Origin of the sequence: Gelria sp. Kuro-4 (assembly GCF_019668485.1) — a bacterium.
Classification (GTDB): Bacteria; Bacillota; DTU030; order DUMP01; family DUMP01; genus DUMP01.
In genome coordinates this window covers 1,751,412-1,865,962 of sequence record NZ_AP024619.1, presented here as the reverse complement: position 1 = coordinate 1,865,962, position 114,551 = coordinate 1,751,412, and the positions used below count along the sequence as shown (strand labels likewise).

General features: G+C 61.5%; 117 protein-coding genes, 7 tRNA genes and 1 pseudogene (2 of these 125 cut by a window edge). 43 read left to right on the top strand and 82 right to left on the bottom strand.

What is annotated here, in order from left to right; genetic code table 11:
* The 18 genes from K5554_RS09390 to K5554_RS09305 all read left to right on the top strand — a co-directional run.
* On the top strand, positions 1-578 hold the end of the coding sequence (locus K5554_RS09390; RefSeq protein ID WP_255565612.1) for a DUF512 domain-containing protein. 724 nt of this gene lie to the left of the window's left edge; only the last 578 of its 1,302 coding nucleotides appear in the window; its start codon lies off the left edge, out of view; the stop codon is at positions 576-578.
* A 1-nt stretch (position 579) separates the two neighbouring features.
* Positions 580-1,905, top strand: a complete 1,326-nt coding sequence (gene der, locus K5554_RS09385; RefSeq protein ID WP_221038232.1) for a ribosome biogenesis GTPase Der — start codon at positions 580-582, stop codon at positions 1,903-1,905.
* A 126-nt stretch (positions 1,906-2,031) separates the two neighbouring features.
* Complete coding sequence (gene spoIVA, locus K5554_RS09380; RefSeq protein ID WP_221038231.1) at positions 2,032-3,510, top strand: stage IV sporulation protein A; 1,479 nt, start codon at positions 2,032-2,034, stop codon at positions 3,508-3,510.
* Positions 3,511-3,628: 118 nt separating this feature from the next.
* Positions 3,629-4,075 carry an ACT domain-containing protein gene (locus tag K5554_RS09375; protein WP_221038230.1) on the top strand — a complete coding sequence of 149 codons (447 nt, stop codon included), beginning with the start codon at positions 3,629-3,631 and terminating at the stop codon, positions 4,073-4,075.
* Positions 4,076-4,094: 19 nt separating this feature from the next.
* Positions 4,095-5,381 (top strand): homoserine dehydrogenase, encoded by a 1,287-nt coding sequence (locus K5554_RS09370; RefSeq protein ID WP_221038229.1) that lies wholly within the window; start codon positions 4,095-4,097, stop codon positions 5,379-5,381.
* A 1-nt stretch (position 5,382) separates the two neighbouring features.
* Positions 5,383-6,429, top strand: a complete 1,047-nt coding sequence (gene thrC, locus K5554_RS09365) for a threonine synthase (RefSeq protein ID WP_221038228.1) — start codon at positions 5,383-5,385, stop codon at positions 6,427-6,429.
* A gap of 5 nt (positions 6,430-6,434) precedes the next feature.
* A complete protein-coding gene (thrB, locus tag K5554_RS09360) occupies positions 6,435-7,361 on the top strand; it encodes a homoserine kinase (RefSeq protein ID WP_221038227.1) in 927 nt (308 codons plus the stop codon).
* Positions 7,362-7,436: 75 nt separating this feature from the next.
* Positions 7,437-7,513: transfer RNA gene (locus K5554_RS09355), tRNA-Pro, on the top strand.
* 219 nt (positions 7,514-7,732) lie between these two features.
* Complete coding sequence (locus K5554_RS09350; RefSeq protein ID WP_221038226.1) at positions 7,733-8,815, top strand: glycosyltransferase family 4 protein; 1,083 nt, start codon at positions 7,733-7,735, stop codon at positions 8,813-8,815.
* Complete coding sequence (locus K5554_RS09345; protein ID WP_221038225.1) at positions 8,794-11,031, top strand: hypothetical protein; 2,238 nt, start codon at positions 8,794-8,796, stop codon at positions 11,029-11,031. The genes K5554_RS09350 and K5554_RS09345 overlap by 22 nt, the downstream gene beginning before the upstream one ends.
* Positions 11,032-11,148: 117 nt before the next feature.
* A complete protein-coding gene (speD, locus tag K5554_RS09340; protein WP_221038224.1) occupies positions 11,149-11,517 on the top strand; it encodes an adenosylmethionine decarboxylase in 369 nt (122 codons plus the stop codon).
* A 125-nt stretch (positions 11,518-11,642) separates the two neighbouring features.
* Positions 11,643-12,863, top strand: coding sequence for a peptidoglycan-binding protein (locus K5554_RS09335; RefSeq protein WP_221038223.1), 1,221 nt, complete (start codon positions 11,643-11,645; stop codon positions 12,861-12,863).
* Between the two features lie 104 nt (positions 12,864-12,967).
* Entirely contained in the window at positions 12,968-13,204 is a 237-nt protein-coding gene (locus tag K5554_RS09330; RefSeq protein WP_221038222.1) for a DUF2508 family protein, read from the top strand.
* Between the two features lie 25 nt (positions 13,205-13,229).
* A complete protein-coding gene (locus tag K5554_RS09325; RefSeq protein ID WP_221038221.1) occupies positions 13,230-14,264 on the top strand; it encodes a D-alanine--D-alanine ligase family protein in 1,035 nt (344 codons plus the stop codon).
* Between the two features lie 157 nt (positions 14,265-14,421).
* Complete coding sequence (fusA, locus tag K5554_RS09320; RefSeq protein ID WP_221038220.1) at positions 14,422-16,500, top strand: elongation factor G; 2,079 nt, start codon at positions 14,422-14,424, stop codon at positions 16,498-16,500.
* A gap of 392 nt (positions 16,501-16,892) precedes the next feature.
* Positions 16,893-17,660: a 5'/3'-nucleotidase SurE gene (gene surE / locus K5554_RS09315; protein WP_221038219.1), complete on the top strand. Its 768-nt coding sequence runs from the start codon at positions 16,893-16,895 to the stop codon at positions 17,658-17,660.
* 40 nt (positions 17,661-17,700) lie between these two features.
* A complete protein-coding gene (locus K5554_RS09310; protein WP_221038218.1) occupies positions 17,701-18,792 on the top strand; it encodes a tetratricopeptide repeat protein in 1,092 nt (363 codons plus the stop codon).
* Complete coding sequence (locus tag K5554_RS09305) at positions 18,767-20,074, top strand: amidohydrolase (protein WP_370636866.1); 1,308 nt, start codon at positions 18,767-18,769, stop codon at positions 20,072-20,074. Before K5554_RS09310 ends, K5554_RS09305 begins: the two co-directional genes overlap by 26 nt.
* On the opposite strand, the gene nth is transcribed toward K5554_RS09305, so the two are convergent.
* Positions 20,063-20,704 carry an endonuclease III gene (gene nth / locus K5554_RS09300; protein ID WP_221038216.1) on the bottom strand — a complete coding sequence of 214 codons (642 nt, stop codon included), beginning with the start codon at positions 20,702-20,704 and terminating at the stop codon, positions 20,063-20,065. The genes K5554_RS09305 and nth overlap by 12 nt on opposite strands.
* Before the next feature lie 31 nt (positions 20,705-20,735).
* Between nth and K5554_RS09295 the strand changes: the two genes are divergently transcribed.
* Together K5554_RS09295 and K5554_RS09290 are read left to right on the top strand one after the other, a co-directional pair.
* The gene (locus K5554_RS09295; RefSeq protein WP_221038215.1) at positions 20,736-21,167 is read left to right on the top strand and encodes a methylglyoxal synthase; all 432 of its coding nucleotides are present in this window, start codon (positions 20,736-20,738) and stop codon (positions 21,165-21,167) included.
* 92 nt (positions 21,168-21,259) lie between these two features.
* Positions 21,260-23,140, top strand: a complete 1,881-nt coding sequence (locus K5554_RS09290; protein ID WP_221038214.1) for a tetratricopeptide repeat protein — start codon at positions 21,260-21,262, stop codon at positions 23,138-23,140.
* 45 nt (positions 23,141-23,185) lie between these two features.
* On the opposite strand, the gene K5554_RS09285 is transcribed toward K5554_RS09290, so the two are convergent.
* From K5554_RS09285 to K5554_RS09270, 4 genes are all read right to left on the bottom strand, one after another.
* Positions 23,186-23,271: transfer RNA gene (locus K5554_RS09285), tRNA-Tyr, on the bottom strand.
* Between the two features lie 12 nt (positions 23,272-23,283).
* Positions 23,284-23,358: transfer RNA gene (locus tag K5554_RS09280), tRNA-Ile, on the bottom strand.
* Between the two features lie 5 nt (positions 23,359-23,363).
* Positions 23,364-23,438, bottom strand: a tRNA-Glu gene (locus K5554_RS09275).
* 6 nt (positions 23,439-23,444) lie between these two features.
* A tRNA-Pro gene (locus K5554_RS09270) sits at positions 23,445-23,521 on the bottom strand.
* A 171-nt stretch (positions 23,522-23,692) separates the two neighbouring features.
* On the opposite strand from K5554_RS09270, the gene K5554_RS09265 reads away from it, so the two are divergent.
* On the top strand, positions 23,693-23,911 hold the full coding sequence (locus K5554_RS09265) for a zinc ribbon domain-containing protein (protein ID WP_221038213.1): 219 nt from the start codon (positions 23,693-23,695) through the stop codon (positions 23,909-23,911).
* Between the two features lie 43 nt (positions 23,912-23,954).
* On the opposite strand, the gene K5554_RS09260 is transcribed toward K5554_RS09265, so the two are convergent.
* Positions 23,955-24,030: transfer RNA gene (locus K5554_RS09260), tRNA-Trp, on the bottom strand.
* 59 nt (positions 24,031-24,089) lie between these two features.
* Between K5554_RS09260 and K5554_RS09255 the strand changes: the two genes are divergently transcribed.
* On the top strand, positions 24,090-24,290 hold the full coding sequence (locus K5554_RS09255; RefSeq protein WP_221038212.1) for a DUF4264 family protein: 201 nt from the start codon (positions 24,090-24,092) through the stop codon (positions 24,288-24,290).
* A gap of 196 nt (positions 24,291-24,486) precedes the next feature.
* Here the strand turns inward: K5554_RS09255 and K5554_RS09250 are convergent, their stop codons facing one another.
* The gene (locus tag K5554_RS09250; RefSeq protein WP_221038211.1) at positions 24,487-24,963 is read right to left on the bottom strand and encodes a general stress protein; all 477 of its coding nucleotides are present in this window, start codon (positions 24,961-24,963) and stop codon (positions 24,487-24,489) included.
* Positions 24,964-25,095: 132 nt separating this feature from the next.
* Here K5554_RS09250 and K5554_RS09245 point away from each other — a divergent pair, with 132 nt between their 5' ends.
* The 20 genes from K5554_RS09245 to lexA all read left to right on the top strand — a co-directional run bounded on the left by K5554_RS09245 (position 25,096) and on the right by lexA (position 38,693).
* Complete coding sequence (locus K5554_RS09245; RefSeq protein WP_221038210.1) at positions 25,096-25,350, top strand: hypothetical protein; 255 nt, start codon at positions 25,096-25,098, stop codon at positions 25,348-25,350.
* A 151-nt stretch (positions 25,351-25,501) separates the two neighbouring features.
* The gene (locus K5554_RS09240) at positions 25,502-25,996 is read left to right on the top strand and encodes a Fur family transcriptional regulator (protein WP_255565352.1); all 495 of its coding nucleotides are present in this window, start codon (positions 25,502-25,504) and stop codon (positions 25,994-25,996) included.
* A gap of 7 nt (positions 25,997-26,003) precedes the next feature.
* Positions 26,004-26,291, top strand: coding sequence for a metal-sensitive transcriptional regulator (locus K5554_RS09235; protein ID WP_221038209.1), 288 nt, complete (start codon positions 26,004-26,006; stop codon positions 26,289-26,291).
* A 50-nt stretch (positions 26,292-26,341) separates the two neighbouring features.
* Positions 26,342-26,416: transfer RNA gene (locus K5554_RS09230), tRNA-Arg, on the top strand.
* A 140-nt stretch (positions 26,417-26,556) separates the two neighbouring features.
* Positions 26,557-28,245, top strand: a complete 1,689-nt coding sequence (locus K5554_RS09225; RefSeq protein ID WP_221038208.1) for a GspE/PulE family protein — start codon at positions 26,557-26,559, stop codon at positions 28,243-28,245.
* Between the two features lie 17 nt (positions 28,246-28,262).
* A complete protein-coding gene (locus tag K5554_RS09220) occupies positions 28,263-29,318 on the top strand; it encodes a type IV pilus twitching motility protein PilT (protein ID WP_221038207.1) in 1,056 nt (351 codons plus the stop codon).
* A 2-nt stretch (positions 29,319-29,320) separates the two neighbouring features.
* Entirely contained in the window at positions 29,321-30,529 is a 1,209-nt protein-coding gene (locus K5554_RS09215; protein ID WP_221038206.1) for a type II secretion system F family protein, read from the top strand.
* Positions 30,530-30,568: 39 nt separating this feature from the next.
* Complete coding sequence (locus K5554_RS09210) at positions 30,569-30,970, top strand: competence type IV pilus major pilin ComGC (protein ID WP_305038854.1); 402 nt, start codon at positions 30,569-30,571, stop codon at positions 30,968-30,970.
* The gene (locus K5554_RS09205; RefSeq protein WP_255565351.1) at positions 30,948-31,775 is read left to right on the top strand and encodes an A24 family peptidase; all 828 of its coding nucleotides are present in this window, start codon (positions 30,948-30,950) and stop codon (positions 31,773-31,775) included. Before K5554_RS09210 ends, K5554_RS09205 begins: the two co-directional genes overlap by 23 nt.
* Positions 31,776-31,778: 3 nt before the next feature.
* Positions 31,779-32,246: a prepilin-type N-terminal cleavage/methylation domain-containing protein gene (locus tag K5554_RS09200; RefSeq protein WP_221038205.1), complete on the top strand. Its 468-nt coding sequence runs from the start codon at positions 31,779-31,781 to the stop codon at positions 32,244-32,246.
* Positions 32,247-32,253: 7 nt separating this feature from the next.
* A complete protein-coding gene (locus K5554_RS09195) occupies positions 32,254-32,628 on the top strand; it encodes a hypothetical protein (RefSeq protein WP_221038204.1) in 375 nt (124 codons plus the stop codon).
* On the top strand, positions 32,582-33,121 hold the full coding sequence (locus tag K5554_RS09190) for a type II secretion system protein J (RefSeq protein WP_221038203.1): 540 nt from the start codon (positions 32,582-32,584) through the stop codon (positions 33,119-33,121). Before K5554_RS09195 ends, K5554_RS09190 begins: the two co-directional genes overlap by 47 nt.
* A gap of 4 nt (positions 33,122-33,125) precedes the next feature.
* Positions 33,126-34,202: a hypothetical protein gene (locus tag K5554_RS09185; protein WP_221038202.1), complete on the top strand. Its 1,077-nt coding sequence runs from the start codon at positions 33,126-33,128 to the stop codon at positions 34,200-34,202.
* Between the two features lie 30 nt (positions 34,203-34,232).
* Entirely contained in the window at positions 34,233-34,517 is a 285-nt protein-coding gene (locus K5554_RS09180) for a late competence development ComFB family protein (protein WP_255565350.1), read from the top strand.
* Positions 34,517-35,458, top strand: coding sequence for a type IV pilus biogenesis protein PilM (gene pilM / locus K5554_RS09175; protein ID WP_221038201.1), 942 nt, complete (start codon positions 34,517-34,519; stop codon positions 35,456-35,458). Before K5554_RS09180 ends, pilM begins: the two co-directional genes overlap by 1 nt.
* Positions 35,430-35,972, top strand: a complete 543-nt coding sequence (locus K5554_RS09170) for a PilN domain-containing protein (protein WP_221038200.1) — start codon at positions 35,430-35,432, stop codon at positions 35,970-35,972. Before pilM ends, K5554_RS09170 begins: the two co-directional genes overlap by 29 nt.
* Complete coding sequence (pilO, locus tag K5554_RS09165; RefSeq protein ID WP_221038199.1) at positions 35,969-36,601, top strand: type 4a pilus biogenesis protein PilO; 633 nt, start codon at positions 35,969-35,971, stop codon at positions 36,599-36,601. Before K5554_RS09170 ends, pilO begins: the two co-directional genes overlap by 4 nt.
* A gap of 43 nt (positions 36,602-36,644) precedes the next feature.
* Positions 36,645-37,088 (top strand): DUF1893 domain-containing protein, encoded by a 444-nt coding sequence (locus K5554_RS09160; RefSeq protein WP_221038198.1) that lies wholly within the window; start codon positions 36,645-36,647, stop codon positions 37,086-37,088.
* A 535-nt stretch (positions 37,089-37,623) separates the two neighbouring features.
* A complete protein-coding gene (locus tag K5554_RS09155; RefSeq protein WP_221038197.1) occupies positions 37,624-37,968 on the top strand; it encodes a cupin domain-containing protein in 345 nt (114 codons plus the stop codon).
* 107 nt (positions 37,969-38,075) lie between these two features.
* The gene (gene lexA, locus K5554_RS09150; protein WP_221038196.1) at positions 38,076-38,693 is read left to right on the top strand and encodes a transcriptional repressor LexA; all 618 of its coding nucleotides are present in this window, start codon (positions 38,076-38,078) and stop codon (positions 38,691-38,693) included.
* A 35-nt stretch (positions 38,694-38,728) separates the two neighbouring features.
* Here the strand turns inward: lexA and K5554_RS09145 are convergent, their stop codons facing one another.
* The 36 genes from K5554_RS09145 to K5554_RS08970 form a co-directional block, all read right to left on the bottom strand.
* Positions 38,729-39,688, bottom strand: coding sequence for an acyl-CoA dehydratase activase (locus K5554_RS09145; RefSeq protein ID WP_221038195.1), 960 nt, complete (start codon positions 39,686-39,688; stop codon positions 38,729-38,731).
* Complete coding sequence (locus tag K5554_RS09140; RefSeq protein WP_255565349.1) at positions 39,673-40,770, bottom strand: acyl-CoA dehydratase activase-related protein; 1,098 nt, start codon at positions 40,768-40,770, stop codon at positions 39,673-39,675. The genes K5554_RS09145 and K5554_RS09140 overlap by 16 nt, the downstream gene beginning before the upstream one ends.
* Positions 40,742-41,761, bottom strand: a complete 1,020-nt coding sequence (locus K5554_RS09135; protein ID WP_221038194.1) for an acyl-CoA dehydratase activase-related protein — start codon at positions 41,759-41,761, stop codon at positions 40,742-40,744. The genes K5554_RS09140 and K5554_RS09135 overlap by 29 nt, the downstream gene beginning before the upstream one ends.
* 140 nt (positions 41,762-41,901) lie before the next feature.
* Entirely contained in the window at positions 41,902-43,188 is a 1,287-nt protein-coding gene (locus tag K5554_RS09130) for a methionine gamma-lyase family protein (protein ID WP_221038193.1), read from the bottom strand.
* Positions 43,189-43,457: 269 nt separating this feature from the next.
* Positions 43,458-44,045, bottom strand: a complete 588-nt coding sequence (locus K5554_RS09125) for a hypothetical protein (protein ID WP_221038192.1) — start codon at positions 44,043-44,045, stop codon at positions 43,458-43,460.
* Positions 44,026-44,634: a GTPase gene (locus K5554_RS09120; protein ID WP_221038191.1), complete on the bottom strand. Its 609-nt coding sequence runs from the start codon at positions 44,632-44,634 to the stop codon at positions 44,026-44,028. Before K5554_RS09120 ends, K5554_RS09125 begins: the two co-directional genes overlap by 20 nt.
* On the bottom strand, positions 44,631-45,590 hold the full coding sequence (locus K5554_RS09115) for an AAA family ATPase (protein ID WP_221040572.1): 960 nt from the start codon (positions 45,588-45,590) through the stop codon (positions 44,631-44,633). The genes K5554_RS09120 and K5554_RS09115 overlap by 4 nt, the downstream gene beginning before the upstream one ends.
* A 188-nt stretch (positions 45,591-45,778) precedes the next feature.
* Positions 45,779-46,024, bottom strand: a complete 246-nt coding sequence (gene hfq / locus K5554_RS09110; RefSeq protein WP_221038190.1) for an RNA chaperone Hfq — start codon at positions 46,022-46,024, stop codon at positions 45,779-45,781.
* Positions 46,025-46,070: 46 nt separating this feature from the next.
* Positions 46,071-47,006 (bottom strand): tRNA (adenosine(37)-N6)-dimethylallyltransferase MiaA, encoded by a 936-nt coding sequence (gene miaA, locus K5554_RS09105; RefSeq protein ID WP_221038189.1) that lies wholly within the window; start codon positions 47,004-47,006, stop codon positions 46,071-46,073.
* 13 nt (positions 47,007-47,019) lie between these two features.
* Positions 47,020-48,828, bottom strand: coding sequence for a DNA mismatch repair endonuclease MutL (gene mutL / locus K5554_RS09100; protein ID WP_221038188.1), 1,809 nt, complete (start codon positions 48,826-48,828; stop codon positions 47,020-47,022).
* Entirely contained in the window at positions 48,815-51,499 is a 2,685-nt protein-coding gene (gene mutS, locus K5554_RS09095) for a DNA mismatch repair protein MutS (RefSeq protein WP_255565346.1), read from the bottom strand. The genes mutL and mutS overlap by 14 nt, the downstream gene beginning before the upstream one ends.
* The gene (miaB, locus tag K5554_RS09090) at positions 51,460-52,782 is read right to left on the bottom strand and encodes a tRNA (N6-isopentenyl adenosine(37)-C2)-methylthiotransferase MiaB (RefSeq protein ID WP_255565345.1); all 1,323 of its coding nucleotides are present in this window, start codon (positions 52,780-52,782) and stop codon (positions 51,460-51,462) included. The genes mutS and miaB overlap by 40 nt, the downstream gene beginning before the upstream one ends.
* 81 nt (positions 52,783-52,863) lie before the next feature.
* Complete coding sequence (locus K5554_RS09085; RefSeq protein WP_370636864.1) at positions 52,864-54,366, bottom strand: aminotransferase class I/II-fold pyridoxal phosphate-dependent enzyme; 1,503 nt, start codon at positions 54,364-54,366, stop codon at positions 52,864-52,866.
* A gap of 188 nt (positions 54,367-54,554) precedes the next feature.
* Complete coding sequence (locus K5554_RS09080) at positions 54,555-54,836, bottom strand: hypothetical protein (protein WP_221038187.1); 282 nt, start codon at positions 54,834-54,836, stop codon at positions 54,555-54,557.
* A 78-nt stretch (positions 54,837-54,914) separates the two neighbouring features.
* Entirely contained in the window at positions 54,915-56,033 is a 1,119-nt protein-coding gene (locus K5554_RS09075) for a sodium ion-translocating decarboxylase subunit beta (protein ID WP_221038186.1), read from the bottom strand.
* A 24-nt stretch (positions 56,034-56,057) separates the two neighbouring features.
* A complete protein-coding gene (locus tag K5554_RS09070; protein WP_221038185.1) occupies positions 56,058-56,465 on the bottom strand; it encodes a biotin/lipoyl-containing protein in 408 nt (135 codons plus the stop codon).
* Positions 56,466-56,852: an OadG family protein gene (locus K5554_RS09065; protein ID WP_221038184.1), complete on the bottom strand. Its 387-nt coding sequence runs from the start codon at positions 56,850-56,852 to the stop codon at positions 56,466-56,468.
* 16 nt (positions 56,853-56,868) lie between these two features.
* Complete coding sequence (locus tag K5554_RS09060; RefSeq protein ID WP_221038183.1) at positions 56,869-58,434, bottom strand: carboxyl transferase domain-containing protein; 1,566 nt, start codon at positions 58,432-58,434, stop codon at positions 56,869-56,871.
* Positions 58,435-58,479: 45 nt separating this feature from the next.
* Positions 58,480-58,884 (bottom strand): methylmalonyl-CoA epimerase, encoded by a 405-nt coding sequence (mce, locus tag K5554_RS09055; protein WP_221038182.1) that lies wholly within the window; start codon positions 58,882-58,884, stop codon positions 58,480-58,482.
* Positions 58,881-59,858, bottom strand: a complete 978-nt coding sequence (gene meaB / locus K5554_RS09050) for a methylmalonyl Co-A mutase-associated GTPase MeaB (protein WP_255565343.1) — start codon at positions 59,856-59,858, stop codon at positions 58,881-58,883. The genes mce and meaB overlap by 4 nt, the downstream gene beginning before the upstream one ends.
* The gene (locus K5554_RS09045) at positions 59,855-60,250 is read right to left on the bottom strand and encodes a cobalamin B12-binding domain-containing protein (RefSeq protein ID WP_221038181.1); all 396 of its coding nucleotides are present in this window, start codon (positions 60,248-60,250) and stop codon (positions 59,855-59,857) included. Before K5554_RS09045 ends, meaB begins: the two co-directional genes overlap by 4 nt.
* 11 nt (positions 60,251-60,261) lie before the next feature.
* Positions 60,262-61,914, bottom strand: a complete 1,653-nt coding sequence (locus tag K5554_RS09040) for a methylmalonyl-CoA mutase (protein ID WP_370636978.1) — start codon at positions 61,912-61,914, stop codon at positions 60,262-60,264.
* Positions 61,915-61,934: 20 nt separating this feature from the next.
* Positions 61,935-62,489, bottom strand: a complete 555-nt coding sequence (locus K5554_RS09035; protein WP_221038179.1) for a 2-oxoacid:acceptor oxidoreductase family protein — start codon at positions 62,487-62,489, stop codon at positions 61,935-61,937.
* Positions 62,486-63,313: a 2-oxoacid:ferredoxin oxidoreductase subunit beta gene (locus tag K5554_RS09030; RefSeq protein WP_221038178.1), complete on the bottom strand. Its 828-nt coding sequence runs from the start codon at positions 63,311-63,313 to the stop codon at positions 62,486-62,488. The genes K5554_RS09035 and K5554_RS09030 overlap by 4 nt, the downstream gene beginning before the upstream one ends.
* Complete coding sequence (locus tag K5554_RS09025; protein WP_221038177.1) at positions 63,303-64,454, bottom strand: 2-oxoacid:acceptor oxidoreductase subunit alpha; 1,152 nt, start codon at positions 64,452-64,454, stop codon at positions 63,303-63,305. Before K5554_RS09025 ends, K5554_RS09030 begins: the two co-directional genes overlap by 11 nt.
* Positions 64,444-64,656, bottom strand: a complete 213-nt coding sequence (locus tag K5554_RS09020) for a ferredoxin family protein (RefSeq protein WP_221040567.1) — start codon at positions 64,654-64,656, stop codon at positions 64,444-64,446. Before K5554_RS09020 ends, K5554_RS09025 begins: the two co-directional genes overlap by 11 nt.
* Positions 64,657-64,679: 23 nt before the next feature.
* The gene (locus K5554_RS09015; RefSeq protein WP_221038176.1) at positions 64,680-65,657 is read right to left on the bottom strand and encodes a GntR family transcriptional regulator; all 978 of its coding nucleotides are present in this window, start codon (positions 65,655-65,657) and stop codon (positions 64,680-64,682) included.
* Between the two features lie 119 nt (positions 65,658-65,776).
* The gene (locus K5554_RS09010) at positions 65,777-67,021 is read right to left on the bottom strand and encodes a Glu/Leu/Phe/Val dehydrogenase (RefSeq protein ID WP_221038175.1); all 1,245 of its coding nucleotides are present in this window, start codon (positions 67,019-67,021) and stop codon (positions 65,777-65,779) included.
* A gap of 162 nt (positions 67,022-67,183) precedes the next feature.
* Positions 67,184-67,891 carry a hypothetical protein gene (locus tag K5554_RS09005; RefSeq protein WP_221038174.1) on the bottom strand — a complete coding sequence of 236 codons (708 nt, stop codon included), beginning with the start codon at positions 67,889-67,891 and terminating at the stop codon, positions 67,184-67,186.
* Positions 67,892-67,942: 51 nt separating this feature from the next.
* Positions 67,943-68,758 (bottom strand): PHP domain-containing protein, encoded by an 816-nt coding sequence (locus K5554_RS09000; RefSeq protein ID WP_221038173.1) that lies wholly within the window; start codon positions 68,756-68,758, stop codon positions 67,943-67,945.
* 11 nt (positions 68,759-68,769) lie between these two features.
* Positions 68,770-69,555 carry a TIGR00282 family metallophosphoesterase gene (locus K5554_RS08995; RefSeq protein ID WP_221038172.1) on the bottom strand — a complete coding sequence of 262 codons (786 nt, stop codon included), beginning with the start codon at positions 69,553-69,555 and terminating at the stop codon, positions 68,770-68,772.
* Between the two features lie 243 nt (positions 69,556-69,798).
* On the bottom strand, positions 69,799-71,319 hold the full coding sequence (gene rny, locus K5554_RS08990; protein ID WP_255565610.1) for a ribonuclease Y: 1,521 nt from the start codon (positions 71,317-71,319) through the stop codon (positions 69,799-69,801).
* Between the two features lie 165 nt (positions 71,320-71,484).
* Positions 71,485-71,988: a regulatory protein RecX gene (locus tag K5554_RS08985; protein WP_221038170.1), complete on the bottom strand. Its 504-nt coding sequence runs from the start codon at positions 71,986-71,988 to the stop codon at positions 71,485-71,487.
* A gap of 3 nt (positions 71,989-71,991) precedes the next feature.
* Positions 71,992-73,026 (bottom strand): recombinase RecA, encoded by a 1,035-nt coding sequence (gene recA / locus K5554_RS08980; RefSeq protein WP_221038169.1) that lies wholly within the window; start codon positions 73,024-73,026, stop codon positions 71,992-71,994.
* Positions 73,027-73,050: 24 nt separating this feature from the next.
* Complete coding sequence (gene thpR, locus K5554_RS08975) at positions 73,051-73,596, bottom strand: RNA 2',3'-cyclic phosphodiesterase (protein ID WP_221038168.1); 546 nt, start codon at positions 73,594-73,596, stop codon at positions 73,051-73,053.
* A 20-nt stretch (positions 73,597-73,616) separates the two neighbouring features.
* Positions 73,617-74,993 carry a metallophosphoesterase gene (locus tag K5554_RS08970; protein WP_221038167.1) on the bottom strand — a complete coding sequence of 459 codons (1,377 nt, stop codon included), beginning with the start codon at positions 74,991-74,993 and terminating at the stop codon, positions 73,617-73,619.
* Between the two features lie 283 nt (positions 74,994-75,276).
* Here K5554_RS08970 and K5554_RS08965 point away from each other — a divergent pair, with 283 nt between their 5' ends.
* On the top strand, positions 75,277-76,539 hold the full coding sequence (locus K5554_RS08965) for an IS110 family transposase (protein ID WP_221038166.1): 1,263 nt from the start codon (positions 75,277-75,279) through the stop codon (positions 76,537-76,539).
* Positions 76,540-76,782: 243 nt separating this feature from the next.
* On the opposite strand, the gene K5554_RS08960 is transcribed toward K5554_RS08965, so the two are convergent.
* From K5554_RS08960 to K5554_RS08770, 39 genes and pseudogenes are all read right to left on the bottom strand, one after another.
* Positions 76,783-78,036: a competence/damage-inducible protein A gene (locus tag K5554_RS08960; RefSeq protein WP_221038165.1), complete on the bottom strand. Its 1,254-nt coding sequence runs from the start codon at positions 78,034-78,036 to the stop codon at positions 76,783-76,785.
* Between the two features lie 119 nt (positions 78,037-78,155).
* Positions 78,156-79,679, bottom strand: coding sequence for an AAA family ATPase (locus tag K5554_RS08955; protein WP_221038164.1), 1,524 nt, complete (start codon positions 79,677-79,679; stop codon positions 78,156-78,158).
* On the bottom strand, positions 79,676-80,215 hold the full coding sequence (locus K5554_RS08950) for a hypothetical protein (protein WP_221038163.1): 540 nt from the start codon (positions 80,213-80,215) through the stop codon (positions 79,676-79,678). Before K5554_RS08950 ends, K5554_RS08955 begins: the two co-directional genes overlap by 4 nt.
* A 99-nt stretch (positions 80,216-80,314) precedes the next feature.
* A complete protein-coding gene (pgsA, locus tag K5554_RS08945; RefSeq protein WP_221038162.1) occupies positions 80,315-80,860 on the bottom strand; it encodes a CDP-diacylglycerol--glycerol-3-phosphate 3-phosphatidyltransferase in 546 nt (181 codons plus the stop codon).
* Positions 80,844-82,175, bottom strand: coding sequence for a 30S ribosomal protein S12 methylthiotransferase RimO (rimO, locus tag K5554_RS08940; protein ID WP_221038161.1), 1,332 nt, complete (start codon positions 82,173-82,175; stop codon positions 80,844-80,846). The genes pgsA and rimO overlap by 17 nt, the downstream gene beginning before the upstream one ends.
* Before the next feature lie 74 nt (positions 82,176-82,249).
* Positions 82,250-83,089, bottom strand: a complete 840-nt coding sequence (locus K5554_RS08935) for a helix-turn-helix domain-containing protein (RefSeq protein ID WP_221038160.1) — start codon at positions 83,087-83,089, stop codon at positions 82,250-82,252.
* Between the two features lie 7 nt (positions 83,090-83,096).
* On the bottom strand, positions 83,097-85,250 hold the full coding sequence (locus tag K5554_RS08930; RefSeq protein ID WP_221038159.1) for a DNA translocase FtsK: 2,154 nt from the start codon (positions 85,248-85,250) through the stop codon (positions 83,097-83,099).
* Between the two features lie 92 nt (positions 85,251-85,342).
* On the bottom strand, positions 85,343-86,257 hold the full coding sequence (locus tag K5554_RS08925; protein WP_255565608.1) for a Na/Pi cotransporter family protein: 915 nt from the start codon (positions 86,255-86,257) through the stop codon (positions 85,343-85,345).
* 93 nt (positions 86,258-86,350) lie between these two features.
* Complete coding sequence (locus tag K5554_RS08920; protein WP_221038157.1) at positions 86,351-86,575, bottom strand: YlzJ-like family protein; 225 nt, start codon at positions 86,573-86,575, stop codon at positions 86,351-86,353.
* A complete protein-coding gene (locus tag K5554_RS08915; protein WP_255565340.1) occupies positions 86,572-87,378 on the bottom strand; it encodes a ClpP family protease in 807 nt (268 codons plus the stop codon). The genes K5554_RS08920 and K5554_RS08915 overlap by 4 nt, the downstream gene beginning before the upstream one ends.
* A gap of 217 nt (positions 87,379-87,595) precedes the next feature.
* Entirely contained in the window at positions 87,596-89,254 is a 1,659-nt protein-coding gene (locus K5554_RS08910) for a ribonuclease J (RefSeq protein WP_255565339.1), read from the bottom strand.
* Between the two features lie 128 nt (positions 89,255-89,382).
* Positions 89,383-89,610, bottom strand: coding sequence for a hypothetical protein (locus K5554_RS14575; protein WP_305038882.1), 228 nt, complete (start codon positions 89,608-89,610; stop codon positions 89,383-89,385).
* Positions 89,611-89,891: 281 nt separating this feature from the next.
* Entirely contained in the window at positions 89,892-90,206 is a 315-nt protein-coding gene (locus tag K5554_RS08900) for a hypothetical protein (RefSeq protein WP_221038156.1), read from the bottom strand.
* Positions 90,207-90,382: 176 nt separating this feature from the next.
* Positions 90,383-91,813, bottom strand: coding sequence for an IS1182 family transposase (locus K5554_RS08895; RefSeq protein ID WP_221038155.1), 1,431 nt, complete (start codon positions 91,811-91,813; stop codon positions 90,383-90,385).
* Between the two features lie 357 nt (positions 91,814-92,170).
* Positions 92,171-92,614 (bottom strand): UPF0236 family transposase-like protein, encoded by a 444-nt coding sequence (locus K5554_RS14725; RefSeq protein ID WP_221038154.1) that lies wholly within the window; start codon positions 92,612-92,614, stop codon positions 92,171-92,173.
* A gap of 560 nt (positions 92,615-93,174) precedes the next feature.
* Positions 93,175-95,175 (bottom strand): methyl-accepting chemotaxis protein, encoded by a 2,001-nt coding sequence (locus tag K5554_RS08885; RefSeq protein ID WP_255565606.1) that lies wholly within the window; start codon positions 95,173-95,175, stop codon positions 93,175-93,177.
* A 174-nt stretch (positions 95,176-95,349) separates the two neighbouring features.
* On the bottom strand, positions 95,350-96,081 hold the full coding sequence (locus tag K5554_RS08880) for an HD domain-containing protein (RefSeq protein WP_221038152.1): 732 nt from the start codon (positions 96,079-96,081) through the stop codon (positions 95,350-95,352).
* Positions 96,082-97,111: 1,030 nt separating this feature from the next.
* Entirely contained in the window at positions 97,112-97,996 is an 885-nt protein-coding gene (gene dapA / locus K5554_RS08875) for a 4-hydroxy-tetrahydrodipicolinate synthase (protein WP_221038151.1), read from the bottom strand.
* Between the two features lie 19 nt (positions 97,997-98,015).
* Positions 98,016-99,233, bottom strand: coding sequence for an aspartate kinase (gene dapG / locus K5554_RS08870; RefSeq protein WP_221038150.1), 1,218 nt, complete (start codon positions 99,231-99,233; stop codon positions 98,016-98,018).
* Positions 99,234-99,247: 14 nt separating this feature from the next.
* On the bottom strand, positions 99,248-100,261 hold the full coding sequence (locus K5554_RS08865) for an aspartate-semialdehyde dehydrogenase (protein ID WP_221038149.1): 1,014 nt from the start codon (positions 100,259-100,261) through the stop codon (positions 99,248-99,250).
* 46 nt (positions 100,262-100,307) lie between these two features.
* Entirely contained in the window at positions 100,308-101,108 is an 801-nt protein-coding gene (dapB, locus tag K5554_RS08860; RefSeq protein WP_255565338.1) for a 4-hydroxy-tetrahydrodipicolinate reductase, read from the bottom strand.
* A gap of 52 nt (positions 101,109-101,160) precedes the next feature.
* A complete protein-coding gene (locus K5554_RS08855) occupies positions 101,161-101,430 on the bottom strand; it encodes a YlmC/YmxH family sporulation protein (RefSeq protein ID WP_221038148.1) in 270 nt (89 codons plus the stop codon).
* Positions 101,431-101,449: 19 nt separating this feature from the next.
* The gene (locus tag K5554_RS08850; protein WP_221038147.1) at positions 101,450-101,779 is read right to left on the bottom strand and encodes a hypothetical protein; all 330 of its coding nucleotides are present in this window, start codon (positions 101,777-101,779) and stop codon (positions 101,450-101,452) included.
* 53 nt (positions 101,780-101,832) lie between these two features.
* Positions 101,833-102,276 (bottom strand): dUTP diphosphatase, encoded by a 444-nt coding sequence (gene dut / locus K5554_RS08845; protein WP_221038146.1) that lies wholly within the window; start codon positions 102,274-102,276, stop codon positions 101,833-101,835.
* Positions 102,276-103,514, bottom strand: coding sequence for a pitrilysin family protein (locus K5554_RS08840; RefSeq protein ID WP_221038145.1), 1,239 nt, complete (start codon positions 103,512-103,514; stop codon positions 102,276-102,278). Before K5554_RS08840 ends, dut begins: the two co-directional genes overlap by 1 nt.
* A 225-nt stretch (positions 103,515-103,739) precedes the next feature.
* Positions 103,740-105,848 (bottom strand): polyribonucleotide nucleotidyltransferase, encoded by a 2,109-nt coding sequence (locus tag K5554_RS08835; RefSeq protein WP_221038144.1) that lies wholly within the window; start codon positions 105,846-105,848, stop codon positions 103,740-103,742.
* 113 nt (positions 105,849-105,961) lie between these two features.
* The gene (gene rpsO, locus K5554_RS08830; protein ID WP_221038143.1) at positions 105,962-106,231 is read right to left on the bottom strand and encodes a 30S ribosomal protein S15; all 270 of its coding nucleotides are present in this window, start codon (positions 106,229-106,231) and stop codon (positions 105,962-105,964) included.
* Positions 106,232-106,310: 79 nt separating this feature from the next.
* Complete coding sequence (locus K5554_RS08825; protein ID WP_221038142.1) at positions 106,311-106,541, bottom strand: hypothetical protein; 231 nt, start codon at positions 106,539-106,541, stop codon at positions 106,311-106,313.
* A gap of 21 nt (positions 106,542-106,562) precedes the next feature.
* Positions 106,563-106,766 (bottom strand): hypothetical protein, encoded by a 204-nt coding sequence (locus K5554_RS08820; protein ID WP_221038141.1) that lies wholly within the window; start codon positions 106,764-106,766, stop codon positions 106,563-106,565.
* Between the two features lie 38 nt (positions 106,767-106,804).
* On the bottom strand, positions 106,805-107,782 hold the full coding sequence (locus tag K5554_RS08815) for a bifunctional riboflavin kinase/FAD synthetase (RefSeq protein ID WP_221038140.1): 978 nt from the start codon (positions 107,780-107,782) through the stop codon (positions 106,805-106,807).
* A gap of 6 nt (positions 107,783-107,788) precedes the next feature.
* Positions 107,789-108,700, bottom strand: a complete 912-nt coding sequence (gene truB, locus K5554_RS08810) for a tRNA pseudouridine(55) synthase TruB (protein ID WP_221038139.1) — start codon at positions 108,698-108,700, stop codon at positions 107,789-107,791.
* Positions 108,693-109,667 (bottom strand): bifunctional oligoribonuclease/PAP phosphatase NrnA, encoded by a 975-nt coding sequence (locus K5554_RS08805; RefSeq protein ID WP_221038138.1) that lies wholly within the window; start codon positions 109,665-109,667, stop codon positions 108,693-108,695. The genes truB and K5554_RS08805 overlap by 8 nt, the downstream gene beginning before the upstream one ends.
* Positions 109,615-110,025: a 30S ribosome-binding factor RbfA gene (gene rbfA, locus K5554_RS08800; protein WP_255565337.1), complete on the bottom strand. Its 411-nt coding sequence runs from the start codon at positions 110,023-110,025 to the stop codon at positions 109,615-109,617. The genes K5554_RS08805 and rbfA overlap by 53 nt, the downstream gene beginning before the upstream one ends.
* Positions 110,026-110,054: 29 nt before the next feature.
* Positions 110,055-112,130, bottom strand: a complete 2,076-nt coding sequence (gene infB / locus K5554_RS08795; RefSeq protein ID WP_221038137.1) for a translation initiation factor IF-2 — start codon at positions 112,128-112,130, stop codon at positions 110,055-110,057.
* 6 nt (positions 112,131-112,136) lie between these two features.
* Positions 112,137-112,439 carry a ribosomal L7Ae/L30e/S12e/Gadd45 family protein gene (locus K5554_RS08790; protein ID WP_221038136.1) on the bottom strand — a complete coding sequence of 101 codons (303 nt, stop codon included), beginning with the start codon at positions 112,437-112,439 and terminating at the stop codon, positions 112,137-112,139.
* Positions 112,440-112,456: 17 nt separating this feature from the next.
* A complete protein-coding gene (gene rnpM, locus K5554_RS08785; RefSeq protein ID WP_221038135.1) occupies positions 112,457-112,723 on the bottom strand; it encodes an RNase P modulator RnpM in 267 nt (88 codons plus the stop codon).
* A 32-nt stretch (positions 112,724-112,755) separates the two neighbouring features.
* Positions 112,756-113,781: pseudogene (nusA, locus tag K5554_RS08780) on the bottom strand (transcription termination factor NusA); the annotation flags it as partial.
* Positions 113,778-114,257: a ribosome maturation factor RimP gene (gene rimP / locus K5554_RS08775; RefSeq protein WP_221038133.1), complete on the bottom strand. Its 480-nt coding sequence runs from the start codon at positions 114,255-114,257 to the stop codon at positions 113,778-113,780. The gene rimP and the pseudogene nusA, both read right to left, overlap by 4 nt.
* A gap of 196 nt (positions 114,258-114,453) precedes the next feature.
* Positions 114,454-114,551 carry the end of a PolC-type DNA polymerase III gene (locus K5554_RS08770; protein WP_255565336.1) on the bottom strand. Its footprint extends 3,592 nt past the window's final position, so the window shows 98 of its 3,690 coding nt (coding positions 3,593-3,690); its start codon lies beyond the right edge, outside the window; it ends in the stop codon at positions 114,454-114,456.

The window sequence follows — 114,551 nt, the reverse complement described above, 5'->3', positions numbered from 1 at the left end:
AGGCCCGACGCCTGGTCACCTGGGCGGAGAAAAAGACGGCCGCCTTCCGCGCCGCCCTGGGGAACAGCTTTCTCTATTTAGCGGACGAATTCTACCTCCTAGCCGCGCGGGAGGTACCTCCTGCCAGCCATTACGACGGCTACCCGCAGCTGGAAAACGGGGTAGGACTGGTGCGACGCTTTCTGGACGACCTGGCCGGCCTGACGGCCCCGCCGCCCGCTACCCCGGCCGCCTTTACCCTGGTCACCGGTACCGCCGCCGCCGGCACGCTGAAAAAGCTGGCTGCCTGGTGGAACTCCTTTCCCGGCTGGGAAGCCCGCGTCCTGACCGTGCCCAATTCGTTTTGGGGCCCCAGCGTCCGCGTGGCCGGGCTTCTGACGGCCGCAGACGTGGTGAAACAGGTCAGCAATGCCCGGCCGCCCGGCCCTGTGTTCCTGCCCCGCGCCATGTTTTCCCACGCAGGCCTTACCCTCGACGGCTGGAGTATGGCTGACCTCAGGGAGCGCCTCGGCTGCGAGCTTAAGGTGGCGCTCTGGCCGCACGAAGTGTGGTCTGAACTGGTAGGCGGAGGTGCATAGCGTGGACGGCACAAAACCGAAAGTAGCGATCGTCGGCCGCCCCAATGTCGGCAAGTCAACCCTCTTTAACCGCCTCCTCGGCCGTCGCCTGGCCATTGTCAAGGACGAACCAGGGATTACCCGGGACCGCCTGCACAGCACCTGTGAGTGGGCGGGCCGCGAATTCATCCTCATAGATACCGGTGGCCTCCAACCGGCGGCCAGCGAGGGCCTGGCCCACGCCGTGGAGAAGCAGGCCCGGCTGGCTATCGCGGAAGCCGATCTCATTGTTTTCCTGGTGGACGGCAAGAGCGGTTTAACCCCGGCCGACAGCGAGGTGGCCGACCTGCTGCGGCGCAGCAACAAGCCGGTGCTGGTGGCCGTGAACAAAGTCGATAACGTTAAGCAGGAAGGGCGCGCTTTGGAGTTCTACCGCCTCGGCCTGGGCGACCCCTTTCCCCTGTCGGCCCTGAACGGGTTGAACACAGGCGACCTCCTGGATAAGATCGTGGCGCTGCTTCCAGACAAAGGCACGGCCCCGCAGGAGACGGAGGCCCTGCGCGTGGCGATCATCGGGCGCCCTAACGTGGGGAAATCCTCCTTGGTGAACGCCATCCTCGGGGCGGAGCGCGTGGTGGTGAGCCCAGTGCCGGGAACAACGCGTGATGCCGTGGACACCCCGTTTTCTTTTCAAGGCCAAGCGCTCGTCCTGGTCGACACCGCAGGCCTGCGGCGCGGGGCGCGGGTCAGGGAGGCTGCCGAACACTACAGCGCGCTGCGCACCCGCCGGGCCATCGCCGACGCCCACATCGCAGTCCTGGTGCTGGACGGCCCGGAAGGGGTGCGGGAACAGGATCAACGCATTGCCGGCTATGCCCACGAGGCCGGTCGTGGCCTGATCGTCGTTGTGAACAAATGGGACCTGATGAAGCTGTCGCCGCCGGCCCTCAAGGAGTACACGGAGGTTCTGCGGGCAAGGCTCTCCTTCTGCCTCTACGCCCCGCTGCTTTTCCTTTCCGCTTTGACCGGCCGCCACGTAAACCGACTCCTGGAAACCATCCTCGAGGTTAAGACCGCACAAAATCACGTCCTGCCGAGCGCCAACCTGGCGGCGCTCCTGGCCGACCTCTTGGCCTTTTCGCCGCCTCCCCAGGTTCACGGCCGCAGCACCCGCCTGCACGAGTTGAAACAGACAGGCATCCGCCCGCCGCGCTTTGCGCTGGTGGCCGGCGATCCGGAGGCGGTGCACTTTTCTTATTTGCGGCGGGTCGAAAACCGAATTCGTGAAGCCTACCCGTACACCGGCACCCCGATCCAGGTGGTTGCGGTCCGGAGGGAGCGAAAATGAGCGCCCAAGCGCTCATTTTTTTGTCTTACTAGCTCGGTTCCCTTCATATACATGTAGTGTTAAGGAGCACGTTCTGTTCTAAGCCAGTGCCGGCATAAGTAATATGTGGTAGGGGAGGGATGAAGGGTGGAGAAGTTCGACCTCTTTAAGGACATAGTTGAGCGCACAGGGGGCGACATTTACATCGGAACCATGGGGCCTGTGCGCACCGGCAAGTCCACATTTATCAAGCGCTTCATGGAGCTTTTGGTCTTACCGTACATGAAAGAGGGGCCGGAACGGGAACGGGCGCTTGATGAACTGCCACAAAGTGGAGCCGGACGCACCATCACCACCACTGAACCCAAGTTTATCCCGGAAGAGGCCGTGGAAGTAACCCTCCGGGAAAACATCAAGTTCCGGGTCCGCTTGGTGGACTGTGTCGGCTACACCGTCGACGGCGCCTTAGGCTACGAAGAAGCAGAAGGGCCTCGCATGGTGCGTACCCCTTGGTTCGAGGAAGAAATCCCCTTCGAGCAGGCGGCAGAGGTAGGTACACGCAAAGTCATCTCCGAGCACGCCACCATCGGGCTGGTCATCGCCACCGATGGATCCATCGTGGACATCCCGCGCGATAACTACGAAGCAGCGGAGGAGCGCGTGGTCGCGGAGCTTAAGGAAATCGGCAAACCGTTTGTGGTGGTGCTCAATTCCCTGCACCCGGAGCAGGAAGACACCCAGCGGCTGGCCGGTGACCTGGCTCAAAAGTATGGTGTGCCGGTGCTGCCGCTCAACGTCATGAAAATGAACCTGCCCGATATCTATGCCATTCTCGAGGAAATCCTCTACGAGTTCCCGGTGCAGGAGGTCAACGTCCACCTGCCCGCCTGGCTGATGGAACTCGACGGGCAGCACTGGCTGCGGTCCCGGTTCGAGGAATGCGTGCGCACCACCGTCGAGGGCATCAAGAAAGTCCGGGACGTGGACCAGGCCGTAAGCTCTCTCCAAAACGAAGAATTTGTCGAGCAGGCCCTGCTGGTCAACCTGGATCTCGGCCACGGTCTAACCACCATGCAGCTCACCGCCCCCCAGCCGCTGTTCTACCAGGTGCTGGAGGAAATCGCCGGACGCTCGCTCAAGAGCGCCCAAGAACTGGTTCGGATTCTCAAGGAATACACCGTGGCCAAGAAGGAATACGACAAGGTGGCCGACGCCCTGCACGAGGTGGAACGGGTCGGTTACGGCATCGTCCCACCGCGCCTGGACGAGATGGTGCTGGAAGAACCCGAGGTAATGAAGAGCGGCTCGCGTTTCGGCATCCGTCTACGGGCCAGCGCCCCATCCATTCACATGATTCGCACCGACATTAAGGCTGAGGTGGCACCCATCATCGGCAGCGAGAAGCAATCCGAAGAGCTGGCCCAGTTCCTCCTCGATGAATTCGAAGACAATCCCCAAAAGCTCTGGGAAACCAATCTCTTCGGCAAATCCCTGCATGAACTGGTGAAGGAAAGCATCCAGAGCAAGCTCTATCACATGCCCGAGGACGCGCAACAAAAGCTGAAAGAAACCCTGGAACGCATCGTCAACGAGGGAAGCGGCGGCCTCATCTGCATAATCCTGTAAGGCAAGTCGGTCATCTGACCGGCTTTTTTTACCCCCTTGTCAAGGGGGCTTTCTCTGTGCTATAATGTCTACCATACATGGAGGTATGTTTACTGGGTACAGACGAAAGGGTGAAAACATGGGGAAGGAAGAAGCAAACTTTTACCTGGTGCGGGAAGAAGCTTTGCCGGAGGTACTGCACAAGACCATTCAAGCCAAGGACCTCCTCAAGCGCGGTGTCTGCAGCACCGTAAACGAGGCTGTACAGCGCGTCGGTTTAAGCCGGGCTGCCTACTACAAGTATCGCAATTACATCTTCCCTTTCTACGATTTAAGCCGGGGAAGAATCGTTACCATTTACCTTCTGCTCGAGCATAAGCCGGGCGTCCTTTCCCAAATCCTCACCCGCATAGCGCAAAGCCAAGGCAACATCCTCACCATCAATCAAGGCATACCGCTCCAAGGGGTGGCCGACGTTTCGATCTCCATCGAGACGCAGGGAATGAGCGAGGACATGGAAAGCCTCCTTCAGGCCTTGAGCCGCCTGGACGGGGTGCGCAAGGTGGAAATCATCGGGCAAAGCTGAAGAAAGCGAGGGAGAAGCCGTGAAAGACAGGCTGGCCATTGGACTGCTCGGCTTGGGAACGGTTGGCTCGGGAGTGGCGGAACTCATCAGCCGCAATGGGAAGCACATCGCCGAACGCGCCGGGATGCCCATGGTTGTTAAGAAGGCCCTGGTGCGCGACTTGGCGCGCCCCCGGAATGTCGGTGAGTGCCCACCCCTTACCACCGATCCCGAGAGCATCCTGGCGGATCCAGAGATCGACGTGGTGGTGGAGGTGTTGGGTGGGGAAGAGCCGGCCCTAAGCTACATACTGGCCGCCCTCCGGGCCCAAAAACACGTGGTCACGGCCAACAAAGAGCTCTTGGCCAAGCACGGCAAGGAACTCTTTGCCGCCGCTAAGGAAAACGGGGTCGACCTTTACTTCGAGGCCAGCGTGGGTGGAGGCATTCCCATTATCCGCCCGCTCAAGGACTGCCTGGCCGGCAACACCATCGAGAAGGTGTACGGCATCGTTAATGGAACGACAAACTACATCCTGACCCGAATGGAAAACGGGCATTCGTACGAGGAGGCCCTGGCCGAGGCCCAGCGCCAGGGTTACGCCGAAGCTGATCCGTACGCCGATGTCTCGGGCCTGGACGCAGCCCGCAAGATAGCCATCCTGGCCTCCATAGCCTTTGGCGCCCGGGTTACCGAAGACGATGTCGCCCGCACCGGTATTGAGCGGCTCTCGCCGCTCGATCTGGCGTATGCCCATGAGTTAGGCTACAAGGTTAAGCTCCTGGCGGTGGCGCAGGAACTGGACGGGGCCCTGGACGTACGCGTCCAGCCTGCGCTTGTGCCGGAGCACCACCCGCTGGCGAGCGTAAGCGGGGTGCTGAACGCCATTGTGGTCCGGGGTAATGCCGTCGGCGAGGTGATGTTCCACGGCCACGGGGCCGGCCGCCTTCCCACTGCCAGCGCCGTTTGCGGCGACCTGATCGAGGTGGCTCACAATATCAGGCAGGGCGTAAGAGGTCGCAACGGTTGCACCTGTTTTCATCACAAGCCCTTTTACCCGGCCGGTCAGGTAAAAATACGTTACTTCCTGCGACTGGAGCTGGCCGACGAGCCCGGGGTGCTCGCCAAGGTCGCCGCCGCCTTCGGGCAGGAAAAAGTGAGCCTGGCGGCGGTAATCCAAAAGCGTTTAACCGAGCACGGGGCCGAGGTTGTGTTGGTAACGCACCCGGCGGCGACGCGCCAGTTTGCCGGCGCCGTCGCCGCTCTGAAGGCGTTCCCGGAAACCCTGGCGATACACCAACCACTTGCAGTGGAAGGAGAGGCCTGAAATGTGGCAGGGAGTAATTGAACATTTTGCGGCGTTTTTACCCGTTACGGAGGCCACCCCGCGCGTAACCTTGAATGAAGGCAACACGCCCCTCATCTTTCTTTCCCGCCTCTCGAAACGGGTGGGAGCTGAGGTCTATGCCAAGTACGAGGGACTCAACCCCACGGGATCTTTCAAAGACCGCGGGATGACGCTGGCGGTGAGCAAAGCGGTGGAAGCAGGGTCGACGGCCGTCATGTGCGCTTCCACCGGCAATACGTCCGCATCCGCCGCCGCTTACGCGGCGCGGGCCGGTCTCAAGTGCTGGGTGTTGCTGCCGGAAAAAGCCATTGCCCTGGGAAAACTGGCCCAAGCCCTCTTCTACGGTGCTCAGGTGATAGCCGTCCAGGGCAACTTTGACCAGGCCCTCGCTTTGGTGCGGGAACTCACCGCCCGCTACCCGATTACCTTGGTCAATTCGCTCAATCCCATGCGCCTGGAAGGCCAGAAGACGGCGGCTTTCGAAGTGTGTGACCAGCTTGGGGGGGCGCCCGACATTCTCGCCCTGCCGGTGGGCAACGCCGGCAACATTACCGCTTACTGGTTAGGCTTCCAGGCCTACTATGCGGCCGGGAGAATTGGGACGCTGCCCCGTCTCTGGGGGTTCGAAGCTGCCGGTGCGGCACCCATTGTACAAGGGCGCGTTGTACCCGACCCGCAGACGGTGGCCACGGCCATTAAGATCGGGAACCCGGCCAGCTGGGAGAAAGCCGTGCGCGCCGCCGCCGAATCCGGCGGTAGCATTGCCGCGGTAACCGATGAGGAGATCCTCACAGCTTACCGGCTTTTAGCCCGGGAAGAAGGTATCTTCGTCGAGCCGGCTTCCGCAGCCGGGGTAGCCGGAGTGCTGCAGCGGGCCCGCCAAGGGCTGGTGCAGGGGCATGAGAAGATCGTCTGCGTGCTCACCGGCCACGGCCTGAAGGACCCTGAACTGGCGGTAAAACAGAGCCCGGCGCCGCAGGTGGTTCCCGCCACTTTAGAAGCGGTGAGCCAGCTCATCGGGGGGTGACGAAGGTGTTTTGTGTACGAATACCCGCCAGCACAGCCAATCTCGGTCCCGGCTTCGATGCGCTGGGGCTGGCCCTGGAGCTTTACAACTACATCGAAGTTACGGTGGGCGGCGGAACAGGTCGCCCGAGCATTGCTGTTCAGGGCGAAGGGGCCGAGGAGCTGCCGCGCGGCGAAGACAACCTGGTTTACCAAGCGCTCGCCTACGCCTTCCGCCGGCGCTCACTTCTCCCACCTGAGCTCCATTTGCGGTTGGTGAACAACATACCCCTGGCCCGGGGCCTGGGGAGCAGCGCCGCCGCCATCGTCGGGGGGCTCCTCGCCGCGCAGGAGCTGCTGCCTGTGCCGTTCAGTCCAGAGGAGCTGCTTGACCTGGCCTGCGAGCTGGAGGGACACCCGGATAATGTCAGCGCCGCCCTCCTGGGAGGGCTGGTGATTTCCTGTGCCGGGCCCGAAGGCAAAAACCATTATCTCAAGACACGCCTTCCGGAATCGCTGCGGCTGGTGGTCGCCATCCCGGAGCTGAAGCTCTCTACGCAAGAAGCCCGCCGCGTTCTGCCGGACCTTCTGCCGCGCCGCGATGCCGTCTTTAATCTCGGCCGTACCGCACTTCTTACCGCGAGCCTTCTCACCAACAACCTCAGCGCCCTGGCCTTCGCCCTGGAGGATCGTCTCCACCAGCCCTACCGTTCACCCTTGATCCCGGGGATGGAGGAGGTTTTCGCCGGTGCCCGTGAAGCAGGAGCCCTGGGTGTGGCATTGAGCGGCTCCGGCCCCTCCATTATCGCCTTTGCCCAGGATCACCTCCCGGAAATCGGCGCCGCCATGGTAAACGCCTTTGCCCGCCATGGCATCAGAGCACGTTTCGTTTCCACCAAACCAGCGTGGCAGGGCGCCGAAACGCTACCGCAGCTGCGCCTGTGCACGGCTTGAAATCGGCAAAGGTAAGAAACAGCCCCCCAGGTCTTGTTTTTTCCGGCCAAAGAGTGTATAATAGGTGATGCAGGTCGGGGTATAGCTCAGCTTGGTAGAGCGCTTGCTTGGGGTGCAAGAGGCCAGCGGTTCAAATCCGCTTACTCCGACCATTTATTTTCGCCGGCGAACAGCCTTCAGGGCTGTTTTTTTAGTGCGCCCGGCATGGGCGCTGTCTATGAGGACGGGGGCTAGCCGCCCCCTCGTACGCGATTTTGATCTTACACTGCTATAGCCGACACCGGGAAGGCGCATAATCGCCCGAACGCCCGCGCACGTTAATTATAAGAGCGGGCAAGTACTGCCCGACAGCGGGAAGGGGAGGGAGGGGTGTGCGCGTCTTGCTCGTGGTGCGGCCCTGCCAGGGCGGTATTGCCACGCATGTACGCCTCCTGGCCCGGGGATTGAAAAAAGAGGGACACCAGGTCCACATCGCCGCGCCTGACGCTGCCTTCGCCAGCGAAGGGGACGACTATTTCCCTTTGCCGCTGGCGGTGCATCCGGCCAAGCTCCTGCAGGCGGCAGAGGCGCTGACGGCAATCGTCGGCCGGCTCCGCCCGGACATAGTGCATGCGCAAGGGGCCCTGGCCGCCGTGCTCCGGCCGCTGGTGGGGACAAGAAGCGCCCGCTCAACACCTTGGGTTTACACCGTACATAACCTCCCGCTTGGTTTCGCCGCACAGCTTGCCTGGCGTGCAGCCTGGTTGGGGGGCGGGCCAGAGCGGGTGATCGCCGTTTCCCGGGCGCTGGCCACCCGGCTCGGCTACTGTGGAGTACCCCCAGAAAGGATTGTGGTCATTCCCAACGGCATCGAACTCGAGCAAGTGCCCGCCTACAACCTGCTCCGCACGCCAGACGAGGCAGTCATCCTGACCATCAGCCGGTTGGTTCCGGAGAAGGGCACGGCGTATCTGCTGCACGCCTTGGCCAGCTTGAAAGCCACCCATCCGTACCTGCGCCTCCTGGTCGCAGGGGATGGCCCGGAGCGGCCGCGCTTGGAACGCCTGGCGCAGACACTGGGGGTGACGGGGAAGGTCCAGTTCCTCGGTTTTGTGCCCGATCCGGGCCGGCTCTTTCCAGGAGCCTACCTTTTTGCCACCGCCCCCGTAAGCGAAGGCATGGGCGTGGCCAACCTGGAGGCCATGGCCTGGGGCCGGCCGGTGATAAGTACCAGGGTGGGGGGTATACCGGAAGTAGTTGTGCATGGGGAAACCGGGCTCCTCGTTCCACCTCGGCGGCCGCTCGAACTGGCCCAGGCCATACGGCTCGTCATCGATGACCCAGTGCTGGCGCGCCGCTTAGGGCGAGCAGGTGCTGCCCGTTCACGCCGGCACTTCGCCGCCGGGACCATGGTGGCGGCGACGCTCAAGGTTTACGAGGAGGCCCAGTGGGCATGTTACAGCACCGTGTCCTGAGAGCGAGCTCGGCAGCAGCCCTGGCGCTGGTCTTTTCCTGTGCTCTGCCGCCTTGTTACACCGCGCCCACGTACGCCGCCGCACCACCACGGCTCGTTATCCTGTGCGTCGATAATCTGAGGCTTGTCGATGTCAACCCCGAGGACCTCCCGGCCTTGTTTAAGTTTGCGCACAGCACCGCCTGGGGTCTTATGAATACCAATGTTGCCGGTCCGCCCAGCTTAGAAAGCGCCTATCTTACGCTGGGGGCAGGGACGCGCTCCCGTGCCGCCGACAACCAGCCCGGCCTCATGGTAGGCGAGACCTCTCCGGAAGAACCAGGCAGCGCCGCCGAGATCTTTGCCCGGCGCAGCGGCCGGGCAGTAGAGCACGGCGTCGTCCAGCTCGGCATCGGCATCCTGCGGGCGGTCAACGCCGATCTGGGCTATGACGTGAACCTGGGCGCCCTCGGGCAGGCCTTGCGGGCAGCAGGCCGCAGGGTCGCCATTATCGGGAACGCAGACACCAACAGCCGCCAACGGCCGCTGGTGAATTTCCTTATGGACGCCGGGGGCCACGTCCCGTACGGTTACACCGGCACCGCACTTTTCAAACGTGATCCCAGCGGTCCCTTCGGCGCCTGGTTGGATACCGATGCTGTTATCCGCGAGACACGCAAGGTTTGGCCGGACGCAGACCTTGTGGCGGTGGAATGGTCTGACCTTCACCGGGCAGAACAATACGCGCCCCTGGCCCTGCCGGAAGCGGGCGCCGGTCTGCGCCGCCAGGCCCTGGCGCATCTGGATGGCTTCCTGGACCGCTTTCTCCCTGCTGTCCTCGACGCCAAGGTCCCTGTGCTGCTGCTGGTTCCAGCCCCCGGTCCCCAAGAGTGGGCTCAAGGGCAGCGCCTTACCCCGATAGCCCTCCTTAGGCCGGACGCACCGGCGGGTCTCCTCACCTCGGCCACCACCCGCCGTTTAGGGCTGGCGGCCAATATTGATGTTGCCGCCACCGTCCTAACTTTTTTTGACCTTACGCCGTCGCCGGCCGTCCTCGGCCGGCCCCTGCGCGCTGTACCCGCCCGCGATTCCCTGGCTTACCTGTCTGCTTTAGAAGAACGGGCGGTGGGCAATTTCCAGCAACGTCCCCTCATCCTTCGGATCTATATCGGGTACCTGATTGTCACACTGGCTCTAACCCTCCTGGCCTTCTGGCGCCGGACACCCTTGGGGACCCGGTGGCTCGAACTCTTTATCCTGGGGGGGGCTACGGTACCCCTTACCTTTCTCCTCCTGGCGGCCCTGCCGCCCTTGCCTCCGGCGCTGACCCTGGCCGCCACCGCCGTCTTAACGGCGCTCCTGGTCGCTGTTTGGCGCCGGGCAAGCGCATCGGCGGCCGCGGCCTTGATGCTGAGCGCTGCCTGTACCCTGCTCGTTTTGGTAGGCGATCTCCTGGCCGGGCAAAACCTGGCCGCCGCTTCGCTGCTCGGCTACTGCTTCATCAGCGGCGCCCGCTATTACGGCCTCGGCAATGAATACATGGGGGTGTTTCTAGGGGCTGCGTTAAGCCTGGCCGCTTACCTTTGCGATCGTTTTGACGTAGGTGCCCGGGTGGTAGGACGGCTCTTGGTCGTGCTGCTCTTAATTGGAGCTTGGCTCTTGGCCGCCAGCCAGCTCGGCAGCAATGCCGGGGGCACGCTGGCCTGGGTGAGCGGGGCGGCGGCCGCTTACCTGGGGCTCAACCGGCGCCAGCTGCGCGCGCCCGCCGTCGCCGGCGCCGTCTTAACCGGCGTCGCCATCCTGGGCCTCTTCGCTTTTGCCGATTGGCGCCTGGCAGCGACCACCTCCCACATGGGACAGGCCTTGGAGGCGGCCACTCGCTCTGGAACCCAGAGCCTCGGGGCCATCATCGTGCGCAAGCTGGCCATGAACCTGAAGCTTCTGCGTTATTCCCTTTGGAGCAGGGTCCTTCTGATGCTGCTCTTGGTCCTGGCCAGCCTTTTCCTAGGCCCTTACCGCCTGCAACCCCGGTTAATGAAAGAGCGCCCCCTGCTGGCGGCCTGCCTGCGCGGCAGTCTGATCGGGTCGCTGGTGGCGCTGGCGGCGAACGACTCCGGCGTTGTGGCGGCCGCCACCAGCCTGCTTTTCCCGGTGATGCTGCTTATCCTCCTCACCCTCCCGGAACGGCTCCAGGAAAACCAGCGAAAACAGCAAGAATTAGCTTTGAGGCGTAATTAAACGCAAGGAGCCTGCAATAGCTCCTAACCGTTCCGGCATACCTTGACATCCCGCCAGAGTCTGCTACAATCTTAGGTGATCAGTGCGCAGACTTTTATCAGAAAGGGAGGGCGGGAAATGAAAGCACTGGGGCGTCACATCCTGGCTGAGTTTTTTGGGTGTGATGGCGCGATTCTGAACGACGTTGCTACCATTGAACGCACCCTAGTCGACGCAGCACTTACCGCTGGGGCTGAAGTCCGTGAGGTGGCCTTCCACCGATTTTCTCCCCAAGGAGTAAGCGGTGTGGTGATCATCTCCGAATCGCACCTCGCCATTCATACATGGCCGGAACTCGGCTATGCCGCTGTTGACGTCTTCACCTGCGGTGATAAGGTGGACCCCTGGGTCGCCTATAACTATATAGCCTCTGCCTTTCAAGCGGACAAGGTTACGGCTGCTGAGATCAAGCGTGGCATTTTCGAAAAAGTGCCTGAGCATACCTAGCCTGGCAACAGGATGTGAAAAGAACGGTGAAACCCCCGCCGGTAGGCCGGGGGTTTTCTTTTCTCTGCACCTTTTACGGCCGGTTTTCATAGGCTAATATGCACAAGCAGCCGGGAGGTGATCAAGTGGCCGACTTTCTTGTACCAGGCAGCAGCGGGCGGGAGGTAAAGGTACTCCAAGCGTGCTTGAACTTCCTTCTCGGAGCCCATCTGGCCACCGACGGCTGCTACGGGGTGCGTACAGAGAAAGTGGTGCGCCGCTTTCAGTTGCAGCACGGACTCGCCGGCACCGGAAGTTGCGACGTCGATACCTGGCTGGCCTTAGCCCAGGAGCTGAGCCCCAACGAGCGGCACTTGCTGGTCCTTCTTCAGTGGTCCCTGCTGCTGGTGAAGGAAGGAGACCGCATTCTCTGGGCGCAGCCGCTGAAAAGACCGGTCGCCGCTATTTCCCCTGGAGTCTGTCACCTGGAGTCAGCGCCGCGCGCCCGCAAAGGCGCGCGCCTGTTAAAGTTCAGCAATCACACGGCGATCCGGCTGGAGTCTGTCGGCCGCCAGGGGAGAGCCCGTCACCTTCAACTGGCAGGTCAAGCGCTGGGGGAGGAGCTCCTAGGGCTTCTTAAACCGCGGATGCCCGTCATCATCCATTCCTTGCGGCGCGTACCGTCCTGCGCCGCCTTTCCGCCGGCGGTAGACCCGGCCCAGGCCGCCAGCCGCACCGGGGTGTCGCTCCGGCGCTTTCGGCACACCGCTGCGGCAGCGGCAGGCGAGATCGTCCTACCGCTGAGCCGGCCGTGCTGGCCTGCCTTTTGGGCCTGGCCGGCCGGGCAACCTGAGGAATGGCTTAAATGGTTGCCCTGGTTTCAAGGCGTGGTACTGGCACCGGAGCTGGGGCCGTCCTGGGTGGGTGCCTTAAGGAGAAACCGCCTGCCGGCTCTGGTATTAACCCAGGGGCAGCGGCGAGGACTCACCGCCAGGTGGCAGGGTTGGTGCTATGCGCCGGCCGATCGCGCGGCCCTGACTGCGCTCAACTTTTACAATTCCCGGCGCAGCAGGATAAAACACCTCACCCAGATCCTGGTTCTGCCAGAGACGGCGGCTGCCGCCTCGATACCGGTACTGGGTTTGAACCTGGATTACTACGCCGTGCCGGCGGCGGGGAACGATACGGACGGGCTGAGTGACCTGCGGTTCTACCTCAGCCCCGAGAGACTACTCCTTGTAACGCCTGGTGCTCAGGCCATGCTTGCCGCCCGTCTGGCCAGAGCGGAGGAACTGGCGGGACTCGTTTTCACCTCCCCGCCGGCTGATACCGAATGGCTGCAGGTGTGGGTGGACTATAGGAAATGATTCCCAGTCACCTCGGCGCACAAAAAGCATAGTTTTTACTGCGCAGGTGTGAAGGGCCGGGTGAAAATCCTTCAGGATAAAGCGAAAAGGAGGTAGGAGGAAAAGTGCAGTCCACCCCCGAAGTCCTACCACCGAATCCAGTCCAGACCGTCCGGGAAGCCTACCGCGACTGGCGACAGGCCCAGTGCTATTTTAAGGAGGTTACCGATCCAACCCTGGTCGATTTCGCCATCTTTTGGGAACGGGCAGCCCGTCTGCGCTACCAGTACTTGCTGCGCTGCCTGAAACAAGAGGGTTACGCCCTCAGTCGAAGCGAACTCATCCGGTTGGCGGTCCATTAGGCGGAAAGCGAAAGGAGCTAGTACCATGGCCAAATTAAAGGTGGGCATCGTCTTTGGCGGACGTTCCGGCGAGCATGAGGTTTCGCTCATGTCCGCCGCCTCGGTCATCAAGTTTATACCCCGCGAAAAATACGACCCTGTTCTCATCGGCATTACGAAAACCGGAGGCTGGCTGACAGAAGGGAACCCCTGGGAAACCCTGAGGAAAGAAACAGCCGAACCAGGTGGGCCGCCTCCCACCGCGCTGCTGGCCGGCCTGGATGTCATCTTCCCTGTTTTGCACGGTCCCTACGGGGAAGACGGTACCATCCAGGGCCTGTTCGAGATGTGCGGCGTCCCCTACGTCGGGGCGGGTGTGCTGGCCTCCTCAGTGGGAATGGACAAGGTGATAATGAAACAGGTTTTTGAAGCCTCCAAGCTGCCCATCGCCCGCTACCTGGTGGTTTGGCGGCATGCCTGGCGACGCGAGCCGGCAAAAACCGGTGACCTGATCGAGGAGCGCTTGGGACTGCCGGTGTTCGTGAAGCCCGCCAATTTAGGCTCGAGCGTGGGCATCAGCAAGGCGCGCACAAGGAAGGAACTTACGGCCGCGTTGCAGCTGGCCACCCAGTACGATCGCAAGGTGGTGGTGGAGGAGTACATCCCCTGCCGGGAATTTGAGTGTGCTGTTTTGGGTAACGATGATCCCGCCGCCTCCGTCATCGGCGAGATTGTCCCGCACAACGAATTTTACGATTATGAGGCGAAGTATACCGACGGGGTTTCGGACTTAATTGTCCCGGCCGCCGTCCCCGCCTCTGTGCAAAGCCGGGTGCAGGAACTGGCCGTAGCCGCCTACAAGGCCATCGATTGTGCCGGCATGGCGCGCGTGGACTTCTTTATGCACCGGGAGTCCGGCCAGGTGATCGTCAACGAGATCAACACCATCCCGGGCTTCACCAACCTATCCATGTATCCCCGCCTCTGGGAGGCGAGCGGGCTGAGTTACCCGGATCTCATTGACCGGCTCATCACCCTGGCCCAAGAACGCTTCAAGGAGCGGGCCCGTAACCTTGTCTGACGGAAAGCACCAGAAAAGGAAGATTGCGGCGCTTGCTGGGCATAATACCACTGCTTCCCCGATCGCCTTCCTCAGTAAAGAAGGAAAAATGCTTGTCTTCACCGAATAAGATGAAAGAGGGCAGTTTGAGCCTTGAGAAGTAAGGGGGAAACGCAGAGTGAAAGACTATGCACCAGACAAGTTACGGAACGTCGCACTGATCTCACACGGGAGCGCCGGCAAAACCTCCCTGACGGAAGCTCTTCTCTTTACCAGCGGCGGTAGTGATCGTTTGGGCAGGGTTGACGAGGGCAATACCGTGGCCGACTACGATCCGGACGAAATCAAGCGTAAAATAACCATCAACACCGCCGTCGTCCCCTGCGAATGGACAGGTTGTAAAGTGAACCTGCTGGATACGCCGGGTTACGCCGATTTCATCGGCGATGTCATCAGCGCCCTCGAGGTGGCCGACGCTGCGTTGGTTCTTGTCTGTGCTGTCTCCGGAGTAGAGGTTAACACTGCGCGCATGTGGCACCTGGCCGGCGAGAAGGGCCTGCCGCGAATCATTTTCATCAACAAGCTCGACCGGGAAAACGCCCACTTTGACCGGGTGTTGGATCAGGTGCAGGCCGAACTTTCCCCCCGTGCCATCCCCTTACAACTTCCCATCGGCGCCGAAGCCAACTTCCGCGGCATCGTCGACCTGGTCGGCATGAAAGCCCTCCTCTTCCAAAACGGCAAGGTGGAAGAGGCCCCGCTTCCTGAGGAGCTTAAGGCCGCAGCGGAAGCGCAGCGCGAAAAGCTGGTGGAAGCCGCAGCGGAAACCGACGATGAACTCACCCTGAAGTACCTCGATGGGGAAGAGTTGACCCAGGAGGAGATACTGCGGGGCCTGCGCCAAGGAACGTTAACGGGCAAGCTGTTCCCGGTGCTCTGCGGTTCAGCTTATCAAAATAAGGGCATGGGCCTGCTGCTCGACGCCATCGTCGGCTATCTGCCTTCACCGCTGGACCGTCCCCCGGCCAAGGCTACCCAAGCAGCCGGGCAGTCGGAGGTGGAAATTGCGCCCGACCCGAACGGTACGCTGGTGGCCCAGGCCTTTAAGACCATGGCCGACCCCTTTGTGGGGAAGCTAACGTATTTTCGGGTTTACCGTGGCAAACTGGTCTCGGACAGCATTGTCTACAACACGGCGAAAGAAAAAGCGGAGCGGGTAGGGCAGGTGTTCATCCCGCGTGGTAAAACCCAAAACCCGGTCAGCGCCGTGGTGGCCGGCGATATCGGCGCCGTGGCCAAACTGCAGGAGACAGCCACCGGCGATACCCTGTGCGATAAAGACAAGGCCGTCCTGCTGCCGCCGCTGGAATTTCCCCGCCCATCCTATTCCGTAGCCGTGGCCGCCAAATCCAAAGGAGACGAAGACAAACTCGGCCTTGGCCTGAGCCGTTTGATGGAAGAGGACCCCACCCTCACCCTGAAGAAGGAGGCTGAGACCAGGGAACTCATTCTCTGCGGCATGGGCGACGTGCATATCGACGTAACCGTAGAGAGGCTGAAGCGCAAGTTCGGCGTCGAAGTGGTGACCGCCACGCCCGCCATCCCGTACCGCGAGACCCTCCGTAAGCCGGTAAAGGTAGAAGGCAAGCACAAAAAGCAGACCGGCGGGCACGGCCAGTACGGCCACGTCTGGTTGGAAATGGAGCCCCTACCGGAGGGCAGCGGCTTCGTTTTCGAGGAAAAGATCTTCGGGGGCGCGGTACCCAAGCAGTATATCCCCGCGGTGGAAAAGGGAGTCCGCGAAGCCATGCGCGAAGGGATACTGGCCGGCTTCCCCGTGGTGGATGTCAAAGTTACCCTGGTGGACGGTTCCTTCCACCCCGTCGACTCCTCGGAAATGGCCTTCAAGATCGCCGCCAGCCTGGCCTTCAAAAAAGGAGCGGAGCAGGCCAACCCCGTCATTCTTGAGCCCATAATGAACCTGGAGGTCACCGTCCCGGAGAACTACATGGGCGATGTCATCGGTGATCTCAACGCCAAACGCGGCCGCATCCTGGGGCTGGAACCCGCCGGCTCTTTGCAGGTTATTAAGGCCCAGGTCCCCCTCTCCGAGCTGTCCAAGTATGCCATTGACTTAAGATCGCTTACCCAAGGCCGGGGCAGTTTCACCATCGCCTTCGACCATTACGAAGAGGTACCCGCACGCCTGGCCGAGGAGATTGCCGCCCAGGCCAAGAAGACAAAAGCGGAAGAATAGCACCCCGGGGGCCGAAGAGCGGCGTGTCACCTCCCACCGCGCTGCCTCATAGACTACTGTTACAAGGCGGCTAGGGGGTGGGCGCGTGACGGGCTATTGTCCGTTTCAAACGCTTACGGCGGCGGAAGTCCGGTGTAAACTCGGGCAGGCGTCCTTTTCCCCCGGCGACAGTGAAGCCGCTTGGGCCTGCGCCGGGTGCAGCATCCCCCGGGTGTTGGCCAATCGTCCGTGCATCTACCTCGAACCGGTCAAGCGTTTTGCCCTCCGTGGCCAAAGCATCACCTTCTTTCGCTGCGCTGTCTATGGTGTTGTCATCGCTGAACCCCTACTCCTTTGTCCGCAGTGCGTAGCACGCTGCAAACCATGAAGGCAAAGGGGAGGCCCACCGGTCAATGTTTGTCCTCCTTAGTAACGATGATGGAATAGATGCCGCTGGACTTACGGCGCTGGCCGGTGCGTTTTCCCCGGCCGATCAAGTGGCCATAGTTGCACCCGACCGGGAGCGGAGCGCTTCCGGTCATGCCATTACCATGGACCGCCCCCTGCGGGTGCGTGAGGTGAAGCACTTCGCCGGCCCGGCGTGGGCCGTAACAGGCACACCGGGCGATTGCGTTAAACTGGCTCTAACCACCCTGCTTCCCCGCAAGCCGGACCTGGTTGTCGCCGGCATCAACCGCGGCCCTAATTTGGGCACGGACGTCTTTTACTCCGGGACAGTGGCGGCAGCCTTAGAAGGGCTCCTGTTCGGGCTGCCCGCACTGGCCGTTTCCCTGGCCACCCACGCCCCGGACGCCGACTACAGCCTGGCCGCCCGGCTGGCGCGGGCCATCGTCCAACGCCTCCTCGCGAAGCCGGCTCTGGCCGAAACCCTGCTCAACGTTAACGTTCCGGCGCGCCCCGCCCGGGAAATCCGCGGCCTCAGCATTACCCGCCTGGGAACACGCCGTTATAAGAATACCTTTGAAGCGCGGCAAGACCCGCGCGGGCAAACTTACTACTGGCTGGCCGGGGAACCCCTGCCGGAGGAGTGCCCTCCCGATACCGACATTGCGGCCGTCGCCGCCGGCAGGATTTCAATAACGCCGCTCAGCCTGGACCTGACCGATTACCGCCGCCTGGCCGACCTCAAGGGGTGGACGGACAAGCCTTTTGACATATAATGCCATCGCTGGTATAATTTGGGGTGGGGAGGGACGAACGATGAACACCCAAACCACCCACGAAGGGGCAGGGCAAAAAGCAGGGCAGCCTGACTGGCAGCAGGCTGTGGCAGCCCTGCGGGCTGCGACAGGGAGGCTGCCCGAGGACCCCGAGCGACTCCTAAAACTCGGACAAGCCTACCTGGAGGGGCGTTTGGTCGGTCCCGCGGAAGAATGCTTCCAGGCCGCACTGCTGCGCGATCCGGAACTCAGCCGGGCGCATTATTTTCTCGGCTTTCTCTACAGCCGCCAGGGCAGGTACCGCGAAGCCACCCTCGCCTTCGGCAAGTGCCTGGCCGCACAGCCGCGCAATGATCTCGTTTACGCTGAGCTCGGTTTAGTATACTTTAAGCAGGGACAGCTGCGCGAGGCGCGCGCTCTCTGGCAACAGGGACTTATGCTGGCCAAAGAAGAGGCACGGCTGGTCGAGCTCCTGGAGCACATGTCCTACAGCGTAAAGCTGGACGGGGAGGAGCGCGTGGTACCGAATCTCTGTCGCATGGCTGCCCTGGCCGCCGGCAGTGACCTGGGCCTGGCCCTCAGCTACCTGGAGCGGGCTCAAGGCCTGGAGTCCTTTAATCCGGCCGTTTTTGTGACCTATGCACAGGTCTTTGGGGCCGGCGGCAAAACGGAGGAGGCGGAAGCCGCCTGGGCGGAGGCCATCCGCCTGTCCCCCTGCGACCCGGCGCTGCAGGCCGATTTCGCTCAGTTCATGCTGGCCTGCGGCAAACACAAAGAGGCGAGGGTTTGGGCGGAGCGCGCCGTAACCCTGGCGCCCAGCGAACCCAACTACTGGCTTATCCTGGCCCGCGCCGAGGAGCAGGCCGGCAATACAGCGGCGGCGGAACAACACCTCAAGAAGGCGCATGAGCTGGACCCGGAACAGCCCACCATCAACTACGAACTGGGGCACCTGCTCTGGCAGGAAAAAAAGATCCCACCGGCGCTTTGCTACTTACGCAAAGCCGCCCGGGCAGGGCACGAAGAAGCCAGGGTTTACCTGGCCTCGCTCTGTCAGGCTACAAAGCGCCGGGCACCGAAAAAAACAGTTGTCCACGGGGGAGGAAGTGCTGTTGAGCAAACTGCTTATTGAAGGCGCAACTGTGGTTACCATGGATGCCGAGAACCATGTTTACGCGCCGGGTGATATCATCTGTGAGGATGAACGCCTGGTCTATGTCGGGCCTTCCCAACAGCGCCTGGCCTGGCAGCCGGACCGCGTCATCCGCGGGGAAGGGAAGGTGGCCCTCCCCGGGTTCATCAACGCGCACACGCATGCCGCCATGACCTTGCTGCGCAGTTACGCCGACGACCTGGCGCTTAAGCCCTGGCTGGAAGAAAAAATCTGGCCCCTTGAGGCCCGGCTCACACCGGAAGCGGTCTATTGGGGGACACTCCTCGCCTGCCTCGAAATGCTCGAAGCCGGTGTCACCACTTTTGCCGATATGTATTTTTACTCCGAGGAAACGGCGCAGGCCGTGACGGAAAGCGGCCTGAGAGCCGACCTGGCCCCCGGTCTCACAGGAACGACCCCTGATGCGGACAAACGGCTGGCCGCAGCGGCCGACTTTGTCCGGCGGCGGCAGCGGAGCGCTGCCGGACGCATCACGGCCCGCCTCGGTCCGCACGCCCCCTACACGTGTCCGCGTCCCTTCCTGAGCGACGTGGTTGCCGCCGCCAAAGAACTGGGCTGCGGCATTCACATTCATTTGGCAGAAACCAGCGCTGAGGTACAGGAGCTCCAAGCTCAAACGGGCTTCACCCCCGTGGGGCTGCTGCATGAAATCCTCGGCCGGGAGGGTCCGGTACCTGTCCTCGCTGCCCACTGTGTGCACCTGAGTGGACAGGACATGGCATACCTCAAAGCGGACGGGATCGGAGTGGCGCATAACCCTGGGAGTAACCTCAAACTGGCCAGCGGGCTGGCCCCGCTGGCGGCTCTGCTTGAAGCTGGAGTAAAAGTCGGCCTTGGCACCGACGGGGCAGCCAGCAATAACAACCTGGATGTCCTGGAAGAAGCACGCCTGGCAGCGCTCCTGCCCAAGCTGGCAACGGGCGACCCTGCGGCCGTGCCGGCCCGGGCGGCCCTGCGCTCAGCCACCCTGGGTGGAGCAGAGGCCCTCGGGTTGGAGTCCCGTATCGGCAGCCTGGAGGAAGGTAAGCAGGCTGACCTGGTGCTCTTGGATGAAGGGCGGGCACACCTGGTGCCGCGCCATGACGTCATCTCCCGCGTGGTTTACAGTGCGCGGGCCGGTGATGTGGATACGGTGCTCGTTGCCGGGAGAATTCTCCTGGAGCACGGCCGGCCGACGACGCTTGACCGCGCCAAAATCCTTTCTGAGGCCCAGAAACAGGCGGAAAAATTAGTCGGTTGATTTCTCCGGCTGCGTGCGGAACAAGCAGTAAGCGCCCAGCGGGCAGCTTGCACAGCGCGGGTTGCGCGCCCGGCACACCCGGCGACCGTGCTGAATCAAGCGATGATGGGTGGCTGTCCAGGCGGTGGGCGGAATCTGCGCCTCCAGATCCTTTTCCACCTCCAGCGGCGTCCTCCCCGCCGATAAGCCCAGCCGGCGGGCGACGCGGAAAACATGGGTATCCACCGCCAGGCCGGGGATACCGAAAGCGTTGGCCAAAACCACCTTGGCCGTCTTGCGCCCGACGCCCGGCAGCGTCAGTAAATCCTCCAGGCGAGGGGGCACCTGACCATGAAAGACCGCGGCCAGCCGCTGGGCCGCGCTTACCAGGTGCCGGGCCTTGGTCCGGTTAAGACCGACGCCGGCAATCTCTCCGGCCAGCACCTCCGGATCAGCAGCGGCGAGGGCCTCCGGGGTAGGGTAACGGGCAAAGAGCAGCGGGGTAACGCGATTAACCTGCCGGTCGGTGGTCTGCGCCGAGAGCATGGTAGCCACCAAAAGCTCAAAGGGCGAGTGAAACACCAGTTCCGTGCGCGCCGCAGGGTAGGCCGCGGCCAGGGCCCCAAGCAGGTCGGGTATCCTTTTTGCCATCTAACTTCACCTCCTGAAAGGAGTTACAGACATGAAGCGCATCGCGCTCATCGCTCACGATCGCATGAAGAGCCAACTGGCAGAATTTGTGGCCCGGCACCGGGATTTTTTTGCGCAGGCCCAGCTCATCGCCACCGGCAATACGGGGCGCCTGCTCCAAGAGCGTACCGGCCTTGAGGTGGAACGCTACCAGTCCGGACCCCTGGGAGGAGACCAGCAGATTGGGGCTGAGATCGCCTCCAGGCGGGTGCACGCCGTCTTTTTCTTCCGCGACCCTTTAACCCCGCAACCGCATGAGCCGGATATCACCGCCCTGCTACGCCTTTGTGACGTGCACTACGTTCCGGCCGCCACCAATCCAGCCACCGGTGAAGTCCTGCTCCAAGGCCTTGAGCAAGGCTGGCCGGAATTGCCGTCGAAACAGTATGAGCCCGATCGCTTTATGGCGGAAAAAAACCGCTAACATATTTCTCGCTCCAGCAGGTTTTCCCTTCCGAAAAGGCGAATACTTGGCTATAAATCCCAGTGTTGCCTTTTATTGGGAGGGATTGGAGCGTGAGCGGATCATCCCCGCAAGAGCACAGGCCGGCTCAGGAACTACCCTGGCTGGAAGAACTCCTCACAGCCATGGAGAAGCTCCCCGGTTGCGAGAACCTACCGGCCACCAGTGTGGTGGTGTTGACAGAACCCGCCGACCGGGACTGGTTGGCCGGCTTAACCGAATGCGACTGGCCACGGCAGGCAGCGGTGGGTATGGTCTTTTGCCTGGACTACTTTGCCCTTAAGCAGACCTGCCCTCACGAAGCCGGTTTTGCCCTCGCCGGCCTAGCAGGTTTCATCTACGGTGTCGGTCTGACCGCCCGGAGCGCGCAGGCTGCCGCACAGGCCGCCGAGAAGCTGGGGTTAAGTTGCATCTTATTACCTCAGGCCTTAGGCGAAGCCCCGGCGGTGCGCACCCGGCTGCAGCTGCCTCCTTACGTTTTTCCCGTTACCGCCCTGCTGGTAACGGAAAAGAGGATAGGGAAATCGAGGCTAACGGGCGTTAAGATCCACCGCGGGCGTTACCGTGAACCTGCGGCCGCCGAACTGGCCGCCGCAGCCGCCTGGTGGGAAGAGGAAGCAGGCGGTTTCTTCCGGACGCGGGTAGCCGGTTACCTGGCTGCCAAGAAAATGGCCGCCGCCTTGGTTCAGGCCGGCTTTACCTTTACAGCAGCCGCCGCCCCCGAACAACAGGCAGGGGCTCTTTCCCGTACGGATGCAGCCGCCGCCCTCGGCCGCATCGTCCGAACCCAGCCGTCCCGGCGATCGTTTTTTAACCGGACGGGCGTTCAGCTCCGCCTGGCCCAGCTGGCCCTGTTCGCCGGCCGGGTAGAAGGCGGCGTCAAGCTGCTGCACGCTGCCATGGCGGCTGAGCCCGCGGCGGCTGATATTCCGGCGGCGTTGGCCGTGGTTTACCAGTACCAGGGGAGCCTGGACAAAGCCGTCTCCTTGCTCGAGCAGGCTACTGCCCGGGCCCCGGGGAACGCGTACCTTATCCACTTGCTGGGTACGGTTTACCAGCAACAAGGGCAGGACGGCCCGGCTGCAGCCTGTTTTCGCCGGGCCGTAGAGATAGACCCCAAGTTAAAACCTGCTTGGCTGGCGCTGGCGCAGGTGCTGGAGGCAGGCGCAGGGTTCGCGGAAGCGGCCGCCGTCTATGAAGAAGCGCGCGCAGCGATTGGACCCGACGTCACCCTGCTCAACAACGAAGGGCTCTGCCTTAGCAACCTGGGCCGGCGCCAAGAAGCCGCCCGACTTTACCGCGAGGCCTTGAAGCTAACGCCCGACGATCCCGTAATCCTGGGTAATTTAGCCCTCCTGCTCGGCCAAGAAGGCCAGTTCGATCCGGCCCTGGCGTATTACAATCGCGCCCTCCGGCGGCGCCCGCGCGATCCGAACCTGCTCAACAACAAAGGTTTTTGCCTGGGCAAACTGGGCCGTTACGAAGAAGCCCTGCGCTGCTACGAGCTGGCGCTGCGGGTGGAAGGTGACGACCTCAACCTGCTGCACAATAAGGCCTCCTGCCTCACGCGGCTGGGGCGGTACAAAGAAGCGCTGGCGTGCTATGATCAAGTCTTGCAGCTCAACCCGACCGACACCGGCATGCTCAACAACCGCGGCCTTTGTCTTATGGCCTTGAACAGAATGCGCGAGGCCTCCGAGTGTTTCAACCTGGCACTTAAGCTTGAGCCTAACAACGCCGTTTACTGGGGGAACAAAGGGGCCTGCCTCTTTAAACAAGGAAAGTATCAGGAGGCGCTGGCGGCTTACGAACGCGCGCTCGCCCTGACGCCCGAAGAACTGGTTTACTACAGCGGCAAAGGTATGTGCCTCGATTATCTGGGGCGTGCTGAAGAAGCGGTGGATTGCTACAACCGGGCCCTGCGCCTGGCATAATAAAGAGGGGCCCCTGGGACAGGGCCCCTTAGCGCCGTTATTTCTTGGTGGAGAGGGGTGGATTTGAACCACCGAAGGCATCGCCAGCAGATTTACAGTCTGCCCCCTTTGGCCAACTCGGGAACCTCTCCACACAGTTTCCTTGGTGGGCCCACCAGGATTTGAACCTGGGACCGACCGGTTATGAGCCGGCTGCTCTACCGCTAAGCTATGGGCCCACATTTGGTGACCCTAGGGGGATTCGAACCCCCGTTACCGCCTTGAAAGGGCGATGTCTTAACCACTTGACCATAGGGTCACAAAATGGTCGGAGCGACTGGATTTGAACCAGCGACCCCTTGGTCCCGAACCAAGTGCGCTACCAAGCTGCGCCACGCTCCGATCGCTGACACAGCTTATTTTACCGCATACCGGGGCGCAAGTCAATAACCCTAAGCACCGCGCCGGCCGAACCCGGCGAGCGGAACGGTGGAACCTGCGCGCCCTTGACGTTGCCAGGCCCTTTCCCTATAATGAGGCTGTAAGCCGTACAGCCTAAGGAGGCGGAGTCCTATGCCTTACTACGAATACCGCTGCCGTGACTGCGGCCAGCGCTTTGAGGTGCGCGCACCGATGAATGCCAAGCCCGAACACCCCGCCTGCAGTCACTGCCACAGAACCAACACCCAACCCGTTTACAGCACCTTTGCCATCGGCGGGGCAGGAGCGAAAGGTTCCAGCTCCGGCTCCTGCGCCACGTGCAGCGGCGGGAGTTGCAGTACCTGCCACTAGCAGATATGCAGAAAGGCGGCTGCTCGCCGCCTTTCTGCATATCTGGCAGGGGAGGAGGGACTCGAACCCCCAGCGGGCGGTTTTGGAGACCGCTACTCTGCCAGTTGAGCTACTCCCCTGTGACAATGCCATTATAGCAAAGAAGACCCGCCAAGTCAACAGCGAAAGGAAGGAAGCTATGGACCTGTGGGCTAAGCACGCACCACTTCCCCTGCTGGCCGAAGGCAACTTTCGCCTGCCGGAAGAAGTGCCCCGGTTAGTGACCATGCTCAACCGCACCCTCAAAAAAAGAGGGCTCATTTTCGGCTTACGGCGGCAAGACGGCCGATATATCTTGAGCATTTATGGTACGGATGGGGAGAAGGGTAATGGTGATTAATAAGTTCGGTATCCTCGGAGCCCTTGACGTGGAGGTGAAGGTCCTTAAGGAATGTCTGACCGTTCGCCCTCCTGCGGGCCATTTCCGACCGCGCCGACGGCGGTGCGCCGGCGGACTTTCGCGCCTTCAGCAAAAGGGCCGCCGAGAGGGCGGCCCGGGTGATCTCCGGCCTTTGCCGGCGCCTGGGTGGTAAGGCTTAATGGGTCTCCACGTCGGTGGCACCCTGGTTGCGTAGAACCTGCGCGGCTTTATCCACTTTGTTGTCTTCGGCGCGGATGGTGGCCAGGATCTTGCCTTCGCGCACCTTGCCCTCGTAATAACGGCCGCGTTCTTCCGGGATACCCCAATCGAGGAGTCCGCCGGCGATCCCGCCCGTGGCGGCCCCGGAAATAAGACCGGCGATGGGGCCGGCCGCGATTAACGGTCCTATTCCGGGAATGGCCAAAGCACCTGCTCCCGCCGCCAATCCGGCCAAGCCGCCGAGGACGCCGCCGGTGGTGACGCCGCCGCTGATGTCGTTGCCCATACCCATGGTGGCATCGCCGCCCCGGCCGGCACCTTCGCGCGCCACGATGGAAATCTCGTTGGTGCCAAAGCCGGAATTACGGAGCTCCTCGACGGCACGCCGAGCCGCATCCTCACTGCCAAAGATCCCGATCACGGTTTTACTCACGGTCATCCTCCTTTCCTATGAATCTTTTTTTAGTGTGGCACGGAGCGCCGCGACTATCCCTGCCAGTTACTGGACGGGTAGAGAACTCCGCACCGGACACACTAAAAAGGAAATCGAAAAGGAGGGGAAGCAATGCCCGGGCAGAACAAGTCTTTTCTTGACACCTTGTCACCCGAGGAGCGCGTGCAGTTTCTCCAAGGCTTCTTTAGCTCGGGCGGTACACCGCCCGCCGCTGAACAGTCGGCGCGGGCTGATCTCCTGGCCCGGCTTTTGGGAGAGCAAGAGCCTGATGCCGCGGCACTTAAAGCCTGGCAAAGCGAGCGTTTCCGGCAGGTAAAGTTGGGAAACAGGCAACCGGGCGTGCGCCCGGTTGAAGACCAGCGGTAGAGTAAAATCATCGTACACCACCCATGCCGCGGGCGGCACCTGGTACCATCGCCGGCCAAGAGCAGTGGCCTCTTTCATCCGTATTGACCTACGCTGCCTTGACACTATCTTCTCACCTGGCTTATACTGGGGTCAGTAAGGAAAGAAACAGGTGAACCAGGTGAAGGATCTACAGGCGGTCCTGCGTCAACGGTTGGAGGAACAGAATATCCGTTTGACCCGCCGGCGCAAGGCCGTCCTAGCAGCGCTGATTCAGGAGTCGGACAAGCACCTCAGCGCTGAAGACGTCTATCTTAAGGTTAAAGAAGCTGAAGGCGACATCGGCCTGGCTACGGTGTACCGGACTTTGGAGCTGTTTAATATGGCTGGCATAATCCATGCCGCCGATTTCGGTGACGGGTGCAAGCGCTTCGAGGTGGTAGCCGACAACGCTCCCCACTACCATCATCACCTGGTTTGCCTGGGGTGCGGACGCATCATTGAATTCAGCCAAGACCTGTTGGAGGATCTGGAGCAGCAGGTAGGGGAGAAAACCGGCTTTAAGATCGTCAACCACTCGCTGCGCTTCTACGGTTACTGCCGGGAGTGCCAGGAAAAAAACCCGGCCGCGCCGGCCAGCGGCCGGAGGCACACCACCGTGAGGTGAAAAAGCCTTGACCACCCCGGGACCAGCATCTTGTAAAGAAATCCTGCAACGCCTGCGCACCCTTAAGGGCCACGTAACCGGCGTTGAAAAGATGATTGAAGAAGGAGCAGACTGCAGTGCCCTCCTGGTGCAAGTCGCCGCCCTCGACGCCATACTCGGTCGTATCCGCGATTACCTCCTGGAAGAGCAGCTGGAAAGCTGTCTACGGGAAGCAGCGCATCTGCCCGAAGAAGACCGGTCACGCCGGGTCCACGAGGTGGTCAGCACCTGGAGTAAGCTGCTGAACAAAAAATAGGGGTGGAAATTTCCGCGCGCTTGATGTATAATAAGTGTTGTTTGAGATAGGCGCCCGTAGCTCAGTGGATAGAGCACCAGACTCCGGATCTGGGTGCGGGGGTTCGATTCCCTCTGGGCGCACCAGTGAACATAATCGCGCTGCGGCGCGATTTTTTTATGCCTCGGCCGGTTTGGGGCAGTTTAATTTGTGTAGAAAATCATGGTCCTAAAGGAGGATTCTGGTCCCACATGGCGAATAAGACTTAGGTGATGAGGTGGGCAACGTGGCTGAGACAACAGTTTTTTCCCAACCGCCGCGGTTGGGGGATCTGCTCGTCGACCAAGGGCTTCTCACCCGGGACCAGCTTGCCCAGGCCCTCAAGCGGCAGCAAGAAACCGGTGAGCGCCTGGGCCAGGCCCTGGTAAGCCTTGGTTATGTTACACCTCGGCAGATCGCCGAGGTGCTCGAGTTTCAGCTCGGTATACCCCATGTCACGCTGGCCGATTTCCCGCCGGAAGAGGAGGCCCTCCGGAGTATTCCGGGGACCTTGGCGCGGAGGCACCAAGTGCTGCCGCTGAGAATAAGCGGGTCCGCGCTCCTGCTCGCCATGGCCGACCCGCTCAATGTTGTGGCCGTCGATGAGGTGCGGTTGGCCTCCGGGTACGAGGTCCGGCCGGCCGTGGCAACTGAAGAAGAGATTGCCCAGGAGATTCGGAACCATTACGGCGCCCTGGAAAACGTGGCCCAGGAGTCGAGGCGCCTCAGCCAAAGCAGGACAAGGGAAGAGCCCGTCCCAGGCAGTCCGAGCGGGACAGACTCGGCGGCCGCGATCAACATAGTTGACTCGCTCTTTGCCCAAGCGGTCGAGGCGCGGGCCAGTGACATTCACATCGAGCCCCTGGACGAGGACCTCCGTGTCCGCTTCCGCATCGACGGGGTGCTGCAGCCGGTGATCAACCTTAACTCCAGCGTGCTGGGGCCCCTCGTCTCCCGCATCAAGGTTATGGCCGGCATGGACATCGCCGAGCGCCGGGCGCCCCAGGACGGGCGCATTGAGCTGAAGCAGGGTGGGCACGAAATCGATGTGCGCGTTTCCACCCTCCCTACCATCCGCGGCGAGAAGGTGGTGCTGAGGCTCCTTGACAAAACCACGCGCATCATGAACCTCTCCGCCCTGGGGTTTGCCGCCCAGGCGCTGACCGGTTTCCGCCAGCTGATCGCCCGGCCGTACGGCATGGTGCTGGTAACCGGCCCTACCGGCTGCGGCAAAACGACCACGCTGTACGCCGCACTCCGCACCTTAAACACCCCGCAGCAGAACATTATCACCATCGAGGACCCGGTGGAGTACCAGATACCCGGTATTAACCAAGTGCAGGTCAACCCCAAGGCCGGTATCGACTTCGCCAACGGCCTACGGGCCATCCTGCGCCAGGATCCTAACATCATCATGGTGGGGGAAATCCGGGACAGCGAAACGGCCGACGTCGCCATCCGCTCGGCGCTCACCGGGCACCTGGTGCTCTCGACGCTTCATACCAACGACGCAGCCGGGACCATTACCCGGCTGCTCGACATGGGCGTCGAGCCGTACCTGGTCGCTTCCGCCCTGGCGGGGGTAGTGGCCCAGCGGCTGGTGCGCTGCGTCTGCCCCCGCTGCGAGGAAGAGTACCTGCCTGAGCCCGAAGAGTGGACCCTCCTCGAGCTGGGCCCGGACCGGCCGCCTGAGCCCCTCAAACGGGGGCGCGGTTGTCCCGCCTGCCGCTATACCGGCTACTGGGGCCGCACGGCGATTCAAGAGAGCATGGTGGTCACCCCGGCACTGCGCCGGCTTATTCTGGCCAAAGCCAGCGCTGAAGAAATCCGTGCCGCCGCCCTCCAGGAAGGTATGATTCCCCTCTTGCAAGACGGCGTGGCTAAAGTCCTCGCCGGCCGAACAACCATCGCGGAAGTAATCCGCGCGGCACTGTAAGGAAACGGGGGAAGAACGTGTTTCGGCAACTTCTCGAACTCGCGGCCCAAAAAGGCGCTTCGGACATTCATCTCGTCACGGGTGAAGCCCCGCTCCTCAGGGTGGACGGGCGCTTGGCGCGCACCAACCTGCCTGTGCTAACGGCGGAGGGCTTCCGGGAGTGGTTGACCACGCTTCTGCCGGCCGGCCAGCTGGAAGAGCTGGGGAAGAAAGGGGAGCTGGATACAGCAGCCTCCACGGCCAGCCTGCGCCTGCGCCTCAACATTTACCGCCGCCTGGGCGGTTGGGCCGCTGCCATACGCCTGCTGCCCCAGCGGGTCCCCACCCTGGAAGAACTGGGTCTACCGGCCGGCCTTACGGTTTTGGCCGAGCAGCGGCAGGGGTTGCTGCTGGTCACTGGGCCTACGGGTTCAGGCAAATCCACCACCCTCGCCGCCTGTATCGAACACCTCAACCGCACCCGGGACCTTCACATCATCACCATTGAAGACCCGGTGGAGTACCGGCATGTGAACCGGCGCGCCCTCATCAACCAACGTGAGGTGGGGCGCGATACAGAAAGCTTCGCCAGCGGCCTGCGTGCCGCCTTGCGCCAGGATCCCGATGTGATCCTGGTGGGGGAAATGCGGGATCTTACCACCATCGCCACGGCCCTTACCGCCGCCGAAACCGGCCATCTGGTGCTCTCTACGCTCCACACGGCCAGCGCCGCTCAAACGGTGGACCGGATCATCGACGTTTTCCCCGCCCACCAGCAGCCCCAGGTGCGTAGCCAGCTGGCCGGGGTGCTCGCGGGCATCGTCGCCCAGCGCCTGCTCCCCCGGCAGACGGGCAGCGGCCGCGTGGCGGCCCTGGAGATTCTCGTGGCCACGCCGGCGGTGCGCAATCTCATCCGGGAGGGGAAAACCTTTCAACTTCCTTCTGTCATCCAGGCCGGCCGCCAAACTGGTATGCAGGCGCTGGAGCACAGCCTGACCCGCCTGTACCAAGCCGGTAGCGTAGCTTACGAAGAAGCCCTGGCAGCCGCCAACGACCAGGCGCTGTTTGTCCAGCTGGCGCGGGCAGGGATGTAAGGATGCACGTGCGCTACCAGGCGTGTACGGCCACCGGGAAGCTCGTGCAGGGCGATCTGGCCGTGGAAACGGTGGCGGAGGCGGTAACAGAGCTGCACAACCAGGGGCTCTTTGTGGTGAACATTGAAGCAGTCCGTAAGACGCGGCAGCGTACCCCGGCCCGCTGGCACCCGGCCCGGCGCGGCGTGCCTCTTAAGACCCTGGTCGTCTTCCTGCGCCAGTTCAGTTCGCTGTTTCGCGCCGGGTTACCGCTGCTCGCCTGCCTGAACCTCCTCGCACGAGAAGCCGCCAGCCCGGTCCTGCGGGATGCCTGTCGCTCGCTCCGGCAGGAGATCGCCCGCGGGCGGTCCCTCAGCCAGGCCCTCAAGAGCCAGGGCCGCCTTTTTCCGCCGCTCCTCGTTCACATGACAGAAGCGGCCGAGGCCACAGGCAACCTGGACGAAGTTTACGACCGGCTGGCGGCCAACTATGAGCGCGAAGCCCGCCTCCGGGAGAAACTCGGGAGCGCCGCCGCCTACCCGGTCTTTGTCCTCTGTTTGGCCGTCGCAGTTTCTCTGCTCATGGTGCGGCTGGTCCTGCCCCAGTTTCTGAGCCTCTTGGGCGACGTCCAGGCGGCACTGCCCGCACCCACCCGTCTTCTTTTAGCCCTGGGGGAGCCCCGGCGGCAGCTCCGGCTGCTCCTGGCCGGCGGCATTTTGACCGCTTTGGCCTCCATTCTCCTGGCGACCCGGCGCGGCTCCAGGTGGCGCGACGGCCGGGTGCTGAAGCTCCCGCTCATCGGCCCCCTTCTGCTCCGCGCCCACCTGGCCCGCTTCTGCCGCAGCCTGAGTCTCGCCCTCCGAAGCGGCATTCCCCTGGTGGCAGCGCTGGATCTGGTGAAACGAACCGCCCTTAACCATGTCTTTGTGAGCGAACTTGAGCGCATCCAAGCCGGCATTCAGCGCGGTGGGACGCTGGCCGACCTGTTCGCACAGAGCCGGATCTTCCCCGGGCCCCTGGTACAGATGGTGCGGGTGGGGGAGGAAGCCGGTAATCTGGAAGAGATGTTGGCGGAGGTAGGAGCGTTCTACGAGCGCGAGCTCGACCACTACCTGGCCGTGCTCACCGCGGTGGCCGAGCCGGCCCTGATCCTATTCGTCGGCGGCATTGTCGGCTTTATCGTTCTCGCGCTTATGCTCCCGCTGCTGTCGTCGCTGGCCATGGTCACCTGACCGTTGCCGCGAGTATCCCCGCGAAAGGAGGTGAAAAAGGTGCGCAGACTGCTGAAGAACCAGGGCGGCTTCACCCTGATCGAGCTCCTGATCGTCGTCCTCATCATCGGCGTGCTGGCCGGGATCGCGGTGCCGCAGGTCGCAGGCCGCAGCGACGAAGCCAAGGCCACGGCCTGCAAGGCGAATATGAAGCAGATTGAAACGGCGCTCGAATCTTATTATTTAGACAATCAGAAGTACCCCTCTACCGACCACTTGGATGATCTCACAGATCGGTATCTCAAAGGCATTCCGCAGTGCCCGGCAGGGAAGAAGCAATATGAGTACGAAAGCAAAGATGACAAAACCTTCACACTGACCTGCGAACACCATGAGTACGAAGTAACCCAAAGCTCTGAAACGTGGGGCGAAGATTCCAGTGAAGGCGGAAGCGGCAACTAAGCTCTTCATGGAGTCCCGGCTGCACCGAATGCACACCGAGGAAATAAACATGGCCTTACCTGTACCGCCCTTGAGTTTCTTGCTCGCCCTCCTCGGCCTTACGGTAGGGAGTTTCCTCAACGTGGTGGCCCACCGCCTGCCGCGGGGGGAGTCGCTCCTTAGGCCGCGGTCGCGCTGTCCTAAATGCGGGCATACCCTGGCGGCTTGGGACCTAGTACCGGTCCTGAGTTTTCTCTGGCTTAGAGGGCGCTGCCGCTTTTGTCGCGCTCCTATCTCGCCGCGTTACCCGGCAGTGGAGCTCTGCACCGGGGCGTTTTTTGTCGCCGCCGGGCTTCTGCTTGCCCCGACGTGGCAGCTCCTGCGCACCCTGGCCCTGGGCAGCCTCTTTATCACTGCCTCTCTCATCGACCTTGACACCCTGGTACTCCCGGACGCCTTCACCCTCGGTGGAGCGGCCCTCGCCTTGCTTTTACCGCCCGGGCCGCGCCCGGCCTACCTCCTGGGAGCGCTGGCGGGCTGCGCCCTGCTGCTTTTTATTGCCTGGGCCAGCCGCGGCGGCATGGGGGGCGGGGATGTGAAGCTGGGTCTCGCCCTGGGCGCCTTTCTTGGCTGGCCCAATGTCTTGCCCGCGCTCTTTCTCGCCTTCTTTCTGGGCGCGGCGGCAGGAATCGGGCTTATTCTCGCGAAAAAGAAAAGAAGATCCGATGCCGTCCCTTTCGGCCCTTTCCTGGTGGCGGGCGGCCTGGGCGCCGCTCTGTGGGGTACGGAGCTGCTGGAGCTTTACTTTCGGTACGTGTGGAGGTAGGCCATGCGCAGGCGGGGTAACGCGGGTTTCACGCTGGTGGAGCTGCTTTTCGTACTGGCGCTGATCGGCGTTTTGTCTCTGGCGGCCGTCCCGCAGGGAAGCAGGCTCTTGACTTTTTTCAGCCTGCAGCAGGCGGCGCGTGAGCTGGCCGGCACCCTGCGCGAGCTGCAAAACCGCGCTGTGGTGGAGGAGCGGGCGTACTACATACAGTTCATTTACTCGCTGGACCATGGCCGCGACGGCTACAGGGCCGGGCCTTTCGGCGAAAAGGGCGTCTTCCACCGGCTGCCGGAAGGCATCAGCATCGCCAACAACTACCTGCAACCTAAGACGCCGCTCTTGTTTTACCCCAGCGGCTCTCCCAATACGGGGGCCAGTATACCGCTGCAAAATAAGCAGGGGGGCCTGCTTACCGTCAAAGTCATGGTGGCCACAGGTCGGGTACGGGTGGTGCAGGGATTAGGTGGTTGAAGAAAGAATGGCCAGGGTAGGGCGGCACAAAAGTGGGGCCATCCTGGTGGAAGTACTGCTCGCGGTCGCGGTCCTGGCGCTGGTTCTTACCCCGCTCACGGCCCTTACCCTCACCAGCCGCCGAACCACCGCCGGGGCTGAGGATACTGCCCGGGCCGTATCCTTAGCCGCCAGCCGTCTGGAAGAACTTCTGGCGCTCGGCCCGGCGGCCTGGCAGGATGAGGATTTCGCGCCGGTGCCGACGGATCCGCTCTTTGAGCGCGCCGTGGCCATAACCCCCCGGCCCGGCGGCGTGCGCGAGATCAAGGTCAGCGTCAAGTGGGAGCAGGGTGGAAATGAAAAAAGGATTGAACTGGTTACCCTGGCGCTGCCGGCAGAGTAAGGCCGCCGGCGGGAGGGCCGGTTTTACCCTGGTGGAAGTGCTGGTGGCGGTTTCCTTGACGGCCCTCCTCATGACCGGCTTAGCCAGCCTCTTTCAGGCGCAGCTTAAGGCGGTGCACAATGAAAACCTGCAAAGCGACGCGCTTCAGAGCGCCTGGGTGGCGCTGAGCTGGCTGGAACGCGACCTTAAAGCGGCGCGCGCGGTGACCCTGGCAGGCGATGGCACGAAGATTTACCTTGAGGTACCCCAGGTGCAACGTCCTGTAGAAAGCTACCTTCGGCCCCACTGGGAGGAGGTGACCTACACCTTGGTGGGGGACCAGTTGCAGCGCTCCCTCCACGGCTCGCATAACCCGGTGGCGGAAGGTATAGCCGCGTTTACGTGCTCCCTGGCGGAAAACGGCCGGGTGGTGGCCGTACGCTTGGTGGCGCGAGCGGCGGGGCGACCGGTGGAGGTGGCGACCAAGGTGTGGCTGCGCAACAAGAAAGGGTGAGCCCATGGAGAAGCAAGCGCAAAGGGGGGCCGGCCTCATCACGGTCCTGGTGCTCACCAGCGTCCTGCTCCTCCTGGGGCTGGCCCTGGCCTCGGCGGCCCGCGTCAACGCCCACCTGGCCGGGAACCGCCTGCGCGAAGCCCAGGCCTTTTACCTGGCGGAAGCGGGTCTTGCGGCCGCTGAGGCGCGGCTCCTGGTTAACCCCGCCGACCGTTCCTCCTTCAGCGGGGAGCTCAGTACCGGCTCTTACGCGGTCAAGTTTGAAGAAGAAGCAGCCTTCGGCCCCCAGCGGCGGACCGTACGAGTTACGGCCAAGGGGCAGGCCGGCAACGCCCAGAAAACCCTCACCGGGCTCTTTACCCTCGAACCCTACCCGCAGCACCGGGCCTTTGACTACGCCCTCTACATGGGGGATGAGGGTACCTTAAACCTAAGCGGTAACGTCACGGTAAACGGGGATGTCTTTGCCAACGGCGACATCGACGTGCGCGGCTCAGCCGCGGTTACAGGGAGCGTCAGCGCAGCCGGGCAGGTCTGGAGCAAAAAAGAGGATAGGGTGGAGGGCGGCATGTTTTCCGAGGTGGATCCCATCGCACCGCCCTGGGGCGGGGCGGCGCAAGAGGGGTTCGCACTTTACCGGGCCCTGGCTCGAACTGCGTTGCCGGGGGGGACAACCGTCCAAGGCCCCGCTGCCGCACCCGGCCTGACCTTTGTCGAGGGCGATGCCACGGTTACCGGCACCTTTCCCGCCGGGGCCGCGGTAGTGGCCGCCGGTACCCTTACGCTGAGAGGCGATGTCAGGGCGGCCGGCGGGGGGGTGCTCTTTCTCGCTGCGCGGGAAGGAATCGTGGCGCATGGCAACGACCATCTCCGCGCTGTTTTATACACCCCCGGCAGCTTGACCTTCACCGGCCGCGTTTCCTTGACGGGCACAGCGGTGGCCGGTACCATGCACCTCGCCGGGAATTCCAGCTTCACTTACGTAAAACCGACAACCGGCGCGCTGACTGTGCCCTTGCCTGGGTTCGTGGTTACAAGGTCAACCTGGTATGAGAACTTCGCCACCATTACCACCCGGTGAAACCACCCAATAAAAGGGAGGAGAGCGAGATTGCAGCTCGTAAACTGTATGGAGGCCGCCGTAGCGGCGCATTTTTCTGAAGTGGCGCGGCGTTTTCCAGAGGCATGCCGCTGCCCACGCTGCCGGCTCGACGTGCTGGCCCTGGCGCTTAACGCCCTGCCGCCGCGCTACGTGGTCAGCGAAACGGGGGAGGTTTACGCCCGCGCCGAACAGCTGAGCCAGCAGTATAACGCCGATATCGCCATTGCGCTGACGCGCGCCTTCAGCCAGGTGCTGGCGGCCCCGCGCCATCAAAAGGGCGAAGGGGAAGCCTGATGGGGCAGGTGCTCGGTCTCGATATCGGCAGCGCTGCGGTAAAGTTCGCCGAGGTGGCTTGCGGCCGGAGGGAGCCGCAGCTGGTGCGGAGCGGCGTGATCGCCACCCCTGCCGGAACGGTGGCCGATGGACAAGTGCTTCAACCGGCCGAACTAGGGCGCGTCATACAGAAGGCCCTGCAGCGCGCCGGCTGCCGGGCCCGCCGCGTGGCCTGCGCGGTGAACGGTTCCGGTCTGCTCCTGCGTTTGGTGGAGCTGCCGCCGCTCTCGCCGGCGCAGCTCAAAACGTCCCTGCGCTGGGAATTGGAACGGTACGTCCCTTACGCGGCGACTGCAGTGGAATACGATGTCCAGCCTTTGGAAATGCTGCCGGATAAGGCGGTGGCGCTCCTGGCGACCGCTCCCCAAGCTGTGGTAACCTCCCTCCTCAGCACCCTGGCAGCAGCCCGCCTGGTGCCGGAGGTGCTGGAGCCGGGCCCGCTGGCACTCCTGCGCTTCATCGGTTCCCACTCCGCAGCAGACGCCAGTGCCGACCCGTTTCTTATTTTAGACCTGGGAGCGGCCAGCGTGAAGATCATCGTTCAAAATAAGGGAAGGCTGGAGTTTGCGCGCACCATCACCCTGAAGGAGTTTGGTACCGGCGCGGATGCCTGGGAAAGGGTGGTGGGGGAGATCCGACGGAGCGCCGATTACTTTTTCCTCCAGCAGCACAGGGGTGCCCCACATTTCGGTACCTGCCTGTGCACCGGCGGGCTGGTGCACGAGACGGCTTTCCTCGCCCAGCTGGAGGCCGGTCTGGGAATCCCTGTCCAGGTGGCCGGAGAAAAGGCGGTGGGGGAAGGCAATTCGCACCAGGTTCCCGGCCATCTCCTGGCCACCGCAGTGGGATTAGCTTTGGGTGAGGTAGAAAAGCATGCATTCTCACACCGCGCCACGACTTAATCTCCTTCCGCCGGCCTATGTGGCGGAGCGCCGCCGCAGAAGAAAAGTCACCGCCTTTTTTCTCTCCTGTTTACTTCTCGCCGCCCTCCTGGCCCTTCCTGCCGGCCGGTTTCACCAGGAGGCGACTCAACTAAGGCGCGAGCAGGAGGCGCTCGCCGGGAAGCTGACGCCCCTGCGCGCCCTGGCCGCTGCGCGGCAAAAGCTCCAGGCAGAAACGGAGCGGGCCGAAAAGCGCGAGGCCTTTCTGCTGCAGAAACAAGAGGAAGGATTAAACCCGCTCCCACACCTGGCGGCCCTTGAAGCCCTCCTGCCGCCCGGAGTAACCTTAGCCTCCCTTTCCCTTGAGAAAAACGCGCTCTCCCTGACCGGAACCACGTTGGAACCCCAAGAGGTTGCTGTTTTGCTGGCCAACGTTCAGGCGACCTTCGGCTCCGGCGTGCGCCTGCAAGGCTGGGAGAGGCGGGAAGATGGACGGTACTACTTTGAGCTGGGCGGGGAGGCGCGGTTCAAATGAAGTACCCGGTCTTGGCCGGAATTCGCTGGCGCGAGCTTTGCTTCCTGGGCGGTGCCGCCCTCGTGCTTGCGCTGACCGGCCTTTACACCGCCTCGGAGTGGCTCACGGTGCGGCGCCTGTCGGCAGAGCTGGTTCAAGCCAAGGCGTACCTGACGCAGCAGGACCAGCTGGCCCAGCAGCAGGCCGACCTCGAGCAGCGTCTAGACCAGGCGAGGAAGAAAACCAGGCATACACTCGGGGCGTTGCCCACGGAAGAAAAACAGCCCGCCCTTCTCGCCGCGCTTAATCGCGCCGCGGCAGAAAACGGGGTGGGCGTAACTAAGCTCACCGTTCATTCTCCCACCCCAGCCGGCGGAGCGGCACAAGAGGTGGAGATCGAGGCGATCGTACACGGCGGCTATGCCAACCTAAAAGGGTACCTGGCAGAAGTTACGGCCGGGGAACGCTATCTCGCCCTTAAGTCCCTTGAATTCTTTCGCCCCGAGGGCAAGGGTGCAGGCGTCTTAGAGGCGCGCTTCGTTTTGGCCGCCTATTTCCTGCCGGATCCCGATCTCCCGGAGCCGTCCGGTGCGCCGAGACCGGCTCAGTCTTTTTCCCCGCCTTTGGGAAAAAGCGATCCCTTCTCGTAAGCAACAGACCCGCTGGGTTCCGAAAGAAAGGATGGTGCAACCTGTGCAACCTGCAGCAGACAACGAGCTCGACCGGGCCCGGGCGCTCCTTACGGCTTCTTCCCTCGTGGCGGTGAAAGGGGAGCGGGTATGGCGCAAGGCAGGGCGCGGCATCCGCCCGCTCTTTTCTTTAATAGAGGAGGTGGGGCCGGAACTTGCCGGCGCTGCTCTGGCCGATACAGTGGTGGGTAAAGCAGCCGCGCTGCTGGCCCTCTATGCCGGCTTCGCCGCCGTCTACGCCCGCATTTTAAGCGCGCCCGCCCAGGCAGTATTGCAAGGCGAGGGGCTGGCTGTTGCCTACGACCGGCTGGTACCCAACATCCTGAACCGGGAGAAAAGCGGCCTTTGTCCCATGGAATCCCTGACGCTGCCCCTGGCTGACCCCGCCGCGGCTTACCAAGCGGTGGCCGCCAAACTGCAGGCATGGGAAACCCAGAAATCAGAGTAGATACCAAAAGGCAGGTACAAGGCAGCAAGAAAGATCTACAACGTTCCCGGTTGGAAAAGTTGGAAAACCGGTTTTTAACTTGCGGCGCAGAGAGGGCAAGTGAGGACTCGTGGCTCTTACTTAACATAATATATATTATCGGACGTTCAGCTAAAATCGAACCGACGTGCTGCTGGCAAGCCATGCTGCCTTAGGGGTCTGGGCTCACTACGAAATATACCGAGGGGATGTGTATCTGGGCAGCCGTCGTGAGTACCTCAAGTACGCGATTCAGGTCTTAAAAATGGCCAACTCATATTTGAGCGTTTGCATCCGGTATTACTGCCCACAGCTGAGCTTCTGGCGAGCCACACTACCTCTCTTCACGCTACCGAGGCCAAAAAAAAAAATTATATTGGCCGTGAAACCGGCATCAGCGAAACGGGGCTAAAAAGAAAAACGGCCTCCCCCGAAGGAAAACGGCCTGGTAGTGCCGAATTCTGTCGGTAGAAACCGATACGCGCACACAGAGATAAGGATAAAGGAGGCCTCTTGTGTGAAAAGCCTGGTGTTTTCCCCCGCCGAGCAAAGCTGGCAGCCGCACCCCAACAAGGCCAATAAGGGCGTACTGGTGAAGCCGCTTTTAAGCCCAGAGGTTGATCCGAACCTGCGCACCATGCTGGTACAGGTGAACCCAGGGGGCGAAATCACCCCGCACACCCACACCACCCTGGAATTTTTCAGCGTACTGGCAGGCGAGGCCTCAGCCCTGGTTAATGGCTCGATCGTAAAGCTTGTCTGCGGTATGAGCGTTTATACTCCGCCCGGCGAGGAACACGGTTTGCGCAACGCGGGCACGGAGCCGCTCCTTCTTCTCGCCTGTTTTGCGCCGGCGGAATAACCGGGCGCCGCTATCCGTTCCGATGCTGAACAAGTGTTTGTATAATATATATTCTATGTTATACTGAGGTCAGCAAAGGTGCTAAGCTGAAGGGGGTGTGCTAGGGTATGCGCAAACGGGCACTGGGACTCAGCCCCCGTCAGGCGGAAATGCTCGGCTTTATCCAGCGGTGGATAAAAGACCATGGCTACCCGCCCGCTGTACGGGAAATCGGACAGGCCTTGGGGCTGCGATCGAGTTCCACCGTGCACATGCATCTGAAACAGCTGGAAGCAAAGGGTTACCTGAAGCGCAATTCCAGCAAGCCGCGCGCCATCGAAATCACCGCTAATCGTTCGGTGCCTACCGAGGACGTGGTGGAGGTACCTGTTTTAGGCCGGGTAGCCGCGGGCCAGCCGCTTCTGGCCGAAGAAAACAGGGAAGGTACTTTCCCCCTACCCGCCTCCCTGGCCCGGCGCGGCACAACTTTCCTGTTGCGCGTTCGCGGGGACAGCATGGTTGAAGCCGGAATCCTGGACGGCGACTTCGTCCTCGTGCGCCAGCAACCTGCGGTGGAAAACGGTGAAATCGCTGTGGCTCTGCTGGGGGACGAGGCTACCGTTAAGCGTTTCTACAAAGAGAACGGCTACGTGCGACTGCAACCTGAAAACCGCGTATACGAGCCCATCATGGTGCGCTCGGTGCAGATCCTGGGCAAGGTTATCGGCGTCTTCCGCTTGTTGTAGTCTCACAGGCACATCCCCCGTGGCCGGGGGATTTTTTATAGCATGCTTTCCCAGCGGCCGCAGCGGTCGCCCCAGCGGGCAATCACTTTTCCTTCCACGCTGATGCTGACCACTTCGCACTGGTTTGAACACCCCGTGCAGTCGAAACTCGAGGTCTTGTACTCGAGATGTGCCGCCTGGAAGCCACGAAAGCGCGTGGCCTCCGGCTTAAGCGCCGTCTTTTCCTGGGCCAGCAGGGCTGCGCCCCAGGCGCCCATCACCCCGTAATTCTTGGGAACATGCACCTTAAGATTGAGGGCTTTTTCAAAGGCCGCCTTAATGCCCACGTTGGCCGCCACGCCGCCCTGGAAAACAACGGGTGGCAGGATTTCTTTGCCTTTGCCCACGTTGTTCAGGTAGTTACGCACCAAGGCTTCACATAAACCGGCGATGATGTCCTCCAAGCTGTGACCCAGCTGCTGCTTGTGGACCATGTCGGACTCAGCAAACACGGTGCAACGCCCGGCGATCCGCACAGGATTTTTCGCCCGCAGCGCATAATTGCCAAATTCTTCAATGGGAACGTTTAAGCGCTCGGCTTGGTGATCCAAGAAAGATCCTGTCCCAGCGGCACAGACGGTGTTCATGGCGAAGTCCGTCACTACGCCGTCGCGCAGGATAATGATCTTTGAATCCTGCCCCCCGATTTCCAGCACCGTTTGTACGTCCGGTACCAGACGGGCGGCCGCCACCGCATGACAGGTGATCTCGTTCTTCACCAGATCCGCCCCCACCACTACGCCGGCCAAGGTACGCCCGCTGCCGGTGGTACCGGCGCCCAGGATGGTAAAACGCGGCGGCAGCATCTTTTCCAGCTCCTGCAGGCCTTCCTGCAGAGCGTTGATCGGCTGCCCCTGCGTACGGATATATAAACTGGCCACAATTTCTCCCTGCTCATCGGTCACCACCAGGTTCGTGCTCACCGAACCCACATCCACCCCTAGATACCCAGCCACGCCGGTTGCCCCTCTTTCTTCTTACGACGTTGTGCGAGTAAATCGACGAAGGCCTCGAGGCGCGTCCTGATGCCGGCTTCACCCGTCTGTTCGTCCAAAAAGAGCGTAAGAATGGGAATGCCCAGGTCCCGGCTGACGCGCGGCAGCAGGCTCTTGGCCACTATCTCAGGGATGCACGCAAACGGGGCCAGCTGAATGATACCGTCAAAGCCCTGGCGGGCGTAGAGCACCGTCTCCCCGATGCTGTTGACCCCGTGCCCGCCGATAAGCTCGCTAAGGTACGGCCGGGCCGCTCCTTTAATGTCCTTTTCGCCGGCCACAATGGCGTTGCCCCGCGTCCACTCGGCCAGGTAAATCGACCGTTCGGCCAGGACGCCCATTTCTTCCAACACCACCTGAACGTTGTGGTTGGCAAAAGGCTCAAGAACCACATATATCTCGCCGATCAGTCCCACCTTCAGCGGACACCGGCTCCTGTCCTGGGGAACCGCAGCCAGCTGCTCCAGCGCCGCTTTCTCCGCCGCGCGGATTTCCGCAGCGGTGGCGGCGGCATCCAACTGCTCCAGGCAGGCCGCATAGACCTTACTGGTTTCGCCCTTAACGAGTTCATAAGGGCGGATGTGATGAGCTGCCTTCTCCACCCGGTCGATGGCATTGAGCTTCATCCAGACGTGCCGCAGAATGCCGGGCAGACGCAGCCAGGTACGGGGACCGCCGATGATTTTGCTCAGCGCCCGTAAGAAGTCGCCGGGCCGTCTCAGAGGCGGTTCCAGGATTATCAAGCGCACATCATAACCCAGATCACGCAGGATGCCCCGGTGCAGTTCGCCATAGTAGCCCGCCCGGCAGGGCCCCACGCCCCCGGTGCTGACGATGGTATCCGCTCCCAGCTGGATGGCTTCCAGGTAAGTCCCCAGCAAAATTTTAAACGGAATACAGGCAAACTCGGGGGCGTATTTGGTTCCCAGGTCCAGCGTATGCTTACTGGGCGGCGGGGGCACCACCACCTCATGTCCCAGTTCCCGGAAGAGCTGTTTGAAAACGGGCGGTGAACTACCCATGTAGGGAAATGTTATGCGCACGGGTCTTCCTCCTTGCCAGCATATCGACAAAGGCCTCCACGCGCGTCTCCAGGCCGGCCTGGCCGGTTTGCTCGTCCAGCGTAAGGGCCATCAGGGGAATACCATGCGCCTTGGCCTCCAGCTCCAGCAGTTTGCCGACCATGGCATCCGGCCCACAGGCAAAGTTGGTTACGTGAATAAGCCCTGCGATGCCCTGCGCGCCGTTCAGCCAGAACTTTCCCGCCTGCAGGACCATGTTGCTGTAATGCCAAAAAAGGTCTTTATGCAAGCGGTAACGCCGGCGGGCCTGCGCCGGCACCATGTCGGCGGTGTAAACTTTCACTCCCATGTGCTGGAGCTTTTTCACCAGATCCCCATTGAGAAACGCATCGTGGACGGCATAAGGATAGCCGAGCACAGCGACCTTCAGCTCACGGGAGATAAGCCCTTCTTGTGCCTCCGCCGGGGCCGGCGCCGCCGGACCGGCGGCATTGCCAACCAAGGCGGCCAAAAGGGGTCCGGCCAGTTCGCCCTGGGCAAGTTTTCCCTCGAACGTCCTTTGTGCGGCGCGGGCATGCTGGTAGGCGGCCCAGAAGCCTTCGCCGGGTGCCCATTCCCGCTGCAGCTCCCGGCACAAATTAAAAAGATCCCAGGGTTTCCCTAGGTCGAGTCGCGCTTCCACCAGGGGAGGAAGCCCGGACATGCTGTACTTGACCATTTCCGGCAGGGCCAGGAACTTGGGGCAAAAGGTTGCACCTGAACCGACGTTCACCATGCGCGGGAGGAAAATCGCGTCCACCTGCTGCGCCAAGTAAGCCACATGTCCATGCAAGATTTTTACGGGAACGCACAGATCGGTGGACGCCTCTTCCACACCCAGGTCGAGGATCTCCTTGTTGGTAACGGGCGAAACAACCACTTCCCAACCAAGCGCACGCCAAAAGGCCTGCCAAAAAGGCAGGTACGAGTAAAAAAAGAGTGCGCGCGGGATGCCAATTCGTTTTCTGGCCACGCTGAAGTCCCTCCTAAGTGCGGTTGCTGCACCTGAGGATTCAGCCCTACTATACTTCTGTACCGTTACTCCGTCAAACACCGCCAAAATAGCCCAAATGCGGTAATAGGCTGCAGCGAGCAGCAACCCTAAACGGCGGCTCACAAGATCAATAGACCGCGTTCTAGCAACACCTGGGCTGCCCGGAGAACGGCGAATTCCACCTGGTAACGCGAGACGCCGCCCTGCAGGAAAACCGTGTACGGCGGACGCAGGGGTGCATCCGCGGACAGCTCCGACGAGGCTCCTTGCACAAAGGTTCCCGCCGCCATTATAATCGGCGTATCGTAACCCGGCAGCGGCGCGGCCTCGGGACGGGCAAAGGAGTTGACCGGCGAGGCTTCTTGGATGGCCTGGCAAAACGCCAGGAGCCGTTCCGGTCGTTCCAGGGAAATGGCCTGTACTAAATCGTGGCGCTCCTCTTCCGGGGCCGGCTGGACGGCAAAACCGAGGCGCTGAAAAAGCTGGGCGGCAAAGCTTGCACCCACCAGGGCTTCCCCCACCATAAGGGGAGCCAGGTAAAACCCCTGGAACAGTAGACGGTTAAGGCCTAGGCTGGGCCCGCACTCGCCGCCCAGCCCGGGCACTGTCAAGCGGCCGGCCGCCCGCTCCACCCACTTCTTCTTTCCCACCACGTACCCACCCGAGGGAGCTATCCCTCCCCCTGGGTTCTTGATGAGGGAACCAGCGGTGAGGTCGGCCCCCGCCGCCGGTGGCTCCTCGGTTTCCACAAACTCGCCGTAGCAGTTGTCGACGATGGTGACGACGTCCGGCTTTACCGCTTTTACAGTCTGGATGATCCTGCCTATCTGCCTTACGCTCAAGGCCGGGCGCAGGCTGTAGCCGCGTGAGCGCTGGATGAGCACTGCGCTGGTCTGGGGGCCAATGGCACGCTCGATGCCCTCCAGGTCGACTTCGCCCCCTGTCCAGGGCACCTCGCGGTAGTTTACCTGCAGGTCGCGCAGGGAGCCACTGCCCGCCGGCCCGTGAATGATTGCGCCAAGCGTGTCATAGGGCCGCCCGGTTACCGAGAGCAGTTCTCCTCCCGGGCGCAAAACGCCGAAAAGGCAAAGGCCTAGGGCGTGCGTTCCCGAGACAATCTGGCTGCGCACCAACGCAGCTTCGGCACCGAACACTCGGGCGAAGACTTCCTCCAGCTTCTCCCGCCCGGCGTCGTCGTAACCGTACCCTGTGGTGGGCGCAAAATGAAACTCGCTGACCTGCGCTTCCCGGAAGGCCGCCAGTACACGCAGTTGATTCCGCTGCACAACTCTTTCCACGCGCCGCCGTGCCTGTGCGAAAGCCGGGCTTTCCTTCACTTCCTCCGCCTGTTGCAACAAACGGCGATCGAACTGGTCCCGGTAGAGTTCGTCGATCGGGTTGTTCAAACCTGCTCCTCCTTGTGCGTTGACAACTTGCTATCCCTTAAGCAATTATACCTCCTTCGGCCAACAAGGAAAATCTTCCCCGGTTACTTCCGCCTGGCAAATCAGGCAGCGGCCGGCTAAAAGCGATGCCTGGCGCCACACCAGCGGCGCTTCCCTGAGACCCAAGCGTTCTCCCTCCGCCCTCCCCCGGCGCCGTCCCCAAGCAAAACCCGCCAGAAAAAGTAGCAGCCAAGAGACAAGGATCACCCCCGACCAAGCACCGCCCATGCTCACCCACGCTCCTTTCCCCACGGTGCTGCCGCCACATAGAGCACCCACGGCAGGACCAAAAGTCCCAGCAGCGTCTTGGCCGCTGCCAGAAAGAGAGCAATAAAAAGCAACGCCGTACCCGCCAGTGCCGCCTCCACCCGGCCCCAGCGTTGGGCCAGGTTGGCACGTGTCAGGTAGCGGTCACGCGCAAAATCGACCACATCGTCCCACAGCTGCACCCCCATAACGAAGGCCGTGGAAGAAGCCATCTCCCGCCAGCCCGCCGCCGTAACGCCCAAAGCGAAGGCCAGGACGGTCTCGAGCCAGCCCGGCAACCCGCTGGGCAAACGCCAGGCACCGCTTCCCAACATGCCACAGGCGTAACTGGCAAGAAACAGGGTCCAGGCCCAGGAAGGCTTGAGCCAGGCCGCCAGGGCATAACTCAGTACGGTGTAAGCACAGACCCCCCGCCCCAGCCTTGCGGCCAGGGGCAGGCGCGCGCCGTCCGCTTCCTCCCGGTCCAGGTGATCATCCATGAGCTTTATGGCCAGGCCAACACTAAAGAGCGCCAGGATATCCCGGCAGGCTTCAAAGATACCGCTGGACAAAGCCTTTCACCTCCCGAAAACCGCGCTTGTAGAGAGCCGAGATCGGGAAGACGGCGTGCCCCGGCAGTTCCAGCTTCAGCCTCTCCAGGCCGCCGGCTGCACCGGGCAGGTCCATTTTATTGGCCAAGACGGCGTACCCACTGCGCAGCTGCGCGAACTGCGCCACCTGGTAGTCAACCTCCCCCAGCGCGGAAGGCGCGTCTGTCCTGCCCACGGCCGCCGCGTCCACCAGGTGCAGGATAAGGTCTGCCTCCCGGATGGCCCCCAAGGTTTGCGCAATGGCCCGGCGGACCTCGACGTCGGCATGAATGTGGTCGATCAGCCCGCTGGTATCCGTAAAAGTGCAACGCTTTGCCCCTTTACCCACCGGCAGATCCAACACAAAGCTTTGGAGGGCCCGCGTCATATGCGGCGCCGGGCCTACCAGCTCACGGCGTGCGGCCGCAAGGCTGTATGTTTTCTTAGCAATCAGGCCGTTCGGGTGGCGGAAGGTGATCTCGAGATTCGTCACTCCCAAGTAGTGGGCGAAGTTGAGGGCGAACAGTGTCTTGCCGGCGTGGGTCTTCCCGATGACCAGGCACTCCTTCACGCCGCCGCCCCCCCTTCCAGGTCTACCCGCTCAATGGCCATCAATTGGTCACGGCTCAAGCTGCTCTGCCCGGCGAGGCGCACAGCTTGGCGCCGGATGGCGCGCTCGATTATGTTGCGCACCAGGCGCGCGTTCCCGCTGTGGCGGAAGTTATGGGTTACCTGCAGCTGGCGCAGCAGTTCTTCCCTAGCCCCGGGGCTCAGGTAATAATCCCTTTGCGCTAAAAAAACCTGGGCAATCTCCAAGAGCTCATTCAGCGAATAGTCAGGGAAGTCGATCTTAATGGGAAAACGAGAGCGCAGGCCGGGGTTTGTCTGCAGGAAGTAGTCCATCTCCTCCCGGTACCCGGCCAGGATGAGCACCAGGTCACCGCGGTGGTCTTCCATGGCTTTGACCAGGCAATCGATGGACTCTTTACCGAAGTCTTTATCGCCACCCCGCGCCAGCGAGTAAGCCTCGTCAACAAACAGGATGCCGCCCAGCGACCGCTTTATCTGCTCACGGGTTTTTTGCGCCGTATGGCCGATATACTCGCCCACCAGGTCGGCCCGTTCCACCTCAACCAGGTGCCCCTTGGAGAGGACACCAAGCTCCTTGAACAACGTGCCCAGGATGCGCGCCACCGTAGTCTTTCCGGTGCCGGGATTTCCCCGGAAAACCATATGCAAGGTCAAGGGCTCCGTGGCCAGCCCTTCTTGCCGGCGCCGCTGCTGGATTTCAATGAACGCCTTGATCTCGTAAACGAGCTGCTTAACCTCTTCGAGCCCGACCAACGCGTCCAGCTGGGCCAGGGCTTCGGCCAGGGGAGAATGTGCGCCCGTCGCTGAGGCCGTCAAGAGAGGTTCATCCACCTGCCGCAAGCCGGCCAGCGCTGCGGGCGGAGCCAGCTCGCCCTTTTCCACCAACAGGCTGATGCGCTCTACCTGGGGCGGTAACCTCCTCTCCCCCCATTTCATCACAGCTGTCACCTCCGGCCGCCTGAGTCACTATAATATACGCCCGGATGGGCCCAGGTGTGAGTGGGAGGAAGAGGCCGGTCAAAGAACACGCAGGCCCTGGCTGCGCCACGGCGCGTCCAGGGCCATAATCCGGCCGAACCAAAACGAACGAACCTGCCCTCCCCGGGCAGCACCAAGCAGGAGGCTTACTCAGCCGGGTGCTCCGGAGGGACACTATAGTTGACGGGACGCACGGGTGTTATGGTGGAGATGGCATGCTTGTACACCAGCATCTGCTTGCCATCTGATTCGAGCACTACCGTGAAGTTATCAAACCCACGTACCATGCCGCGGATTTGAAAGCCATTCACCAGATAAACCGTGGTGGGTACGTTCTCCTTGCGCACCTGATTCAAAAACACGTCCTGCAGATTGGGCTGCGGTTTTGTCATCCTCATCGCCTCCAGTTCTTTCTCTACACCGACTCCACCGAAATAGCTATTCGTGATCGGTCAGAAGTTTTCCTTCTGCCAGGCGGCTAATTTCCTCGGCCAAAGCGGACTCGCTGGGGAAGCTATCCCTATTCAGCCAGATGATACGCTTGTCGCGCCGAAACCAGGTCAGCTGGCGCTTGGCAAAGTGCCGCGTCTCGCGCTTGAGGATCCGGCAGGCTTCAGCCAACGTGGCTTCTCCTTTAAGGTAAGGAACCAGCTCCTTATAGCCCAGTGCCTGGAAGGCCGGCAGCGTCGGCGGATAACCCTGCGCCAGCAGCCACCTGGCCTCCTCCACCAGGCCGCGCTTTATCATTTCATCCACCCGGGCATCGATGGCCGCATACAGACGTGCCCGGTCGCGCGTTAGGCCGATCTGCAAGGAACGATAGAGCGGCGGACCCTTTCCCTGTTCTGAAATCGGCCGGCCGGTAAGCTCACGGACCTCCAGCGCCCGGATCAGGCGCCGCACGTCCGTGGGTTGAATGCGCGTCGCCGCCGCCGGGTCCACCCGGGCCAGTTCCGCATGCAGGGCGGCCGCCCCCTCTCTCGCCGCCCGTTCTTTCAGCCGGTGCCTCAGGTCGGGATCCGGTCCACCCGGGCTGAAGTCGTAGTTGTCCACTACGGCCCGGATGTAAAGCCCGGTTCCTCCCACCAGCATGGGGAGATGGCCGCGGGCGACAATGGCAGGGATGATGCGTTTCACCTCGGCTTGAAAACGGGCCACATTGAATTCCTCATCCGGCTCGACGATATCCAGCAGGTGATGGGGAACCCCCTCCCGTTCGGCCGCCGTAGGTTTAGCCGTGCCGATGTCCAGGTGGCGGTACACCTGCATGGAATCGGCGGAGATGATTTCCCCGCCCAGGAGTTTCGCCACCCGGATGGCCACCGCCGTCTTGCCCGCCGCCGTCGGGCCTAAGAGCACCAGTAAGGGCAACATCGCCTGCCACCCCCTAAGCCAGGAGGCGTAAGAAACGCTTGTCAAGCTCCCGCTTCGTCAGGCAAAGGCAGGTGGGCCTGCCGTGCGGGCAGTTGTAAGGATGCCGGCAGCGCGCCAGCTGAGCGAGCAGTTCTTTCCCTTCCGCCAACGAAAGCGGCCGGCCGGCACGGATCGCGCCATGGCAGGCCAGCAAAGACAGCAGCCGGTGACGCTCGCGCTCCCAGGCGCCCTGTTCCCCTGCCGGGGGTTGTTCCAAGAGGTCCTGCACCAGCCGTACGGCCGCCCCGAGTGTGAGCACCTTGGGCGCCGCACGGAGAACCAGGGTATCGGCGCCGAATTCCGCCAAATCGAACCCGATCCGTCGCCAGGTGTCACTCCCCTCCCGCCAGACCGCAAGCTCCGGCTCGGTTACCGTTATGGTCTGGGGTACCGCCAGCTGCTGCACGGCTACTGTTCCCCTTTCCGCTTCCGCGAGCAGCTGCTCGAACAAAATCCGTTCGTGGGCCGCGTGCTGGTCGATCAGGTAAAGCCCCTCCGGGCCGGACGCCACCAGGTAAGTGTCCAGTATCTGGCCGAGCAACGTAAGGGCCGGAAAGCTGCCACAGCCTTCCACCTCGGTTGGCGCCCCTTCCGCCGGCCCGCCAGGGGCAGGAAGGCCCTTTCCAACCGGGTCGGCGGCAGGGAATGCAAAAGTACGCGGGCTTCCCGCCGGCTCCTCCCGGGGATAGGCGATTGCTCTTTCCTTTACCACCCAGGCCGCCGGTTGCCGGAAGTCCTCCTTATTGTCTCCGAGCGCCGGGGCCGGCATGCGGGAAGATGCCGCCGGCAAAACGGCGTGGCGGCGCAGCGCCTGGCGCACCGCCTGACCCACCAGCGCTTTAAGTTCCTGTTCGTGGCTGAGGCGCACCTCAAGCTTCGCCGGGTGTACGTTGACATCCACCAACGCCGGCTCGGAACTGATCTCCAGGCAAAAGACCGGCCGGCGGCTGTTGACCAAAAACGGGCCGTACCCACCCTCCACCGCCAGGGCCAGGACCGGGCTTTTTACCCAGCGCCCATTGATGATAATGATTTGTTGCTGCCGGCTTGTCCGTGCCAGTTCGGGCGGTGCCAGCCAGCCGCGCACGTGAAAGAGGCGGTTGTCCGCTTCCAGGGGCAACCACCGAGCGTCCTCACCCCGGCCTAGAACCAGGCCCAGCACCTCACGCCGGTCACCGGAACCCGAGGTCGTAAAGAGCTCCCGGCCCTCGTGCGCGGCCTGAAAAGAGACGTCCGGGCGCACCACCGCCAGACGCGTCAGCACCTCAACAATATGCTTCAGCTCCGTGGCTTCGCTCTTGAGGAACTTATAGCGCGCCGGCGTGTTGAAAAAGAGTTGCCGTACCTCAACCAGCGTCCCCGGCGCGGCCGCGCAGCTGGTTACTTCCGGCCCGCCCCCGCCCGTGCAAGCCACCTTAACCCCGGCCACGGCACCGCGCACGGCCGAAACCAGCTCGAGGTGTGACACTGCGGCGATGCTGGGTAAAGCCTCGCCCCGGAAGCCGAAGCTGACCACCGCCGCTAAATCTGTTGCCGTACGGATCTTGCTGGTAGCGTGACGGGTCAAGGCCAAAGCCGCATCCTCAGCCGTCATGCCTTCCCCGTTGTCGCGGACGGCGATCAGTCCCAACCCCGCCCGCTCCAGGCGCACCTCGATGCGCGTCGCTCCTGCATCGAGGGAGTTCTCGACCAGTTCCTTCACCACCGAAGCCGGCCTTTCCACCACCTCACCCGCGGCGATCTTCTCCACCACCTCAGCCGGCAGCACCTTAATCTTTCCCACTGGCTGCACCCCCGCGTCGCAATTCCTCTTGCAGCTCCGCCACCTGGAGCGCCAGCTCCAGGGGAGGGGTTTTGGCCAGGTCCAGCGCCAGCAGCCGCCGCCCCACCCGCTCCCACACCGAAGCGGCCGTATCCCAGGTGGCTGCAGCCTCCCTGGCCGCCGCCTCCTGGCCGCTGAGAGACGCCAACACCTCGGCGGCCCGCCGCAACACTGCTTGGGGTAGGCCGGCCAGGCGTGCCACCTGGATGCCGTAGCTGCGATCGCTGCCGCCCGGCACCACCCGCCGGAGGAAGAGAAGGTCCTGTCCCTTTTCTGCCACCGCCATGCTGAAATTCTTAATCCCGGAAACCCTCCCGGCCAAAGCTGTCAGCTCATGGTAGTGCGTGGAAAAAAGCGTCTTGCAACCCACCTGCGCCGCCAGGTGCTCCGCAATGGCCTGCGCCAGGCTAAGACCGTCCAAGGTGCTGGTTCCGCGTCCTACCTCGTCCAAGATAACCAGGCTTTTGGGGGTGGCCTCCCGAAGAATCACCTCGCACTCGCGCATCTCCACCATAAAGGTGCTGTCCCCGGCCGCCAGGTCGTCGGCCGCTCCTACCCGAGTGAAGATGCGATCGACAACACCGATTTCCGCCTGCCGCGCGGGGACAAAGCTTCCCACTTGCGCCAGCAGCACGTTCAGGGCCACCTGGCGGATGCAGGTCGACTTGCCGGCCATGTTCGGTCCGGTGAGCAGGATAAAACGGTTCTCTCCGCCATCGAGATAGACGTCGTTGGGTACAAAAGGCACTTCCGGGCGGAGCCTTTCCACCACCGGGTGCCGGCTCTCCACCAGCCGGATGACATCGCCGGCATTGACCTCGGGCCGGGCATAATTGTAGCGGGCGGCCGCTTCCGCAAACGTAGCCAGCACATCCAGCCGCGCCAGTGCCTGGGCCGTCCGGCGCACCGCAGCCGCCTCCGCCACCACTTCCTGGCAGAGGCGGCGAAAGACAGCATACTCCAGCTCCGCCAAGCGTTCCTGGGCACCCAAAATGCTGGCCTCCTGCTCTTTCAGGTCCGGCGTGACGAAGCGCTCGGCTCCCACCAGCGTTTGTCGGCGGATGTAGTCTGGGGGTACATTGTCGAGGTTGGCCCGCGTCACTTCTATGTAATACCCGAACACCTTGTTGTACCCAACGCGCAACGACTTAATGCCGGTACGCTCCCGCTCGCGTGCTTCCAAGGCGGCAATCCACTGCCGCCCGCCCTGGGCCAGCTCGCGCAGGCGGTCAATCTCAGCGTCGTAGCCCGGGCGGACAAGCTTACCTTCCCGGGCGGTGGCCGGCGGGTCGTCCACCAGAGCAGCCGCCAGCCGCTCCCGCAAATCCGCCAGCGGCGCAAGGTCGGCGCACAGCCGCTTGGCGGCCGTCAGTCCGGCCAGGCAGGCAATAACATTTGGCAGCACGCCGAGACCGGTGCGCAAGGAGGCCAGGTCTTTCGGTGTGGCCGTGCCGTAAACAACCTTACCGAGCAACCTTTCCAAGTCCGGTATCTGGCGCAGCAGGCGCCGCAGCTCCTGGCGCAAGGTGTCGCGGCCGCGCAGCTCCGCTACGGCGCTGAGGCGCCGGTTGATGGCCCGGGGCGAACGCAGGGGCTGCTCCAGCCACTGGCGCAGCAGCCGGCCACCCATGGCGGTAACGGTAAGATCCAGCACTCCCAGCAGCGAACCCTGCACTTTCCCTTCCCTCAGGGTGCGCACCAGTTCCAGGTTCCGCCGTGTATAGGCATCCAGCTGCATGTAGGCGCTGATGGTATACGGCACCAGTTCTGTAACGTGCGCCGGCAGCGTCTTCTGGGTACTCGCCAGGTAATTCAGGGCCGCGCCGGCAGCCACCCGGGCCGGGCCCAATCCCTGACAATTGAACCGTTTTGCGTAGTCGTCGCCCCACACCTTGGCCAGCGCCGCTTCCGCCTCGGCCTTTTCCCAAGAGTGTGGCCCCAGCTTCCCACAGGGAAACTTAACCACTTCCTCCAGGCGCGCCCGGAACGCTTCATCCGCCGCCAGTACCGGCGCCAGGAGACCCTCCGCCGGCTGCAGGCGCACCAGTTCCTCGAGGAGCTGCTCCTCCTCTGCGAGCGCCAGCTCGGTCACCTTAAGTTCCCCTGTACCGGCATCCAGCACCGCCAGGCCCCAGCGTTCCTCGTCGCGCGCCAGCGCCACCAGGTAGTTGTTCCGTTTTTCTTCCAAAACGTCGCTGTCGAGCAGGGTGCCGGGTGTCACCACCCGGACCACCTGGCGCTCCACCAAACCCTTGGCCAGCCGCGGGTCCTCCACCTGCTCGCAGATGGCTACGTTATGCCCCTTCTGTAAAAGGCGCGCAATGTAACCATCCGAGGCGTGGTAGGGTACGCCGCACATCGGCACCCGCCGGCCCTTGCCGGCCTCACGGGAGGTTAGAGTCAGCCCCAGTTCCTGGGATGCCAGTTCCGCATCCGCAAAGAACATCTCGTAAAAGTCGCCCAAACGGAAGAAGAGGATGGTGTCCGGGTACTCTTTTTTAATCTCCCGGTACTGCTCCATCATCGGTGTCTCCGCCACCGTCCTCTCCCCTCCCTCGACCAAAGTCGTCGCTCCGGTCACGCCCCCGCACTTCAGTTGGGCGGCGTCACCAGATCCCCGTCCAGCGTCCACGTAAAGGCCCTCTTGATGCGTACCTTCACCTGCTCCCCGCGCAGGCTCGCCGGTCCGGTAAAATGCACCAGCTTGTTGGTCCGCGTCCGGCCGGCCAGCCGGTCGGGGTTGTTCTTGCTCGGGCCCTCCACCAGGATTTCCACCACCCGGCCGACCAAAGCCTCGTTCAGCTCCCGGCTGATGCGGTTCTGCAACGCGTTCAGCCGGGCCAAGCGTTCCTTCTTTACCGCCGCCGTAACTTGGCCGGGCAGAGTAGCCGCCCGCGTTCCTTCGCGCGGTGAAAAGATGAAGGTGTAAGCGGCGTCAAAGCGCACCCTTTCCACCATGTCCAGCGTGGCCTGAAAGTCTTCCTCCGTCTCTCCGGGAAAACCGACGATCAGGTCGGTGGTTATGCTGGCACCCGGTACCAGGGAGCGCACCTTCGCAACCAGTTTCAGATAGCGTTCACGTGTGTAACCGCGGTTCATCGCCGCCAGGATGCGGTTACTACCGGCTTGCAGCGGCAGGTGGAAGTGCTCGCAGACCTTTTCTGTTTCCCTTACCGCTCGGATCATCTCTTCCGTAAAGTCACGCGGGTGGGAAGTCATGTACCGGATCCGCGCGAGCTGTGGCACCTTATCCACCCGCCGCAGCAGGGCGGCAAAATCAGTAGGCTCCTCAAGGTCCCGCCCGTAGGTGTTCACGTTCTGTCCTAGAAGCATGACCTCACGGTAGCCGGCCTGCGCCGCCTCCTCCACCTCGGCCAGCACCGCCGCCGGCGGGCGGCTCTTCTCCGGCCCGCGCACGTAGGGAACTATGCAGTAGGTACAAAAGTTGTTGCAGCCGTAGCTGATATTTACGTAAGCCCGTACGCCCTCCGCCCGCGCTATGGGAAGTCCCTCCAGGTTCGCCCCTTCGTCCACATCCACGATCCCCTGGCAGCCATCCCTGAGGGCGGCGAGGATTTGGGGCAGATCGCCCAACCGCTGCGTTCCCAGCACAAAGTCCAGGTGGGGGCACCGCTGCAAGGCCTTTTCCCTGTCCTTTTGCGCCAAGCAACCGGCCAGACCGACGATGAGCCCCGGCTTCTCGCGTTTTAAGCCGCGCAGCTCGTTGACCTGGCCGTAAAGTTTGCGTTCCGCCGTCTCGCGCACGCAGCAGGTCTGAAAAACAATAACGTCGGCCTCGGCAGGCGCAGCCGCCTCCGTGTAGCCGGCCTGCTTAAGGAGCCCGGCCAGCACCTCGGCATCGTGAAAACTCATCTGGCACCCGGCCACCTTCAGCAAGAACTTTCCGCGCGCCACCCATCTCACCCTTCCTGAAACCCTGTCTCCTATTATAACAAAAACCTGGCCGCCAGACAAAAGAACGGCCAGGGTGAGGGATCAACCCACGTGCTGGGCCAGGTCGATCCGTGGTCGGGCCAAAGCGGGGCAGCTTTGGACCACTTTGATTCGCCCTACGGTTGGATCCTCGGTGCCCTGTAGGTTAAGGCGTTCGCGTTTTAAGATATTGATATAATCAATTACCTCACGGCTCAGCCGCTCTCCGGGGCAAATCAGAGGGATGCCCGGCGGATACGCCATAATCATCTCCGCACTGACCTCGCCTTCCGCCTCATCCAGTGGGACCGAGCGCGTTTCACCGTAGAAGGCTTCTTCGGGGGACAATACCTGCTCCGGCAGCTCCGGCAGGTAGGTGGGGTACTTGACCACATTGAACCGTTCGCGCCGGCCGGCGATGGTCTTCAGGCTCGCCACCAGGCGCTCCACCAGCCCTTCGTCATCACCGATGGTAATTAAGAAGAGGGCGTTGTAAAGATCAGAGAGCTCGGCCTGGACGCCAAAGTGCCGGCGCATCAGTTTCTCCAGTTCGTGGCCGGAAAGGCCCAGCTCGCGGGCATTGACCACAATCTTCGTCGGATCGAAAGCATAGCAACCGCTGTCGTTAAGCACCGTTTCGTCCAGCACCACCAGGCCGGGCACTTCCGCCAGCTGAGCCCGCACCCGACGAGCCAGGCGCAGCGCCTTGTCCACCAAGCGCCGACCCTCAGCCGCCATCTGCTTGCGCGCGACATCAAGCGATGCTAAAAGCACGTAGGAAGGGCTGGTGGTCTGGGTAAGGTTGAGCACTGCTTTCACCCGTTTGGGATCCACCCGGCCTTCATTTACCAAAAGGAGTGAACTCTGCGTTAACGACCCGGCCAGCTTGTGAACACTGGTGGCGACAAGATCGGCTCCCGCCTCGGCACCGCTCACCGGTAGCTCCGGGTGAAACCGCAGGTGGGCGCCGTGCGCCTCGTCAACGATGACCGCTGCCCCGTATGCGTGCGCAAGGCGGATGATCGCCTCCAGCGGTGAAGCCACCCCATAGTAGGTGGGGTTGATCACGAACACCGCTTTGGCGTGCGGGTGTTGTTGCAGCGCCCGGGCCACCCGCTCTACACTGATTCCCATGGCGATGCCGAAGTAATCATCAATATCCGGCTCAATGTAAACCGGGCGTGCCCCGCTTAAGATAATCCCGCCGATGGCCGACTTGTGCGCGTTGCGCGGCAGGATGATTTCATCTCCCGGAGCGCAGACGCTCATGATCATGGCTTGAATGCCCGACGTGGTGCCGTTGACCAAGAAATGAGCATGGTCTGCCCCCCATACCTCGGCAGCCAGTTCCTCTGCCTGCTGGATAACCCCCCGAGGGCTGCAGATGTTGTCCAGGTCCTCCATGCAGGTCAGGTCGATCCCCATGACATTGGGCCCGACGAAATTCGTAAACTCCGGCAAACCGCGCCCTTGTTTGTGACCGGGAACGTGAAAGGGCAACACTCCAGCGTCGAGGTACTTCTTGAGGGCCGTAAAGAGGGGGGTTTCTTCCTGTACGACCGTCACCAGTGTCACTCCTTTCCTTGACAACACGTCTATTTAAGCATAAACCAGAGCTAAATGCAAGATAGAAGGAGCCCTTCGCCAATAAAAATTCTTGGCACAGGATTGGCGCTCTGTATGCTGTTTTAACAGGATCAGGGCACGAAAAAGCCCCCACCGCCGGGTGGAGGCTTTAGGTAAAGGCCGCTTTCTTATTCCGCTCGTCTTTCTGACCCCGGTCGGGCCGGCTTCTCTACCGGCTCGACACTCAGCCTGCTTTTTTCCCAGAGGAGCCGGGCCAGCGCTCGGTTGCGGCGTTTTAGACGCGCCACCTCCCGCTCCAGCTGCTGCACCTCTGTGCGCCGTCTTTTCTCGAGCAGCTCAATGAGATTCATGAGTACACGCCTGCCCAGGCGCAGCCCGGCCAGCCGCGCTTCCAGGCCGCTGATCTCGCGGTGCAGCGCTTCAACGCCGCCGGCACATTCTTCTTGCATCCTTACCACCTGCTCACTCTTACTAAGCAGTATATTTTATGCAGGTGGCCGTCTTCTATGCCGCGCGGCCGCTGCCTTTTACTGCAGCAGAGCCAGCATCACGCCCGCCGCCACGGCCGTACCGATGACACCGGCGACGTTGGGCCCCATGGCGTGCATTAAGAGGAAGTTGCCCGGGTTTTCGCGCTGCCCAACCACCTGGGAAACGCGAGCCGCCATCGGCACCGCCGATACGCCGGCAGAGCCAATGAGCGGGTTCACCTTGCCGCCCGACAGGACATACATGACCTTGCCCAAAAGTACTCCGCTGGCGGTGCCGCCGGCAAAGGCCACCAGGCCCAGTAGAATAATCTTGATCGTCTGTGCGTTGAGGAAGCTTTCAGCATTCATGGTGGCCCCGACGGAAGTCGCCAGGAAAATGGTGATGATATTGATCAGCTCATTCTGGGCCGTCTTCGAAAGCCTTTCGGTCACGCCGCTTTCCCGTAACAGGTTCCCCAACATCAGCATCCCGAGCAGGGGCGCGATCGGGGGAAGAAGCAATGACACGGTAACGGTGGAAACAATGGGAAACAGAATGCGCTCGGCCTTCGACACCGGCCGCAGCTGCTCCATCACCACCTGGCGCTCTTTAGGCGTAGTCAGCGCCCGCATGATGGGCGGTTGAATAAGTGGTACCAGAGACATGTACGAGTAGGCGGCAACCGCAATCGGTCCAAGCAGGTGGGGAGCCAGCTTCATGGTGAGGTAGATGGCGGTAGGCCCGTCGGCACCACCGATGATCCCGATCGAGGCCGCTTCTCTTATGTTGAACCCCAAGAGTTCAGCACCCAAAAGCGAGACGAAAACGCCGAATTGGGCCGCCGCCCCCAAGAGTATGGTGCTGGGGTTGGCCAGAAGCGGCCCGAAGTCCGTCATCGCACCGACTCCAAGGAAGATGAGGGGAGGGAAGATCTCGTGCTCGACGCCAAAGTAGAGATAACGCAGCAGTCCACCCTCGTCCATGATGCCGGTGAGCGGCAGGTTGGCCAGAACACAACCAAAACCGATGGGCGCCAAGAGTAGCGGCTCAAACCCCTTGGCAATGGCCAGGTACAGCAACGCACAGCCCACCAGGATCATAACGACGTTGCCCCATGTCAGCTCTGCGAGGCCCGTCGTTGCGGCCAGGGTCGCCAGATTGTCCAGAATGCTCATTTCCTCACTCTCCCGGTGCGCCTTTTACTCCAGGTTCACCAGCACATCGCCCGTGTTCACCGACTGCCCGGCGCTCACAAAAACATCTTTCACCGTCCCCGCGCGCGGCGCCACAATCTCGTTCTCCATCTTCATGGCCTCCAGCGTGAGCAGCACCTGGCCGCTCTTCACCTGGTCGCCCGGTTTAACCTTCACCGCCAGGATATTGCCGGGCATGGGGGCCTTAACGCTGCCGGCAGCGGCCGCCGCTGGTTGGGCCGCCGGTTTTGGCGCCGGAGCCGGCTGCGGACGCTCCGCTGCCCGGGCTGCCGGAGCCGGAGGCGCACTCGGTGCAGCCGCCTTGGCGGCGGGAGCGACGGCCTCCACGGCCCCGGTCTCTTCCACCTCTACCTCGTATGTCTCGCCGTTGACAGTGACGCGGAACTTTCTCACTTACGAAAACCTCCTCATCTGTAAGTGGCTTCTTCCTGCAGTGTTCTCCAGGCGACCGGCGGCGCTCCAGCTTTCCGCCGGCTCCAGCCGTCGGAGGGAACTCAAGCGCAAGTCAGCTGGCCCGTCACCCAGATAGGCCGCCAGAGCCGCGGTGATGGCGGAGAGTACAGCCGGCGTGACCCCGACCCCGTCCGCCGCCACTGGTCCCGCCGCAGCCGGGGCTTCCTTTGGTTCAGTCACCACCACCGCACCATCCTCCCGGCCGCGCTGCCCCTGGGCCAGTACCCATTTCGTGAGTCTAATCACCAAGGCTAAACCAAAAAGGACGGCAAAGACTATGGTCATGTCGATAATGGTCAAGGCTAAGGCGCCGATACGCGGTTCCACTCCTATCACCTGCTCTCTATACCGGGATGTTCCCGTGCTTCTTGGCGGGCCTGGTTTCCCGTTTGCTGGCCAGCATCTCCAGGGCACACCCTAAGCGTGAACGTGTCTCTGCCGGATCGATCACGTCATCCAGGTAGCCGCGGGCGGCAGCGATGTAGGGATTGGCGAAGCGCTCACGGTATTCGGCGATCTTTTCTTCCCGCATCGCCTGCGGGTCACTCGCCGCCTCGATGTCTTTGCGGAAGATGATGTTGGCCGCACCCTCCGGGCCCATGACGGCGATTTCCGCCCCCGGCCAGGCGAACACCTGGTCCGCACCCAGGTCGCGGCTGCACATGGCCAGATACGCACCGCCGTACGCCTTGCGCACGATTAGGGTGATCTTTGGCACAGTGGCTTCCGAGTACGCGTAGAGCATTTTTGCCCCGTGACGGATGATGCCGCCGTACTCTTGGTTCGTACCGGGAAGGAAGCCCGGGACGTCCACAAAGTTAACCACCGGGATGTTGAAGGCATCGCAAAAGCGTATGAAGCGCGCAGCCTTGTCCGAGGCATTGATATCAAGACACCCGGCCAGCACCCGGGGCTGGTTGGCGATGATCCCGATGCTGTAGCCGTTAAGGCGGGCGAAACCGGTGAGCATGTTGGGCGCGTATAGGCTCTGGGTCTCAAAGAAAACGCCCTCGTCCACCACCCGGGTGATGACATCCCGCATGTCGTAGCCTCGATTCGACTCGGCCGGAACGACGTCGCGCAAAGAAAGGTCGGCCCGGGTCAGCGGGTCGGCGCTGGCGCGCCGCGGCGGTGCCTCCAGGTTGTTGCTGGGCAGGTAGGAGAGCAGCGTGCGCACCTGGGCAAAGCACTCATCTTCACTGGCGGCCATAAAGTGGGCGACCCCGCTCGTCCGGTTGTGGGTCTGGGCGCCGCCCAACTCTTCGGCCGAAACGTCTTCCCCCGTGACCGCTTTAATTACCTGCGGGCCGGTGATGAACATGTTCGCCCCCTGCACCATAAAGATGAAGTCCGTGAGTGCCGGCGAATACACCGCGCCCCCGGCGCAGGGGCCCATGATTATTGAAAACTGCGGAATGACACCGGAAGCGATGGTGTTGCGAAAGAAGATCTGCCCGTAGCCGGACAGCGCATCCACACCTTCTTGAATGCGGGCGCCCCCGGAGTCGTTGATGCCGATGAGCGGTGCCCCCATCTTCAGGGCCAGATCCATAACCTTCGTAATTTTTTTGGCATGCATCTCGCCCAATGAACCGCCGATAACGGTAAAGTCCTGGGCGAAAACATACACCAAACGCCCGTCGATGGTGCCATACCCGGTGATGACACCCTCAGCCGGCGCCTCGACCTCGGCCATGCCGAATTCGGTGCAGCGGTGGCGGACGTGCATATCCAGTTCCACAAAACTGTTTTCATCCAGCAACCGCGCCAGACGCTCGCGTGCCGTAAGCTTGCCCATACCATGCTGCTTCGCGATGCGCTTCTCCCCTCCGGCCGCCAGCACCCTGGACCGTTGCTCGGCCAGATCGGTTAAGACATCCTTTGGCAATTCGCCCACCTCCTGGCACATTTTGCTTCCATTGTATCTACTACCTTATGATCGGTCAAGGGGAGCCTAAGCGCGTTCTGTCAGTTCGAGCAACACCCCGCCGGTGGCCTTGGGATGGAGAAAGGCGATCCGGGCGCCCCCGGCGCCGTGCCGCGGCACCTCATCCAGCAGGCGCACACCCGCCGCCTTCAGTCTCTCCAAAGCCGCCTCAATGTTATCCACGCGCAGGGCGATGTGCTGGATCCCCTCGCCCCGCTTTTCGATAAAGCGGGCGATGGGGCCTTCCGGGCTGGTGGATGCGAGGAGTTCAATTTCGCTGTCTCCCACCGGCAAAAACGCCGTGCGCACCAGCTGTTCCGGTACTTCTTCCTCACCGCTGGCCTTGATGCCCAGCACCCCTTCATAAAACTTGAGGGCCTCTTCCAAGCTTCGGACCGCAATACCCACATGATCTATCCGGCTGATCTTCATGCTTCCTTCGCCCCTTTCCAGACGCTGTACAGCCTTTCTTCCAGGGTATAGGGGTCAAGTCGCCGCGCGGCCAAATCCGACCACAACCGTGCCAGCTCCTCCTGGGACCAGCTTTGCAGGATTTCCCGGCGCACCCTCTCCGCCAGGCGCAGGAGCAGGGCTTCCTTTTCACGCGCCAGACGCCGCTTGACCAGTTGGTCTGCGCGTACGAGGGCGGCAAAATGGTCTCCCACCGCCTGCACCAGCTCCGGTATGCCCTTGCCGCTCGCGGCGACGGTGAGCACCACCGGCGGCCGCCAGGCCGCGTGGTTGCCCAGGTCCAGCATCATCTCCAGCTCGGTGGCCACGCGTTCGGCACCCGGTAGGTCGGCCTTGTTCACAGCGAAGACGTCACCAATTTCGGTAATGCCCGCCTTGCTCACCTGGATGTCGTCCCCCAGGCCCGGAACCGCCACCACCACCACTGTGTCGGCCACGCGGACGATGTCCACCTCGGACTGCCCGACGCCCACGGTCTCCACCAAAACGTAATCGAACCCGGCCGCATCCAAGAGCTGTATTGTACCGTAGGCAGCCCGGGCCAGGCCGCCCAGGCTGCCGCGCGTACCCATGCTGCGGATATAAACGCCGCTGTCGCCCGTCCAGCCCTGCATCCGCACCCGGTCGCCCAGGATGGCTCCCCCGCTGAAGGGGCTGGTCGGGTCAACGGCCACCACACCTACAGTCTTGCCCCGGCCGCGCAGCTCGCGAATCAGCTTGTCCGCCAAGCTGCTTTTCCCCGCCCCCGGGGGGCCGGTGATCCCTACGATGTGCGCCCGGCCGGTGCGGGCGTAAAGCTCCTTGAGGGCCGCCACCCCGCAGGGATCGTCGTTTTCTAAAAAGCTGATGACGCGGGCCAGGGCCCGGCGGTCACCTCCGGCCACGCGCGCCGCCCAGGTATCAGCCGGGACACAATAATCCTTGTGTTCAATCACCGCTTAACGTGCTCCTTAATGTACTCCACGACCGCCGCCGTGGGCGTGCCGGGCGTAAACACGGCGCTGATGCCGGCGGCGATAAGGCCGGGGATATCTTCCTCCGGTATAATCCCGCCGCCTAACACCAGGATGTCCGTCGCCTCTTTTTCCCGCAGTAGCTCTGTAACACGTGGGAAAAGGTGATTGTGGGCGCCGGAAAGGCAGGAAAGGCCGATAACGTCAACATCCTCCTGCAGCGCCGCCTCAACAATCTGCTCGGGGGTCTGCCTCAGCCCCGTATAGATGACCTCCATGCCCGCATCGCGCAGGGCCCGGGCCAGAACCTTGGCGCCGCGATCGTGCCCATCGAGCCCTGGTTTGGCAATCAAAACCCTGATTGGCCGTTCCATACCCGCACCTCCTAAAAGATCACCGCCGGCTGGTATTCCCCGAATACCTCGCGCAAGACGCCGCAGATTTCGCCCAGCGTTGCGTAGGCCCGCACACACTCGAGAATGTAAGGCATCAGGTTAGCCTCGCCTTGCGCGGCGGTCTTAAGCTGAGTCAGACTGGCGGCAACGCGCCCGTTGTCCCGGCTCGAGCGCAGCCCGGCAAGCTTGGCGCACTGCTGGCGTTCCACCTCTGGATCCACCCTGAGAAGCTCCGGCAGCTTTTCGTTTTCCACCTGGAACTTGTTAACGCCCACAACAATGCGCTCGCCGGCTTCCACCGCCTTCTGGTAAGCGTAGGCGCTCTCCTGAATCTCGCGCTGGATAAAGCCTTCCTCGATGGCCGCCACCGCTCCGCCGAGCTTATCGATCCGTTCCAGGTACTGACCGGCTTCCGCTTCGATCCGGTTGGTAAGACTTTCCACCAGGTAAGAGCCCGCCAGCGGATCAATGCTGTTGGTGACGCCGCTCTCATAAGCGATGATCTGCTGGGTGCGCAGCGCAATGCGTACCGACTCTTCCGTGGGCAGTGAGAGCGCCTCGTCCCGGGAGTTGGTGTGCAGTGACTGCGTGCCGCCCAAAACGGCCGCCAGCGCCTGCAGCGTGACACGGATGATGTTGTTGTCCGGCTGCTGGGCGGTAAGCGCACAACCGGCGGTCTGGGTATGGAAACGGAGCATCAACGAGCGCGGGTTCTTGGCGCCGAAGCGTTCCTTCATGATCCGGGCCCAGAGCCGGCGTGCAGCCCGGAATTTGGCCACCTCTTCCAAGACATCCATTTGGGCGTTGAAAAAGAAAGACAGCCGGGGCGCAAAGGCATCCACGTCCAGGCCCGCGCGGACCGCCGCCTCGACGTAAGCGATGCCGTTGGCCAGGGTGAAAGCCACCTCTTGTACCGCCGTGCAGCCGGCCTCCCGGATGTGATAGCCGCTGATCGAGATGGTGTTCCACTCCGGCAGGTGCTGGGAGCAGTAGGCAAAAATGTCGGTAATGAGGCGCATGCTGGGTTTGGGCGGAAAGATATACGTGCCGCGCGCCGCGTACTCCTTGAGAATGTCGTTCTGAATCGTTCCCGAAAGCTTCGTCGAGGGAACGCCTTGCTTCTCCGCCACCACGATGTACATGGCCAGAAGTACAGCGGCGGGGGCGTTGATGGTCATGGAGGTGCTGACCTTGTCGAGGGGAATCCCGTTAAACAGCGTCTCCATGTCGGCCAGCGAGTCGATGGCCACCCCCACCTTGCCGACTTCGCCGCAGGCCAGCGCATGGTCCGAATCGTAGCCTATTTGCGTGGGAAGGTCAAAGGCCACGGAGAGGCCGGTTTGCCCTTGGGCCAGAAGGTACTTGTAGCGCTCGTTGGATTCTTCCGCCGTTCCGAAGCCGGCATACTGGCGCATGGTCCAGAGTCGCCCGCGGTACATGGTCGGCTGTACACCGCGGGTGTAAGGGTACTGGCCTGGGAACCCCAGGTCGCGCTCGTAATTTAGGTCGGCCGTATCCACCGGGGTATAAAGGCGCTCCACCGGAGTACCGGATAAAGTGGTGAACTCAGACTTGCGTTCCGGAAAGCGGGCTGTGGTCTTCGCCACTGGCCCGTTTTCCCAGGCTGCCTTTGCCGCTTGTATCTCCTTTAGGTCCGCCACATTCACTCGCCTCCCTGGTGCAGGAGTCCTTCCGCCGCAGCAAAACCGGCGGCCAGCGCTTTTTTATTCAGGTCCTTGGTCTTCGGCGGTACACGGTCGAGGACCGCCGTCTCCAAGGCCTCGCGGCTCACGAGGCCGGTGAGACCGACGATGACGCCCAGGGCGACAATGTTGGCCACCAGGTCCTTCCCCGCCTGCTCCACCGCTATTTTAGTTATCGGCACACGGTAGATTTGGCCGGTGAAGGCGGGAACTTTCTGGACATGATCCGTATCCACCACAAAAACCCCGCCCGCGCGGATGCTGGAAGCGTACTTATCGCAGGCCTGTTGACTCATCGCCAGGAACAGGTCTGCCTCGCCCACCTTCGGGTAATCGATGTCGCCGTCGCTGATGATAACCTCTGCTTTGCTGGCCCCGCCCCGGGCTTCCGGGCCGTAAGACTGGCTTTGTACGGCGTTTTTTCCATCGAGAATCGCAGCTTCGGCCAGGATAATGCCGGCGGTGATCAGGCCCTGCCCGCCAAAGCCGCTCAAACGCACTTCGGTTTTCGTCACTTTTGTTCCCCCCTTACCCTGGCCACCACTTCGGCGTAGACCTCTGTGTACTCGGGTGCATCCTGGTGGTACAGTTCCCCAATCAAGAATTTGCCCTCCAGCTGCTCGGGCGAGAGCTTGGCTGCGGCTTTAACGGGAACGGCGTGTTCCTTTTGCCACTCCAGCATCGCCACCGGCGAGGCCAGCTTGTTTTTGCGCCCGTAGTACATGGGGCACTGGCTGACAACCTCGATGAAGGAAAAGCCCTTGTGCTCCAGCCCCTTGGCTACCAGGTCGATGAGGGGCCGCGTATGGTAGGTTGTCCCCCGGGCCACAAAGGTACCCCCCGCCGCTTTGACGAGCTCGCAGAGGTCGAAATTGCGGTCCACCGTACCGTAAGGGGCCGTGGTGGCGTAGCTGCCGCGCGGGGTAAGCGGGCTGTACTGTCCGCCCGTCATGCCGTAGATGTCGTTGTTGAAAACCACCACGGTAAGGTCGATATTGCGCCGGGCGGCGTGAATAAGGTGGTTCCCCCCGATGGCTGCACAGTCCCCATCGCCGGTCAAGACCACAACCTTAAGTTCCGGTCGGGCCAGCTTGACACCCGTGGCGTAGGCAATCGCGCGCCCGTGGGTGGTGTGCAAGGTATCGAACTTCATGTAGCCGGGAGCGCGGGAAGAGCAGCCGATGCCGGAAACGATGACCGTCTTCTTCTGGTCTATCCCTGCCTGGTCCAAACCACGAACCACGGCGCCCATGATGATCCCGTTACCGCAACCCGGGCACCAGATGTGGGGCAGCTTATTCACCCGGAAATAGCGCTCCATGAGCTCCTCAACCGACATGTGCCGCCACCTCCTGAATCCGCTTTAAGATTTCCGCTGGCGTTATGAGCTCGGCATCCAAGCGGTTGAGGGGCGAAATCTCCGCTTGGCCCATCGCTATCCGCTCAACTTCGCGGACGATCTGCCCGAGGTTCATCTCGGCCACGATGATGGTCTTGGCCTGCTTCGCCGCCGTCCGCACGGCATCCTCCGGGAACGGCCAGGCAGTCACCGGACGGAGGAGCCCTGCCTTGAGTCCCTGCGCCCGAGCTTCACGCACCGCCGCCCGCGCCGAACGGGCCACCGAACCAGCCGCCACGACCACGATCTCCGCATCCGTCAGCTCCCATTCTTCCGCCCGGGCGACCGCGGGCCGCCGCTTCATGATCTTGGCGTGCAGGCGCCGCACCAGGCGGTCGCCGTCTTGTCCCCGCCCGGAAGGAAAACCGCTCTCATCGTGAACCAGCCCGGTGACATGGAAGTGGTAACCATCGCCGAAGGCCGGCATCGGCGGAACCAGGTTGGGGCCCGGTTCGTAAGGCAGGAAGCTCTCCGGGTCCACACTGGGTTTCACCCGGGAAACCACGCGCACTTCCCCGGGCGCGGGCAACTCGACTCGTTCACGCATGTGCCCCACGACCTCGTCCAAGAGCAGGATCACGGGGGTCCGCAGCTCTTCCGCCAGGTTAAAGGCCTCCACCGTCAGGTCGAAGGTCTCGCGGACGGAGGAAGGCATCAGGGCGATCATCGGGTGATCGCCGTGCGTACCCCAACGCGCCTGCATGATGTCACCCTGGGCCGGCGAGGTGGGCAGGCCGGTGCTCGGGCCGTAGCGCTGCACATCGACAATTACGCAGGGGACCTCCGTCATGGCCGCAAAACCAATGTTCTCCTGCTTCAAAGAGAATCCCGGACCGGAGGTGGCCGTCATCGCCTTCAGCCCGGCCAGGGAAGCGCCGACAACGGCGCTCATGCTGGCTATTTCGTCTTCCATCTGGATAAAGGTGCCGCCGATTTTCGGTAAAGCAGCGGCCAGACCCTCTGCCACTTCGGTGGACGGGGTTATGGGGTAACCGGCAAAGAACCGCACGCCCGCAGCCAGGGCGCCGCGCACGCAGGCTTCATTGCCGGAAAGAAGCTGCGCTTTCCGATCATTCGCCATGGGCTTTACCTCCTAAACTGATCGCGAAGTCCGGGCACCTGAGTTCGCAAAGGCCGCAGTTTGTGCAGGCAGCTGGATCAGCTATCACCGGTTTCCCATCGGCACGGGCCGTGAACACCTTCGCCGGACAAAAGGCGATACAGATGCCGCAGCCCTTGCACCACTTTTCGTTGAGTTTTATTTCCGCCGGCACTTTCGGCATAAATTTCACCTCATTCCCTTTCGTCAAGGCTCCCGTTCCTGCTTTTTTAGGTCCAGAAGCAAGCAGCGCAGCATGTTGATGGAACCGGTATCCAGGCGGTACTGCAGCGGTATTACCTCTTTGTCGGTGAGCCTCTTGACCTCGGCCAACCGGTCCAAGGAGCTGGCCACAGCATCGCTGCCGGCCAGGATGTCCTTAAGCTCGGCCGTCGTACCCGGTCGGATGTGGATGCCGATGATGCCGGCACCCCTTAAAGCCTCACTCACACCCTGCGCGAAAGCCGGATCCCGGCACACCAGGGCCAGCGTGCTTCCTTCCGGAAGGCGCGCAATGCGTACAATGGTCTCAAGCTCCAGCTCCAACGACACGCCCACCACCGGCTTCTCCAGGGGGTAGGCCAGCTGCTTGACCGCTTCCACATGCGGCAAGGTGGTAACAATCAGGTCGACGCTGCGCCACTCCTGGCGCGCCTCCTCCGGCCGGTTCTTAACCCGGCTCAAAAGGAAAGGCACAACCTTAACCCCTGCCTCCGCCACGAGTTCTTGCCGAAAGTACTCGCTTTGATCGTCAGCAGGGGCAACAAAGGCGAGGCGCACTGTGCTTAAGAGCTGCTTGCGCTCGCGTGCCCGGCCTACGGTAAACGCGAGAAAGTCGTCCGGGCTAAAACCTAGCTCGGCTGCTTCTTCCAGCGCCAAGTCAATAACTTTCAGCAGGCGTTCCTTACGGCTTGTTTTCTTTCTGTTTGGTGTCTCTCCCGCTACAAAGGTCCCACGTCCTTGCAGGGAAACCAGAAATCCTTCTGCTTCGAGTTCCTTGTAAGCCGCGCTCACCGTATTGCGGCTTACAGCCAGGGTCTCTGCCAGCTCGCGCTCCGTCGGCAGCTTCAAGCCGGGTTCCCAGACGCCGGTATTGATGAAGTGCTTAATTTGATTTTTCAACTGTACGTAGAGGGGAATGCCGCTTTTGGGGTTAATCAGGAGACCCGGATTGGTCGCTGCCACCCACCTCACCTCCTTTCTGCTCTTGGAACCATCCCCCGCTAGGAGTGGTTGATGGTTCCAATTGGCCCTTCAGGTAGGCCCTGCCTTCCGGCAGGGCCTACCCCGCTTACACCCTTACTCTAGTACCAACCGCGCAGTTTCATCGCCCGGGCTACCTTGTCGATAGCCGTCATATAGGCGGCATCGCGCATGCTGACGTTGTACTTTTCGTGCATGGCCCACACATCGTTGAACGCCTGCACCATCTTAACCTCGAGTTTGGCGTTGACTTCTTCTTCGGTCCAGTAGTAGTTCTGCAGGTTCTGGACCCATTCGAAGTAAGACACCGTCACGCCGCCCGCGTTCGCCAGGATGTCGGGCAGGACAAGGATGCCACGCTCGTTAATGATCTTATCCGCCTCGGGCGTGGTGGGTCCATTGGCCGCTTCAGCGATAAGCTTCGCCTTGATGTTCTTGGCGATCTCCGGCGTAATCTGGTTCTCCATGGCCGCCGGAACCAAGATGTCGCACTCGAGCGCGAACATCTCTTCCTTGCTGAGGTTGGCGGCGCCAAAGCCGGCAACACTGCCGTGTTCCTTCTTGTATGCCTCCAGAGCCTTAATATCGAGCCCGTCGGCATCGTAGGCGCAGCCCTTCGTGTCCGCAATGGCGATAACCTTGGTACCGGCTTCGGCAAAGAGTTCGGCCGCAAAGCCGCCGACATTCCCGAAGCCCTGAATGACCACCCTGGCGCCCTTTACGTCGAAGCCCAGTTTACGCGCCGCTTCACGGGCCACAAACAGGCAACCCCGGGAAGTAGCGGAGGACCGGCCCAGCGATCCGCCAACGGCTATGGGCTTACCGGTGATCATGCCCGGGTTGGGGTAACCTTTGATCTTGTCGTATTCATCCATCATCCAGGCCATGATCTGCGGGGTGGTATACATATCCGGAGCCGGTATGTCCTTCTCCGGCCCGACATAGGGCGCCAGCGCGCGGATAAAGCCGCGCGAGACGCGTTCCAACTCGCCTTGAGAAAGCTCCTTCGTATTGACGATGAGGCCGCCCTTGGCACCGCCGTAGGGCAGTCCCAGCGTGGCGCACTTGAAGGTCATCCACATGGAAAGGGCCTTTACCTCATCGGCGTAGACATCGGGATGGAAGCGGATACCGCCCTTGGTCGGGCCCATGGCGTCGTTGTGCTGCGAGCGATAGCCCTTGAAGACGCGAATGCTGCCGTCGTCCATCCGGACGGGGAAGGTCACCTCGTGGAAACGCACCGGCTCCTTGAGGAGTTCGTAGACGACTGGTTCCAGCCCCAGTTTGCCACACACCGTCTTGATTTGATCCCGCACGATGTCAAGGACATTCAGTTTTTCTTCCACGACTAAGCCCCCCCATTCTTAAGCTGCACAGAGAACTTACTCAGCCGAACCGGACCTGCTTCACCCCCTTTATTGGCTTAAAGGATGGATCAATGGTTCTTTTCCTATAACGTATATTCTCCCCGCACGCCAAAACTCCTCCTGGGTTAGAAAACTTTTCTTTTACTGGCTCTTTTGTAGCTGAGGCGGCAGGGCGATGGTAAGCGGTGCATCATGGTCGTAAACCACTAGATCGATTTCTAGTTTATCACCTGGTACGCTCCGGTTACTACCTTCCAGCCGCAGCCTGTGAACCTTAAACGTGGCCCGGCTGATCCAGCTCTCCAGGGTGAAGTCCGAAAAGAAAACGCGCCAGTACGGATTGGCTACTTCCCCCAGCTCCGAACGCAGGCGATAGCAGCCAGCCCCTCCCACTTTTTCCCGCCCTACCAGCTCGAACGAGGGTGCCTGAAGAAAATCCACCAGCGGGCTGGTTCCCAGGCTCACGGCCTCGGTCACCAGGTTGGGACCACCCTGTGCCTCCTTCCAGGTCCCATCGGCGGGATCCTTAAAAAAGATGCGGCGCCCCAGCTGGTACAGTTCCAAAGGGTAATCATAACTTCGCCCGCGCAGGTGGTAAGAATCGGGATGTACATACTCCCCCTCCACCTCACTCACCACCGCTTCCCGGCCTTCAATGACGCTGCGGATGGCCAACCGAAAGCGGTAGCTGGCCGTGCGCCGGAGCTCTTCCTGGGCCCGCCGGCCGAGCTCCTCCACCGCCGGGCCGGGTCGACCCAGGCCGCGCACAAAAAGGAGCGCCAGGACAAGCAGCACTGCGGCCGGCACCAACAGCACCGGGCGCGGCCGCACAGTCAAAAAGAGGCGCATGTTCCCCCCCCCTTTCTTCCTGGAACCAGTGTATGGCTCCAGGCCAAGGGTTTAGAACCTGCGCCTTCTCCTGAGCTCCGCAAGCACCTCGCCGCCCACGCTGCACGCCCCCAGCTGAGCCTTGCCCGCGCCGTGAAAGTCGCTCCCACCGGTAGGCACTAAGCTATGCATCCTGGCGAGCGCGTAAAGCCTCTCCTCGACTTCTTTGCTGTGTTCCGGGTAGAACACCTCTATCCCCTGCCAATTGAGCTCCAGCAGTTCTTCCAAAAGACCTGCTCCGGACAAGAGCCCGGGGTGCGCCAGCACGGCGACACCGCCGCTGCGCTGCACCAAAGCGATGGCACCGGCCGGAGTGAGCTTGGCCCGCGGCACGTAGGCCGGCCGCCCGCGGTCCAGATAGCGGGCAAAGGCCTCCTCCACCGACTCCACATATCCCGCCGCCACCAAGGCGCGCGCAATGTGCGGGCGCCCCACGGCACCCGTGCCGGCCTCCGCCGCCACTGCTTCCCAGCTGAGCGGCAGGCCCAGCGCGCGCAATCGTTCCAGCATCCGGCGGGCGCGGGTGAGCCGCTGCCGTCGTAGCTCGGCTAAACGGCGCTGCAGCTCCTCCGCCTGGGGGGTAAGGAAGTAACCGAGCACATGCACCTCTTCAGCGGCCGCCTCGGTACTGAGCTCCAGTCCCGGTATCACCGTAACGCTCAGTTCACGCCCTGCCTCAACGGCCTCGCCGATACCAGCCAGCGTATCGTGGTCGGTGAGCGCCACTGCCCCCAGGCCTTTCTCCCGGGCGGCAGCCACCAGCTCTCCGGGGGAGAGCGTGCCGTCGGAGGCGGTGCTGTGGGTATGGAGGTCCGCCCGGAAGTCCACCTTATCCCTCCCTATTCCGCAACTACGCTTTCACGGACGCGCTCGATCCGCATCGTGCGGCCGGAAGCAGGGTCAATGTCCGCCAGGATGCCGCTGAGCTCCGTATCTCCCTTGGCCACCGTAAAGCGGGCCGGCAATTGATTGAAGAAACGCTTTATGATGATCTCGCGGTCCACACCGAGCACTCCATCCCGGGGGCCGGTCATACCCAGATCTGTTATGTAACCAGTCCCGCCGGGTAGGATGCGTTCGTCCGCCGTTTGGACGTGGGTGTGCGTACCAAACACGAGGCTGGCCGCTCCATCCACGTACCAACCGAAGGCCACTTTTTCTGAAGTGGCTTCTCCGTGAAAATCAACGATCACCACCGGCGTCTCTTTTTTCAGCTGGGGTAGGAGATCACGGATCAAGCGAAACGGGCAATCCAGGGGTTCAAGAAACACTCTCCCGGCCAGATTGACGACGGCCGCCGCCTGCGCACCCCGCCGCCAGATGGTCCACCCTTGACCGGGAGCCCCAGGCGGGTAATTAGCCGGCCGCAAAAGCCGGCTTTCCTGGTCGAGCAATGGATAGATCTCCCGTTTGTTCCAAATATGATTGCCGCTGGTGATAATGTCTATACCGGCCTGCCACAGCTCCGCAGCCACCTCCGGGGTAAGCCCAAAGCCACCCGCCGCGTTCTCGCCATTGGCCACAACCAGATCCACATTAAGTTCCTTTCTAAGCTTTGGCACGAGCGTTTTTGCCGCCAGGCGCCCCGGCTTGCCCACGATATCCCCTATAGCTAGGACCAGCAAGCTTTGTCCTCCTCGCTTATGATTTTGGCCGTCTCCTTCCGATTCGACTTACCATAACGGTAAACCCGGAGCGTCCCCGCGGACATGTCACCCGCCGCGAACCCCTTTGTGGCCCCCATGCTCACCTTCTCGCCCCGAAATCCTGTCCCCTCTTCTATTCTCTTCTATTCGCCGCCGCGAAAGCACATCCCTGCCCAGCCGGGCCGGCCCTTATTACCAAAAAGAGGCGGGTCCAACCCGCCTCTACTTTGCGTACTCCACCGCACGCGTTTCCCGGATAACGTTTACCTTTATCTGACCAGGGTATTCCAATTCACTTTCGATACGCCGGACAATGTCGCGGGCCAAGCGCACCGCGGCCAGATCGTCGATCTTTTCCGGTTTAACCATAATGCGCACCTCGCGCCCGGCTTGAATGGCGTAAGACTTCTCCACGCCATCGAAGGAGTCCGCAATTTCCTCCAGCTTTTCCAGGCGCTTGATGTAGGCCTCCAGGGTTTCACGGCGGGCCCCCGGCCGCGCCGCCGACAGGGCATCCGCCGCCTGTACCAGGATGGCCTCGACCGTCCGTGGTTCAATATCGTTATGGTGCGCAGCGATAGCATGGATGATTTCTGCCGATTCGCCGAACTTCTTCGCCAGGTCTGCACCAATGGACACGTGCGGTCCCTCCACCTGGTGGTCGACGGCTTTGCCGATGTCGTGCAAAAGACCGGCTCGCTTGCACAGTGCCACGTCGGCGCCCAGTTCCGCCGCCATGATCCCCGCCAGGCGGCTAACCTCGATGGAGTGATTGAGCACGTTCTGGCCATAGCTGGTGCGAAACTTCAGCCTGCCCAGCAGCTTAACCAGGTCCGGGTTGAGACCGTTGACCCCGGTTTCAAAGGTGGCCTGCTCGCCCTCTTCGCGAATGCGCGTTTCAACCTCTTTCTTGGCCTTGTCCACCATCTCTTCAATGCGCGCCGGGTGGATGCGCCCGTCGGCGATCAGCTTCTCCAGCGCTACCCGCGCCACTTCCCGGCGTACCGGGTCGAAACCGGAGATGATTACGGCCTCTGGCGTGTCATCGATGATAAGGTCGATCCCGGTCATGGTCTCCAGCGCGCGAATGTTACGCCCTTCCCGGCCGATGATCCGGCCCTTCATCTCGTCATTGGGCAACGCCACCACCGAGACCGTTGTCTCGGCCACGTGATCGGCGGCGCAGCGCTGAATGGCCTGGGCGATAATGTCGCGCGCCCGCTTGTCTGCCTCTTCCTTGGCCTCCGTCTCGATATTCTTGATGAGCTGAGCTGTTTCGTGCCGAATCTCGTTCTCCACATTGGAAAGCAGCAGGTTACGCGCTTCATCCGACGTCAGCCCCGAAATGCGCTCCAGTTCCCGGACCTGGGCACGGTAGGTTTCTTCCAGTTTGTCCTGCGTAGCCTGAATGACCTTCTCCCGCTTCTCCAGGAGCTCTTCCTTCTTTTCTAACCCTTCCAGCTTCCGGTCCAGGCTTTCTTCGCGCTGTACCAAACGTCGCTCGAGCCGCTGCAGCTCGGCCCGGCGTTCACGGTTTTCCCGCTCGAGTTCGCTGCGTACGCGGTGAGCCTCTTCCTTGGCCTCGAGCAGCGCTTCGCGTTTTTTGGCTTCGGCGTCCTTCTTTGCCTCTTCCAGAATCCGCCGAGCTTCCTCTTCGGCTGAGGCGATCTTGGCCTCTGCGATATACTTGCGCGCGGCATAGCCGACAATGAGCGCTGCCACGGCTGCGCCGACGCTGATCATTATTGCCAGGTTGATCTCAATAATGCCCATTCACCTCCTTTTATGCAAAGAAGCCGAGCAAGAACTCGGCCGCAGACATGCGCTGGTACTTAGGGCGTACCTCACAGCTCACCTCGTTCACCGGGTATAACCCATGGTTAATTGTAAGCTAACGTTCTGCACTTGTCAAGGAGTACCAGTTTCCGATTCCTCCATCGGCAACCGGTTAAGGCACCACTCGATAACGTCGAGCGGGAAACCCCGGCGCGCGAGGTAATGCCACACCCGTGCCTTCACCCGGCCCGCCCCCACCGGCCTTAACTGGCGCGCCTTTTTCTCGGCTGCGGCCAGGCACAACGCGCGCACCTTGTCTTCATCGTAGGCGGCCAGCACATCGGCGATGAGCTCGGAGGTAAGCCCCCGCCGCCGAAGGCGTTCTCTCACCCGGTAGGGTCCCCAGCCCTTTTCCGTAAAGCAGCGCTCCGCTTCCCGCCGGGCCACCTCAACATCATTGAGGTAGCCGCAGCGGGCAACAAACAGGAGGGCCGCCTCAATCGCCGACGCCGGGAGCCCCTTCTCGGCCAGCTTCGCCTTAAGTTCTGCCCGGGTATAGGCGCACCGGCCCAAGAGCCGGAGGGCATGCTGCCGGGCCGCCCGCTCTAAAGCCCCGGGCGCATCGTCTCCTGCCACAGCCTATTCCTCCGGCGTCTCACTCTCGGCGGCAGCCGGCGCCTTAACGGTACCCAGGTTAAAGGCTTCGCGCACCTTGGCTTCAATCTCGCAGCAGACATCGGGGTGGGAGATAAGGTAATCGCGCGCGTTTTCCTTACCCTGGCCCAGCCGTTCGCCGCCATAGGAGAACCAGGCCCCGCTCTTGGTGACAATGTCCTGTTCGGCAGCCAGCTCCAAAATGTTTCCTTCCCGGGAAATTCCCTTGCCGTAGATGATGTCGAACTCCGCTTGTTTAAAGGGGGGCGCCACCTTGTTTTTGACCACCTTGATTTTCGTCCGGGTGCCGATGACATCGTTCCCCTGCTTCAGGGACTCCTGCTTGCGCACGTCGAGCCGGATGGAGGCGTAAAATTTGAGCGCGCGACCGCCGGGGGTCACTTCCGGATTGCCAAACATCACCCCAACCTTTTCGCGGATTTGATTGATGAAAATGGCCACGGTGTGCGATTTGCTGATAGCCCCGGCCAGCTTCCGCAAGGCCTGGGACATGAGGCGGGCCTGCAGGCCGACATGGGCATCGCCCATTTCGCCTTCGATCTCGGCCCGGGGCACCAGCGCCGCCACAGAATCGACAACGATTATGTCCACCGCCCCGCTGCGCACCAAGGCTTCGGCGATGTCCAGCGCCTGCTCGCCGGTATCCGGCTGCGAGATGAGGAGGTCATCGGTGTTAACGCCCAGGTTGTGCGCATACACCGGATCAAGCGCGTGCTCGGCATCGATGAACGCCGCCGTACCCCCCAGCTTTTGCGCTTCTGCCACCATGTGGAGGGCCACAGTGGTCTTGCCCGACGACTCGGGGCCAAAAATTTCGACGATGCGCCCGCGCGGGATTCCGCCCACCCCGAGTGCAATATCGAGGCTCAGCGCCCCCGTGGGAATAACGTCGATGTTCAGGCGCCCGGCCGCCTCACCGAGCCGCATGATAGAGCCCTTACCGAACTGTTTTTCAATCTGCAGCAGGGCCATTTCCAAAGCCTTTTGCTTCTCGATCATTCTCCTGCCCCCTTTTGCCACTCCTCACTTCTTTCCCAGCCCGAACTCGGCCAGCGCCTGGTAAAGAGGTCCGTGCGGTGTCAGTACACTGCGGTAAAGGACAACCTCGGTCAACCTTACCGGTACCCCCTCCACCGGCAGGGCGGGGATCGTCACCGCTGCAGGCTGCCGCAGCCGGCCCAGGGTCAGATGCGGCGTAAAGCCGGCTTTTCCCGGTGAAAAATTCAGCGGAGCCAGCTCTGCGTCCAGCCGCTGGGCCATGAGCTTAAGCCGCTCTCCTTCATCCTTAAGCCCCACCCAGAGAACGCGACCCTTCCGTGCGCTGGGAAAGACGCCCGGACCGCTTAAGTTAACCGAGAAAGGAGGAAACTCCTCGGCCACCCGGCCGGCCGCCCTTTTTACCGCCACCAAATCCTGCTCGGAAACCTCACCTAGAAACTTCAGCGTCAGGTGCAGGTTTTCCTGCTCCACCCATTTGACGTTGCCGATCATTTTAGCCCAAGCCTTCTGGCAGCCTACCAACTGTTTCCGCACGCCGGACTCCAGGGGTAGGGCAAGAAACACGCGCATGCCTTCACCACCTCAGACAGTTATTGGCGCAGCGTGGCACCCACAGTGGTCCGGGCCAGCTCAAACCTGCCCGCACGGGGATAGAGGCGGATGATATCCACCGCATCCAGCTGCGGCGCCGCTCCCTGGGCATGGACATAAAGAAGCGCTGCCGTAAGCGGCACCTCCTTTTCACTCTGCACGCCCCGCACCCCCGCCCCGCCCGTGGTACCGGCATTCACCAACACCGAGCCGCCTTTTACCTCCACCCGTGCCTGGTGGGTATGCCCCATGAGGATCACCGGAACAACCCCGGCAAAGTTTTCGCCCACCCGGGGGTCATGGACCGCCAGAATAAAGGGGGCCTGGCCCTTTTCCTGGATGAGGGCGCTCAGATCTGTCACCTGGGCCAAGACGGCTTCCTCACCGGCCGGTTTAATGTCGGCGCTTAAGGAGGTTGGATCTGCCCGGCCGGCTAAGGTCAGCCCCCTCACCGCCTGCCATCCCTCAAGCAGGTGCACCCCGGAAAGTGTCCTTACTTCCTGGGCGATCACCGGCGAATCGTGGTTACCAAGCGCCACGTAATACGGTACCTTCAGAGCAGGCAGCCGCGCCAAGAGTCCTTCTTCCAACGGTGTACCGAAATCGGTCAAGTCCCCGGTATCGACGATAAAATCCGGCCCGAAGTCCGCTTTTATCTGGGCGATAAAGCTCAGCCCCAAGGGATTGTTATGGAGGTCGGAAACGTGGAGCACCTTAATGTCATCCTGGAGCCGCTCCAGAGGTGCCGCCGCGTTGGCCCGGTCCAGCGCCTGGCGCAGGTTTTGCGTGAGAAAGCGCACGTCCGCCCCCAGCTTGTCCAGCCGCTCCCAAGCCGTCTGGGCTAAACCCAGCATCCAGGGGGCGCCCTTTAAGATGCCGCTGTAAGAAGGATTCTGAAAGGCCTGGACGTTAAACGTGGCCGCGGCACCCGTGGCCACCAGCACCCACACCGCCGCACTCAGCACGGCCCCTTTGCCCCGGTCCGGCCAGCTGCGGCGCACCCAGGAGGCTCCCCAGGCCCCGCCGGCGGCAGCCAGCAGGAGCGTGCGGAGCAAGAAGTGCGCCGCAATGCGCCGTCCCCCTTCCCTCAAGGTGGCCAGCGCGGCCTGCCTCGCTCCCGGGGACCCCAGCAGGCGCTGCAGTTGGTCTGGATCCACGCTCCTTAAGGTTAACACCACATCCAGGGGCGTCAAGTGCGTGCGCGCTTCCACCGCGCCGACGGGCGGCAGTTCTATCCTGGTGCGGCCCAGGCCCGGCAGTACCCGGACGGCAAAACGGAAGGCACCCAGCCTGTAGAGCGCCGGGCTCAGAAAAAAGAGAACCAGCGCTGCTCCCAAGAGGGAGCAGGTCCAGAAGAGGAGCGCCTTCCGCTTCATACCTTCCTCCTTGTACAATATAGTCAGTCAGGTCCTTGCTAAAAGGAACCTGATGGGGCACAATTCCACGTAGGAAGGGTGGGGACAGCGAATATCCTCCAAAAGCATTCAAGTGCCCACTTGACTTAGCTTGAAAGAAAGAATGCTGCCCCGCCCCTACGGGGAACTACGATTGAGCACGTTGAGCAACAGGTTTTCCTGTCTAGCTCGAGTAACGAGCAAGGTTGTGGCTCCGTAGGGCACCGGGAACCCGCCCTTTACTCTTTGAGAAGGAGCCTTACCTGTGTACTACTGTGGCATCGACATCGCCAAACGGGAACATAAAGCGTGTGTTTTGAATGACCGTGGTCAGGAGGTCTTTCACCAACGGTTTAAGAATCGGCGCCTTGATGCGAACCGATTCGTCCGGCAGCTACAAGAAAAGCTAGGGGCTAAACCCGAAGAAGTCACGGTAGTAATGGAAGCCACCGGCCATTACTGGCTAAACCTCTATGGGTTCCTTACCCAGCGCGGGTTCCAGGTCCGGGTCCTTAATCCCATCCAGTCGGATGCCGCCCGGAACCTGTACCTGCGTAAGACCAAAACCGATGCCAGAGATGCTTTCATCCTGGCCGATCTCCTCCGGATGGACCGGGTATCTGACTCGCGACAGCCAAACGACGGCTTACTAAGACTCCAAGCCCTAGAGCGCTTTCGTTATGAACTGGTTAGCCGAATTGGTAGTCTTAAACAGCGTGTGCTCGGCATCCTGGACCGCATCTTTCCGGAATACGAAATCCTCTTCTCTGAGCCCTTTGTCCGTAGTTCCCGGAAACTTCTCATGAACTACCCCACGCCAGAAGAACTGGCTGCCGCCGACCTTTCTGAGCTGGCGGCCCTCCTTTCCAAGGCCTCCCGGGGACGTTTGGGCGAAGAAAAGGCGCTCGAAGTACAAAACCTCGCCAGAAATAGCTTCGGCATTACTCTGGGCCTTGACAGTTTCGCCCTGGAGCTTAAGCTACTTCTCGCTCAGATCGAATTCCTCGAAGGACAAGTAGAAACCGTCGAAGCCGCCATCGACCAGGCGCTTACCGAAGTGTGCGCCCAGGATAAGGTTGAAGAAAAGAAGACCGAAACGACGGCTGAGAAGTTGCCTCGGCATGTTCTAGAGACTGTGCCTGGTGTAGGCCCTGTGGTGCTCGCTACTTTCCTGGGAGAAGTTCCGGACATCTCGACCTTTACCAATCCCAGGCGCTTTGTGGCTTTTGCCGGTATTGACGCCAGCGTCAAGGAATCGGGAGAGTTCCAGGGTACCCGTATGCACATATCCAAGCGCGGTTCTCCCTACCTCAGGCGAGCTCTTTGGTTCTGCGCACAAGCCGCTAAACGCTGCGATGAACGCTTTAACGCTTACTACCAGCGCAAGCTTCAGGAAGGCAAGCACCCTAAAGTCGCAACGGTAGCTCTCATGCGCAAGCTCGCCGTAGTCATCTACTACATCTGGCGAAGCGGAAAGCCCTACGATCCTGAGTACGTCTGGAAACCTACGCCATCCCTGAGCAACTAAGAAAGATCCACCTCCTCGTCGTCGAAGCTCGTCCCTTGGAGCGGGCCGGGCTTGTTTGCCATGCCCGCCACCTGCAGCCGGCAGTCAAGGCCGGCGGCTTAAGCCGCCGCCCGCCAGGGCCGGAGCGTAGCGGAGGGCCTTGACGGTCCGGCTAAAGGTGGCCAGAATCCTTTAGGCCCGGCCCGCTCTCACTTGGCAAGGTCACTTGCCGGGAACCCTTGACTTTTGCTAGCACGTCTTTCTTTACTGCTCGAGGCCGGCCACCAACCGGCGCAGCAGGTTGAGGGCAGCCTGTGCTGCGCGTCGCTTAATCACCAGTCGCCCGCCGCGCCACTCGTAGCGTTCGCTCACCACCCGGCCGGCATCGGCAGCCGCCACGAACACCAGTCCGACCGGCTTTTCCGGGGTTCCGCCGCCCGGCCCGGCCAGCCCGGTGACCGCTGCACCGTAATCCGCGCCCAACAGGGCGCGCACCCCCTTGGCCATCGCTTCGGCCACTTCGGCGCTCACCGCGCCCTGTTGCGCCAGCAGGGCGGGCGGTACCCCCAGCACCTTTTCCTTGGCCGCGTTGCTGTAGGAAACAACGCCGCCCAAAAAGTACTCAGAGCTGCCCGGCACATTGGTGAGCCAATCCGCCACCAGCCCGCCCGTGCAGGATTCGGCCACGGCCAGCGTTGCCTCCCGGGCTTTCAGCAGCCGGCCCACCACCTCCTGCATCGTTTCATTGTCCCGGGCGAAGATGTACGGCCCCAGCCGCTCCTCGACCTCTTTTTCCAGGCCGGCCAGGAGCGCATCGGCCTCCTCCTCACTGCCCGCCTTGGCGGTAAGGCGAAACTGGATCTCCGTCTCCTTGGCATAGGGCGCCAGGGTGGGATTTTCCTGCTTTGCTATGAGATCGCGGACCAGCTCTTCGGCGTGGGATTCGCCGATCCCGTACAGCTTGAGAACCCGCGACTTTATTACCCGGCGCTCGCCGCCGCTCAGCCGGGCGCGCAGCTTAGGGACAACGGCGCTTTCGAACATGGGTTTAAGTTCAAAAGGAGGTCCGGGCATGATGACCACAATGTGCCCGTTTTTCTCCACCCAAACCCCGGGTGCCGTACCGTTGGGGTTCGGCAGCACCTGCCCGCCGGCAGGTATCAGGGCCTGTTTGACATTGGCCGGCGGCATTGTCCGGCCGGTGCGGGCAAAAAAGCAACGAATGTGCTCCAGCGCGCCCTCGTCCAAAATAAGCTCCAGGCCGAGGAATGCGGCCGCCGTCTCCTTGGTAAGGTCATCCTGCGTCGGCCCCAGTCCCCCGGTCAAAAGGATAAGGTCCGCCCGTCCCCAGGCGGCTGCGAGAGCCGCTTGCAGGCGCGGGGCGTTATCCCCCACGGTGGTTATTCGGTGCAGGTCAATGCCGAGTGCAGCCAGGCGCTCGCCCAGGTACTGGGCGTCGGTGTTGACGATCTGGCCGAGGAGAAGTTCGGTCCCCACAGAGATGATTTCAGCTTCCAATCTCTCACCGTCTTTCCAGGTTTCTAAGTTTCCAGCCGTTCGGGGCTCTGTTAGGGTGTTTCCTCTCTTTTTTCGCTATACTTCGGCCATCTCCTGCTAAAAACAAAAAGGAGTACCGGCTAACTTGCCAGTACCCCGGTTTGGTCGGCCGCTTCGGCTGGATAGGCCGGTTCGTGGCCATCCTGGAGCCGGGCGCGCAGCTCTTCGCCCGCCAGGCGCTCTTTCTCCAGGAGCTCCCGGGCCAGGGAGAGCACCAGTTCCTTCTTCTCGGTCATGATCCGCCGGGCCTCCGCCTTTTCCTCGTTGAGGATGTCGCGGATGGCCCCCTGCAGTTCTCCGGCGGGCAAATCGGCCACCGAGACAATCCCCAGCGATGACATGCCGGCCGCCACCATCTTTTTCACGGTACTGATCGCCTGCTCCAGGTCTCCCTGCGCTCCCGTGCTGCGATTGCCGAGGAGAACCTCTTCGGCCGCCATCCCGGCGAGAAGAATGCGCAGCTGCCCGCGCAGGTAGCTTTCCGTATACAGGTAATAATCGTCCTCCGGAACTTGGCGCATGTAGCCTAGGGCCTGCCCGCGCGAAGTAATGGTCAGGGACGCCACGGACCCGGGGCGGAAGGCCTCGCTGACCACCGCATGACCGACTTCATGCACCGCCACGCGCCATAGTTCCTCTTTCTGCGGCCGGCGATCCAGCTTCTCGCCCAGGCTCACCTTATCGATGGCTTCCAGGAAGTGACGCTGCCCAATCTGGGCGGCGTTCTCCCGCAAAGCCAAAATGGCGGCCTCGTTGGCCAGGCTTTCCAGGTGTGCCCCTGAAAAGCCGAAGGTTTCCCGGGCAATCTGCTTAAGGTCCACATCCGGAGCGAGGGGCTTATTGGCGGTATGGAGCTTGAGGATTTGGAGGCGCCCTTCCTGGTCGGGCAGTTCCACCCGCACCAAGCGGTCGAACCGCCCAGGGCGCAGCAGGGCCGGGTCCAACATATCCTCGCGGTTGGTAGCCCCTACCACCAGGACCCGTACCCCATCCGTGCTCTTCATGCCGTCCATCTCCGTGAGGAGCTGGTTCAAGGTCTGGTCGTACTCCATGTGCCCCTGGTACTGTCCCCGTTTGCTGCCCAAGACGTCAATCTCGTCGATGAAGATAACGGCATTGCTGCGCCCTTCGCGGCGGCCCGCTTCGCGTGCCCGTTGAAACAGGCTGCGCACGCGCTGGGCCCCTACCCCCGCGTACATCTCGATGAATTCGCTGCCCGCGGCAGCAAGGAACACCGCATCGGTATAGGTGGCGGCGGCCTTGGCCAGCAGAGTTTTGCCCGTTCCCGGCGGGCCGGCCAAAAGTATCCCTTTGAGCGGTCTGATACCCAGGGCGGCCGCCTTGTTGCCGTCTTTCATAAATTCGAGCGCTTCCAGGAGTTCCTTCTTGGCGGCGGCTTGTCCGCCGATCTGCTGAAACGTCACCTGGTTCTTAACTTCCTGCCCGCTGCCGCCCAGCTGCCGGCGGATGATTCTCAGGCCCCCGGTTTCATAGAGCAGGTAAAGCAGGAAGCCGAAAAGCAAAGCAGGTAAGGGGTTTAAGCCGGAAATGGAGGCGAAGAAAAACACCCCCGCAGCCACCCCGAGGAGGATCTCCCGCTTCACGCCGGTTCTCCCCCCTCCTGGGAGCGGTCCGGCCGCTGGTGCACTTCGTAGAGGTAGCCGGGCCCCTGGGTGAGTTCCACGTAGACATGCCCCTGGTCGACGTAAAACTTCTCCTCCACGCCGGCCGCACGCGCGGCACTTTGTATCCGTTCCGCGGCTTCGCTAAAATTGCCGCGCACCAAGGCCTCTTCCACGTAGTAATGGATCTCATAGTACACCTGCTCTAAAGCAGGGGTCCGCTCATCGGCCAGCATAAGGTTAAAACCGCCGGGGCCCAGGCTTGCCGCAGCGAGCTCCTCCGCCTGCCGGTAAACCTCTGCCAGGTTGTCCACCCGGCCCAGCGCCAGCTTTACGTTATACCGGCCCCGGGCCTGGCTCAGCTTGACATCCTTTACCCCCGGCAGCGCCTGAAGTTCGTTAACCAGTGGTCGTTCCACAAAGTAGCGCACATAGGCCAAGCGGACCCCCAGGAGCAACGCCACCGTGAGCAGCGCCACCGCGGCGACAACATCCACCCTGTAACCCCTATACTTCATCCGCCAGTTTCTCCTCCCTCTTAACCTAGTCCCTATTATAACATAAAAAAACCTACCACTCGTCAGGCAAAGCCTGGTGGTAGGGGTAAAACCTGTGCTTTACTCGGCCGAAGGCAACCAGAGCTCGCGCCCCTTGAAAAAGTAATCCAGACCAGAGGCTACCGTAAACACCACCGCCAGGGACATGGTAATGCCGGCAAAGGGAATATGCCACGTCCGAAACGGATAATCCCGGAGCAGAAGAGCAGCGATGGCGATGATCTGAAACACCGTCTTTAGTTTGCCGAAACGGCTGGCGGCAATGATGATACCCTCGGCGGCCGCCACCGCCCGGAGCCCGGTCACGGCGAACTCGCGCCCGATGATAATCATCGCGACCCAAGCTCCCAAGCGTCCACCTTCCACCAGCACCAGGAGGGCTGCGCTCACCAAAAGTTTATCGGCCAAGGGATCCAGGAGCTTACCGAAGCGGGTTATCTCCTGCCGCCGCCGCGCCAGGTAACCGTCCAGCGTGTCGGTCAGAGCGGCAACAACAAATACGGCGGTCGCCAGGTAGTCGGCATACGGCAGCCGCAACCAGGCCGTAACCATGAACACCGGCACCAGGATAATTCTGGCCAGGGTCAGCTTATTGGGTAGGTTCATTCTCTACCCTCCCCCCAAGGTCATAAAGGCCCGCCCGGTCGATCGTCACCTGGACAAACTGGCCGGGCCTAAGGCCCCGGCCCCGGACGAAGGTTACCCCGTCGACTTCCGGGGCCTGCCGGAAGCACCGACCCCGGCCCCGCCCCTCACCTGCCTCCTCAATAAGAACCGCGAGTTTCTTCCCCAGCCAAGCGCGGTTGCGCTCCAGCGAAATATGCCGCTGCACCCTGAGGAGTTCGTCGCGCCGCCTTGTTTTTTCTTCTTCCAGGATCTGCCCCGGTAAGGCAGCGGCCGGCGTCCCCTCCTCCGCTGAGTAGGCGAACGCCCCCACCCAATCAAACTTCTCCCGGCGCACAAAACTCACCAGCTCGGCAAATTCGGCCTCCGTCTCGCCGGGAAAACCAACGATGAAGGTGGTTCTAAGCGCCGCCTCCGGCAGGAGGTCACGGATCCCAGCCAGGAGCCTGACCACCTGTTCCTGGCGGCTGGCACGGCCCATCGCTTTTAAGAGGCGATCGTTGACGTGCTGCAGGGGAATATCGAAATACCGGCAAATCTTGGGTTCTTCGGCCATGGTGGTAAGCAGTTCACTTGTGATGCGTTCCGGGTACAGGTAAAGAAGGCGAAGCCACTCAATCTCCGCACAGGCGGCCAGCTTTTTCAGGAGTGCAGGCAGCCTGGCCTCACCGTACAGGTCCAGCCCGTAGCTGGTGGTGTCCTGGGCAACCAGGATGATCTCCTTTGCCCCCCGCCGGGCCAGGGAGCGCGCCTCCGCCACCACTTCTTCTTCGGGCCGGCTCCGCAGCGGCCCCCGTAGCTGCGGGATCACGCAGTAGCTGCAGCGGTGATTGCAGCCCTCGGCGATTTTTAAGTAGGCCGTGCCCGGGCGGGTAGCCAAAATCCGGGGTCCGCCGGTCAGCCCTCCGGGTGCCTCCACGGCCACCACGCGCCGCCCTGTTTCCAGCTGGGCCAAAACTTGCGGCAGCCGCTCCAGCGCCCCTGTCCCCAGAACGGCATCCACCTCGGGAATCTCCCGGGCGATCGCCTGCGGATACCGCTGCCCCAAACAACCGGTCACCACCAGCTTCCGGCAGCGTCCTTTTTCCTTGTACGTCGCCATCTCCAGGATGGTGTCGATCGACTCCTCTTTCGCCGCCTCGATGAACCCGCAGGTATTAACAATGATAATCTCGGCCTCTGCGGGGCTCGTTGTCAGTTCGTAACCGCTCCTCACCAGGGCGGCCAGCAGCCCCTCCGAATCCACCAGGTTTTTCGCGCAGCCCAGCGACACCAGTCCGACCTTTTTCTTCTGCAAAGTAATGCTCCTTCACCTCTTACGTACCGCCCGCACTGCAAGACGCTGTTTCCGGCCACGCGGCACCCTCTTACTTAAGGCAGGCGTTCGATGGAAATGTTGCGCGGCCGGCCGGGCACCCCCGCCGGCCCCAGGTTCACTCCGTTGATGGTGAGCTCCAGGGCGCCGGGATCGCCGGCCCGCAGCCATATTTTATCCCTGGCTGTAAGGCTCTCTTTTGCTCCCCGCACCAGGGTTCGTGCCTGCTCTGCACCGCCGTCCGTGCGCACAGCCACCCAGCACCGCTCACCCACCACCTTAAGCTCCACCGTAAGTTCGTTCCCGCGCACCTGGTAAAGCGCCTCTTTGGGCAGGTCTTGGACCAGATGCACCTGATTCTCCGGCGTGCCCTCGACGGCCGGGGCTTCGGGCGCCGGAGCCCCTGTGCCCCCAGGCGCTGCGGGAGGGGGAGAAGCTTCTGTCCCTGCTCCCGGCTGGGGCGGCGAAGTCCGCACTGCCGGCCCCCGCGCAACGAAGAAGATGGCCGCCGCCGCCAAAAGAACAGCTAAAACCGCCAGCGTCAGCAGGCCGCCCGGATGCCTCGGTTGCGCTACCGGCGCACCGCCGGGCGGCTTTTTCCTCGGCGCCTTCTCTTCCTCGGGTACCTCCGCGCAGGCCCGCACGTACCGGGCCACGATCTCTTCCCCGGGAAGGCCCAAGAATTGGGCATAATTCTTCATGAAACCCTTGAGATACACCTCCCCTGGGAAAACCTTAGGGTCGCCCCCCTCGAGCGCTTCCAGGTAGCGGCGGCGGATCTTCGTTTCTTCTTGCGCCTGCTCTAAAGAAATCCCCCGCCGCTGTCGCTCTGCGCGCAACAGCTCTCCAATCGCCACCAGTTCTTGCCCGACCCGCCCGCTCGTGTTTTCCGGCATCAGCTCTTCACCCCTTAGTAGCGCCGGCCCGTGTCTCAGAACCCACCAGGTGCTGGTATCTTTCCTTGCTGATCAGCACTGGCCGCGGTTTACTGCCCTCCGCAGGGCCCACGTAGCCCTTTTCCGCCAACTGATCAATGATCCGCGCGGCCCTAGTATAACCAATCCTAAGGCGCCTCTGCAGGTATGAAGCCGAAGCATGGCCGCTCTCCACCACGATCTCGAGCGCCTTGCCGAACAGCTCGTCTTCTTCGTCCTCGGCGACGGCTTCCTTGGCCTTCGGTTGAATGGCCAGGATGGCTTCCTGGAACTCGGGCTCCCCCTGCTCACGCCAGAAGCTCACCAGCTCCTCCACCTCGTTGTCCGAGACAAAAGCCCCTTGTACGCGCTGAGGCTTGCTGGCGCCTACGGGGAAAAACAGCATGTCGCCGCGCCCCAGGAGTTTCTCAGCCCCGTTCATGTCTAAAATGGTGCGGGAATCAGTTTGCGACGAGACGGCAAAGGACAAGCGGGAGGGGATGTTGGCCTTAATGAGGCCGGTGATCACGTCCACAGAGGGCCGCTGGGTGGCCACCACCAGGTGCAGTCCGGCCGCCCGGGCCATCTGCGCCAGCCGGCAGATCGCTTCTTCCACTTCGGCGGGAGACACAATCATAAGGTCCGCCAGTTCGTCGATAACGATCAGGATGTAAGGCAGCGCATTACCTTCCGGGCGTGTTTCGTTGTAGCGCTTGATATCGCGCACCCCGGCGGCGGCAAACAAGCTGTACCGGTTTTCCATTTCGGTGACGGCCCAGCTGAGCACCCCGGCCGTCTTTTTCACATCGGTGACCACCGGCGCCATAAGGTGCGGTATGCCGTTGTAGCTGGTCAGTTCTACCATTTTCGGGTCGATGAGGAGCAGCTTCACCTGAGCCGGTGTCGCCTTGAAGAGGATGCTGCTGATGAGGGCGTTGATGCACACGCTCTTGCCGGAGCCCGTTGCCCCGGCAATGAGCAGGTGCGGCATTTTCGCCAAATCCGCCACCACCGGGGCGCCGCTTATATCCTTGCCCAGGGCGATGGTGAGCGGTGAGGCAGCGTGGGAGAAAACCGGCGTATCAATTACCTCGCGCAGGTAAACGGGAGAAATCTCCTTGTTCGGCACCTCGATCCCGATGGCCGCTTTGCCGGGGATCGGCGCCTCGATACGCACGTCGGTGGCAGCGAGGCTCAAGGCGATGTCATCGGCCAGGCCGACAATGCGGCTCACCTTGGTGCCGGGAGCCGGATGGATCTCATAGCGCGTTATAGCCGGGCCGCGGCTGACCTCGGTAACCTTGGCGCTGATGCCGAAGTTGTGCAGGGTTTCCTCAAGAAGGCGGACGTTCTCAGCGATGTCCTTCTCCAACCGGTAATTTTTCAGGCGCACCGGCTTGCGCAAAATCGTCACCGGCGGAAGCTGGTAAGGACCCACCACCTGCGGTATCTCCAGCTGCAGGGGCGCAGCGTTGGTCTCCACGCCGGCCGTCTTCACCACCGGACTTACCGCCGGCAGGGCCTCCTCCGGCGCCGCCGGCACTGCAGGGGGAGACGGCTTGTCCGGAGCTCCGCCGCCACCGCCGGGCTCGGGCCGGTCAAGCTCGCGCGCACCCGTCCCGGCAGCGCCCAGAGCCAGCGGCCGGTTCAGCCGGGTCCGCAGTCCCTGCACCACCCGGAGCAGGACTCCCTCGCTGACAAACGTCACGCTGCTCATGGCGATGGCCGCCAGCACTATCCAGGCCCCCACGCGGCCGAACAGGCGCAGCAGTCCGGTCGCCAAGGCGGCGCCCACCAGGCCGCCGCCTTGGCCCGCCCGGCCGGCGGCGAAAAGGACGTCGGGCGGCAGCGAAAGGTGCAACCCGGTGATGAAGGCCAAAAAGAGGAGCCCCAGGCCCGCTGCCTGGGCTTCGCCCCAGGCGCGCCTGCCCAGGCCGAAGAGGGCCCCGCTGAGCGCGAGAACCGGCAAAGGATAAGCGCCCCAGCCGAAGAGGGTGATGAGCACACGGCGCAAAAAGCCCCCCACAACGCCCGTTCGTTCCGAAAGGAGGCTGGCGATCACCAAGAGCGAGAAGCCTGCTGCGGCGATGGCACCCACCAGCGGCGGCGTTTGTCCAGTCTCCTTTTTTTCTTTCCGCGCCATTTGTTCACCTCCCTGCCCGCACCCCTTCTCCAGCCTCTATTCTACACCGGCGGCTTGGAATCCTCCCAGAAACGCCCAGAAGGCGTTCCTTCTCAAAAGCCGGGTAAGAGAGCGATGGCCAAGTGCTCCAAAACGCCGACCCAGGGAAGAAACAAAGCGACGCTCATTAGGTTAAAGAGGGTGTGCGCATTGGCTATCTGCCGGGCCAGGTCCGGTGAGGTAAAGGCTACCAGGCGTACAAACTGGGGTAAGAAAGGCATAAGGACTGTCACACCCAAAACGTTAAAGAGAAGATGCACCAAAGCTGCCCGCCGGCCGTTTACGCCCGCAGCCAAACCGGCCAGGAGGGCCGTCGCCGTGGTTCCGATGTTGCTCCCCAGTACCAAGGCGACCGCCTCAGGTAACTGAAGCAACCCGGCGTCGGCCAGGGCAATGATCATTCCGGTCACCGCGCTGCTCGACTGCATCACCCCGGTGACCAGGGCGGCCGCCGCTATCGCTGCCGGCGGCCGCCGCCCCAGGTTGGTAAGGAGGGAAAGGAAAAAGGCATTCTGGCTCAAACCCACCAGGTTCCGGGACATAATGCCGAGCCCGCCGAAGATGAGCCCCAGGCCGACCAGGAGGCGGCCCAGGTTACGCGCACCTTCCTGCCGGCCCGCCTCCAAAAGCACCAAGCCGACCGCACCGGCGGGAATCACCACGTAATCCAAATCCAAGGCTACCAGCTGGGCCGTAACGGTGGTGCCGATGTTGGCGCCGAGAATAACGCCAATGGCTTCCCGCAGCCTGAGGAGACCGGCATCCACCAGGCCGACCACCATCACCGTGGTGGCACTGCTGCTCTGCAGCACCGCCGTCACCGCCAGACCAACGAGAACACCTCGCGCGGGGGAACAGGTGAGCCGCTCCAGCAGGCGCCGCAGCCTTTTTCCGGCCATCCGTTGCATACCCCGGCTTAAGAGGCGAATCCCGTAAAGCAAAAGGCCGGCACCGGAAAGAGCGCCCAGTAGGTACCGCAGCTCCCTCCCCCCCTCTGCCCTTCTCTCCCTTAATGTATAGGTAAAAAAACGCGACGGTAGAATACCGTCGCTTGCGGATCTCTACTTTGTCTTCCCCGTAAAGGTGATAATCGCTCCGGGAAAGAAGGAGGGGTCGAGAAAATCGTTCGGGTTGGTGCTGAGGAGGCGTACCAGCTTGGCCTGGTTGACCCCTGTCCGCTCCACCACGACCTTATGGCCCCGAACCGTAACCTCCTCGTACTGCGGCCGGTAGGCATCCAGGCCGTCGAGCACCAGCTCCAGCGGCATGGGGGTGTAAAGGATCATTGCACCGGCTCCTTTTCTCCTGTTGCTTTTGCCGTCATCTCGTTAAGCTTGGCCAGTGCCGACTCAATACCCCCGACGGCATCCACCAACCCGACGTCCACCGCCTCTTTGCCCACCAGCACCGTCCCGATGTCGCGGGCGAGCTCGCCGGTACGAAACATCAGCTCCCGGAATTTGGCCTCAGAAATGCGCGCGTGCTCCGTGACAAACCGGACCACCCGGTCCTGCATCTTGTCCAGGTATTCATAGGTTTGCGGTACGCCAATCACCAGACCGTTGAGCCGGATGGGATGCACCGTCATGGTGGCCGTTTCCGCGATAAAGGAGTAATCGGCGCTCACCGCGATCGGCACCCCGATGCTGTGCCCGCCCCCGAGCACAAGGGAGACGGTGGGCTTGCCCAGGGTGGAGATCATCTCGGCGATGGCCAACCCGGCCTCCACGTCACCCCCGACCGTGTTTAAGATGAGCAGCAGTCCGGCAATCTTGGGGTTTTGCTCCACGGCCACGAGTTGGGGAATGATGTGTTCATACTTGGTGGTTTTGTTCTGGGGCGGCAGCACCAGGTGCCCCTCGATCTGACCGACAATGGTGAGGCAGTGGATGCTGCTCTCCGGCTGTGCCGGCAGGTTCATTTGCCCCAGCTCCTGGAGGTTACCCGCCGCCGTTTCCGGAGCCGGCCGGGGTTGGGCACCCGGGTTCCCCGGGCCGGGCGGCGGCTGTACCCGGGGGCCGGGCGGTGGAACCACCGTCGGTACCGGCTGGGGAGAACCCAGTTTAGGGAAAAGATTCGTCAACACCATCAGCCGTCCTCCCTTACTCATGTCCCGTGGCTAGTATGACGTAAGGCGGCGGACAGTATACCCTGCCGCCGGCAAGAAAAAAATGCCCCGGCGCTGCCGGGGAGGTCTATATAATCAGGAGGGGGTAACCTTTGGTCACATGTCTATCATACCGCCGCTTTGTTACAGGGCCGTGTCAGAGAAATTACTTCTCCTTTAAAGCAGCCGGCCCTGCTAATCACACCTCCATGATGATGGGCAGGATCATGGGACGACGCCGCGTGCGCTCGAAGAGAAACTTGCCCAGGGTATCCCGGACCTGGCTTTTGATCGTCGACCATTCGGTAGCGTGGGCGGTCTCGCACTTTTCCAACGCCTGCCGCACCCGGTCCTTGGCCTCCTCCAGGAGCTCTTCGGCTTCCCGCACGTAGACAAACCCACGGGAAACGATATCCGGACCGGCCACCACCTGGCCCTTTTGCTTATCCATGGTAACCACAACGATCAGGATGCCGTCTTGGGAAAGCTGTTTCCGGTCCCGCAGGACAATGTTGCCCACGTCACCCACACCGAGCCCATCCACCAAAACCTTCCCGGCGGTGATCCGGTTGGCCACCCGGGCTTTTTCGGCCGTAAACTCCACGCTGGTGCCGTTTTCGATGACGAAGGTGTTTTCCGCCGCTATACCCACCTGCCGGGCCGTGCGCGCGTGCCAGACCAGCTGCCGGAATTCCCCGTGAACGGGCACAAAAAACCGGGGCCGTACGAGGTTGAGCATAAGCTTCAGTTCCTCCCGGCTGGCGTGGCCGAAGGAATAGCGCCAGGAGGTAAGTTCCGGGAAAACCTCGGCGCCGACCTTAAACAGGGTATCGATGTTGCGGGCCACCAGCTTCTCGCTGCCCGGCCCCGGCGGCGCCACCAGCACCACCGCATCCCCTGCCTGAACCGCCACCGTGTCCCGCCCGTTCCCCCGCACGCCGGCAATCGGCTCCAGGCTCTCGAAATTGGGAACGATAATCACCTGTTCCTGGTGCGGCAGCTTTTCCCGCGCCGGATCGAACATGGCTTCCGGCGGAAAGTGCAGGTGCCCCACCCGGCGCGCCAGCTCCAGGAGCTCCAGGCCTTCCGGCCAGGCAACGCAGGTACGGCGCCCGAACTCGGAGGCGGCAGCCACCACTTGCTCCAGGCGGTAGAGGCTGGCCCCGTAGCCGACCATAATGACCCGACCTTGTGCCCCGCGCAAGATGTTGCGGATGGCCCCTAGGGGCTCCCTCTCCGAAGGTGAAAAACCGGCCACCTCAGCGTTGGTGCTGTCGGAGAGCAGCAGCAGCACGCCTTCCCGCCCCAGCTCGGCCAGGCGGTGGATATCGGTGAAGTTTCCATTGGGCGGCGTCTGGTCAAAATGGAAATCCCCCGTGTGCACCACGCGGCCGCACGGGGTGGAAACCACCACCGCCACCGCCCCCGGCAGGGTGTGGCTCACCGTCACCAGCTCCACTTTAAAAGACCCGAGGCCAAATACCTCACCGGGGTTCACGCTCCGGAGATGAGCGCCTCCTACCCCCGCGTGGCGGAGCCTCGTGCTTGCTATCCCTTGCGTCATGGGAGTGCCGTACACCGGCACGTTCAGCTCGCGGAGCAGGTAAGGCAGCGCGCCGATGTGCCCCTCATGACCGTGGGTGAGCACCACGCCGCGCACCTTCTCCCGGTTTTCCAAAAGGTAACTCATGTCGGGGATCACAAAATCGATACCCAGCAACTCTTCCTCCGGGATCATCAGGCCGCAGTCGATCACCATGATGTCCCGCTCTGTTTCCAAGAGCAGCATGTTTTTACCCCGTTCCCCCAATCCGCCCAAGGGAATCAGGGTAAGCTTATCCTTCGCACCTGCGCTCAAAAGTGCACCTCCTCTGTCTTAGACAACACAAAAAGACCCCTGCCGCGACCAGGGGAACAGCCCGAACCCCAGCCAACGCCCGTCCGCTCATAAACCTCTGGCGTTATTATACCCTAATTCCTGCCGCTTCACAAGGGCACGCCCCCGACGAGCCGCAAGCCGGTGATAGAGGGCAGATAGATAAGTCCCTTTTGTCCGCGCTGCAGCACGAGCTGCTCGAACCAAGACTGCCCGGAGATGGGGTGGGTCATTGTCCCATACGTCCGCGTTTCTTTTCCTTCTGAGGTGATGACACACGCAGTCATACTTTTTTTGTGAACATCCAACCCGCCACAACGTTCATAGGTCACTTGCATCGCCTTAACCCTCCGTTTTTCCCGGCGCGGCGATCGCCCTTATGCGGCTCTCCTTCGCGTGCTCTCCCCTCGGAGGCTACATTTTGCGGCGCCCCTGCGATCGCCGAGGTCAGACTCCTAATCGGGCTTATCGGCACCAAGGGAAAACGACCTTCTTCATCCGGGTAGCGCGATACAAGTTCGCCCTCTATTCATTTCATCCTTTGTGGTGCCGCTATTCAGCGGCATGGATGACTACTATCTGGTAATACTCTTTCCCGAGTTTCTACTTTTGTGACATCTTACTTTGCTGTTCTGCCATGATATACAAGCAGAGTAATTGCATTTAAAATGATGGTAACGACGAGAAGAACTGCTGCGACGAACGCCACATTATCCGTTATGTCCATAAGAGCAGACCAATCTGCAATCTTAACCAGATGATAGTTATAGAAAATCTGGAAACATAGCGAAATAGCACAAGCACTGATGCTCATAATGGCAAGAGTGACCCAATTCCTATAGTCATGCTTTTTATATCGCATGAGATTAACAACAGGAAGTATCCAAGCAATCAGACCAAGCACGAGGCTGCCAAGATTAAGCAAACCAATCATAACATACTCCTTTCATGATAAATTTGTACAGTATGAGATCCCTGAAAAACCCGGTACTCCTTGACACTTCTCAAGCCTGAGGTTTGCCACATAATGGTAGTTGGCGTGTATCTAGGTGCTTAAGTCACTCCCGATTTCCCTTGATATTCCTGGCTTTGAATGTTTTGTCACTACATTCAGGCCGTAGCCAGCTGAGCCGCGATTCTTTGCGCCATCTTTTTGACGTTCAGGCAGATAAAAGTCAGAAAGACCTGGATAGCTACGCGGAAACGACCCCGATAGCGGGCTCGTGCCATGCCGTGCCAGGTTTTGGCCTCGCCGAATATTCTCTCGATTGTTCTTCTGATGCGCATTGCAATTTTGATGCCTCGCGGTCGGTTAGCGAGGACTTCCGGTTTTACGTAGGCTCTTTTCCGGGTTTCGGTTTTACTCAGGCAGGAGTTACGATACGGACAGGCGGCACAGTCCTTTTCCGAGAAGTAATAGGTCAGCCCACCGTTCTTGTGAGGGGTACTGCCAATGGCCTTCTTGCCCGCTTTGCAACGGAGAACCTTTGATTTTGGGTTGTACTTAAAGCCTTGTTCCTCAAGCCTGTCTTTCTTTGTGCGATTAGGAATGTAGGGTTTGATATTGCTTTCAACCAACTCCGTTCGAAAAGTGGAATCATCGTAACCCTTGTCAGCAGCCAGTCGGGATGCCTTCAACTCCCTTTCTTCCAAGGCCGCTATCATTTCCTTGGCGGGTTCAAGTTCCGCTTCGTTGCCTGGAGTAACCTCCACAGCGGTGACAATGCCCGTCTCATCGCAAGCCGCATGAACTTTGTATCCCAAGAACGGTTCGTCTTTCTTCTTAAAGCCCCAGCGAGCCTCCGGATCACTGAAGCTGGCTACACCCTCACCGTTCAGAACGGCGGCATAAAGAGCGCACTCTCTCCCCACAGACTCATCAGTAGTACAGTCTCCTACGGCTGCCAGGAATTTCTTGCCCTGCTCGATCTCGGCAGCGAGAAGCTCCGTGTGGGAGGAATAGTCGGCATCAGGCAGCGGAGCAGCTAGATTTTGCAGTTCTTCCGCCTTGGCAGCGTCGACGCGCGCCAGATTCCTAAGTACGCGCTTACGGCCTTCCCGCACCAAACTCAGGGTATTCTTGACGGCAACGTGAGCTATCACCTTGGTCCCATCAATAATCGTCCAGTGGCCGCGAAGGCACTTCTTAGCTTTCGCTTCTTCAACGACCCGCTCGAAAAGCTCACGGAACTTCTCTTCTCCCAAGCGTTTGCGGAAGACCACCAAGGTAGTATCATCTGGAACTATGTCGTCCCAGCCAAAGTCGCAGAACCAGCGGTAGAGCACGTTGTACTTGAGCTCCCGGCACACCTGTACATCGGAAAGGCCCGCCCAAACTTCCAAGAAGAGTACCCTGAACAGGGACTCCGGGGGATAGCTGGGTCGCCCGTTCACCGGGTCATATAAGTCCGCGACCACTCCCGTTACAAAGGAAAAATCGACATTCTTCTTTATTTGTACCAAAGGATGGTCCTCGGGGATCATCCGGGAGAAGATGTGGAGGTCGAAAAAGTCCTGCTGGCCGTCTTTTGATTTGAGCACGGGCGATCACCTCAAAATAGCTCTCTTATAATGCTTATTTCAACGCCAGCTCTGCATTTTCCTGCTATATCCTCTAAGAAATAGTATTAGTATCTACTGCTTTTTCAGAGACCTCAGTATACGTCTTCGACAAAGCCAGCAATATTGATAACTACAAATCCTATAATAAGTAAGAGACTTACGCGTCTCAACTATGTCACCTCCAGCAGGATATATTTTACTACAACAAAGGGTTAGTCTCAAGCAACGTATGATAGTGTCAAGGCACCGTAGGTCAGTGCGGAGAAGAAAGGCCCCTGCTCTTAGTCAGCGATGGTATCGACGGCATTTCTGTCGTGGTTTTGGTTCGCGAGGATCTTAAGCGGGGAACGCGAGGCTTTTTAAGACCATGGTCAGGGAGTTGCGAGAACCATCTAGAGCAGGCAAATGCGCCTGAAGACGATCAAAATACTTGGCAGCGAGAGTTCTCTGGGCTCGTATGGTCTCAGGTGCACAAGACAGTTTACCCCGTTCTCTGGAGCTGAGAAGCGTAGCGTAATGTTCCCGCACAGAAAAGCCGTTAGCCTCCATGACACGTAGCTGTGCCATGCGACCTGCCCCACCTATACTCCAGGCCATGGGACGCGAGCTCATACGGGCAGACAGAACGTGGCTCACGTGCGGTTCTGCACTGCAGCCCACGATTTCTTCCCGGTAGTTCTTGTAAGAGGCAATGCCGTCCCAGTTGTGTTGGACGTAGGTTCGGCATTTTTGTACCGCCCGTCGGCGGTTTTCCGACTCTCCCCTTCTCGGCTGCTTCAAGGATTTTCTTTACCTCCTTCCGGTCGCAGTCCTGAAGGGCCTGCCAGAGCTCGCTAAAGAGTTCGGGATGCCTCACCCTCCTGAGTATCTCCGATACTCGTCCTGCCTAAGGACGGTGGGGTCTCTTTCTTCGTCTTTCCGCTCAGTTCCTGCCGTGGAAGCTGTTTCCAGGGAAAACACGACCTTCTTCATCCGGGTAGCGCGATACAATTTCGCCCTCTATCCATTTCATCCTTTGTGGTGCCGCTGTTTAGCGGCATGGATGACTACTAAGAGTTTACTCTATCTTAGAATGCGCCCCTGGCTCCAACGGATTACGCTAATAGCTTAAACGGCTTACGAGCCCGAGTGTTGATAGGCGAAACCTAGGGAATTGTTCGATAGCCTGATTTCTTAGAGTTGAAGAGGGTAGCGCCAGGCCAAGAAGCGTAAACAAATTCCTCCGGCAGTAGAGAAAAAGCGATCCTGCCAGGATCGCCTTTTCCCCTTTTGGTTGAAGCCCTCGAAAAGGAGAAATTCCATCTCACGCCGCCAGCTAACTTCTCTCAGAAGAGAAGTCTTCACACCTTGAAATGTCCCACCTGTTCCTCCAAACGTTTGGCCACGCTGAGAACCTCTTGAGCGGTCGAGGCTATCTCCTCGGTAGAAGCGGAAAGTTCCTCGGCCGAGGCGGCAATCTCCTGCGACGAAGCTGAGGTCTCCTGCGCTACGGCGCTTATGCTTTCAACTCGTTCCAGCACCACATCTTTGGACCTTACCGTGTTGTCTACCTCACTACGGGTTCTGGTAATCATGGGACCCATCGCAGATACTGCTTCAAGTATATTGTCGAAGGCCTTAATCGTGTTTTCGACCTTGCCCAGCTGCTCGCTTACCTGCCTGCTGACTTCACCGGATGTGGACACTACGTCGTTTGTTTCTGCACCTATAGTGGCCAGAAGCGACCTTATCTTGTCCGAGGAAGTACGGGACTGCTCGGCGAGCTTACGAACCTCATCCGCTACCACGGCAAACCCGCGGCCGGCTTCACCTGCGCGCGCCGCTTCAATGGCTGCGTTTAAGGCCAGGAGGTTCGTCTGCTCTGCTATTCCGTTGATTACCTCCAGGATTTGATCCACCTGTTTTACTGAGCTGCTGAGGCTTGTCATTTTCTCGACTACGACCTCAAAGGAATTCCGTACTCCCTTGATAGACGCTATCAACGCGTCTAGCTCTTTCTTGCCTACGTCGGCCAGCCCTGATGTTTTTTCGCTGTTATTCGTGACGTTAGCGAGTTCCGTGTACACTTTCTCTAGGCTGGCGGTTATGTTGTGCATGAGGGTGAGTATTTCCTGCAGGTTGTTGGCCTGATCAGAAGCTCCAGCGGCCACCTGCTGGATGGCTTTGGCCACTTCGCCGGAAGAAGAGGCGATCTCTTCCGAAGCAGCACTCAGGTTCTCGGAAGTGCCGGCCAGTACCTTGGCGTCTTCTTTCAGTTTTGTAAGCAAAGGCTTAATACTCGCCTGCAGGCGATCCACGGCCTGAGCCAGTTTCCCTATCTCGTCTTTTCGCCGCAGGAACTGCTCGGGAACCGGCCGCGTGAAATCACCGCCGGCAATTAGGCCCAGGTAATCCACCGCCAGGATTAGAGGCGTGGTGACGCTTCTGGCTACGACGAAAGTTAAAAGCAGAGCCGCAAGAATTATTAGAAGGGAGACGAGCAGCATGGACTGTTTCAGACGGGCGACCCTTGCCAGTACCTCGGCACTCGGGGCAGTGACAGCTGTCGCCCAGCCGGTGGTCTTAATGGGAGCGTAAGCGATAATCATCTTTTGGCCCTGGAAAGCGTAGTTAGCCACTCCTTCCTCTCCCTTGGCCATTCTGGAGATTACGGCCGCAAAAGAAGCCAGGGACTGATTGGACTTAGCCAGCTCTACGATGTTTTCCTGTCCTGTTACTCTTTCGGTGTCCTTGTGCGCTATGGTCTTGCCTGTGCTGTCTACTGCGAATGCATAACCGGTGCGGGCGTAAGTAATATTTCCAACGAGCTCGCTAAACTTCGCCCCGTCTACTATGCCCACCAAAACGCCGTCAATCTCGCCCGTGGCATAATGCCGTATTGGTGTAGCATAAGCAAAGATTACGGTTTGGTCCACTTTACTTACCAAACTGCTGGAAACACACGTTATCCCCTGAAGGGCCTGGTTGAAATACTCCCTATCGGCCAAGTTGTCTGTACTGCCGTCCTGGTATATAGCCTTGCCATTTTTATCTACGACGGCAAACCGCTTGAACCCTAAGCTCTCCGCCCTTTTTTGTTCATCGCGCAGAGCCTGCAGCTTCTCCTCTAGGGTGGCCTCGCGGTCACCCGACTTGCCGCGGATGACGTTTCTCTCGGCTATGCCTTCAACTACATACATCCGGGCCTGGATGCGGCTGTCCATGGTTTCAGCTGCCTGCTCAGCCACTTTCAACATAGCCTGACTGGCCTCGCCTTCCAGGGCGCTTCCGGCTTCGTTTTCACTTGTCCAAAACAGCGCAAGGCACCCGATTAAAATAATCAGTCCGAATAGCGCAGTCATTTTCGTACGCAAGCTTCCACTAAGTCTTCTTATCATTTTGCTTCCGGCCACCCCGCTGAAATCCAGCTGAGGGGCGACTTTTACTCTCCTTTCGTGTACCTTCGTTTTCTTGGGTAGCGACACCTTGTGTTTACAAGGCCCGCTGAATCTGGGACTCGCCACCTTACCACGTTCTCAGCGTATCCTGCCAAAGCGTTGCCCTAGCGGCTTCATTTCCATCCTCCCCGTGCAGATGTTCAGTTCCAGGTACCGGTTGTAGGACGGGTGGATGCTCTCTTCATTAACCCGCACCACGGTTTCCCTTACCGTCAAGTTGACGCTGGAACCCCGCCGGGTGATCCCCGCTGAGAGCCCGTCCAGCAGCCGGAAAAGCCTGTGCATGGGCAGAAGGCTACGGGGAAAGTCGGGCGGCACTTCCACTTCTTCATGATGGTGATACCTGATTAGTTGGACTATGTTTTCCTCCAGGCGGTAAACCCTGTGGGCCAGCGAAGCGCTCCTAAGAGCGTGAAGTTTCCCCGGCTCGAAAACATCTTTAGGATTTACGATTTCCCCTACCTCCAGGTGGGGTTGGACTTTGCCCAGGTCATGAAAGATAGCGGTTTTGACCAGTGTCTCCTGATGCATACCGGGAAGTTTCATCGGACCTTGCTCCCGTAGTTGGGCCAGCAGCCGCAGTATACATACTACGTGGTGGTAAACTCCTTCCCTTACCACTCCAGTAATCTTTATCTTTCCGGTAGCCGGGTCGTACTCGTCTTGATATTCCACTATGGATTTGAGCTGCGACACTACTGCTCTGGGATCGGTAAAAAGGTTGGGCAGGGCCTTTTCAAACTCTTGGGTGTGGCCCAACCGCTCAAGCCGTGTCTCGGCTTCTTTGCTTAGCTCCCGCTTCCCGGTCATAACTTTCCAGGACCTCCCGTAGTAGTCAATGTGCCGCGATGAGACCCGCGTCTCTCCCGAGCAGTGGTAAGATGGGGAATACGGTCCGCCTTTGTCTGGCCCAGGAATTCATTTCAGGTAATCTGCTATAGTCCTCTTCTTTGATGTACGCACAAGTCCCCTTATGCCTGTTTCTCGGACATCTGCCGTACCGGGGTTTCCCATAAAAGCCCGTAGAACATCCAGGCTGTCCAACCAGCCTATCGGTTTTCCCTTTATCGTCTGTTACCTGCAGGCTGCCGGCCCATTTATAGCCTCCGCCGCTTCTTGAACACTAGCCCCGACGCTTACGCTGGGCACCTCAATATAGCTCAATAGCTCACAACTGGCTCATTCCGTCTCCAGCCCGCCCAAACGCACGCCGCTGGTTCTTGTGCCAGCAACTGTGGTGAATCAAGAAATCTTCCATACCGCTAGCAACGCTGCTACGAAAGATAAGAACCGAAAACGCTGTTTTCAAAGGAGCCAAACTAAAAAATAAACGGGAGCAGGCACTAGCTCCCGTTTGCAGTATACTACGCCCCGAGAAGCCGAAAACCTGACAAAGGCAAGACCGATCCCGAGTTCTGTTTCTTTTGGAGAAAAGCCCAGGGTCAAGTTCAGCCGCCTTCGCCGGGGAATAGCAAGTTGAGGTCAGATTTTAAATTATCAAACTTATGAGGGCTGCCCCCCCCCCCCCCCCCCGTTACCAGATACTACCAGTGTCCTAGTTGGCACTATTCGTTCTCCTCCTACTTTCGAACCCTTATCTCTTTCTCTGTCCTTTGTCATTCGACACAATGGTTATAGATTCCTTCTACCTATAGGAATACTTCGACATATTTCCAAGATCGTTGCGGTCCAACCCTGCGTGAGATCTCTCTTTCTACATCCCACACTCGATCTCCTGTTCACCTGCTGAAAGTTTACTCTACCCCCTGCCCGGGGATAAAAAAGTCTACCCCAGCAGCTTTGATGCTCCTGGGGTAGACTCCGCATTCGGCACACTGCGTTACAGCAGCCCTACATCGACCAGGATGCCGCGCAGGTACTCCTCTTCCTTTTCTGTAAGCGGCAGCAGCGGTAGCCTGAGTCCGCCCACCGGAAAGCCGGTCAGCTTTAGCGCCGCCTTGACCGGGCTCGGGCTGGTGGTGAAAAAGAGACCCTTGAAGAGCGGGAAAAACTTGAGATGAATGTCCCGCGCCTTTTGCCAGGCCCCGCTTTCGAAGCCGGCGATCATCTCCCGCAGCTGACCGGCGATGAGGTGCGAAGCGACCGAAACGATACCCTTGGCCCCCACCGCCAGCATGGGCAGGGTCAAGCTGTCGTCACCGCTGTAGACCGTAAAGCCTTCCGGCGCCTGCCGGCAGATTTCGGAAACCTGATCGAGGCTGCCGCCGGCCTCTTTCAGGGCGACGATGTTAGGCACCTCCCTGGCCAGGCGCAGAACCGTCGGCGCATCGATGTTCCGGCTGGTCCGGCCGGGGACGTTGTAGATCATCACCGGCAGCTTCGTGGCCTCGGCCACCGCTTTGAAATGCGCGTAAAGGGCGTTCTGCGGCGGCTTGTTGTAGTAGGGTGTCACCAGCAGGATCGCATCCGCCCCCACCGCCTGGGCCTGCTTCGTCAGGGCAATGCTTTGCTCCGTGTTGTTGGACCCTGTCCCCGCCATCACCGGCACCCGGCCGCGCGCCGCCTTAATCACCGTCTCCCACAGCGCCACCTTCTCTTCCGCCGTAAGGGTCGGCGATTCGCCCGTGGTCCCGGTGACCAAGAGCCCGTCGGAACCCAGTTCAATCAGGTGTTCTGTCAGTTCCGCCGTCCGTTTCAGGTCAACCTTAAGATCCTCCGTGAACGGCGTCACCATGGCTGTGATAACTGTTCCCAGTCCCGGCATAAAAACACCTCCAGCAGATTTATTTGCCCAGCTCAAACTCCTCGTGCAGGGCGCAAATGGCTTTCTCGGTATCCTCGCCGCGCACCAGGCAGGAGATGGTAGCGTGCGAATCGGCCGTTTGCAGGATCTCCACCCCTGCCCGGTAGAGGGCGGCGACTACGCGGGCCATCACTCCAGGAACGCCGCGCATCCCCGCCCCCACCACCGACACCTTCGCCAGGCCGCACGTCAGCTCAGGGGCGAACCCCTTGGCCTTCAGCACCTCGCCGGCCTTGGCCGCATCGGCCTCCGCTACCGTGAACACCTTCTGCTCCGGAAAAACATTAATGAGGTCGATGCTTATCCCGGCCGCCGCCAGCGCACTGAAAAGTTCCACCTCTTGGGCCTTGTCGCCCGGATCCAGGATAACCTTCAGCTGCGCCACGTGCGGCAGGTGGGCAATGCCGGTGATGAGCCTTTCCGGCCCCAGCGCCAGGCGTCCCGGGTAAGGCACGCCGCGCGTGACCAGCGTCCCGGGGGAATCCGTAAAGGTGGAGCGCACCCGCAGCGGGATGTTGTACTGCATGGCGATCTCCACCGCCCGCGGGTGAATCACCTTCGCCCCTTGGTAGGCCATCTGCGTCACCTCCTGGTACGTAACCACGTCCAGGGTGTGGGCCTCATCGACAATGCGTGGATCCGCCGTCATGACGCCATCGACGTCCGTAAAGATTTCCACCGCTTCGGCCCCTAAGGCGGCCCCCAGGGCAGCGGCCGTGGTATCGCTGCCCCCGCGTCCCAGGGTGGTGACCTCGCCGTCTGCCGTCTCTCCCTGGAAACCTGCCACCACCGGGATGTAACCCTGCTCGAGAACCCGCAGAATCGGCTCGGGGTGCACTTCAACAATACGCGCATCCCCAAACTGGTCGTCGGTGATGATGCCTGCCTGTCCCCCGGTAAGGGCCATGGCCGGCTGACCGCACCGGTTAAAAAGCGCAGCCATCACGGTGCAGGTAATAATCTCGCCGCAGGAAAGGAGCAGGTCCCGCTCGCGCTTGGGAGCATCGGGCCCGGCTTCTTTGAGGAGCCCCAGGAGGGTGTCGGTGGCATAAGGGTCGCCCTTGCGGCCGATGGCCGACACCACCACCACCGGGGCCAGCCCTTCCTTTTTGGCCTGGAGAACACGGTTCACCACCTGCTCGCGCGCCGCCGGCGACGCCACCGAGGTCCCACCGAACTTCTGCACCACAATCCTCATGGCCTACCCTCTTTTCACACCAAGCCGTCCTGGACCAGCCGCTCCGCAATCTGGACGGCGTTGAAGGCAGCGCCTTTACGGACATTGTCGGCCACGATCCACAGGTTGAGGCCGCGGGCGATGCTGAAGTCCTCGCGGATGCGGCCCACGTACACCTCGTTACGGCCCGCGGCCTGCACGGCCAGGGGGTACTTCAGGTGGGCCGGATCATCCACCACCACCACCCCCGGTGCCTGCGCCAGGATCTGCCTGGCTTCGTCAGGTGTGAGCTTCGTTTCTGTTTCCACGTTGACGGCTTCCGAATGCCCGTAGAAAACCGGCACCCGTACGGTGGTAGCCGTAACGGCGATGCTGTCGTCGCCCATGATCTTCTTGGTTTCGCGGGTCATCTTCCACTCTTCCAGGGTATAACCGGTTTCGTCAAAAACATCAATATGCGGCAGAACATTAAAGGCAATTTGGTAGGGGTAGACGCTGGGTTCTACGTCCTTCCCTTCCAGCACCGCGGCACTTTGCGCCTCAAGCTCGGCAATGGCCTCCAGGCCCGTGCCCGAGACCGCCTGGTAGGTGGAAACCACGACCCGCCGCACACGGGCCCGGTCGTGTAACGGCTTCAGCACCACCACCATCTGGATGGTGGAGCAGTTCGGGTTGGCGATCAGGCCTTGGTGGCCCCGCAGCGCCTCCGGATTAACCTCCGGCACCACCAGGGGTACCGCCTGGTCCATGCGGAAGGCATTGCTGTTGTCCACCACCACCGCGCCCCGTTTTACCGCTTCTGGTGCCAGTTCCAGGCTGACACCCTTGCCGGCGGAGAAAAGCGCCAGATCGATTCCCTGAAAAACCTCCGGGCGCGCCTCCTCCACCCTGACCGCCCGGCCCCGAAATAGCACCTCTTGCCCCTGGGAACGGGCCGAGGCCAACGGGACGATCTTCTTCACCGGGAAGTTGCGTTCCTCCAGCACCTTCAGCATGGTCTGCCCCACGGCTCCGGTGGCCCCAACCACAGCAACAGTATACTCTTTCATCTGCAGCTACCTCCAGCTTTAATTAATGCCCGATCGTTACGCCAAGCTAAAGCTCCAGCAGGTTTTCCAGGCCGTAGACAACTCCGTTCAGTCGGGGAACTCTCTTGACGGCCAGGATTACCCCAGGGATGAAGGACTCCCGGCTGATGGAGTCGTGCTTTAAGGTCAGACTCTGGCCCAGGCCGCCGAAGATGATGGTGTGATGGGCGACAAAGCCCGGCAGGCGCAGGCTATGGATTTTAATGCCCTTAAGCTCGCCCCCGCGCACGCCCGCCACCTTCTCCACCTTGGTCGGCGCGGGTGTGCAGCCGCCCGCTGCACGGGCAATGGCTTCCGCGTACTTGATGGCGGTGCCCGAAGGCGCATCGAGCTTTTGGTCGTGATGCGTCTCAATGATCTCCACCTGGGGGAAGAAGCGCGCCGCCTGCGCGGCGAATTTGAGCAGCAAAACAGCGCCCACGGCGAAATTGGGGGCGATAACCGCGCTGACCCCGTGCTCCCGGTAAAGGGCGGCAATGGCCGGGATGTCCGCTTCGGTTATCCCTGTGGTCCCAATAACGGCGTGGGCCCTCTGTTTAGCGATCGTCTCCAAGTTCTCCTTCACGACGGCAGGACGGGTAAAATCAACAACCACCTCGGCACCGGACCGCGCAATGGCCTCCCCTAAGTCGGGCTCCAGCGCCAGACCCAAGGGCTCGCGGCCGGCAAGCACACCGATGTCTTGGCCGATCCCGCTCTGACGGCCTACTGCCCCCACGAGCTCCAGCTCCGGGTCAGCCAGGATTCCCTTGACCACTTCGCGGCCCATGCGGCCGTTGGCCCCAGAAACGAGCACACGGATCCCCACGCCGTTTCACCTCCATATCGCATTAACCCTCCCGGGTATTATGTATATTCTCCTATAAATCCCGGAAGGTGTCAATATCCGTTTCTGCCCCCGCATCGAGGATAACCACCTCTTTTCCGATCTTCTTTATTGCCCGCCAGGGAACCAGGGAAACCCGCTTTTCGCTGAACAGCTGGAAGAACTTCCCCTTGCCGTTTACCTCGAGGCCGACGATCTCCCCTGTTTCACCGTTAAAGACCAGGTCGGCGTCACCAAAATAACCGATGCGCCGCCCGTCCTGCAGGTTAATCAGCTCTTTGTCCTCCAGATCGCGAAGCCGCATTGTAACACCCCCCATCGGTCTACAGGCTGCGCTGCAAGAGGCGGGTTAGATAGGGCTGCAGCAGTGCCAGGAAAAGCGACAGGGTAGCCAGCGGTTCCACCTGAAAGCCGAAAAAAGCCACCCGTTCCGGAAGATCAACCCGCAAAAAATTGCGCACCAGAACGAGCGCCAGGTAGATGCCGCCCGCCGTGGCCACCAATTCCACCAGCGCCTGGGACATGGCCGAAGCACGCGGTTCCACCGGCAGTTCCTCACCCCGGCTGAACGCGCGCCGGTGTCCCTTGGCCCGTTCGGTTACGGAAAGATAAGTCAAGGCCACCAGCCCGACGCCCAGGACAACCCCAAGCATAAAAGCACCCCCTCCTCGCTGCTAAATCCTATGCAGCGCAAAGGGGGTAAATGCTAACGCCCGGTATGGCCGAAGCCGCCCGCTCCGCGCTCGGTGGGCGGCAGTTCCTCCACCTCAGCGAAGCAAACCTGCACGGCCGGGCTCACCACCAGCTGGGCGATGCGCTCACCGCGCCGGACGACGAACGGCTCCGTCCCCAGATTGACCAGAATCACCTGCACCTCGCCGCGGTAGTCGCTGTCGATGGTGCCGGGGCTGTTGAGCACGGTAACGCCATGCCGCCAGGCCAGACCGCTGCGCGGGCGCACCTGGGCCTCCCAGCCCGGCGGCAGCGCCAAGGCCAGGCCGGTGGGGACCAAGGCGCGACCGCCCGGCGGGATGGTCAGCGGCGCAGCCAGGGCGGCATAAAGGTCCGCTCCCGCCGCCCCCGGGCTCATGTACTGCGGCAGCGGCAGGCCGGCACCGTGGGGCAGGCGCACCACCGGGACCCTCTCCATCAGTCCAACTCACCGCCGTCCACCGGCCCCAAGATAACCGTCGTCAGTTGCTCGGCGTTAAAGGCCCGGGCCGCCAGGCACTTGACGTCCTGCGCGGTGACGCTCCTCAGCTTCGTTTCTACTTCGTCCACCGGGATGTACCGGCCCAAGCTCAGCTCCTGCTTGCCCAGGCGGATCATACGGTTGGTGCTGTTCTCCAGGCTGAGAAGAAAGCTTCCCAGGACCTGCTGCCGGGCGCGCTGGACGTCTTCCTCCGGTACCCCCTCCTGCAGCAGCTTTTGCAGCTCCTCGCCGGCCATCGCCAGACCCGCGCGCAGGTTCGCGGCGCTCAGCCCCATGTAGACCGTAAACAGGCCTACCCCCTGGTAGGCGGTGTGGTAAGAATACACCGAGTAAGCCAGGCCCTTCTCCTCGCGGATGTGCTGGAACAAGCGGGAGGATAACCCGCCGCCGAGGATGCTGTTGGTAACCTCCACCACGTAGTTGCTTTCGTCTTCCGCCGCCACGCCCGGAGCACCCAGGCAGACATGGACCTGTTCCGTGTTGCGGGTGAACACCCGCCGTCCCGGCTGAAAAAGGGGTGTCCGTTGGGTAGAAGGCACGTTCGGGCGGCTGAAGCCGGCAAAGTGCCGGCGGCAGAGCTCCGCCACCTCGGCGTGCTTCAGGCGCCCGGCCGCCGTAATCACCAGGTCGGCTGGCGTGTAGTGCTCTTCATAAAAGGACCTGATCACCTCCGGTGTAAGACCGCTCAAGCTCTTCTTCGTTCCCAGGGTAGGGCGTCCCAGCGGGTGGCCCGGCCAGGTCACCTCCGTCAAGAGGTCGTGCACCAGTTCGTCGGGGGAGTCCTCATACATGCGGATCTCCTCTAGGACAACCTGCTTTTCCCGGACGATGTCCGCGGGCGCAAACAGCGGCTCCAGGAACATGTCGGCCAGAACATCCAGCGCCAGGGGCAGGTGTTCACCCAGCACCTTGGCATAGTAGCAGGTGTACTCCTTCGAGGTGAAGGCATTCAGCTGACCGCCGACGGAATCGATGGCTTCTGCAATTTCGCGCGCCGTGCGCCTGCCGGTTCCCTTGAAGAGCAGGTGTTCAATAAGATGGGAAACCCCGGCCTCGGCCTCGCTTTCGTACTTGGAACCCACATTAACCCAGAGCCCTACGCTCACCGAAGAAAGGCCGGGGATCTCTTCGGTGATAACGCGGATGCCCCCGGGCAAAGTGCTCTTATTATACAAAACTATTCCCCCTCTTGTGGCGGGCCGTTCACCTGCCCACCGCCGCCTCCCAGGAGCGCCGGCTCAAGGCAACCTCGCCAGAAACGCAAGCCATCAACTCACTGCCGGCCTGGGATGACACACGCAGTTATTATACCGAAAAAGGCAACTGGCTGTAAACCAGGTGCCTTAGGGCGGGGCAAATGAAAAAAGCATAAACCCAGGTGAGTTTATGCTTGGTTGCGGTCAGCGGGAACCTGCCTTGTCCTTTTTCCCTTCCGCCTTGAGGGCTTCCTTGCGCGAGAGGTTTATCCTGCCCTGGCGGTCAATCTCGGTCACCTTGACCACCACTTCGTCGCCAACGTGGACGACATCCTCCACCCGCGCCACCCGCTCCCGCGCCAGCTGGGAAATGTGCACCAGCCCTTCCTTGCCTGGAAGGATCTCGACAAAGGCCCCGAAGTTCATCAGGCGGGTAACGCGACCGACGTAGATCTCACCCACTACCACATCGCGCGTGAGGGCCTTGATCTTCTCCTGCGCCCGGTGAGCGGCGTTCTCATCCACCGCGGTAATAAAGACACGTCCGTCGTCCTCGATATCGATCTGTACGCCCGTCTCCTCGATGATCTTGCGGATGGTCTTGCCGCCCGGGCCGATAACGTCCCGGATCTTGTCGGGGTCGATCTCCATGGTGAGCATGCGGGGCGCGTAGGGCGAAAGCTCGGGACGCGGCCGGTCAATCACGCTGAGCATCTTGTCCAGGATGAACAGGCGTCCGCGCCGTGCCTGCTCCAGCGCCTGCCGCAGGATGTCGATGGTGATGCCGTGGACCTTGATGTCCATCTGCAGCGCGTTGATCCCGGCAGCCGTTCCCGCCACCTTGAAGTCCATATCGCCCATGGCGTCTTCCAGGCCCTGGATGTCGGTGAGCACGGCGAAATTGTCGCCCTCTTTGATGAGGCCCATGGCCACCCCGGCCACCGGTGCCTTAATCGGCACCCCGCCGTCCATCAAAGCCAGAGTGCTGCCGCACACGCTGGCCATCGAGGTAGAACCGTTGGACTCCAGCACCTCCGAAACCAGGCGGATGGTGTAGGGGAACTCGCTCTCGGCGGGTATCATGGGCTCCAGAGCACGCTCGGCCAAGGCGCCATGCCCTACTTCACGGCGCCCCGGAGCGCGCATGGGCCGTGTTTCACCCGTGCTAAAGGGCGGGAAGTTATAATGATGCATAAAGCGTTTGGATTCTTCCACCCCCAGGCCGTCGAGAATCTGCTCATCGCTGACGGCCCCCAGCGTCAAGCTGGTCAGCACTTGGGTCTGGCCGCGGGTAAAGAGCCCCGAACCGTGGACGCGCGGCAGCAGGCCCACCTCCACGCTGATGGGACGGATTTCCTCCAGGGAGCGACCATCGGGACGCACGTGCCGCTCAAGGATCATCCTGCGCACCAGTTCCTTCGTCAGCTGGTGCACCACCTCGCGGATGTCCTTTTCCTTCTCGGGGAACTCCTCCAGGAAGCTCAGCACCGCATCCTCTTCCACCTTATCCAGCGCTTCTTCCCGCTGCAGCTTTTCCGGGGTGGCCAGCGCTTCCAGGAGCTTCGGTTCCGCATACTCCCGGACCTTGGCTTCGACCTCCGGATCCACCCGGTAAAGAAGCGCCTGGCGTTTCTCCTTTCCCACCTTGGCAACAATCTCTTCCTGGAAGGCGACCAGTTCCTTGATGGCCTCGTGCCCGAAGGCGATGGCCCGGAGCATAGTCTCCTCCTCAACCTCGTCTGCGCCGGCCTCCACCATCATGACCGCGTCCTTCTTACCGGCCACCGTCAGATGCAGGCGGCTGGTTTCCTGCTCAGCAATGGTGGGATTCAGCACCAGCTCGTCCCCCACCAGGCCCACCACCACCCCGGCGATGGGACCGTCGAAGGGGATGTCGGAGATGGAAAGCGCCACCGAGGTGCCCAGCATGGCAGCAATTTGCGGCGAGTTATTCTGGTCTACCGAAAGAACCAGCGCGATGACCTGGACATCATTGCGGAATCCCTTGGGGAACAAGGGACGAATCGGCCGGTCGATGAGGCGGGCGGAAAGGATCGCTTTTTCGCTGGGCCGCCCCTCCCTCTTGATGAAACCACCCGGAATCTTGCCCACAGCGTAAAGCCGTTCCTCATAATCCACCGTCAAGGGGAAAAAGTCGATGCCTTCCCGGGGCGCATCCGAGCAGCAGGCCGTAACGAGCACCACGGTGTCGCCGTAACGCACCAGCGCTGCGCCATCGGCCTGCTTGGCCACGTGACCAATCTCCACGCTGAGCGGCCGGCCGGCCAGCGTGGTTTGGAAAACCTCCGGCAAATTAGTTAACCTCCTTCTCTTATGTCCTTCTCTCTTTTCGCCACTGGGGTTAGTATTTCCTTTTTTACCAAGTCCGAGACCCGCGCTATTGAAAAGAGCGGGTCGCCCCGCTCTTAGTGCCTTAAGCCCAGCTTATCCACCAGGTTACGGTACCTTTCAATGTCCCTTTCCTTGAGGTAGTTGAGCAAGCCACGCCGCCGGCCCACCATCTTGAGCAGTCCCCGCCGGGAGTGATGGTCCTTCTTGTGTTCCTTCAGGTGCTCCGTCAGGTAATTGATGCGCTCGGTCAGGATGGCGATTTGAACCTCCGGCGAGCCCGTGTCCTGCTCATGGAGCTTGAACTTCTCGATAATGTCCTGTTTCTTCTCGCTGGATAATGCCACAGCTTTCACCTCCTGCTCTTGCCAATCCCCCCAGTCCCAGATGACCGCCGGAGTTGCGGTGATCCGCGCCTGAGGTTCATTACTTACCGATCACGGTGATAACCAGACGACCCACCCGGGTATCTTTAGCCACGAGGTCGAAAGAGCGTCCCGATGCGGCCACAAAGCTCCGAAACCGCGTCGCCGAGGGAATGCGCCCTGGAATGCTGTACGCCGCGCTCACTATATCTTCCAGCGTGATCCCGCCCTGCCGGTCTTGCTGGAGCCGCTGCCGGGCATGCTCGGTTATCACAACCTTGAGCTGTGCCATGCCATAGCCAGGGCTTACGCCCTACGCTCCTTCGCCCTGCACCAAGAGGGCGTAAAGAGCGTCCTGAAAAGCAGCCAGGTAGGGGTTTTCCGCATTCGCTTGCCGGTAAATACCCTCCAGCTCCAGCCTGAGATCCTGGAATTCCTGGCTGGCGCAGATACGGGCGATGCGAGCCAGCATCGCCTTCAGCTCTTCCTCGGGCAGTTGATCCCAGCCGCCCTCCATGGGCTATCGCTCCTTCCGGTCGCCTCGGCTAGATTCTATCATAAACCCCCGTCGTTGTAAACAAAGGCGGGCGAACTTTTCCCCGCCGCCAGGCGGCTGAGAAGCTCCCGTGCGCACCGGGCATCGGCCTCGATCTGCGCTTTTAACTCTGCGGCCGAAGGAAAGGTCCGTTCCGGCCGGAGAAACGAAATGAACTCCACGCGCAGGCGTTTTCCATAGAGGTTCCCGTGGAAATCGAAAAAGTGCACCTCCAGCTGCAGCCGGCTGCCCCCGAAGGTTGGTACCTGCCCGATGTTGGCCACGCCGGGGAAAGAGCGGCGGCGGTACCAGGTGCGCACGGCATACACGCCCCGGCGCGGCAGCACCAGTTCCTTTTTCAGCTCCACGTTGGCCGTAGGAAAACCCAGCCCTCTTCCCCGCCGGGCCCCAGTCACCACACGGCCGCTGATGGCGGGCGGCCGTCCCAGGAAGGAAGTCGCCTTCTCCATGTCTCCCCGGGCGATGAGAAGCCGCAGGGCGCTGCTGGAAACAGCCTCGCCGGCAACGAGGACCGGCGGCACCACAGTCACCGCAAACCCGAGCTGGCGGCCCCAGGCCGTCAAAGCCGCCGGCGTACCTTCTCCCCCCCGCCCGAAGCTGTAGTTGTAGCCCACGGTAACATGCCGCGCCGCCAGGCGCCCCGCCAGCACCTCACGCGCAAACAGCGCCGCCTCAAGAGCCGCCAGCGCCGGCGTAAAAGGCAGGACCAAAAGCGTATCCACCCCCAGCTGCCGGATGAGGCGCGCCTTTTCCGCAAAGGGGGTAAGAAGAGGCGGTGCAGCCTCCGGTTCAAGCACCGCCAGCGGGTGGGGTTCAAACGTCAGGACCACGCTCTTTAAACCCCGCTCCTTAGCGGCCTGCACCGAAGTTGCAATGATCTGCTGGTGGCCCCGGTGCACGCCGTCGAAAAAGCCCAGGGCCACACTCCCCGCCGGCTCCCTGCTCACCCAGTTTTCCAGTCCCCGTATGATGTCCAAGTTTCCTCAACACTCCTTAGGGAAAACCACATCCGGTTGGAGCCAAAGGGCCTCTTCCCTGTGCTCCAGGCGCCCCACGCCCAGAAAGCTTCGACCCGGCCCGTACACAACCAAGGCCTGCCCCAGAGCCGGGCCACCGGAGCTTGGGTGGAAGACGGCATTGCCGTGCCGGAAGCGCTCGCTTTCTTCCTCCGGCAGCGTCACCGCTGCCAGGTGCCCCAGCCCGCTTTCCGGGGGGCAGAGCCATGTGCGCTCTACTCCCCTGCCGACGGCCGCTTCGAGTTCGGCCAAGGTAAGGCTGGAGTCCAAAGCGAAAGACCCGCTCCTGGTACGCAACAGGAAGGAAAGATGGGCTTCCGTTCCCAGCGCCCGGCCGATGTCCGCGGCCAAGGCCCGCACATACGTGCCGGCCGAACAGGTGCATTCAATGAGCGCCCGCGGGTGCAGCGGGTCGGGGTAGAAAGAAATGAGCTCAAGGCGCGTAATATGTACCCGCCGGGGCTGACGCTCCACCTCCACACCGGAGCGGGCGAGCTCGTACAGCCGCCGCCCCTGGTGGTGCACGGCCGAAACCATGGGCGGCACCTGGTCGATGGTACCGCGAAAGCGTGGTAGTACCTCCCGGAGCTGGGCCGCAGCGACCGAACAGGGAACCGCACGCGTTATTTCGCCCTCGGCATCCAGGGTCGTGGTGCCGATGCCAAAGGTTATCTCGCCCCGATAAGTCTTGCTGCCCTCCAGGTGAGCGATGAGCCGGGTGGCCCGGCCCACAGCCACCACCAGGACGCCGCTGGCCGCAGGATCCAGGGTGCCTGCATGTCCTACCCGGCGCTCACCGAGGAGCCGCCGTACCCTCGCCACCACCGCATGGGACGTCAGGCCGGGCGGTTTGAGGATGTTGATGAACCCGCTAAGCATTCCCGGCCTCCTCCTCCAAGGCCTGCCGGGCGGCCGCCAGGACTACCCGCTCGGCGTGCGCCAGCGGCCCGGCCACGCTGCAGCCTGCCGCGCGGGCATGTCCCCCGCCGCCGAAGCGCAGGGCCAGCCGGCTCACGTCAACCCGCCGCGAGCGGAGGCCTACGCGCACGGTACCGTCTTCTGCTTCTTTAAAAAGCAGCGCCACCTCCACCCCGGCGATCATCCGCGGATAATCGATCAGGCCACCGGTATCGTTGGTGCCGCAGGCGGCAAAAACAGACCGGGGTAAACTCATCCAGGCGATGCGACCGCTCTCGTCCATTTCAAGCCGGGCCAAAGCCTCGCGCAAAAGCAGGACCTGCGCCAGCGGCTTGGTGTTATAGACGTTCTCTGCGATCTCCCAGGGCTTGGCCCCCGCCGCCAGCAGGCGTTCCGCCGCCCGGTGGGCGCGCGCGCTGGTGTTCTCGTAGCGAAAGCCGCCGGTATCGGTATGAAGGCCGGTATAAAGGCAGTTCGCCACCTGGGGTGTAAGCGGCAGGGCCATTTCTTCGATCAAGGCGAGAACCAACTCCGCTGTCGCCGCCGCGCCCGGATCGACCAGGTTATAGCGGCCAAAGCCCTGGTTGGTGGGATGGTGGTCGATGTTGACGAGTTTCCCTTGGTGAGCCGCCCACTCCTTGAGCGGCCCCAGGCGCTCCAGGTCGCCGCAATCCAGTACCAGGACGACCGGGTCGCCGCCCGCCGCTGCCGCCTTTTCCACCCTGTCCGCTCCCGGAAGGAAGGCGTAGTTGTGCGGTACGCCGTCCGGGCTTATCATCGTCACCCGGTGCCCGCCGGCCAGAAGCGCCAATCCAAGCCCCAGCAAGGACCCGACGGCGTCACCGTCAGGGTCGATATGGCAAAGAAGCACTACCTCACTGCTCTCGGCGATCAGCCTTTTGACCGCCGCCGTCTTCGGCTGCTGCACCCTGTCCGGCCCCTTCCTCCTTTTGGATACGGGTAATCAGGTTTGTAAGCTCTACCCCGCGGGCGATGGATTCATCCAGGCAAAAAACTATCTCCGGCGTATAGCGCAGGCGGATCCGCCGCCCCAGCTCCGAGCGGATAAATCCGGTTGCCCGCTCGAGGCCGGCCAGGGTTGCCTTTTTCTCCTCGGCGCTGCCGAGAACGCTCACGTACACGGTCACGTGTCTTAGATCGCCCGAAACGTCAACATCCGTGACCGACACAAAGCCGATGCGCGGATCCTTCACCTCGCGCTGAATGAGCGCGCTGATCTCTTGGCGGAATGCCTCCTCAAGCTTCGCCTCCCGCAGCTTTCCCAAACCCCTCACCTCCGCGCCTCATGGAAGCTTCACGCCACCGGGACTTCCTCAATTGCAAACGCCTCCAGGGTGTCGCCCTCCTTGAAGTCCTGAAAGTTGACCAGGGTGATCCCGCACTCGTAACCGGCAGCCACTTCACGCACGTCGTCCTTGAAACGCCGCAGCGACGCCACCTTGCCTTCGTAGACCACAACCCCGTCCCGCACCAGGCGTACCTGGGCATCTTTGCTGAATCTGCCGTCGCGCACGTAGCAACCGGCCACCGTGCCCACCTTGGGTACGTGGAACACCGCCCGCACCTCGGCGCTGCCCAAAGCCACCTCCCTGAGTTTCGGCGCCAACAGGCCCTGCATCGCCGCCTTAATATCATCGATAGCGTCATAGATTATGCGGTAGAGGCGAATATCGACCTTCTGCTCCTCGGCCGACTGGGCGGCCTTGCCCTCCGGGCGCACATTAAAACCGATGATAATGGCACTGGAGGCAGCTGCCAGCATGACATCCGTTTCCGTGATGGCGCCAACGCCGCCGTGGATAACATTCACCTTGACCTCAGGGTTGGAGAGTTTTTCCAGGGCCTGGCGCACCGCTTCCACCGAACCCTGGACATCGGCCTTGATGACCAGGTTAAGCTCCTTAACCTCGCCCTCTTGAATGCGCTGGTACAGTTCGTCCAGCGTGAGGTGGGGATGCGCCGTGAGCTCCTTCTCCCGCAGGCGGTCTCGCTCCCGGTCGGCCAGGGCGCGGGCGGTCTTTTCGTCGCTTACCACCTTAAGAAGGTCACCAGCTTGTGGCACCTCGGCAAACCCCAGCACGGCCACCGGCTCAGACGGCCGCGCAGCCTTGACCCGCTGGCCCTTATCGTTCATCATGGCGCGCACCCGCCCGGCGGCCGTCCCGGCCACCACGGCATCGCCGACGCGCAGCGTGCCCCTTTGTACCAGGACCGTCGCCACCGGCCCGCGGCCCCGGTCCAACTCCGCTTCAATAATGATACCCGTCGCCGGGCGGTTGGGGTTGGCCTTGAGCTCCTGCATGTCGGCCACCAGGAGGATCATTTCCAGGAGATCCTCAATCCCCTGCTTTTTAACCGCCGATACCGGGAGGCAAATGGTATCGCCCCCCCATTCCTCTGCGACCAACCCGTATTCGGTCAGCTGCTGCTTGACCAGGTCCGGCCGCGCCCCTGGTTTATCCATCTTGTTGATGGCCACGATTATGGGCACCCCGGCTGCCTTGGCGTGGTTGATCGCCTCCACCGTCTGCGGCATCACCCCATCGTCGGCCGCCACCACCAGCACAGCGATGTCCGTCGCCTGCGCCCCCCGGGCCCGCATGGCGGTAAAGGCTTCGTGCCCCGGTGTGTCCAGGAAGACAATCCGGCGCCCTTTGTGCTCCACCACCGAAGCACCGATGTGCTGGGTGATGCCGCCCGCCTCCTGCTCGGTGACGCGGGTATGCCGGATGGCGTCGAGGAGCGAGGTCTTGCCGTGGTCCACATGCCCCATAACCGTGACCACCGGGGGGCGCTCGCGGAGATCCTCCGGCCGGTCCTCCTCTTGCGCCGGCGCCGCTTCCGGCTCCAGCTGCGCCCGGGTAACGGTGACGCCCAATTTCTGCGCCACCTGGGCGGCAGTGCTGAACTCGATGCTCTGGTTAAGGCCGGCCATGATGCCGTCGGCAAAAAGCAGCTTCACTATCTGGCTACCCGGCTTCCCCAGCCGTGTTGCCAGTTCCTGCACCGTAAGCTGCGGCGGGAGTTCCACTTCCTTCGGCGCCTTTTCTTCTTCAGGTCGGCGCTCCTCCCGCTTCCTTTGGCGGGCACGCTTGGGCCGCCCATCCTTCCCTTTGGGACGGCCCTTCTTCTCCAGTGCCTTGCGGGGGATCTCTTCCTCCTCCACTTCCACTTCCAACTCGGCAGGGACGTCCGGCGCTGCAGGAGCGTCGTCCCCCCCCAGGGCATCCCGTACCCGTTCCACCGCCTCGTCCTCCAAAGCGCTCATATGGTTTCTCACCTGAATGCCCATCTCCGCCAGGAGTTCCATCAGGTCTTTGCTGCTCACTTTCAGCTCTTTAGCCAGCTCGTATACGCGTACCTTACCCATGTGCTCTCACCCCCGTGTTTTGCTAGCTCCGGCACCGGGAGCAGTTTGGCGAACCGCTCGGGCCAGTGAAGGGTCGGTGATTACGGTGACAGCCACCTCGTCACATCCCAGCCGGTGGCCAAGCTGCTTTTTCCCTGCCGGGCACAAGACCGGAACCCCTGCCCTGGCTGCCAGTTCTTGAAAGGTTCGCTGCGTGCGGTCGCTGCCATCGCAGGCCAGGACAACCAGCCTTGCCTCGCCCCGGGCGAGCGCCTGGCGACAGGCCGCGGCGCCCACCTTAAGCCTGCCGGCCTTACGCGCCAGGCCCATTAAGCCGAGAAACCGCTCTAGATCTCGATCAGCCGGTCCTCGAGTTCCCGGATGATTTCCGGCGGCAGATCCACCTCCAAGGCCTTCTGCAGCCTTTTTCCCTGCACCGCCTTCTCCAGGCACTCCCGCACGGGGCAGATGTAAACGCCCCGGCCGGGTTTCTTGCCGGTTCGATCTACCTCCACCTTGTTCTCGGGGGTGCGCACTACCCGGAGCAACTCCTTTTTCGGTCGCATCTGCTGACAACCGACACAAAGGCGCATCGGTACCCGGCGCTCCTTCATGGTGAATCACTTCCCTTCACCTCGTCTGTCTCCTGGGGTTCGCTCTTAATGTCGATCTTCCACCCGGTGAGCTTGGCAGCGAGCCGGGCGTTCTGCCCTTCTTTACCGATGGCCAAGGAAAGCTGGTTTTCCGGCACGAGAACCCGGGCCACCCGTCCTTCTTCTTCCAGAGCAACGCCCACGACGCGGGCCGGGCTCAAGGCGCTGGCGATAAACTCCTCCGGTATGCCGCTCCATTTAATGATATCGATTTTCTCCCCCCGGAGCTCATTTACCACCGCCTGCACGCGCATACCCCGCGGGCCGACGCACGCCCCCACCGGGTCCACGTTGGGATCGCGCGCCCACACGGCCATTTTGGAACGCATGCCTGCTTCGCGCGCGATGGCCTTGATCTCCACTGTGCCATCGTGTATTTCCGGAACCTCCAGCTCAAAGAGGCGCTTCAAAAAGCCGGGATGAGTGCGGGAAACAAGGATCTGGGGACCCTTGGTGGTGCGGTTTACCTCCAGGACATAGGCCTTCAGCCTCTCCCCAGGGCGATAAACATCGCTCGGCATCTGTTCGCTCGCCGCCAGAATCGCCTCGGCCCGGCCCAGGTCCAGAAGCACGTTTTTCTGTTCAAACTTCTGAATGATTCCGGTGACGATATCGCCCTCGCGATCGGCGAATTCCTCAAAGATAATCCCGCGTTCCGCCTCCCGGATCCTCTGCACCACCACCTGTTTGGCGTTCTGCGCCGCTATCCGTCCGAACTCCCGCGGTGTAACCTCAAACTCCACTATGTCTTCAATTTCATAGCGCGGATCGATCTCCTTGGCCTCCGCCAACGAGACCTCCAGGCGGGGGTCTTCCACTTTATCCACCACAACCTTGCGGGCAAACACCTTGACCTCGCCCGTGCTGCGGTCAATCTGCACGCGCACGTTTTGGGCCGAGGAGAAGTTCTTCTTGTAAGCGGAAACCAGCGCCGCCTCCAAGGCCTCCAGCAGGACTTCTTTTTTAATACCCCGTTCCTTTTCCAGTTGGGCGAGCGCCTCCAAGAACTCCTGATTCACTTTTTTCCCTCCCAGCCGATCTCCGGCACGAGTTTCGCTTGGGTTATCTCTTCTCGCGGAATGAGAACCTCACCTTCGGCCCCCAGGTCCAATTTCACCCGGCCATCGCTCAGGCCGCCCAGCACGCCGGTAAAACGGCGCCGCCCCGCAACGGCGGTCCGGGTGCGCACGGTGGCGCGTCGGCCGCGAAAACGCTCGAAATCGCGCTCGCGCTTGAGCGGCCGGTCCAGTCCCGGCGAAGACACCTCCAGGTAGTAAGACCGGGGGATGGGGTCCTTTTCGTCCAGGGCGGGACTCAAAACCTCACTCAATCGCTCGCAGTCGTCCACACCCACACCGCCGGGCTTGTCGATAAAAACCCTTAAGTACCAGCGACCGCTTTCATGGGTAAAGGTTACGTCCACAACCTCCAGCCCCTCCCGGGCCGCCAGCGGCTCCACCAAAGCCGTTACAGTTTCCACTATGGCCGCGCTCATCCTTTCCCCTCCTTTACTCCGAGGGACAGCCCCACCTATTCTTTCCTCCCCCGGCAGGAATTAGCCTCCCCTGCCGGCCCAGTAACAGTAAAGAGTGGGCAACCACCCACTCCTCTGGCTCACAACGGCACGTAAGCGCACTACCAACTGCTAACAGTATAGCATGGCGGGCACGGGTTGGCAAGCCTGGCCCGACCTACGGCAGTGCCTGGAAGAGATCCAACTGGTCGTTGGCGGGCAGTTTCTCCAGGCAACCTGCCTGGGCCAAAAGGGTTATCAGGCTGCGCGGCAGCC

Bases quoted from the DNA above. Each gene is read 5' to 3' on its own strand.
- dut (WP_221038146.1), bottom strand. From the start codon at position 102,276: ATGGAGAGGGTCCCGGTGGTGCGCCTGCCCCACGGTGCCGGCCTGCCG.
- K5554_RS09030 (WP_221038178.1), bottom strand. From the start codon at position 63,313: ATGTCGGTTGAGGAGCTCATGGAGCGCTATTTCCGGGTGAATAAGCTG.
- K5554_RS08935 (WP_221038160.1), bottom strand. From the start codon at position 83,089: ATGCCGGAAAACACGAGCGGGCGGGTCGGGCAAGAACTGGTGGCGATT.
- rny (WP_255565610.1), bottom strand. From the start codon at position 71,319: ATGATCAGCGTCGGCGCAGCCGTGGCAGCGCTCATTGTCGGCTATGCC.
- K5554_RS09185 (WP_221038202.1), top strand. From the start codon at position 33,126: ATGGAGAAGCAAGCGCAAAGGGGGGCCGGCCTCATCACGGTCCTGGTG.
- K5554_RS14575 (WP_305038882.1), bottom strand. From the start codon at position 89,610: ATGCAAGTGACCTATGAACGTTGTGGCGGGTTGGATGTTCACAAAAAA.
- K5554_RS09060 (WP_221038183.1), bottom strand. From the start codon at position 58,434: ATGTGCCAGGAGGTGGGCGAATTGCCAAAGGATGTCTTAACCGATCTG.
- K5554_RS09295 (WP_221038215.1), top strand. From the start codon at position 20,736: ATGAAGCGCATCGCGCTCATCGCTCACGATCGCATGAAGAGCCAACTG.
- K5554_RS09345 (WP_221038225.1), top strand. From the start codon at position 8,794: ATGTTACAGCACCGTGTCCTGAGAGCGAGCTCGGCAGCAGCCCTGGCG.
- K5554_RS08820 (WP_221038141.1), bottom strand. From the start codon at position 106,766: ATGGAGGGCGGCTGGGATCAACTGCCCGAGGAAGAGCTGAAGGCGATG.
- dapG (WP_221038150.1), bottom strand. From the start codon at position 99,233: ATGAGGATTGTGGTGCAGAAGTTCGGTGGGACCTCGGTGGCGTCGCCG.
- miaA (WP_221038189.1), bottom strand. From the start codon at position 47,006: ATGTTGCCCTTACTGGTGCTCTTAGGCCCGACGGCGGCGGGCAAGACG.
- truB (WP_221038139.1), bottom strand. From the start codon at position 108,700: ATGCTTAGCGGGTTCATCAACATCCTCAAACCGCCCGGCCTGACGTCC.
- K5554_RS09075 (WP_221038186.1), bottom strand. From the start codon at position 56,033: ATGAGCATTCTGGACAATCTGGCGACCCTGGCCGCAACGACGGGCCTC.
- K5554_RS08950 (WP_221038163.1), bottom strand. From the start codon at position 80,215: ATGAAGTATAGGGGTTACAGGGTGGATGTTGTCGCCGCGGTGGCGCTG.
- K5554_RS08790 (WP_221038136.1), bottom strand. From the start codon at position 112,439: ATGGGCCTGGCGCGTAAGGCCGGCAGGCTTAAGGTGGGCGCCGCGGCC.
- thrC (WP_221038228.1), top strand. From the start codon at position 5,383: ATGTGGCAGGGAGTAATTGAACATTTTGCGGCGTTTTTACCCGTTACG.
- rnpM (WP_221038135.1), bottom strand. From the start codon at position 112,723: ATGAAGGAGCGCCGGGTACCGATGCGCCTTTGTGTCGGTTGTCAGCAG.
- hfq (WP_221038190.1), bottom strand. From the start codon at position 46,024: ATGACAAAACCGCAGCCCAATCTGCAGGACGTGTTTTTGAATCAGGTG.
- mce (WP_221038182.1), bottom strand. From the start codon at position 58,884: ATGAAGATCAGCCGGATAGATCATGTGGGTATTGCGGTCCGAAGCTTG.
- K5554_RS09045 (WP_221038181.1), bottom strand. From the start codon at position 60,250: ATGGAACGGCCAATCAGGGTTTTGATTGCCAAACCAGGGCTCGATGGG.
- pgsA (WP_221038162.1), bottom strand. From the start codon at position 80,860: ATGAACCTACCCAATAAGCTGACCCTGGCCAGAATTATCCTGGTGCCG.
- K5554_RS08930 (WP_221038159.1), bottom strand. From the start codon at position 85,250: ATGGCGCGGAAAGAAAAAAAGGAGACTGGACAAACGCCGCCGCTGGTG.
- K5554_RS08880 (WP_221038152.1), bottom strand. From the start codon at position 96,081: ATGACCGGGAAGCGGGAGCTAAGCAAAGAAGCCGAGACACGGCTTGAG.
- K5554_RS09325 (WP_221038221.1), top strand. From the start codon at position 13,230: ATGGCCAAATTAAAGGTGGGCATCGTCTTTGGCGGACGTTCCGGCGAG.
- K5554_RS09195 (WP_221038204.1), top strand. From the start codon at position 32,254: ATGGCCAGGGTAGGGCGGCACAAAAGTGGGGCCATCCTGGTGGAAGTA.
- K5554_RS09005 (WP_221038174.1), bottom strand. From the start codon at position 67,891: ATGCGCCTCTTTTTGACTGTGCGGCCGCGCCCGGTGCTGTTGGTGCCG.
- K5554_RS09245 (WP_221038210.1), top strand. From the start codon at position 25,096: ATGCCCGGGCAGAACAAGTCTTTTCTTGACACCTTGTCACCCGAGGAG.
- K5554_RS08865 (WP_221038149.1), bottom strand. From the start codon at position 100,261: ATGAAAGAGTATACTGTTGCTGTGGTTGGGGCCACCGGAGCCGTGGGG.
- K5554_RS09200 (WP_221038205.1), top strand. From the start codon at position 31,779: ATGCGCAGGCGGGGTAACGCGGGTTTCACGCTGGTGGAGCTGCTTTTC.
- K5554_RS09080 (WP_221038187.1), bottom strand. From the start codon at position 54,836: ATGCAAGAAGAATGTGCCGGCGGCGTTGAAGCGCTGCACCGCGAGATC.
- thpR (WP_221038168.1), bottom strand. From the start codon at position 73,596: ATGCGCGTGTTTCTTGCCCTACCCCTGGAGTCCGGCGTGCGGAAACAG.
- rimP (WP_221038133.1), bottom strand. From the start codon at position 114,257: ATGAGCGCGGCCATAGTGGAAACTGTAACGGCTTTGGTGGAGCCGCTG.
- pilM (WP_221038201.1), top strand. From the start codon at position 34,517: ATGGGGCAGGTGCTCGGTCTCGATATCGGCAGCGCTGCGGTAAAGTTC.
- K5554_RS08915 (WP_255565340.1), bottom strand. From the start codon at position 87,378: ATGGTGTTGACGAATCTTTTCCCTAAACTGGGTTCTCCCCAGCCGGTA.
- surE (WP_221038219.1), top strand. From the start codon at position 16,893: ATGTTTGTCCTCCTTAGTAACGATGATGGAATAGATGCCGCTGGACTT.
- K5554_RS08850 (WP_221038147.1), bottom strand. From the start codon at position 101,779: ATGCTTGGGGTTGTCCTGGGCGTCGGGCTGGTGGCCTTGACTTATCTT.
- K5554_RS08825 (WP_221038142.1), bottom strand. From the start codon at position 106,541: ATGGCACAGCTCAAGGTTGTGATAACCGAGCATGCCCGGCAGCGGCTC.
- K5554_RS09190 (WP_221038203.1), top strand. From the start codon at position 32,582: ATGAAAAAAGGATTGAACTGGTTACCCTGGCGCTGCCGGCAGAGTAAG.
- K5554_RS09310 (WP_221038218.1), top strand. From the start codon at position 17,701: ATGAACACCCAAACCACCCACGAAGGGGCAGGGCAAAAAGCAGGGCAG.
- dapA (WP_221038151.1), bottom strand. From the start codon at position 97,996: ATGCCGGGACTGGGAACAGTTATCACAGCCATGGTGACGCCGTTCACG.
- K5554_RS08970 (WP_221038167.1), bottom strand. From the start codon at position 74,993: ATGAAGCGGAAGGCGCTCCTCTTCTGGACCTGCTCCCTCTTGGGAGCA.
- speD (WP_221038224.1), top strand. From the start codon at position 11,149: ATGAAAGCACTGGGGCGTCACATCCTGGCTGAGTTTTTTGGGTGTGAT.
- K5554_RS09255 (WP_221038212.1), top strand. From the start codon at position 24,090: ATGGACCTGTGGGCTAAGCACGCACCACTTCCCCTGCTGGCCGAAGGC.
- nth (WP_221038216.1), bottom strand. From the start codon at position 20,704: ATGGCAAAAAGGATACCCGACCTGCTTGGGGCCCTGGCCGCGGCCTAC.
- K5554_RS09265 (WP_221038213.1), top strand. From the start codon at position 23,693: ATGCCTTACTACGAATACCGCTGCCGTGACTGCGGCCAGCGCTTTGAG.
- infB (WP_221038137.1), bottom strand. From the start codon at position 112,130: ATGGGTAAGGTACGCGTATACGAGCTGGCTAAAGAGCTGAAAGTGAGC.
- K5554_RS08885 (WP_255565606.1), bottom strand. From the start codon at position 95,175: ATGACTGCGCTATTCGGACTGATTATTTTAATCGGGTGCCTTGCGCTG.
- K5554_RS08900 (WP_221038156.1), bottom strand. From the start codon at position 90,206: ATGATTGGTTTGCTTAATCTTGGCAGCCTCGTGCTTGGTCTGATTGCT.
- pilO (WP_221038199.1), top strand. From the start codon at position 35,969: ATGAAGTACCCGGTCTTGGCCGGAATTCGCTGGCGCGAGCTTTGCTTC.
- K5554_RS09215 (WP_221038206.1), top strand. From the start codon at position 29,321: ATGCACGTGCGCTACCAGGCGTGTACGGCCACCGGGAAGCTCGTGCAG.
- lexA (WP_221038196.1), top strand. From the start codon at position 38,076: ATGCGCAAACGGGCACTGGGACTCAGCCCCCGTCAGGCGGAAATGCTC.
- K5554_RS08855 (WP_221038148.1), bottom strand. From the start codon at position 101,430: ATGCGGCTTCGCGATCTGGAGGACAAAGAGCTGATTAACCTGCAGGAC.
- K5554_RS09115 (WP_221040572.1), bottom strand. From the start codon at position 45,590: ATGAAATGGGGGGAGAGGAGGTTACCGCCCCAGGTAGAGCGCATCAGC.
- recA (WP_221038169.1), bottom strand. From the start codon at position 73,026: ATGATCGAGAAGCAAAAGGCTTTGGAAATGGCCCTGCTGCAGATTGAA.
- K5554_RS09375 (WP_221038230.1), top strand. From the start codon at position 3,629: ATGGGGAAGGAAGAAGCAAACTTTTACCTGGTGCGGGAAGAAGCTTTG.
- K5554_RS09025 (WP_221038177.1), bottom strand. From the start codon at position 64,454: ATGGCGAATGATCGGAAAGCGCAGCTTCTTTCCGGCAATGAAGCCTGC.
- K5554_RS09020 (WP_221040567.1), bottom strand. From the start codon at position 64,656: ATGCCGAAAGTGCCGGCGGAAATAAAACTCAACGAAAAGTGGTGCAAG.
- K5554_RS08920 (WP_221038157.1), bottom strand. From the start codon at position 86,575: ATGATCCTTTACACCCCCATGCCGCTGGAGCTGGTGCTCGACGGCCTG.
- K5554_RS09170 (WP_221038200.1), top strand. From the start codon at position 35,430: ATGCATTCTCACACCGCGCCACGACTTAATCTCCTTCCGCCGGCCTAT.